Below are 115,343 nucleotides of genomic sequence, written 5' to 3' on the forward strand. Positions count from 1 at the left end.
GCTCATCGAAATCCATCTCCAGATGTTTTCCTATGTACACCATCTTTTGCAATTTTTTTCGCCCGCTCACTTCGCCGACTATCTCAATCAGGCGTATGATCTTGGCGTGACGATTAAGCATCCTCCATCACTCCCAGACGTTCTCGAATCTTACGGGAGAGATCCCCCGGCAAAGCCATGACTTTATCCAATGGAAAGTACAGCTTGTAATCAAAGCGCCGCTTTCCGCTAATGGCCTGTACAATTTCTGACTTCTGTGACAGCTCGACCAGTTCACCTGAAGGCATTTGGAGCATAATCGGAATGCGCTCCTCTTCTTCTCCGGCACGGTAAAAATCATACGGAAGATCGGAGGTCGTGTCTACCTCCAAATAATACATCGGATCAATTCCGGCAGATTGAAATAGTTCTTTCAGCTCAGACAGCAAGCGGAAATCCCTCGGATTATATTCGACGTATTTAAAGAGATTCCTGTCCAAAAAACGGGCGCATAAATCTTTCAACACAGGGTCTTGCTCCCTGCGCCAGAGCTGCATATAGAAAAGAATAATGGACTCATCAAGCGCCAAATAGTCAGCGAGCTCTACCTTTTCCTGCAAGAAAGGCAGCAGCATGACAGGCTCCTGCATGAACGGATAGCCTTGGGAGAACAAGAGTTTCGCCCGTTGAAAAATTTTGCACAAGATGACTTCGGCACTTCGTGTCACGGGATGGAAATAGACCTGCCAATACATTTGATAGCGAGACATGATGTAGTCTTCGACAGCATGCATCCCGCTGAATTTAAAGACAATGCCATCCTCCTGCGGCCGCATGACACGCAAGATTCTCTCAATCTCGAAATTGCCGTAATTGACGCCCGTATAATAAGCATCACGCAGCAAGTAATCCATCCGATCAGCATCGAGCTGGCTGGAAATGAGGCTTACGATCAGTTTATTGTCATATGTCTTATTAATCACTTCTGCCAATTTCTTCGGGAAGCTATCATCAAACCGACGAAGAATTCGGTTGATTTGCGTATCTCCAAGCAAAATGGCACGCGTCCAATCCTCGTGGTGATACTTGAACACCTTTTCAAACGAATGGGAAAACGGACCGTGGCCCACATCGTGGAGCAAAGCCGCACATAGACACAGCAGCTTTTCCTCGTACGTCAACTGAATACGGCCTTCGAACGTCTCCAAAATTCTGCGCATCAGTTCATACACGCCAAGCGAGTGGTTAAAACGGCTATGCTCTCCACCGTGAAACGTAAAAAAGCTGGTGCCCAGTTGCTTGACTCTGCGCAGACGCTGGAATTCTGCCGAGTTGATCAAATCCCAAATGAATTTGTCCCGCACGTGGACGTAGCGGTGAACAGGGTCTTTGAATACCTTTTCTTCATGAAGAAGCTGGGGCTGTTGCATCCTGGACACTCCCTTCCTGTACTGCTTTTTATCTATTACTGACAGTGAATTTTGATTCTATCATATCATACGACAGAGTAGAGAGAAAAAAGTAACAGCGACGAACCTCCTAAAAGGTCGTCGCCGCTCTCAAACCTACAACATGTCTGCCTCAGGCCCATACAAATCCGGGCGCTTCGCGGCTTTTTTCGCCAGCCTTTTGATCTTGTGCTGCGTCAGAACCATATAGAAGGACGGCACGACGATCAAGGTCAAAAGTGTCGAGAACGCCAAACCGGAAATAATAGTGACTGCAAGCGGTTTGAACAAAACGTCACCCGAAATAGCTAACGGCATCATCCCCGCAATCGCTGTAAGCGAGGTCAAAAGAATAGGCCGCAGTCGTGCCTCACACGCAGAAATAACCGCCTGCTTCAGCTCCATGCCTGTATGGCGTGCCTCCTCGATGAACTCGATCAAAACGATCCCGTTACGCACCACGATGCCCGCCAAAGCAATAATCCCCATCATTGTCATAAAGCCAAGTGGTGTCTGGGTCACGAACAAGCCGATCAAGCTCCCCGATACAGCGAGGTAAATCGTACTGGTAACCAGTACAGGAATGGTCAAGGAATAGAATTGCATCGCGATCAAAATCAGGATCAGGAAAACGACAAGAATCGAGAGTTTGCCCATGTCGATAAAAATATCAGTCTGCTCGGAAGTCTCGCCGCCAATCTCATAGCGGTATCCTTCAGGCAAGGACATGCTATCGAGCATCGGCTTAATCTCTGCCATTACTTCTGTCGCCGTTCTACCTTTCAGATCACTGGTAACCGTCACGCTCCGCGACAAATCGCGATGTGGGATCGTCTGTGTACTAAAAGTTGGTTTTACTTCCGCAAGCTGTGACAACGGAATCAGCTCTCCACGCGCATTGGCGATGCTGAGCCGCTGGAACAGCAATGCAGGGTCTTCCTCACCTTTTTGCAAGAACAGCTTCATATCTATCAGGTCTGAGCCCGTATCAAACTCGCTGACGGTAATGCCTTCGCTCACGAGACGCAATGTCGTGGACAAGTCGGTGTAGTTGACGAGCTTTTGCTCCATCAGCTCTTTATTGACGACAAATTCCAAGGTGTAGCGTTCTACCCCGAAATCGTCTTGCACATTGTACGTTCCCTCTAATCCGGCAACCTTTTCTTTTGCTTGTGCAGAAAGAGAGCGCAGCGTCTCAATATTCTCTCCATAAAAACGAATCACGACTGGTTTTCCAACCGGTGGACCTGCCTCCAGCTGCTTCGTCAAGATACTCGCTTCCGGATACAGCTTTTTAAATTCCTCCGTCCACGGTTCCAGCATGTTCTCGAGATGGGTCTCTTTTTCACTATAACGAACCACTAGCTGTCCGACGGTAATGCCGCTTCCGGCAGCTGTATCTCCACCGAACATTTTTGGTGCACTGCCTCCCGCGTACGCAGATACCGCCTCGATGCCAGGCTGCTTCAACACCCAATCTGCCGTCCCGCGCACCACTCGGTCTGTTTCTTCCAGACTGTTGCCCACGGGGAGACGAATATCGATGAGAAACTGCGGGCGATCATCGTTCGGGAACAATTCCACCGGAGTGAGCGGTATCAACCCATATGCTGCCGTTCCAATCAATACGCCAATCATTCCTGCCAAAAGCGGTCGCTTCAAAATTTTCGGCATGAACTTGCTGGCATACCATTTGGTTAGCTGCAACAATTGTTTCCCCAAAAGTCCAGCGGGCTTGCGATACCCTTCTACGCCAGCCTTTCTACGTTGCTCATACCATTGGCGAAAGATCGGGATGATCGTCAGCGACATGATCATCGACGCCAGCATTGTCATCGAAATAATGACAGGAACCGGACGAATGAACTGCCCGACGTTGCCGCTCAAAAACATCAAGGGCGCAAACGATGCAATCGTAGCCAGCGTAGCAGTCGTGATCGATATTGATACTTCCTTGGCGCCGTTAACCGCCGCAGCCATCGGTTTTTCGCCCAGGACAGACAGTCGCCGCTCGATATTGTCATTAACCACCACGGCGTCATCGACCAAGATCCCGAGTACAATGATCAACGAAACGATCGAGATCATGTTGAGTGAAATACCCAGGGATGGCAGGAACATCAGCCCCACTGCCAAGGAAATCGGAATCGCCATCGCTACTACCAACGATGTGATCAGGTTCAATCCGAGTGCACACACCACCAAAACTGCGATGATGGCAATCATCATTTCCCGGGTCAGGTCGCTAAAAAGCTCATCCACGCGTTCATTTTGACTATAAATCGAGTGTCTCTCGGCCCCTGCCGGAAGTGTTTTATCCAGAGTCACCATCATCTCGTCTACGCGCTTCTGCAAGGACGGCACATCACTTCCTGTCTCTGCATTGACGCTGATCGTAATCGAAGGCTTCCCATTGAAATACGAAGTTGTTTTCACCGTCTCCGTCGTCATTTTGACCGAGCCAATGTCCTTCAGATAGATCGGGAAGCCCTCTTTTGAACGGGAGATAATGACTTTGTTCAGCTCTTCGACATCTGTATTTTCCGCCAGCTTGAGCTGGTAGGTCCGTTTTTCTGTGGTCAGGTCGCCAAGCGGGATTTTTTCATTTTCCTTTTTGACAGCCATCATCACCTGACTCCACGTGATCCCGTACTGACTCAGCTTTTGCGTATCAACCTCGATGTGGACTTCCTGCTCCGGTAGACCTTCCACCAGTACATCCGCTACGTTCGGAATCGTGCGCAACTGTTCTTTCCACGATTTCAGCATGGTACGCATGCTGTACAATTCCTCACGCGTGTCAGCGGTAACCGAAAACGATTGGACAAACGTACGGTTCAAATCATCATTGATGATCGGTTGTTTCGCATCGGCTGGCAGATCAGCCTCTGCGTCCTTTACCTTCTTTCGCAATTCATCCCATTTTTGCTTTGGATCTACATCACTCTTTGCTTCCACCATGATAAAAGAGACTCCGAGGGAAGAGGAGGAGGATATATAGTTAAGTCCCTGCAATTCATTGATTTTTTCTTCCAGCTTTTTCGTAACAGCCTGCTCGACCTTTTCCGGCGAAGCACCAGGATAAACCGTCGTGATCGTCGCCATGTTCACGATAATATCCGGCATCTCTTGCTTAGGCAGTTGAAAAAAGCTGAGGGAGCCTACAAGTACAATCATGCTGAAAAACAGGAGCGTGATTTTACGCTTTTGTACGATGTACTTGATCACGGTTGTGTACCTCCTGCCGCCTCGATTGGGTCACCGTCAAACAAACGGTCCACCCCTTTGACGATCAGTTGGTCTCCTTCTTTTAATCCGTTCTTGATCTCGAGCTTATCACTTACAATCTGCCCGATAACTACGCTTGTTTTGACAGCCTTGCCGCCTGCATTGACGAAGACATGCGCGTCATCTTTTCCTCTGCTGATGACTGCTTCTACTGGTACGTAGACACCTTCCTGCCCCGTTACCGTTTTGGTCGCTTTCACCACCTGACCAGCAAACCAGTCACGAGCTTGGTTGGCGATTTGGACCTCTACACCAATCGTTCCGGTATTTTGGTTCGTGGCAGGAAATATTTTTGTCACTTTGCCATCCCGTTTTTGTCCATAAAGGTCAAGGGATACCGTCTCGCCTACTTTCCATGCAGAAATCTCACGGTCAGGAACGGGCAATACGACTTTTAAAGTGTCGATGTTGCCGACTTGATAGACAGGGGTACCTGAACCGACCAAATTGCCCGCAGACGAGAGCTTGGCGATGATCGTCCCGTTAATCGGCGACCGAAGCTGCGTTTTGGCCAGTGTATTGGCTGCTACTTCTTTGGCGATAATCGTCTGATTGTACACAGCTTGCGTCAACTGTTTGTCTTCCGCACGAGCCCCTTGAGTAACCAGTGAATAAGACTGCTGTGCGTTTTGCAAATCCTTTTGCGCAATCGTCAGTCCATTTTGTGCACTTTCATACTCGCTTTTGGAAATGGCGTTTTGCTGGTAGAGCTTTTCAATCCGGTTGAAATCATCCTGCATTTTTTGCAGTCCTACTGTTGCCTTCTCCACAAGCAAACGCGCCTGCGTGACTTCTTGCTCTCTCGCGCCATTGTTTACCTTGCTAAGATTTGCCGCACTCTGCTGCACGGCAGCGCTGGACGAAGCAACCTGGAGCGAGTAATCTGTCGCGTTTACACGGGCAAGCACATCTCCCGTTTTGACCGTGTCTCCTTCTTTTCGGTTCATCTCCACGATACGACCGCCTACTTCAAAAGAGACGAGTGCTTCCTCCAAAGGAGCCAGCGTACCAGACAACTCTGTGACGGTAACAGCCTGCTCCTTCTTCACTTGTGCTACAGCGACATGCTTCACTTCCTTCTGAGGTGCCGAAGCAGGTTGTTGCTCGCTGCAAGCCGTCGTAGCCAAAAGTCCGATCATCATTACAGATACAAGCCATCTTCTCTTCATGACTTCCTCCGCCCCTATGTAGCTATGCTGTTTTATTTGAGTCCTCTGATGCCTTGTAGCAAGATTTCAGAAGCATTTTCAAAAAGCTCTTCTTCTACCATTTCGATATCGAGATTGACCCGATACTTCGCCATGAAGGCATAGAAGAAAGTGGAGACGAACATAAGAGCTGCCGTGAACGAATCTGCCTTTGGTAAATGCCCTTGCTCCTGAAATGCCAGGAGCTTGTTGGACAATACCTCGACTGCGGTCATCGGCAGGCTACTGAACATCTGCACGACCTCCGGGTGGTTATCCGCTTCAATCATGCAGATCATGAAAATTTCTTTGCGCTCGACCAATAAGCCGTAATACGTACGTGCGTAGCTGACCAGCATTTCCTTGAGATCAGAAAACTCGCCTTGCAACCCTTGCTCCAACTGCTCTCGGACATCCATGATTTCTTTCAGGAGCTCTGTCAAGATGCCTACCTTGTTCTTGAAGTGACGAAATACCGTTACCTCATTCACCCCTGCAAGCTCAGAAATCTTGCGTGTAGTCGCTCCCTTGTATCCCTTTTGTGCCATTAGCTGACGTGCGGCCGATAAAATTCGCTCACGGGTTTCCTGTTCCTCTTCGCCTCTCCCCCCCAGCTTTGTTTCTATATCTGGGTGATCCATAACGCACCTCCGTGCCAAGCAAGCAATTACTTGCATTTTCATATTTTTCCAAACCCATTATATAAAGGGACTGCATGCATGTAAATACTTGCATGCAGTTTGAGATGTTCATTTTTCATTTTTTCAGGGCTTAACGCTTTGTCAGAGTCTTAATCTGTGAGCTCGGGTCTTGCTTACATTCTGTGCTGTATTCGACCAAGTCAATTTCGCAGTCGGGGCCAATCTCGATCTTGTTGCCGCGAACGACCCTGGCCTTTGTGTTTTCCAAATAGATTTCGTCACCTTCAATCGTCTCTACGGACAAGGTATTGTTAAGAAAATGCTTCAACAGCTTGCCCAAGGTGCTATTCCCAGTGCGACGCACCTCGATGTGCTCTCCGCCCATTTCTTTTGCCTCACAACTGCCATGCAGAAGGACCTCGATTCGCCCTGCATTCAGAAGCCCCCCGATACTAAACGCACCGTTTGCCCGGAACACTTCCGCTTCGCAATCCCCTGCGGTTTTCAATGACCCGAGAACCTTTACGTCCTCGCCTGCCATATTGCCCTGTACTTTGACGTTGCCACCTACTTTTAGACTCGTAAAATTCAAATCGTCCGCAACATCAAGCTGACCATAGACGGACAACGTTTCCATTTTCACTTTGCCTTTAATCGACGCGTTGCCCTCTACTCTTGCCGAAGATCCAGTGAGATCTCCCGAGATACTGACATGTCCCGCACAATGAAGCGACTCGCACTCTACGTTGCCATTGATCTTGCCGTAACCTTGCACATCTACTTTGTTGTATACGCCACCCGTAGCATTCACTGCACCATGAAAGATCAAATCTGGCTTGTTATTGTTCTCGTTCTGCATGATATGGTCTCCCCCTACAAATATTTTCCTTTTAATTCCTCGATGCAATTGGCTAGATCGAGTCGCTTCACTACCTTTACACCGCTATCAAAATACAGTTCGGTAGAGCCAGGCACCAACACGAACGTAGAAATCCCCATCTTGCGCATAAAGATCAGCTCACAAGGCTTCCCTTCGAATTTGGGATAGTGGCTAGCCAGTACCTGCAGCAATCCGCCGCCTTCTTCTACACTTAAGTCTCCAGCTGCCAAAAGCTTTTCCAAGACATAGGCGTATAAGGCCTGCTGGAAGGTAAAGGTCCGTAAGCTCCCGAGAAAAACGTTAAACACTTCTAAAGAAGTAGTCGAAACAATGTTTCGTGCCAATAATTCATCTGCGGTCAATGATGTTCCACTCATACTTGGTGAAAACATGTCCGCCAATTCATCCAGCGACAGGTCGTCTTTCATGTTCAGAATCTTGTCGATTCGAGCTAAAATCTGTTCACGTGGGAAAAAGGTTTCTTGCCCTGTAAAAGTCGCTCGGCGAATGAACCACTCCTCTGGAATCAAATTCTTTCGTTTCCATCGGTACAATTGTCCGTACGAAATGCCAGTAAGCTCCAACAGGTCCTTCTTCGAGATATGATTTGTGTCCAAGGGAAGCACCTCCAAAAACAATGTAACATAACACTGTTACGTTATTCAACTACAGACTGTTTGACACCTGGATGGCTGTCACAAAATCCCCTTAGCTGGATCAAATAAGTGATTTGAATACAGAAAGGAAGCATGACATATGAAAAAACAAACACTTGCGGTGACAAGTATGATTGCCTTGCTGTTATCCGTTGCATCTCCATTTACAAACACACAAGCGCCAGCATATGCAGCTAGTCAGGCACCAGCAGTAAAGCCAAAAATGAAAACCCTTGCTCAGTTAAACAAAAATGTCGTAGAAGCGGCGAAACAAGCGATGCAAAATCAGGCTGGCGGCGTGCCGATTGAACTGGACGAGATTATCGGAGAAACGGCAGATTGCTGGGTGATTGCGGCCAAAAACAACAGAGGTGAGGTGCTCGTTACCAAGCAGGAGGGAAAGGTTGTATCCGTATCCGTGAAATTAAAATGGAGCGAAGTGGCTGCTGATTTGCAAAATACAGCTACGAGCACGTTGAAAGGAATGGATAATCAGCATGCCTTTACGATTGATTGGGTAGAACGGATCAACTGGGAAAAACAAAACATTTGGCTGTTCAAAGGGCAACATGCATCGGTCAGCATTGACGCTGCCACCGGGAAGGTCAATTCTGCGAAATTGCATTATACAAACGAGCAAATAAACCCCAAAGTGACCGATACAGCGCAAAAGGCGCTGAAGTCTCTTTCCAGCGGTAAAGCATCGGCGCTGCTCCCTGAGGTAACACTCGTGAAAGAATCGAAAGAACGCTTGGATCAAGTATGGGCTTTCATGGATACCGAAGGGAAATACAGTATCGTCATAGGGGCGAAAACAGGGAAAGTGGTGGCAGCTACCCTGATCAGCGAGTTCATAAATGAGAACTATACCGCGGACGAAGATATTCCCAAGGTATTTGCCAAACCATTCTTTACAAAAGAAACGGCGATTGCTGCTGCCAACCCGATGATGAAAAAGGTTTTCAACCTCGATCTGACTGGATACAATGTTTCGTCCAAATATAACGTATATACGTTTACGAAAAAGGGGAAACCGACTGTTACGGCATCGATCAACAAAAAAGGAATCTTCTATGATTTCGCCGTTACGCCGGAAAATGGCTTGATTAACTAGGGAAACTGGACGTTGGCCGGACACAATCTCTTACCAAATACACAAATGAAACCACCTATTAAAGGTGGTTTCAGCTTGTTGCCCGTTCTTATGAAAACTCCGCTTGCATCAAGCGTTTCATATCAGATGGTATCGGTGCCTCGACTACAATCTCTTTTTCGAGAAGCGGATGCAAAAAGGACAACTTCGAAGCGTGCAAAGCCTGTCGGCGTAACAAGCCTCTCGCTCCCCCGTACATCGTATCGCCAGCAAGCGGGTGTCCAATATGGGCAAAGTGAACGCGAATCTGATGGGTACGACCCGTTTCCAGCCAGACGCGAGCGAGCGTCATTCCCTCAGAGGTCTGTTGTACTTCGTAATGCGTGATGGCAGGATCGCCACTCTCCACGACACGGCGCTTCGTCGGATGACGCGCATCTCGGCCGATTGGCGCATCAATCGTTCCAGCTCCCTCTGACAGCACACCACTGGCAACCGCAAGATACTCGCGATGAATGCCCCCTTCGCGCAGCAGCCTGTCAGCCAATTGATGACCATAGCTGCTTTTGGCTACGAGAATAGCTCCTGATGTATCTTTATCCAGCCGATGCACAGGATGCACGCTCGTCTGCTCACCCCGTGCCGTCAGTAAGGCAGCAAGTGCATGTACCAATGTGTCGGTCTCCTGTTTAATCGGGTGCACCATCATGCCTGCCGGTTTGTTGGCAATCAAGAGATGATCGTCTTCGTACAAAATGTCGATGGAGGGTATTGGTGTGATCGGTCCCGCGGGCTTCGTATCATGCTGGGGCTGCCTAGGCGCTTGCTCTTGTCTCTCGATAACACGAACAGCGATTGTATCTCCTACTTTTACTTGTCTTTGCAGGAAGGGCTGCTTGCGATTGAGCAAAATCCCCTTGCTTCTTGTCAGCCGCTGCATCATCCGACCCGACACGTTGAGCTTTTGCCGGACGATTTGTTCCACGTTCATTCCCGTGTCTTGTTCACTGACGATGTATTCGATCCAATCTTTGCGGCTCACGTCTAATCCCTCTGTTCCATGCTTTTTTCTTATTGTAGCAAAAGGATGCCAGAGATGCTCGTCTCTCCTGCTCTAAAGACGGTTGTCCTCCAACTGTGGTGGTCGGGGGAAGCCCTGCCACATGTCTTCCAGTCGCCTGTATCCTCTCTTCGTTCGGGCGGTCTCCTTCCAGACATGTGACAGTGCTTGCGTACAGCTTGGGTTTACTTCGTGCTTTTAGAGCGTTTTGGTTGTTACTCAGGGGGAATTTCAGCTTCATTTATGAAATCCTTCCCCGAAACTTCTACGTTTGAAGCGCTCCCGCCATTTATTCCGGAGCGAACAGTCAATCCCCCTTTGCGGGGCGTAGACTGGAAATGCGCTTCTTCCCTCACCGATAGCTACGTTAAAAAACAAAAAAGCCACCATGCTAAGCATGATGGCTCTGTCCTTTCGCTTTACCCTTTTAAGTTTTCCGGATTGAGTCCTTGCAACTCTGGCAAAACGAACAAACCGTCTTTGCGAATCAGCACATCATCAAACCAGATTTCTCCGCCGCCGTACTCGGGACGCTGGATGTTTACCATATCCCAGTGGATTTGACTGCGGTTGCCGTTATCTGCGTTGTCGTATGCACGGCCTGGTGTGAAGTGGAAGCTGCCTGCAATTTTCTCATCGAACAAGATATCATTCATTGGATGCAAGATGTACGGATGCACACCGATTGCGAATTCCCCGATGTAACGCGCTCCTTCGTCTGTATCGAAAATTTGGTTGAGTCTCTCTGTGTTGTTAGAAGTCGCCTCGACGATTTTACCGTCTACAAACTTCAGACACACATTTTCGAATTTCGTGCCCATGTAGCTTGTTGCTGCGTTGTACGTAATGGTTCCATTCACGGAGTCACGGACAGGTGCTGTAAAAATCTCACCATCAGGAATATTGCGCAGGCCAGAGCAAATGACACTCGGAATGCCCTTGATCGAGAATTGAAGATCCGTTCCCGGTCCAACCAGACGCACTTTGTCGGTGCGGTCCATTAATTGCTGCAAAGGCAAGAAGGCTTCGTGCATCTTTTTATAGTCAACAGAACATACGTCAAAATAAAAGTCTTCAAAAGCCACGGTAGACATGTTGGCATTTTGCGCCAAAGCCGTGGTCGGGTAGTTGAGCAGTGTCCATCGTACATTGTTGGTCAGGTAGTCATTCAATTCTTGCATCACACTTTGGTGTGCACGACGACGCTCTACTGGAACATCGGCCATCTCACTGTCGTTGGACGGACCATTGATGACGATATATGTATCCAAATCTTTGTACATTGGCTCTTCCCATTTCGCCAAATGAGTCGCACGCTCTGCACTTGCACCGAGCATCAGCTCACGTTGGATAGACGGGTCAATAATCCGTACGAACGGATAGGCTCCCAAGTCGTATGCCTGCCTAACCAATTCCTTCGCCAAATCGTGACCCTCGCCACGAACTTCAATCAGCAAGCTTTCTTTTTCCTTCAGGCGTACAGAATGGCTCAGCAAATTTGTAGCCAGCTTGACAATGCGTGCATCCCGCATGCGATATCCCCCACATTCCTAACATGATTTGGTTATGTTAAAAAATATTTTACCGAATGGAAGCACCTTTTTCAATTCTATATGTTCTTGGTACTATTCGAAAAAAACCAAAAAATTATCTTGCATAAATTCGACTCTTTCGAGTATTCTAATCAACAAGAGTTTACCTATGTAAAAAATTTGAAAGACGGGAGTGCTGAGTTCATGGTGTTTTCTGTAGTTATCTTCGCTTAGGTGGGGCCTCTCTTAAGGGGCACTGCCTCTTACAACCCTATCAAAAGCTAGAAGCTGCAGGATGCCTGAACCGCTTCCGTCTTTTTCCCGATATGAATTGCGGGCCATGTTCTCGGATGAACAGTCGGTTTACTGTACCTAAAACCATAGGTAGGTAACCGTCTCTCTTTTGTACTCCGTTGAACTGGTGATTTCCCGCCACCCTTGTATCGTTTGATAAAGCGCAAGCGGAAGAGCAATGTCTCTACCCCGTTTGCGCTTTTTTACGTGGAATTTTTCCAAGAAGAGAATCGAGGTCAAGGCACCTGCCGAAAATGAATGGAGGAATTCGTGTCATGATTTGGCGTTCGTGGGATCTTAATTTGAAAGTACGTCTCTTTGGTGAATTGATTACGCACACCTTTTTTTGGATGTACTTTCCGTTTATGGCGATTTATTTTAGCGATACGTTCGGGAAGGATGTAGCGGGACTTCTGTTAATGGTACCGCCGCTGCTCGGGATGCTGTCCAACCTATTTGGCGGATATTTGGCGGACCGGGTAGGGCGCAGGTTCACCATGCTGCTCTCACTCTGTACATCGACGGTGATGTTCGCGCTGTTTGCGTTCTCTCCGTCTCCTTGGATCGACTATCTTGCCTTCATCGGGATCGGGATCGCTGGGGCTCTCTACTGGCCAGCCAGTTCCGCCATGGTGGCTGATTTGACAACAGAAGACGATCGAAGAATTGTCTTTGCTACCTTTTACACAGCGATGAACATCGGGGTGGTCGCAGGTCCCGTATTGGGTTCTGTCTTTTTTGTTCATTATCGCCCACAACTGTTGATGTTCTGTACCATTGTTGAGTTGCTTTTTGCGATTACCGTCTTTTTCCTGATCAAAGAAACGCTGCCTGAACACGTCCGTCAGGAGAAGGCGAAGGAGCGTTTTTCCCTGATTCAGCAATTCAAGGGCTACGCCATTATTTTCCGAGATAAAGCATTTGCCCTGTACATTGGCGCCGGGGTCTTGATCGCCATTGGATTCATGCAGTTGGATATTTACATGGCGTTGTATGTCAAAGAGCATGTTATGCAGCAACCATTATTCTCGTGGGGCAATTGGACTTATTCTGTCGGCGGAACCAGCGCATTCGGCTGGCTCATGGCCTTAAATGGTTTTTTGGTGGTTCTGTTTACACTGCCAGTCACACGCTGGTTTGAAAACTGGAGCGATCGTAACAGCCTCGTCATCTCCTCCATCTTATTCGGTCTCGGCCTGTTCTTGATGGCCTTTACGACGAATATTTGGCTCCTGTTCGGCTGTATGGCGATTTTGACATTCGGCGAGCTGATGCGCACACCAGTCGCCCAGAGCTTCATCAGTAAATACTCGCCGGAGGATGCACGCGGTCAATACATGGGAGCTTCTTCGCTCCAGTTCTCGATTGGTCGCTTCATCGCTCCCCTGACGATCGGACTATCCCAATGGCTCGCTCCTGTTGGCGTATTCGGTGTCATCCTGGGCTTAACCCTAGTCAGTGCGTATCTGTATATCATTTTGTTCCGGATGATTGGTGCCAAAGAAGTTAGCAAGAGTAGCTAGCTAGAGTAGTCCATGTCCGTTCTACCAAATCCCCTCCTCTCATATAAATGAGTTATAGATAGCTTGACCAGGAGGGGATCGTCATGAACCAGCCGAATGCCTTTGCTGCATTTAGAGAGCATCGAGGAGTCGTCTACCGAACTTCTACCTATCTTCAATGGGGACCAAATTCAGAGGGTCATCGTTCTCTTGGGAGCTGTCTCTTGCTGAACCCTGGTAGTGCCAAGCTTTTTCGTGAAAGACCTGCATCTGGTCATAGCATCATGGGTCAAACCACACTCGATCCCACCATGCGACAATTGATCCGGCTCGTGGAGGCGATCTACGGAAAACGGGCATTGGCAGGCAGATTTCATATTTACAACCTGTTTTCCGTACAAAATGCTGCTGCCGTGAGTGCTATATCTCATTTTGAGCAACTCATTGATGAGAAAGAAACGACGCTCGAGGCTCAGCTCGTATCTACACAGGAACTGCAAAAGCATCCGTGGCTCCTGCTCGGTTGGGGGCTTTCCCATCACCATTCCTGGCATCAGTTTTCTTCGCTCAAAAAGCTGTGGAAACAACGGATCGCAGCAGCAGGAGTACCGACCTTTGGCAAGCCCTGCCCCAAGGGAATCGATTACTACCATCCGAGCCCCCCTCTACATGCGACGAAAGAAAAGATCATGGAGGAACTGGTGGAGATCTATAGGAAAACGATTGGGCGAAAATCGGCCCATCCGCTTTAGATAAAAAAAGAGTCTGTCTCCCTACAAAGAGGAAACAGACTCTTTTCCATTCACTACGGCATCTCGCTGCCCTCGAAAAATTCTGTTCTGTCAAAACGACCACGCATCCATTTGTACGTATCATCATAGATGGCGCGCTTGACAGGGTCCGTGCTCTTGACAGACTCTAACAATGTCTTGGAGCCGAAGTAGTAAGCGTGTACGTTGTCTTTATCCATCCCCAGCTTGTGGGTGGCAACTAACTGATTGTAGTAGGTCTGATAGAACTTCGGATCATTGTACATCTTCCAGTCGCCTTCGATCTCGATGTCCATGTCGTACTTGTTGACGACATCCAATACACCTTGAATGCGGTCAATTCCTACCGGCTTGTCGCTGTAATAGCTCGGCTGCAGGAATGCTTTATCGAAATAAAGAGATTTCCACTCGGACACTCCCGGTGCACCGAAATACGGAATCCAATAGTAACGCAACGCCTCATCATGCACCATGCTACCCATGTCACGAATCAGTTGGCGCTCTTTCGGTGCACTGTCCTCCACCAGCTCATGGAACCAATAGATTCCTTCCAGCTTCAGATAGGCGTATTCTTCCTTGTTCCAGCGCTTTATGAGCTCCTGGAAGTACCATTCCAACGCAGCCTTGCGATTCAAATACGCTTGCTCTTCTCCAATTCCCGCAGGGTTGAAGGAGAGAGATGGGTTCTTTTCATTCAACTGACCAAAATTGGTCTGATTGGCATTCGGATACGGCAGCGCCAACACGACATTTTCCTGCGTCGGTGTTGTATACAGCGTTCCGCGCAGTCGGTTGTACTCCCGCATTGCCTGGTTGAGAGCGTCGAGCTGCTTGTTTGAGCCGAACAAATCATTCATGTACATTGTCCAGCTTTCCTTCGTAGCAGGAATGGTCTGATACGGCAGGAACAAAATCGTATCAAACATCTGGTCACGCATATAACCATCTACGGTGCGGTAGCCAACCATCGGGAGGAAATCCTCTTTGGTCCATGTTCCAAGTTCGCCATGCTCTCCGGTATAAGCGAGCAGCATATTTTCTACACGACGACCTGCTTGTTTGGCTTCTTCCAGCTTCGCCGGGTTTGGTGGCGGCAGCAAGACAGCGCCATTGTTCCACTCGCTATCCGTTTTCGCCCATACCTCTAGCTGGCGAGCGAACGCAAATACTTTCACCGGGAAGGATACCCGGACATAGCGGGTGTTGACGTCTGGCAGGGTTACGCTCAATGTGCGTGTAACCAGCTTGTCCTCTTTGGCGGAAACATCGTGAACAGCTCTTCCCGCATACGACCACACTTTTCCGTCGCGAGATACCTCGACTTCCATGTATTCTGGCATCGTGATACCCGAGGTCTTCTGCTGCTTAAACGTCAGCGCAACTCTCTCCAATGGCTTCGCCTCGTCGAGCTCAACGGTCACCTTGCGCCCAAACTGACGGTGGTATCCCGTCCAGTCTTCTGTAGGCGTTACAAGTCCGCCTACCGGACCCGGATACTGCTTCTCCAGCTCCTGGAAATACGAGTCTGGCGCTCCAAAAGTAGTAACCGCTGTATAGCTGCCTGGTGCGATATTGACCAGTTCGTCCTGCTTTGCTGGCTCCTCAGTCTCTTCTTTTGGATCAGCAGGCTTCGTAGCATCCGCTTCTGTTGTTCCTTTGTCTGCGTCTGGCTTTTCTCCCTCTACTACCGTCTTGCTTTCATCGACTTTCGTTGCCGAATCATTGGAGGAAGTCACCGGTGCAGTCTTTGTCGTGTCCTCTGCCTTTTCAACAGATGGCTTACCAGCGTCCTTGATCTCAACCGGAATTGTCGTCGTTTTGTAGCCGACTGTTACCGTGAGATTTCCTTTTCCTGCTGTAAGACCAGCAACAAAGGTTCCGTCAGCCGAGATGGTCCCCAGCTCGGGACGATCAAAAGCGAAAATAGGTGTAAACGGCAGCTCATCTCCGCTGATACTGCTTACCTTCAAGCGTTGGCTCGTTCCAGCAGCCAAACTCAGCCGCTCTACATCTACCTTGTATTTCACCTGTTCTGCTTGCTGGTAGCGTGCATCCAAGACGCGCTCAGCAATCACAGCAGCCTCTGCACGCGTGACGGTTCCTGTCGGATTAAACTTACCGCCTGCACCTTGCATCCAGCGCTGATTCGTTACTTCTTCCACGGCCGTTTTGGCGTAGTCGGCGATCTCTTCTTCATCGCTGTATGCAACAGGAGTCTGACCAGCCACTTTGGTCACAGAGCCCTCTTTCATCAAGCGAGACAGCATGACAGCCAGCTCTTGTCGGGTAAGCGGGTCAAGAGCACCCATGGTGTGTTCACTTCTGCCGTTCATCACACCCAACTCAGATAGTCCATATACGTACGGTGCATAAGGACTTTCCAATGGTACATCTTCAAAAGCTGCATCCTCGATTTCTGTTGGTTGAAGACCGATTACTTTTGTCAAAAGCACCGCAATATCCTGCCGAGAAATCGTGTTTTGCGGGTTGAAGCGGTTTTCGCCCTGGCCACTGATCATGTGAAGGGCTGCAAGCCTGTTTACGGCTTTACTGGCGTAGCTGTTACCCAAATCCGTAAACTCTGTGTGCGCTTCTTCTTGCTTTTTGAACTGATCTTCCAGCTTCTTGGTCTCTTCTGCTGGTTTCCCACTCTCCACCGCCGGTTTCTCTGGCTCTGTTGCAGCATGAGTCAACGGCGTGCTTTGGACCAGTAATGTAGCTGCTGCCAATAGCGCAGCCAACGTTCTGCTCCCGAATCTTTTCTTGCTCATTGCATTTTCTCCTCCAATTATGCCCCTTCTGTAGAGGTAGTTCAAAAAGTCATCTTTGAACATCACTCTTCTGTCTATTCGGTCGGGGTAACCATTGGCCCGCGCGGCGGTCTAGGTCCGAAAAACTGATAGTAATCTACCTTGATATTTCCGTTGTAGAGCTTACGCTTTTTGCTTGCTGTACGACCAAAATGCTCCTCAAACTGTTCGTCGGACGTAATAACGTAGAAAGACCACGTATCCATGGCAGCAAAGGTTTTCCCCATTTCGCCATACATCTTGGCTACCTGCTTCCATTCTCCCAAGCGCTCCCCATAAGGTGGGTTGCAAATCAAGTAGCCGTACTTGCGCTTGGTTCGCACATCCCGCACATCCATGCGCTGAAAATGAATCAGGTCATCTACACCAGCCTCAGTCGCGTTGTGGCGGGCAATTTTCAGGATCTCGTCATCCATATCAGTCCCGATAATCTCCAGCTTTTGATCATAGCGCGCCAAATCATGCGTTTCTGCGCGAGCTTCACGCCAAGCTGTTTTCGGAATGATAGGCCACGTCTCCGAAACGAATTCCCGGTTCATCCCTGGAGCGATGTTTTGCCCGATCAACGCCGCCTCAATCGGAAGTGTACCCGATCCGCAGAATGGGTCCATGAACACCCGGTCAGGCTTCCAGCGCGACAGCATAATCATCGCCGCAGCCATGGTTTCCTTCAGTGGCGCTTGTCCGATCAATTCCCGGTAGCCGCGCTTGTGCAGGCCCGGTCCTGACGTATCAATCGTCAGCGTCGCCACATCCTTGAGAAGTGCCACCTCGATCTTGTACAGCGGCCCTAGCTCATCGAACCACTCGCGCTTGTAGGTCTTTTTCAGACTTTCTACCACTGCTTTTTTCACGATGGCTTGGCAATCCGGCACACTGAACAAGGTAGATTTCACGGATTTCCCTTCCACAGGAAACGTCCCATCCTCTGTGATCCAATCAGCCCAAGGCAGCGCTTTTGTCTTTTCAAACAGCTCGTCAAACGTAGTCGCTTTGAACTCCCCTACCTTAAGACGCACGCGGTCGGCAGTTCGTAACCACAAATTTGTGCGGGGAATCGCAGAAATATCTGCGGTGAACGTTACCTTACCGTTTTCCACCTGTACCGGTCCGTATCCGAGCGCCTTTACCTCTTCTGCTACTACTGATTCCAAACCAAAAGTCGCCGTAGCGATCAATTCTACTTTTTGCATATGTAATCTCCTGTCCGTCCAATAATCCTTCGGGCAATGCCCTCATCCTACTACCTTACATATTATATTACCCCATTTCCTAATAGCGTTGGTAATCTTGTCTAAATTCAAAAGACCCATCACCGAAAAACAGTGACGGGTACGGCATGTGGATCATCCATATGGGAAATCCTACGAAAAACTTTGCGTACGGGAGGAAGTCAACGTGCCAGAATTACCTGAGATGGAGACCTATCGCCGACTGCTACAGGAGAAAATCGGTGGCGGAACGATTACAGCCTTACACGTTCAGCGGGAAAAAACGATCAATCTACCGCCTGCGGAATTTGCTCGACTGCTCCAGGGCAATCGCCTGACACTTGTCGACCGACGCGGCAAGCATCTTCTTTTCCATCTGGAAAGTGGCCATGTCCTGCTGCTTCATCTGATGCTCGGCGGTTTTCTATACCTGGGCTCTGCGGAAGACAAGCTAAAGCGAACCGCCCAAGTGACTCTTTCCTTTGGAGAACGACTTTTATATTTTCACGGCCTCCGTTTGGGCTACCTGCACTTGCTCACCAACGTTCAGATCGACGAAAGACTGGCTCCTCTTGGGCCAGAACCATTGGACCCGCTGTTTACCTTTACCCACTTTACGGAGCTGCTCGCTGACAAGCGCAGCGTCCTCAAAACGGCATTAGTCAATCAGCATTGGCTGGCGGGTATCGGCAACTGCTATGCGGACGAAATCTGCTTTCATGCCGCCATCCTGCCTACCCGAACGATCCCGACACTTTCTCTCGAGGAACAAAAACGACTGTATCATTCCATGCAAACCGTGCTAAAAGAAGCGATTCGATTCGGCGGCTACATGCAGCCGCTCTTTTCTGGCGATTCCCTGACAGGTGGCTTCGATGAGCGCTGCCAAGTGTACGATCGCGGTGGTGAGCCTTGCCCGCGCTGTGGACAGCCTATCGAAAAGAGCGAGCTCTCCTCCCGCAAAGTATTCACCTGCACGAACTGCCAGCATTGACAGACGTTTTCACTCCTAGACGACAGGAGTATTTGCGGCTTCCATCTGCTTGATCATAAACACCTGCTCCGTCTCGGAAGGACCGAATCCCGCCGCTTGCAGTATTTCGACAAGCAAGGTATCAGCCGCACGCAAATTAAACGTAGACCGGCGGCAATCGTGTGCAAGCGGCCCATACACATGCGCGAGTGCGGTTTTCAAAATGTCTGGTGCATCAGGATGCTCTGGCTGTGCTACACATTGACGCAGCACGATCCCACTCACTTTGCCTTCTTCATTTACCGCACACTTGTACATCGCATAGCCGACCGCCTGCCCCTCTCTGTCTTCTACGAGCACGGCCTGCGCATCTCGCAGGTTCAGCCAGTAATTTTGCCAAGGGACATCTGTCACGTAAAACGGCAGCATGGCGGCTTCCTGGGCCAAAATGCGTCGAACCCGATATTCAGCCTGCACACTTGTCTGAAAGGCATTCTCTGCCAGCGGTCCGCTCTGCTGCAAAAACAACAGACGATCCACGACGTCATAGCCTTTTTGCTCATACAAGGCAATCGCTTTGGTATTTTGGCTCAATGCTTCCAAGGTAGCTACCTCCACCCCTGCCTCCCTGTACAAATCCAATGCTGCCTCAATCAGTTGCTTCCCTACTCCTTGTCGGCGATATTCCGTGGCGACACCCGTACCACCATTCCACGCGACTTTTTTCCCTGCAACTGTCCTCATCCCGCTGGCCACTACGCCAATCGGCTCCGTGCCGTCAAAAGCAACCACAGACAGGGACAACACGTATCCCTCGCCCCCCAGTCGCTGGACAAGCATTTCTTCTGTCATCGTAAACTCGATAAAATAGCCTTCAAAGCCTCGGTTCCACGCTTTGGTCACTTCTGCAAAGGTACAGTCGCTCATCCGTTTGATGGTAATCATGGTATCACCTTCCTGGTTTTTGATAAAATTATTTTAATCGATAAAATCTAAAAATTCAATCATTTATGGACGCTTTCTCCAGCTTTGTCACCCACGCGCCTGACATGGTAATATGAAAAAAATCACTTACTCGGGAGGTTCCTATGCGCAAACAGCTTACGGTCGGCTCGCTCATTCCTGGACGATCTGACGTACAGATGTCGAGTCCAGCTCCCGTTCCCGTGCATACGCATACGTCGTTGAAAAAAACAGAAATGAGCCCGGCTCGCCCCCAATCAGAGCAAAAGCTCGTACAGGTGAAGCAACACTCACAAACGATGCCAGTCCGGTACACTCCCTCCGAAACACTATTACAAGCTGCGCTCGCGCAAGATCAACCCATCGCTTACAAATGCCAACAAGGGCATTGCGGCAAGTGCCATGTACAGATCGTAGCAGGTGCATCATTACTCGCCCCCCCAACCGGACAGGAAAAAGCAAAGCTGGGAGAAAAACTCGCTACAGGCTATCGCCTTGCTTGTCAGAGCACATTTCGCTCTTCGATTCCTACTACATAGAGGATATTTTTAAAAGAAAAAGGTGGCCGTAGCATGAATCCTACACGCATCCTACTATTCGCTGGAGGCAATCTGGACAACTGGGCGATCCAAGAGATTCGCGAAAATGATTGGCTCGTCGGCGTTGACAGAGGTGCCTTGTTCCTCGTTCGCAACGGTCTTGTACCAAGATTGTCGATCGGTGACTTTGATTCTGTCAGCTCCGAGGAAATGGCAGAAATTGAACGCCACAGTATGCACATCTCCTCTTGCGATCCCGTTATGAAAGATTTAACCGATACAGAGATGGCCCTTACTTGGGCAATCGAGCAACAGCCCGAGGAAATTGTGCTGCTCGGCGTGCTCGGCTCTCGTTTTGACCATATGCTGGCAAACGTACACTTGCTGAACAAAGCGTTGCAGACAGGTACCAACTGCCGCATCCTTGATGAGACCAATGAAATCCGTCTGATTGACCGCCATTGTACGATAAAGCAGGATCATTTTGATCATATCTCCCTGCTACCTTTTACACCGGAAGTCACAGGGATTACCTTAACCGGATTCCTTTATCCGTTGAAGGACGCTACCCTGCGGATCGGCGACACGCTTGGCATCAGCAATCTGCTAACGGAACAGACTGGAACGATCACGATTCAAACGGGCAAGCTGCTCGTTGTCAAAAGCAAAGACTAATCGGCAGAAAAAGAAGGATCTCCCTTGCATGATGCAAAACATGGAGATCCTTTTCCTCTTACCTGCACGAATACAGTGCTACTCTTCCTCTACCTGCATCGGCAACTGCCAATCAATCTCTTGAAGCCCACGCGAACGCAAAAACTCATTGGTCCGGGAAAAAGGGCGGCTGCCAAAAAAGCCGCGATTCGCCGAAAATGGGCTTGGATGCGGGGAGGCGATGACGAAATGCTTGTTTCGATCAATGAATGCCGCCTTCTCCTGCGCATGCTTTCCCCACAGTATGAAAACGAGTGGTGTCTCCCGATCGTTCAGCAAATGAATAATACGATCCGTAAACGTCTCCCAGCCAATGTCCTTGTGCGAATTCGGAGTGCCACGACGAACCGTCAGAACGGTGTTCAGCATCATGACGCCTTGCTTTGCCCAATGGTTCAGATAACCGTGCTGGGGAATTTCAAAACCGACATCGCTTTTCAGCTCTTTGTAGATATTGACCAGAGACGGCGGCGGTTTGATTCCCGGCTTGACCGAAAAGCTCAATCCATGTGCTTGTCCCGGTCCGTGATACGGGTCCTGCCCCAAGATCACAACCTTTGCATTCTGATATTCAGTCAGGTGCAACGCTGTGAATATATGAAACATATCTGGGTAAATGGTCTGCGTCTGATACTCTTCCTTCAACGTCTGCCGAAGCTTTACATAATAGGGCTTCTCGAATTCATCGGCCAATACGGGGGCCCAGTCATTTTGCAATATAGTAGCCATGTTCCTCACCTTGTCCGCTGTTTTTTTCTACCTTACCACAAACCTTCCAATCACTGAACCACTGATTCGAGAACTAGGACTATTCTGATTTAGTCCTATTTTTCCCATGATTCCTAGTCTTTGTTTCCTAGTACCCTCGTTTGATAGCTTTTCTCCTATGATCTTTGACATAATGATTGCTGGGAAGATTTAGAGAAAAGAGAAAGGGAGAGGGTTTCACATCATGAAATGGGACATAAAGTCATTTTTGGGGGGCATTGTTGTAGGTTCGGTGCTCTTTTCCGGAATTGCCATTGCAGCACCCGCTTTTCCAGACGCGGAAGAAGGAATGAAAACACCGTTCACCTACTACTTTGACGGGTTGCCAAAATCACCAAACAGCGACGTACAAGGCATCATGTACAAAAACTCTGTCTATGTACCTATCCGCTTCGTAGCAGAGAACCTGAACAAACCGGTCATTTACGACGCGAGAACCAAATCGATTTTCATCGGTAAAATTCCATCAGCAAAAATGTACTCCAAAATGGAAGCGATCGAGCTCGTGAAAAAGAAATTCGCTGGCAAACTCTCGCCGACACATGTAGTCGAGTACGCTCACGACGACGAAAAAGGTCACTATGTCATTCAGGTGTACCAAACAGTCGTAAACAACTTCCAATCTGGCGACAGCTACACCAGTACGTATGGCTGGTTCGTAGTGAACCCGAATACCGGGGAAATTAAGTCGTTGTTATAATTTCTTCTGCACTTATCTATTCGTACGAGAAAGACAGCGGACTAGGGACCCGCTAGCACCGGAGGATATCCTTCCGGTGCCTTTTTTGTTTTCTGGAAAAATCTAGGTTGATTACCACTTGTCCCATGTGATACGATCTACCTACCGACACTTAACAAACATTTTCATTTACTATTTATTTTATGTAAGGAGTGAACTTGTTTATGTCTACCTTACCGAACTGGGCGAGTTTATACCTTCAACGTCTACAGCTAGATCGTAAGTCCCCTAGTCTCTCTTATCTCAGCCAGCTCTGTCGTGCGCATCTGCAGATCTTCCCTTATGAAAATGTAAGCAAACTGCTCTTCTTCCGTGACGGAAAACATGTAGCACCAACCCCTGAGGAATATGTGCACAATGCGACCCACTATCATTTCGGCGGCACATGCTATACCAACAATCACAGCTTTCTCGCGCTGCTTCGCACCCTTGGCTTCTTTGGACACCTCATCTTGCCGGGCGGTGGGCATACTGCCATCCTGATCGATGGTCCAAACACAGGAGATACACCCGTCTATGTGGATACAGGGGCTACCGCGCCTATCTTTGAGCCGATTCATTTTCTGGAAGAGGGGAACCATACCAGGCATTTTGGCACTGTTTCGATGGAATTGACCAAAAGTCCCGATCATCCTGAACACTATCGCTTTACGCGGTATGAAAACGGAAAAGTGGCAATTCCTCCATGGGATTTTCATCCGAACGAACGAAAAGAACTGTCCGACTTGTCGGAAGTCATCCGCTCCTCTTTTTTACCAGACGCCTTCTTTTTGAATCGACTTCACATACATCGTTTTCAACTGGAGCAAGATCGCTTCGTAGCCCTCAAAAACAACACTCTCCACATCGGTTATTCTGATGGCACCGACCAGATCACACCCCTCCACACTGTTTCTGATATAAAAGCTGCCGTAGCCGATGAAATGCAATTGCCACTTCTCCCTGTTCGCGAGGCGATAGAAATCCTCCTCGAACGTGGTATTGATATTTTCGCTGCTCCCAAAAAAGAAGAAGCCCCACTTGAAAATGAAGCTCTCGATCGTCCTACCATTTGCTAATATCTGGTTGACAATGATAATATTTCTCAATAATATGAGAAAGTAGGGAAATGGTATATAAGGAGTGTCGCACTTCATGATGATGGAGATAAAAACATACGTCGTCCAGGAAGGTCATTCTGACAAAATCGTACAAGGCTTTAGCGAGCCTGGTGCTGTTGAGAAGGCTCCTGGCTTTGTAGATTTGAGCGTGCTGGTACAGAAGCCACGCAAAGGTGAAGAAGAAGTGGTCGTCATGATCCGCTGGGAATCAAAAGAGGCGTGGAAGCAGTGGGAACTGAGTGACGTTCATCTGGAAGGTCACCGCCAAGCACGTGAAGAAGAAACCCCTGAGTGGTACATTAGCGGCAAAACTGGCCATTACGAGCTGAAAGCGAAAAAAGATCCGCAGCCTTCGTAAATACAAACAAACCAGCCCGGACCTCGGAAAAACTCCGATCCAATCCAGGCTGGTTTTTTATTTTCCTCTATCCTTTTTCCAAACCGTATTTCTCCATCTTCCGGTACAAGGTCGACAAGCTGATTTGCAGCTCATGGGCAATCGCGGCTTTGTCCTGGCCATACTTGCCTGCGTTCAAGTAGCGCTGGAGAATGGAGCGTTCGTATTCTGCCACCAGCTTTTCCAGTCCCAAATCGCTGCCTGCTGTCGTCGGCTCATCCTCTAACAGCAAATACTCAGGAAGCTCCTCGTTGCCGATGACTTGCCCCTCCGCCATGTTGACCATATACTCGACGGCATTTTCCAGCTGACGAATATTTCCCGGCCATTCGTACGTTTGTAGTCGTTGGACAAGTTGGGCTTCGAGCTCCAGTCTGCCTTTTTGCAGCAACGTCCCGTACCGATACAGGAAGTGCTGCAAGTAAAGCGCGATATCCTCCGTGCGTTCACGCAACGGCTTTAACCGCAGGGGGATGACGTTGAGTCGATAATACAAATCCTCGCGAAACGTCCCTTCCCTGACCATGCTCTCCAAATCTCTGTGTGTAGCCGCAATGACACGTACATCGACGCCCAGCGTTTTTACGCCGCCTACCCGATCTACCGTTTTCTCTTGAAGGACGCGCAGCAGCTTGGGCTGAAGGGACAACGGAATATCACCGACTTCATCCAGAAAAATCGTCCCCTTGTGGGCCAATTCAAATTTCCCCGGCTTCCCTTCGCGTCTGGAGCCTGTGAATGCACCGCCTTCGTACCCGAACAACTCACTTTCTAACAAGGTCTCGGGAATCGCCGCGCAATTGACTGCCACAAATGGATGTCTGCTGCGCGCACTCTCGCAGTGAATGGCTTTTGCCAGCAGCTCCTTGCCCGTACCGCTCTCCCCCCGGATCAAAACAGTGGAAATGCTGTTCGTCACTTTTTTCGCTTTGACAATCACATCGCGCAGGCCTGTTTCTGCCCCAATCAATTGGGCGAAATACACCGGATGAACCGAGGCCTGCGGCATTTCCTCTTGAATGTTACAGCTCTTCTCCCGCTCTGCATCCAGCTCTAGCAGCTTGTGCTCAATCAAGGAGCTCGTATGCTGCAAAAACGGCATCCATTTTTCCGAATGGTGCAGCATTTTTTCTTTTTGCTCGGGGGAAAAGCCGATTATTCCGATGACCCCTACCGTCTTCTCCCGTTTGTGCACCGGAAATCCAATCGTCGCCAGCTCCCGGCATTGCTGCAAAAACTTGCAATTGCCGCACTCCGACTCGTTTTTTTTCATGTCAAAAATCATTCCCGGCTGTCCGGTTTGCAGGATCATTCGGAAAAATGATCCCTCTGGCGCAGGCAATCCAATCAGATCCTGATAGTAGCCGGTTCCGCTCACACGTATCCCTTGTTCATCCAGGATGGTGACATCGAGTCCCAGTACCTTGGAAATATTGTCGGCGTACGATTGAATGAATTCCTCGATCCGGGAAAACTCTGTCATGCCCCATCCTCCAGTTTCACGTTCCTTTATCCCCTGGACGCTGCCGCCATTGGCAGACTAGCTAATGCCTGCTCCAAATCCGCGATGATATCCTCCACATCCTCCAGGCCCGTCGATAAGCGAATCAGACCGTCCGTTATGTTGAACTTGATCCGCTCAGAGGCAGGGATCGAGGAATGCGTCATTGAGGCAGGATGCTGTACCAGTGTCTCGGGATCTCCTAAACTAAACGATATCATAGCCAAGTGCAGTGCGTTAATGAAAGATTTGGCTGCCTCGTAGCCGCCCTTTACTTCAAAGGAAACGATCCCGCCCATTCCAGCCATTTGCCGTTTGGCCAGCTCATGCTGTGGATGCGAAGGCAGACCAGGGTAGTAAACGTGCGAGATTGCAGGGTGCTGCACCAAAAACTCCGCCACTGCCTGCGCGTTTTTCCCATGCTGCCTGACACGCAAGCCGAGTGTTTTCAGCCCACGCAAGATCAAGAAAGCATCCCAAGCATTCAAATTTTGCCCCAAGTCTCCCATGACGTTTTTGCGCATGAATTGGATATGTTCCTGCTTCCCGACGATGAAGCCCGCGATGACATCGCCATGTCCGTTCAAATATTTGGTGGCGCTATGCACGACGACATCCGCCCCTAGCTCAAGCGGTCGCTGCAAATACGGCGTTAAGAAGGTGTTGTCGACGATTACCACAATGCCATGTACATGCGCCAAACGTGACAACGCCGAGATATCTAAAACAGTCAGGCACGGGTTCGAGGGTGTTTCGATGTACAGGACTTTTGTGTTTGGCAAAAAAGCTCTCTCGACTGCCTGCAAATCCGTGCAATCGACGAAGTCCGTCGCAATACCATATCGCGGAGCCATCGTCGTAAGAAATTTATAGCTCCCCCCGTACACATCCCGCGTACACACCACATGATCACCCTGCTTCAAAAAGGCGAGCAAAGCTCCCGAAATGGCTGCCATCCCACTGCTTACGCCTAATGCAGCTTCGCCATTTTCCAATGCTGCGATTTTTTGCTCCAAAGTGGTGATGGTAGGGTTGCCGTATCTTCCGTAATACGTTCCTTCCCTCTCGCCAGCCACACACGCCGCTGCGGAGTCTGCATCTGGAAACGCGTAGGCCACAGCGGGCACCACTGCGGATACGACTGCTCCCGTCTTTTGGCAAGGTGTTTGTGCGGTATGAATAATAGAGGTGTCCATCTTCCACTTGTTTGTCGTCATTTCTCGTCTCTCCCTTTTGCTTGTGCGGTTACCAAAGGGTATAGCAAGGAGCATGCCAAGGTGAGAAACCGCGTCATTCCTGTGCTTTTCGTTTTTTGTGCACGCTGACATTCGCAATCGTGCAAATGAACTTTTTCAGATCCACGCAAAAAAGCCGTTAGTTGCCCCAACGACTTTTCGCACAGTTGCAATTGTGTTTTGCATAACTAGAAAAAGCAGCTTATACGAGCATGCCACCCGCGCTTTTCCTGTATTTCAAAATACCTTCTGCCGCTCGATAGGAGAGAGCACCCATCGTTCCTGTCGGATTGTAGCCACTATTATGCGCAAAGGCAGAAGCCCCGACGACAAATACGTTTTCCGCATCCCACATCTGCAAGTAGTTGTTTACTGCCGAAGTGTCAGGTGAAGCACCCATGATGACGCCGCCTGTATTGTGCGTCGATTGGTATGGTGTGATATCGTAAGGTCCGAGCTTTCGATTGATTTCGAGCTTCTCGTTCGCACCCATTTCTTTGACAATTTCCGCGCACTTATCTGCACAAAAAGCCGCCAGCTCCCTGTCCTGATCGACGAAATCATACGTAATGCGTATCAACGGATCACCAAATGCGTCCTTGTACGTCGGGTCCAGATCAAGGAAGTGCTGTCGGAATGGCATGGAAGCTCCTTGGGCACCTACGGATATGAATCGATTCGTGTATTTGATCGAGGCAGCCTTGAAATCCTTACCCCAGCTAGGCGTTCCCGGCGGTACCTTGTTCGTGCCGATTGGTCGGAATCCGGTTTGTGTGACAGCGATATTCGCGCCATGGATAAATTTCAAATCGGCGTGATCGAAGTTATCACCGTTGTAGTCATCCAAACACATTCCCAACGATCCTGCGCCTGCATAATTGTTAAACTCCTTATCATCGAAGAAGCCCACCGCGCCTCCTCTCATGACCTGGTAAGCGTAGTTTTTACCGATCACGCCTTTTCCGGTAGCTGGATCATACGGTTTCCCCAGCTTGGACATGAGCAGGATTCGCGTGTTGTTGAATACATAGCTGGTCATCACCACAATATCGGCGGGCTGTTCGAATTCCTCCCCTGTCGTGACGTCTGTATACAAGACACCTGTCGCCTTGTTCCCTGTATGTAAAATTCTGCGGACATGGGAATGCGTGCGAATTTCAAACTTCCCTGTCTTTTTAGCCACCGGGATCACCGTCACCACTGGATCGGCTTTTGCTCCGTACTCGCAACCAAACCTTTCACAGAAGCCACAGTACTGGCAAGCTGCCCGTGCCACACCGTCTGGATTGGTATACGCTTGCGAAAGATTTGCGGATGGCAGAATGTATGGATGCAGGTTTTTCTTTTTCGCCGCATCCGCAAACATTTTCATGCTCGGTGTAGTACGCATCGGAGGTATCGGATACGGACTGGAGCGTTTCCCCCCCAACGGATTCTCTTCGCCTGCGATTCCCGCCATTTTTTCAAACTTATCGAAGTACGGCTCCAGTTGATCGTAAGTAATGCCCCAATCCTGGATCGTCATCCCCTCTGGAATTTTCTTTGCCCCATACCGTTCAATCGTCTTGGAGCGGATTTCGAAATCATACGGCAGGAAGCGGAAAGTCTGTCCGTTCCAGTGGACACCAGATCCCCCGAGTCCTGTCCCGAGCAAAAAGGAACCGTATGACCGCATGGGAAGCGCGCGAACGTTCATTCTACTGCGGAACGTAATCGTTTCCTTGGACAAATCTTGCATCATCTCGTAACGAAGGGCATAGCGCAATTCGTCGTGTACCATGAAGTAGTCTTCGGTTTTGCGCTCCTTGCCACGCTCCAGACCCACTACCGTCAGACCTTGCTTGGTCAGCTCGGAAGCAATAATGCCTCCACCCCAGCCCACCCCCACGATCACAACGTCAACCTTGGGCAACTTTTTGGCCATATGTCAGTCCTCCCTCAATGTTGATGATCCCGTAAGCTTAAGGGAGCCATCTTCACAAACTCAGGCTTATCGATCAGTTGTGTATACGCCATCTGATTCCCTGGGAAATTCTTCATTTTCCAGCCATCCATATTTTTATTGCCCCCGTACAGAGGGTCTGCATATACGCCTTCGATCGTACTGGCCCGCAGCATATTGAAAAAAGTGCTCGCCGAAATGGTCGTCAATTTTACTTCATCGGTTTCAAAAGCCTTTAAAACAGCGTCCTGTTGTTCCGGCGGGAGTTCATAAAACCGTTTTCCGTGGGTACTGTTACTGTGGTTGTTCATCTCTTGAAGGCCGATTTCGAATATTTCCCTGCGCTTCAACCTGCCTTGATAGCCCTGTGTAATCTCACCCGGAAAAAAGGGCGCTTGCATGTATTCTCGAGCATTAAAGCCCCAATCACCCGCTAGCTGGTGGTCAATGAAATAAGCTGCACCGAGTGCCTTCGCGCCTGGACCCAGCTCATCCTCAGGATAAATACGCTCACAGGCGGCATCCACCACCTTGAATTGCTCAGGCGTAAAAAACATGAGCGCCTGATTGTAATCGGCCGCAGGGGGCGGTGCTGCTGGCTGCGCCGGGGGTTCCGGTTTGCGGAGCAAGCTCCCTGCCACGCCACCCACGACCAAGCTACCGAGCACCAGGCCAGAGTTTTTCAAGAAGTTCCTTCGGGATACTGGCTGCTCCTTCACGTTGTTTGAATCTGCCAAATCTACCACCTCCAGTGATTTCCTTCTTTTGTTTTGTGCATTTTCTTCACAAGATAATCGTGATTAACGGAAATTTTTCCAACATGCTCCACTCATAACTTCATGCAGCGAACAAAGGATAAGTTTATCTAGGCAGGAAGACTTGGAGGGATCGTGATGAAGCATTTCCACACATGGGTTGGAACCGCAGGATTAGGGGCTGTACTTCTACTGACAGCTTGTATGAATCAAGCTGCCCAGCCTACGAAGCCACATCCGCCAGCACGTACGCAGTCTATTGCTCAGACTCCAAAAGGAGCAACGGTTATTCCCAGCGTGGATCGCGATAAGAAACTCACGACAAACGCGCACGGTCATACGTATAGCGGAATGGGCAATGCTCTTTACAGCTCCATGGGCAGCTCACACCTGCACACGGGTGGTCCTTCTACAAAGCTGGAAGCCCAACTGAAGGCAGCGGGCGTTCACGGTGTCCAGGCATTGATCGTAAATGATGCTATCTACTTGGCCCCTTCTACTGCCAATACTCAATCGATCAATCAAATGGACCCGATGCAGTCCCATCTCATCAGCAATTACTCCGGTAGCTCCAGTCGCGGGCATGATGCTGCCCATACAAAATCAGGGAGCGGAACCGCAGGGACATTGGGTACAAGCGATCATCAGAGCACTTTCGCCCAAGCACGCACCCAAATCGAGCGTATCTATGGAACGGATACAACCGTGAAGGTAGTGAGCTCGAAAAAAGGCATCAAAGCGCTAGAAACGGTGAAAAAGCATATGAGAGATCAAAAGGATCAGCAAGCCATGGCAGAACAGCTCAACGTGCTCATGCGCGAAGCGAAGCGGTAACCAAAGAAAAAGGGACAAGCAATTTTCGCTTGTCCCTTCCTTATTTCGATAAAAAATCATGGATTTCGTTCACGGTCTCTTTCGGATGCGTGACCATCAGCAAATGTTGTGCCTCCGGTATCATTTTCACCTTGGCCTGCTCCACAATCCGCTGGTAAGTGGCAACTGCCTGTCGGTGAAACTGCTGCTCTTCTTTTGACAATAAGCTGTCGTCAGCCAGCAGTAGCAGCACGGGGCATGTCAACTGCTGGAATAATTCCGGTTGGCTATGAATGCTATACTCTTGGAAATAAGCGGAGAACGCCTCCCTCGGCAAACGGTATCCGTAGCTGCTGTCTTCCCTTTTCAAAAGCTCGTCTCGCATCCAGCCCTCTGGCATCACTCTCGTACCATACCTCTCTGCGAACTGCCTTTCCGCTTCCTCTACAGAAGAAAAACGCGTGGTAGACAGCCGCTCGACAACCTTCTCTCTATTGAATCCGGGCACTTCTCCCAAGGAATAGTAGCCTCCATCCAGCAATACGAGCGAAGCTACGCGCTTGGGATCTCGAATCGCAAGCATCTGGGCAGGCACAGCAGAAAAGGACGCTGCGACAACCGTTACTTGTTCGAGCTGTTCTTTCTCCAAGAGTTGAATCAAATCTGTTACGATTTGCTCAAACGAAAAGGAACCGTGGCTCACAGAATTCCCATGACCACGGATATCTACCGCAATTACCCGATATCTCTCTGCCAATGCTGGCAGGATTGGCGCAAACAGTAGCTTGCTGTTGCGAATGCCATGCAAAAGCAGCAGCGCAGGTGCATGTGGCTTTCCGGTGACGCCGTACTCCAGTGTGCCCCCTTCTACCTGCAAACGATTCACATGCGAAAACAATGCTTCGTCCATTTTGCCTGCCTCCTTACTAAATACGCCCCGGAATCAGCACACCAATATGATCTGGATGTAGCCTGGCGATGTAAAACAGTGCGGCTACGATACATACACCAACCACTAGTGTGAGTACTTCTGTTTTCTTCCATCGTTTGCTGCGGTAAAACCGATGCTGACTGTTACGCATGCGAAAGCCTTTGGCATCCAATGCATTGGCGATCAATTGCACACGCTTGAGTGAGTTGAAGATGAGCGGCACGAGCAAATAACTGTACTTCCTGATGCGCTCTGAAACATTCCCTTCGCTCGTCGACATCCCTCGTACCATCTGCGCTTCCCGAATGATTGCCAAATCATTTTTGACGAGGGGGATAAAACGAAAAATGAGCGAGAGCAAATAGCTGATCGAAAACGGAACGCCAATCCCGCGAAGTCCCATCGCTATTTCTCTGGGCGAAGTTGTAAACACATAGTACATCGACAATAACGCGACATTTGCCAGTCGAAGTCCCATTCCCAATGCCCATAGGACGCCGACATCCGTGATTTGCACGGGATAGTGGATCAACGGAATGGTGCTGCTCCAGTACGGAGTGCCTACATTGGTAAACGGCAGCCACGTAATCACAGCAAAGCACGAACCGATTCCACCAACCAATACATACGCCTTAATCATGGAGAGCTCCCAGCCCAGCTTGGCAATTAGAGCAATGTTTATCACCAATAAAATAATAAGCGCACGCGGGTCCTGGAATAAAAAAGGGAGCAAGCCCAGCAGCACGAATACAAGCAGCGCATAGCTCGGATGGGCATTCCTCATCTTAGATCCCCTCTCCCAGCAACTGTTTTTTCATCGCGGTTAGCGTGAGTGGAATCGGATCATGGACACCCACTTCTTTCCCGAAACGATACATGGCAGGCGCTTCTACTTGGGCAGCAGCTAATACTTGCGGCTGTGAAAATACGTGCTGTGGGCCCCCGTCGCATAGCAGCTTTCCTTTATGCATAACGATCACTCGTTGAGCGTACTCCGCTACCAAACGCATATCATGCGTGATGACGATGATCGTATGACCTTCCGCGTGCAAATGCCGCACCAGCTCCATCATTTCTTGCATGCCACGGTAATCGAGACCGGTCGTAGGTTCGTCCAGCAGGATCACCTGCGGCTTCATCGCCAAAATCGAAGCCACCGCAATCTTTTGCCGCGTGCCTTTGCTCGAAAAATGAGGCTCTTCTTCGCCCTTGTCGGATAACCCCACTGCTGCCAACGCCTCCGCGACAGCTTGCTCTATTTTTTCAGGCGGCCAGCCCATGTTTTTGGGCCCAAATGCTACCTCCGCCTTGATGGTCGAATGAAAGATTTGATGATCAGGATTTTGATAACAATACGCCACGATTCTCGATAGGTGGGCAACATTCAACGCCTTGGTATCAAGACCATTCACTTTGACGGTACCCTGTGTCGGCTTGTATAGACCGTTACAATGCTTGGCCAATGTCGTTTTACCGGAACCATTTCCCCCGATGATCGCGACGAATTCTCCCTGTTTCAGTTGAAGCGAAACGCCATGCAGCACCGGCTTTTCCTTTTCATAGCCATACCACACCTCATCAAATTCAATGACGACACTCACAGGCTTCCCTCCCGAACGAGCTGGGCTTCCTTGTAGTGGAGTGCCAGCTCCTCAACAGTCAAGGGAACACCAGCAGAGGACGCCAACAAGACGCCTTCCTGGCATAGCAAATGATAAAGTCGGATGACATCCGGGACCAATATGCCATGCTCGTCCAACACGTCCACTTGGGCAAAAAATTGCCGAGTCGGCTGGTCCAACACGATTTTCCCCTCTGCAATCAGAATCATTCGGTCGCAAAAGGCCGCGAGCTCTTCTGTCGCATGGGACGATACCACAATCGTCATTTCTTTTTCCTGCTTCAGCCGTGCAAGAAGCGAGAAGACCTCCCGCGCTCCCACCGGGTCTAGCTCAGAAGTAGGCTCATCCAAAATGAGCACCTGCGGACTGTGGGAAAGAGCGGATGCAATTGCCACCCGCTGCTTTTCTCCCCCCGAAAGCTCAAGAGGCGAACGAGTAGCAAAGCCGTTCAATCCGATCAGATCGAGTACCTCTGCCATTCGTCGTTCTATTCGCTCGTCCGACCACCCGGCATTCTCAAGCGAAAAGGCAAGCTCCTCTTCGACGGTCAGCCCGATGAACTGGGTTTCCGGGTCCTGAAAAACGATGCCTTGCTCGCTTGTGGACTCGACACTCCCCACGAAGTGTCCTCCGTAGTTAGACGGAATCAGACCCGACATGGTTAATAGCAGCGTCGTTTTCCCTGCGGCAGCAGGTCCGACTATACCGACTACTTCCCCTGGATCAAGCGCCAGATGAATGTCCGCTAGCGCAGGCTGTGCTCCCTCTTCATAGTGCCAATAGACTCCGTTTACTCGCAGCAATGGTTCTGTTCTCACCTTGCGATCCTGCTTTCATTTCCGAGATAGTTGAATTCCTGCAAGGGACGGCCCCGGTATAGTCCAGAGCGCTTCACGAATGGGTACAACAGCTTCAAGAGGATTGGTCCCAGAATCGCCGTGGAAATGGCTTGGTTCAAGAACACGGTTGGGATGTACCAGACCGCCACTTCTTTTGGTGTCAGACCCAGTGCCACGTTAATCAAAATCGCGCACGCTACCACAATCGAGCTGATCATGACAACAAACACGATATATTGAAGGACGCTGCGTTTTGTTTTCAGTGCAGGGTGACTCACAGCAAGCAACCCGATAAAGCCCCCCATAAAATTAGAAAAGAAACCGACCGCAATCGCATGAGGCGGTGCGCTTCCGGTTAACAAATCACTGACCATATTTCCAAAGGCAAGACCAATGCATCCCGGCAAGCCGAATAACATGCCAAATACGGGCTGAAGGGCATTGGCCGGACGGATGGGTACGGAAGGAATGAGCTTGATATTGGCAAGCATAATAATAGCAACAGCGTAGAGCGCGGCAGTGACGACAATCAGGACGTAATCCACTGTCGTCCATTTCCGCCGGAACAGAGTCGAAAACATCAGAATAAACCCTCCTCGTGTCAAGTGTTAATGTTTGGAATATTCCTGTAGCCAGTTTACTCTCTCTTTACTGGATCGTCTAGAAGAGGGTGGGTAAAACCATTGGTTCTGGCTGTAGTGGTGGAGAGGAAACAGGAGAAAACGCTCAGCTTCTAGGGCCACCCCCTGGGGGGATTGACTGCCCGACTCCATGCAAAAAGCGAAACCGCGTCCAAAGTGGTCGGTTCAGGATGTGTTTCAGAGGTGGACGCTTAAAGGCGTGTTTCGCTGTTTTCTCCTGTTTCCTCTGCGAGCTGTTTGCTTTTCCCCTGCTTTAATTAGGGAGAATCAAAATAAAAAAGAGAGAGTCATGATTCTCTCTCCCTCCTGAATTCACTTTCAAATATTGTTACCAAAGCCACGTGAGAAGAAGTGCATTTTCAGTCCAAGCGCCTCTGGAGCCCAGCTTAGCGTAGGAATGAATGGCGGGGAATTTCAGCTTCACTTATGAAATGCCTCCTCGAAACTTCTACGTTTGAAGCGCTCCCGCCATTTATTTCGGAGCGGACAGTCAATTCCCCCTCGCGGGGCGTAGGCCGAAGCGTAGACTGGAAATACACTTCTTCCCCACTACAGCCACTCCCCTCTACTCCTCAAACCTCACTATTTCCAAATTGGTTTTCTTGACCTTCACCAAATACAACAAATAGATCAAGCCAACAAAGGTCCAGAGCAAGCCGAGCATCATGGACGTTGCTTCCAGGTTGACCCACAAAAAGGCGATGAACGTTGTCCCGATGAGTGGAGACAACACGAAGCCCCACCAATCCTTGATATGCTTGTTCTTTTGTTTGCGGAAATAGTACGCTATTACACTGATGTTTACAAAGCTAAAGGCGATCAGCGCACCGAAGTTAATAAAGGACGTGGCGGTTAGCAAATCCATGTACAGAGCGAACAGCATCAACACTCCGACCAGCAAGACGTTAAGCAATGGAGTTCTCAGCTTCGGATGAACATAACCGAACCATCGTTGCGGCAAAAATCCATCTCTTCCCATTGCGTACAATAAGCGCGTTACGCTCGTGACAGATACGAGCCCGGATGCCAGTGTCGAAGACAACGCTGCCGCTAAAAACACCAATTGAAAGATCGTCCCACCAATAAACAAAGCAATCTCCGCAGAGGCTGCTTCTGGATCAGACAATACCGAAACATCAGGAAATAATGATTGCATGAAATAAGATGCTGTAATAAATAACGCTCCTCCTGCGAGTGCTACGAGCATAATCCCGCGAGGAATCGTCTTTTTCGCATCGACGGTTTCCTCCGTTAGCGTGGTTACGGCATCAAAGCCAAGGAAGGAAAAGCAAAGAATCGACGCACCTGAAAGCAGGGCAATGACAGACATATCCGGTGACACAAATGGCCGCAGGTTGAATACTTGCCCAAGCCCGTCACCTTGCATAAGGCCACGGATTGCCAATCCCGCAAACAACACGACGACCACGACTTGAAACAGTACCAGAAACGAGTTAACGGATGCGGTTACCGTTACGCGAAATACGTTTAACCCCGTCACCAATACAATGAAGCCAATAATCCACCACGCTGTCGACACGTCAGGAAACACAGATGATAGGTATACTCCCGTCAACAAGGCGTTAATCATCGGTAAAAACAAATAATCCAGCAAAGACGCCCAGCCTACCAAAAATCCTGCATAGGGATGAATCGTTTGTTGCGTATACGTATACGCGGTCCCTGCTGAAGGGAATAGCCGTACCATCTTTCCGTAGCTTGCCGCCGTAAACAGGATCGCAAGAAGTGTGACTGCATAAGCAGCAGGAACGTGCCCCCCCGTTTCTCCAGAAACAATGCCAAAGGTGTCAAAAACGGCCATCGGGGCCATGTAGCCCAGTCCAATTACGACAATATGCCGCAACTTCAAACTACGTGTTAGTTCTGCTCTCCCGTTCACTACCTGTCCCCCTTTATGTAACAGAATAATTATACACGTTGATTTATAATCACGAAAGAAAAAAGCGCTACTGCACACGGGTTCTCCATGCACAGCAGCGCTTGATTTCTATAAGTAATTCCTAGGCTTTTGGCAGTTCAAAGGAACTCTTCAACGATACAATCCGGTTGAATACGAGCTTATCATCTGTCGTATGCTTCGGATCGACATTGAAATAGCCATGACGGAAAAATTGATACTTGTCTTGTGGCTTGGTTTCTTTCATATTTGGCTCCACATAGCCTTGCAGCACTTCCAACGAATTCGGGTTAACGTTGTCGAGGAAAGTACCCTCTGCGTCTTCCTCATCCATAATCAATGGCTCGTACAAACGGAATTCAGCAGGAACCGCATTGGTTGCATCTACCCAGTGAATTGTACCTTTTACCTTACGACCTGTAAAACCGCTGCCGCTCTTCGTCTCAGGGTCATACGTGCAATGAATCTCGATCACGTTGCCATCTGCATCCTTCACAACGTCATTGCATTTAATGAAGTACGCGTGCTTCAGACGCACTTCATTTCCCGGGAACAGGCGGAAATACTTGCTCGGCGGGTTTTCCATGAAGTCGTCCTGCTCAATGTAGATTTCGCGGGAGAACGGAATTTCACGATTGCCCATTTCCGGGTTCTCTGGATTGATCTCCGCTTCGAGCATCTCGACTTGTCCTTCCGGATAATTCGTGATGACGACCTTCAACGGATTCAAAACAGCCATCGTACGTGGTGCCTTCAGCTTCAGGTCCTCACGGATGAAATACTCCAGCATTTTTTCGTCAACCGTGCTGTTAGCGCGCGCTACCCCTACTTCACGAGCGAATGTACGAATTGCTTCCGGTGTATAGCCACGACGACGGAAGCCTGCGATGGTTGGCATACGCGGGTCATCCCATCCGTCTACTACATTCTCATCGACAAGCTGTTTCAGCTTGCGTTTACTCATAACGGTATTGGTCAGATTCAAGCGAGCAAATTCGTACTGGCGTGGTACCTTCTCCATTTCGCACTCGCGGACTACCCAGTCATACAACGGACGATGATCTTCGAATTCCAGTGAGCACAGGGAGTGTGTCACGCCCTCAATGGCATCCTCCAACGGATGAGCGAAGTCGTACATCGGATAGATGCACCATTTGTCGCCCGTGTTGTGATGCGTTGCATGGGAGATCCGATACAGAACCGGATCACGCATGTTGAAGTTCTGAGAAGCCATATCGATTTTCGCACGCAGCACCTTTTCTCCGTCCTTGAATTCCCCTTGGCGCATCCGTGCAAACAGGTCCAGGTTTTCCTCCACAGATCGGTTGCGGAACGGACTATCTGTGCCAGGCTCTGTCCATGTCCCACGCATTTTACGCATTTCTTCGGGAGACAGATCGTCTACATAAGCCAGACCTTTTTTAATCAACAGCACCGCCCGGTTGTACATCTCTTCAAAGTAATCAGATGCAAAAAACAGCCCGTCCCATTCGAAGCCAAGCCATTGAACGTCCCTTTTGATGGCCTCTACGTATTCGATGTCTTCCTTTACCGGGTTGGTATCGTCAAATCGAAGGTTGGCCTTGCCAGAAAATTCACGTGCCAACTCAAAGTTGAGGCAGATTGCTTTTGCATGTCCAATATGAAGATACCCGTTCGGTTCTGGGGGAAAGCGGGTAATGATTTCCTTTACTTTGCCCTCTTGCAAGTCATCAATCATGATATTGCGGATAAAATTGGATGCCGCTACCTTGTTTTCCAATGAAATCAACCTTTCACTTCACCTTTACATTCCATAATACTGATTCTCTACCCAGAGTTCAACAAAATCGGGTCGTTGACCGACCCGCTCACGTCTTCCATTGCTGCCTCGTTTGCCATTGTGACCTGCAATACAGATGAATGACAGAATCAATGGCAACGCGCTGCTCCGTGATCCCACGAATCGTTTCGAGATGCTTCGGGGAAATCAGATGCAGCAAAGGCTGTTCAACATGATTGAAACGTTGGAAGGCTTCCGCAGCAATCCGATCCCACTGCGGGTAATATCGAAGCAAGTCATCGGGCATTACGCGGGAGCGTTCCGTGTCGGACTCGGGCAAACAATCAAAAGGTTCATCCAGATTTAACGTTCCATAATCATCAGTCAACTCTTCACCCGGCTGAATATCCCGTGCAGCCAATTCCATATCATACATGGTCGGCACGCAATTCGCATGAAAGCTGTGGTTCACGTACCTTGCCTTATCCCAACAAAGAATGTACTTTCCGAACTGGTTCTTGAACGAATATTTTTGTACGTCCTGTTTTCGTAATGAATCAAGTCTTTCCACAAATCCCGGGTCCAATACCTGGTCCAAATTATCCTGTGCCCATACAATCGTTCCTTTTGGGATAAACCTTGTCGCAAACACACCGTACCCGATCTCATCGTTGATATAGCGCAATTCTGTATCGGGATGCATCATGGTCTTTGTTTCACTCCTTGGCGAATGTGCCTTTTTATCATCATAAGCAGTTCAGCCCCAGGAGGTGTGTGAATGTCTGCGAAAAACAACCTTCCTCATAGCATTCCTGACTATTTTTCTGGATGAAAATAATTTTTCTTATTTACCACAAATGGTAAATAGTCTATATTATTGGCAAACGGAGTTTTAGGAACATTTTCCCACAACGATCGAATCAGTTTATGTGTCAATTTTCTACTTTAACCATTGATATCGAAACGGCATACCCGGGGAAATCCGGCGACGCAAAGCTATAGGGGCTACCTCCGTAACAGCGGACACGCTTGCCAGCTACCGAAGTATTGATGTAGGACGAGACCAATGATCCTATATCATTGGTCTTTTTTTGCGCTCACAATGTCTATTTTTGTCTATTTTTGTATGATTGTGTATTTTTAACTTTTAAAGGAGGTGAGGCAACAGCGGATAGCCGGTTTAATGAAAACATTATTTTATTCATCATGAAGGAGGTTTCATAGGAATGTCATTCTGGAAGAAACTCTCGACCGTCGCGCTGACTGCTGTCATCGGGCTATCAACATTCTCTGGGGTACAAGCTGCTAACCGTCCAACATCGATGTCACCGAACGCAATGGTGACGACTCCTCACTATCTGGCTACGGCTGCGGCCCTAAAAACATTGGAAGACGGTGGAAATGCAGTAGATGCTGCTATTACAGCCGCTTCCACATTAGCTGTCGTCTATCCTCATTACACATCCATTGGTGGAGATAACTTCTGGCTCATCTACAATGCCAAAACCAAAGAGCTGAAGGCGCTGAACGGCAGTGGTCGCGCAGGCGAAAAGGCAACCATCGACTATTACAAAAACAAAGGCTACGAAAAAATCCCGTCCCGCGGTTATGAATCGGCAAACACTGTCCCTGGTGTCGTCTCCGGCTGGTGGGAGGCGTACAACTACGCCCATAAAAGCATGGGCAACAGTAAGCTTCAATGGAACAGACTGCTGGAGCCTGCCATTGGATACGCAGAGAATGGATATCCAGTCACCCCTAACCAAGTATATTGGACGAAATACGCGACAGATCCAACTGACAATGACTTGAAAAACCTTCAACGTTTTGATGGATTCCGTAAAACATTCCTGAAGCCAAACGGCGATCCTTATGCAGCAGGCGAAATTCTCAAACAAAAGGATCTTGCCAATACTTTGCGAATCATTGCAAAAAAAGGCGCTGACGGTTTTTATAAAGGAGAAGTTGCTAAAAAAATCGTAGCAGACATGCAAGCCAACGGTGGATTGCTCACGTTGAAAGATTTTGAGAAGCACACCTCCACTTGGGCAGATCCAATTTCGGTAGACTACCGCGGTTACAAAGCGTACAATGTTCCGCCTAACTCCCAAGGCATGGCATCGCTCTCTATTCTTAATGTTTTGAATAACTTTGACCTCAAGAGCATGGGTGAAGGAACACCCGATTACTATCACACGATTGTAGAAGCTACCAAACAGTCTTTTGCTGACCGCGACAAATGGCTGACTGACCCTGCCTTTGTGGATATCCCTGTGGATGAACTGTTGTCCAAGCAGCACGGGAAAGATTTAGCTGCGCGCATTGATATGAAGCAAGCCGCCAAATCCGTAGAACCGCTTGATCCAAAAGGAGATACAACCTGGTTCGGGATCGTCGACAAAGATGGAAATGCAGTGTCCATCATTCAGAGTCACTATTTTGACTGGGGTTCCGGCATCGTAGCGAAAGATACGGGCATCCTTATGCAAAACCGCGGAAGCTATTTCTCTTTGGACCCTAAACACATCAATCACTTGGAACCAGGAAAACGCACCTTCCACACAATTAACCCAGCTATGCTCTTTAAAGGGGACAAGCCTTATCTTCTCTACGGAACACAAGGGGGAGAAGGACAGCCGCAAACGCAAGCCGCTCTCGTCACGCGTATCATCGACTTTGGTTTCAGCGTGCAAGACGCAATCGAAGCGCCGAGATGGCTGCATGGACGCAACTGGGGATCTTCTTCCAACAATCTAAAGGTGGAAAGCCGCATCCCTCAAGAAGTCCTGGACGAGTTGATTAAACGTGGGCATCCAGTAGAAAAGCTGGAAGCAGCCTATACCGATACGATGGGACAGTCCGGCGCAATCCTGATTGACCCGCAAACCAATGTAAAATTTGGCGGTGCTGACCCTCGCGGTGAAGGCGCTGCAATGGGATATTGATATTTTGTCAGACTGCTGAGTAAATCTCAGCAGTCTACCTGTTTCTATTTCGCAATCACGGATTAGGAGTGGAAAAACCCTATGTTTTTGTTCAACAAGCTCAGGAACAAAATGATTCTTTGGTTTCTCGTCGTGGCCGTCATTCCACTTACTGCCGTTTCGTTGTTTATCACGAGCAGCTTTTCATCCATTCTGATTGATAAACAAAAATCATCCTATGTTGACCTTACTTCTAGTACAGCCATAGCTATGGATCAATATCTGGATCGGCGTATGACAGAAATTCAGATTTTAGCCCGTACCGCGGATATTCAATCCGATGATGCAGCGGCAAAAAATGAATTCATCCGCAAGTTTACCGAGGAAATGAAACTGTATGACGGAAATACGTTTATCGCAAGCGATGGAAAAGTAACGGCTGATACGTTCCCCAAAAGCGTTGGAATCAATCTTGCCGAGCGCCAATTCTTCAAAGACGGTATGCAGGACAAGTCCAGCTTCTCCGATGTTCTTGTTGCGAAAACAACCGGCAATCGCTCTATCATCGTCGCTTCCCCTGTAAAAGCGAAAAACAATGAGAAGCTTGGTGTTTTGACCGGGCTCGTCAATGTAGATGACTTCACAGCTACATTTCTCAAAGATTTGAAAGTAGGCAACGATGGTTATCCGATTCTCGTTGATAACAAGGACCAGATTCAGTACCATCCTACCGAGGATCTGATCGGAAAACCGCTTGAGGAATCCGCTCTGCCGCAACCATTACAGGAAATCCTTACATCAGGAAAAACAGAAAAGGGCTCATACAGCTACTCGGACAACGGCAAGGAATACGTTGTCACCTATTCCCCCATTCCCAAGACCAACTTTGGTTTGTATCTGCATATCCCTGTCGAATCCATAACGTCTGCGGTTTCATCCGTTACCACCATGGTTACGATCATTGTCATCGCTGTTGTTGCTGTTGTGATCGCAATCGCATACGCTGTTTCCCTGCAAATCTCACGCCCTATTGCGGCAGTTGCCTCTGTGGCTAATCGCATTTCCGAGGGTGAACTGACTGTACAACCCTTGCAAATTCGAACCAGGGATGAGGTTGGACAGCTATCCCAATCCGTAAACACAATGGTGCTCAACCTGCGAACGATTATTCAACAAGTAAATGATACAGCTTCAGATCTTGCTTCTTCAGCAGAGGAATTGTCGGTCAACGCCGACCATACGAGCAAGGCTACCGAGCAAATTGCAATCACGATTCAGGAAGTAGCGTACGGTGCGGAAAAGCAAGTGAAGAGTGTAGAGGATAGTGTCACCGCAATTCAAGGCGTATCGACAGGGGCTCAGCAGGTTGCCACGAATGCACAGCAAGCTGCCGAATCAGCTTTGGACGCTTCCCAAATTGCAGTGGAAGGCAATCAGGCCCTTCAGGTCGTTATCAGCCAGATGCAGTCGATCGAGAGCACTGTCGGTAACATTGCCGATATCGTTAAACGATTAGGGAACAGCTCGCAGGAAATCGGGCAAATCGTCCAAGTCATCACCGCCATAGCTGAACAAACAAATCTGTTAGCGCTTAACGCAGCTATTGAAGCGGCGAGAGCTGGTGAACAGGGGCGCGGATTCGCCGTGGTGGCAGACGAAGTGCGCAAATTGGCTGAGCAGTCCGCACAATCAGCGCAACAGATCAAACTGTTGATTACGACGATTCAGCTCGAATCCAACCAGGCTGTCCTTTCGATGGAGCAGGGCACCCAAGAGGTCGCCACTGGACTTACGGTCGTTAACCATGCAGGCAAGTCCTTCGAACAGATCCAAGATGCTGTCACGCAGGTGGCAAGCCAAATTCAAGAAGTAAAGGCTTATTCTGAGCAAATGTCTTTGGGCACCAAGCAGGTGGTAGAATTGGTCAGTGTCATTGAAGAAGTAGCGGAGAATTCTGCTGACGGAACACAAAGCGTGTCGGCCGCCACAGAAGAACAACTGGCAGCTATGGAAGAAGTCAGTTCATCAGCTTCTTCCCTGGCAAAAATAGCCGAAGAACTGCAATCTCATGTAAGTAAATTCAAGATATAGTCCAATTAACGAAAAGAAAGAAAGCCGCCTGGCATACTGCTCGGCGGCTCTTTCCTACTTGCGCTTACACAAACTCCCACATCCGGTCAGGATGGTTCGTGCAAATTTGAATCTCGGGATGCCACGAAATGACTTCACGGATATGCTTCGGATCATCCAGCGTCCACGCGATGACTTTGAAGCCTTTTTCAATCGCGGCTACTGTTAGCTCACGATTCAGAAACGGATATCCCATGGAGAGGATCGTAGCACCTGCTGCCTCCATCTGTTCCAGCATGAGTACAGGGCGGCCATAAACAATTAGGCCTGTCTCCACTTCTTGATCGAGTGTGCGGACGTGACGGATCAAATCGTGGTCAAATGAAGTCAGGTGCACCTCTTGCTTCATTCCATGCCTTTCTACAAGCGAGAGCACCTTTTCAGCGATACCCGGGTACATGTCACTCGTTGCTTTCAACTCGATATTTAGCGTGCAGCGACCTTTTACTGCGATCAGCACTTCCTCTAGTGTAGGGATTTTTTCGCCCGCAAACTTGTCACCAAACCAGCTACCTGCATCCAGCTCACGCAGCTCGGCCAAGGTATGATCCATGACCAGACCGCGGCCATTCGTCGTGCGTTCCAGCGTAAAGTCATGAATCAGCACCGGAACACCGTCACGCGTCAGTTGAACATCAATTTCCATTGCTTTGATAGCTGGCTCTGCCAAAGCCAGTCGAATCGCTGTCATTGTATTCTCCGGGGCTTTACCTGACCACCCGCGATGTGCCATACAAATGTTCATTTCGCCAGCTCCTCTATCATTTCGTTTCTGTTATTTCTTCAAAAGCTTGCTGCCTTTTTCCGTTGCCGTCTGCATCGCTTCATCAACAGTCGCTTGGCCAAGCATCGCACGCTGCAATTCTTTTTGGATCACATCCTGCAATTCTTTGTAGCCTGGAGCCATTGGACGTGGATAGCCGTATTGCAGTTGATCTACCGCGACCTTGAAGTTTGGCTCTTTTTCGTAGAATGCCTTCATTTCAGCCGAATCAATGGCTTCTGTCGTGACAGGCATATAACCGGAAGCGATTGACCACGGAACCGTTTGCTCGGTATCGGTCATCCACTTCATGAACTCCCACGCTGCTTTTTTCTCTGCATCGGTCGACTTTGCCAGCATCACGAGATTCGCGCCGCCCGTTGGCGTACCAAACGTTTTATTGGCTGGCAAGAAAGCTGCACCCATGTCAAATTTGGCATTTTTCTTCAATTCCGTCAAGGAACCTGTCGAGGTGAAAATCATGCCCACTTTTTGATTCAGGAAGTCTTGCTCCGCTACATCCCACGCATTGTAGTTCTCTCCTGGAGGGTTTTTCATAATGCCTTCCTTCACCATTTTGGACCAGAGCTCAAGCGGTGCTTTTCCTGCTTCGTTGTTGATTGTCAGCTCCTTGCCGTTCTCACTCAGGATGTTACCTCCGCCTTGGAAAACAAGCGCTTCGTAGAACCAGATATCAACAGGCGTCGAGAAGCCGTACCGGGTAATTTTGTCTCCTTCTTTTTTGCTCAGCTTTTGCGAGAAGCTGACGAGCTCATCCCATGTTTTCGGACCGTTTGAATCAAGTCCTGCTTCTTTTAACATATCGCGGTTGATGTACAACAGTGGGGTGGAGCGGTTAAATGGCACTGCGTACAGCTTGTCATTCCAATAAGAGTTTTTCATGAGACCTGGAATGTACTTCTTTTCATCCCCTTGCGAGTATGGCGTCAAATCTTCCAAAACCTTTGCATCCGCAAATGCTGCGATCGAAGCGATCTCGACCATCGTGACATCTGGATTGTTGCCCGCTGCTACAGATGCCAGTACCTTGGAGTGGTTCTCTTGATACGCACCTTGGTAGGCTGGTTTGACGATAATATCTTTATGTGTTTCATTGAATTTTTTGACCATATCCTCGATGGTTTTCCCACGAACGCCACCCAACGCATACCAGAAATCAATTTGGACAGGGCCGCTGGATTCTGTAGACGCTGCTGGCTGAGAAGTGCTGCCTATACTCGTAGACTGTTCTTTACCAGATGATCCGCATCCAGCCAACACACCTGACAAACCGATAGTCAATGCACATAGAATCGTTCCAGTCTTTTTCAATGAAAACATGGTTTGATTTCCTCCCTATTGTGATCCAATAATTTGACTTCCTTTTATTATTTGGATTGATAGATGAACGCTTTGATAATATGCCGTTGTGCCACGAAGAAAATCACGAGAATCGGTAGAATAAGAATCATGTTGCCCGCCATCATGACGTTCCACAAGGTTCCGCCGTCGGACATGTGCAAGCTGGATATTCCGATCGGCAAGGTGCGTACCTCGTCGCTGTTGGTCATAATCAGCGGCCAGAAATAGTCGTTCCAGTGGTAAATAAAGCTGAATAGTCCGAAAGTGACCAGCACTGGCTTCGCCATCGGGACCATGATTGTCCACATGATCTTCCATTCGGACGCGTTATCCAGACGTGCTGCCTCGATCACTTCATCGGGCACCTGCATGAATGCTTGCCTGAGCAGGAAGATTCCGAAAGCACTGGCTGCGTACGGCAGGATGAGCGACCATAGCGTGTTGACGAGCCCCCAGCCACTCAATTGCACGTAAATCGGCAAAAAGATGACTTGTCCGGGAATCATCAAGACAATCAAGACAAGACCAAACAACAGATTGCGACCGGGAAACTTGTAGCGTGCGAAAGCGTAAGCCGCAGGCACCGCCGTCAAAAATTGCAGGACCAAAATCCCTACCGCCACCAGAATGCTGTTCCACGTATACATAAGGAACGGACCTGATTCCCACGCTTGGGCGAAGTTGCTCCACTCCCACGTCTCAGGCAAAAGCGTCGGGGGAAATTGCCGAACCTCTGGCATCGTTTTGAAAGCCGTCGATGCCATCCACAGAAACGGGAACACAAACAGGAAAGCCACGATCAAAAGTCCAATCCATTCCACGGTCTTGCGTGAAGCCAAAACCACTCGATACATGCTGCTCCTCCTTTCTCACGAGTTCATCAGCGATAATGCACGCGCTTGGACATCACCAGGAAATGCAAAGCTGTTAAAATCCCTACCAGTATCAGCAAAATGACAGAGGCAGCCGAAGCAATCCCGCCATTGTAGAAGTCCATGCCCTGCTCGTAAATGTAGTAGACAAGCATGTTTGTACTATTGATTGGACCACCCTGCGTCATAATGGCAATCGTGTCAAACGCTTGAAAGGATGAGATCGTATTGATAATGAGCAAAAAGAAAATCGTCGGTGACAGCATCGGTATCGTAATCCGTCTCAGCGTTCGCCACCACGGCGATTGATCGAGCGCTGCTGCCTCGTATATATCGCCCGGAATGCTTTGCAGTCCTGCGATGAATATGAGCGTGTTATAGCCGACACCTTTCCAAATGCTGACGATAATCAGTGATAATAAGGAGCTTTTTGGGTCAGTCAGCCACGTATACGCAGGCAATCCGACCGCTTCCAGTCCTGCGTTCAACAAGCCAAACTGCGGGTCCATCAGCCACATCCACAGCATCGAGACAGATACCAGCGAAATGATGTGAGGACTGAAAACAGTTGCCTGAATAATGCCGTACACCTTTGCCTTTTTGTTCAGCCAGAGGGCGAGCAGAAAGGATAGTGTCAAGCCGATCCCCACTGTCGCAATCGTAAAGACCGCGGTATTTCCCAATACTTGATGAAAATCTCCGTCTACCATCAAGTCCTGATAGTTTTGCAAGCCTACCCATTCCATTTGCTCCAAATTGATCAATGACCAGTCCTGAAAGCTCAAATAAATGATCGAGCCAATCGGGTAAAAGAAGAACAGGACAAAGCAAATCAATGCGGGTGCCAGATACAAGTACGGACGCAGTCGGGATGCGAGGTCAGACCATACAAATGTCTGTGAACGCACTGCTGTTTTCGACTGGCTTACACCCGGCAACTCCTGTACAGTTGCCGCTTTTCGCATCAGCTATCCCCTCCTGCACGTGTCGATACAGGCTCTCGTCCACTCATGCGCCCCACTCGTTTCCCGCTCCCTTTTTCGAACACATAGATGTACTCCCACGGTACAGTGACCGTGACCGAGGAGCCGACCTGCATCGCTACCTCCGAGTCGGCTTTGACGATGACCCTGCCTTTTTCCGTCTCTACATGAAGGAGCGTGTCTGAGCCGAGGATTTCTCTGGATACGACCTGACCTCGTGCGTTCCACATCTCTTCGCTCGTAATGGCAGAGACACCAACAGGCAACAACACTGCTTTTTCCGGGCGGAATCCCCATACGTGCTCACTCTTGCCCTCCGCAGAAACAATATTCATCGGCGGAGAACCGATAAATTGGGCAACAAACAGATTTTCCGGCTCCTGATACAAATCCATCGGGGTCGCTACTTGCATAATGTGTCCGTCATTCATGACGACGATCTGATCGCCCATGGTCATCGCCTCTACCTGATCATGTGTCACGTAGATGAAGGTGCTGCCGAGCTGCTTGTGCAGGCTCGTCAATTCCACACGCATCTGATTTCGCAGCTTCGCATCGAGATTGGAGAGCGGTTCGTCCATCAGGAAGACCTTTGGCTTTTTCACCATGGCCCGCGCGAGTGCAACACGCTGCCTTTGACCACCGGAGAGCTGAGAAGGCTTGCGCTTGAGATAATCGGATAGCCCGACGATTTCCGCGATCTCCTCTACCAGCACCTGACATTCCTTTTTCGATGTTCCACGGTTTCTCAAGCCATAGGCGATGTTGTCGTACACGTTCATGGTTGGGTAGAGGGCGTAATTTTGAAAAACCATCGCAATATCACGCTTGCCAGGTGGCAATTGGTTCACCGTTTGATCACCGATTATGATTTTGCCGTCCGTCACTGTTTCCAAGCCAGCGATCATCCTGAGTGTGGTTGATTTCCCACAGCCGGACGGACCTACCAGAACCGTAAAGGAGCCGTCTGGAATGACCAAATCCAATCCTTTGACCACGCTTTGATTCTGAAAGGCTTTCGTTACCTTCTCCAACACCACACGTGCCATCTGATTTTATTTCCCTCCTTGTGCCTTTGCGGCAAGCATTTCCGTAACAAATGTCTCGAAATCGGCGTAGCGGTAATCCGGAGAAGCGTAGAGCCATTTCTCTTGTCCGTACCACTCCAGCACGACAGATTGCACGCCTGCTCCTACCGCAGCCAATACATCATAGCGACTGTCACCGATCATCATGGCTTGCTCGGGACTTTTACCCAGCGCTCCCAAAGCTTTTTGTACAGGCTCAGCCGACGGCTTGCCTCGTGATACATCATCGACGGTGACGATTGCCTCAAACAGATGCTCAATCCCCGCCATCTCCAGACCAGCCAATGTAAACTCCCGTTGCTTGTTCGTGACGATTGCCATCGTGAAACCCGCCGCCTTCAGCTTTTCCAACCCTTCGCGAACAAATGGAAACAGTTTGACGTGTTCTTCATGATGCTCCCGCACATAGGCGAAGTATCTCTGTAGCACTTCCTTTTTGTCAGGGACGCCTGCTGCTGTAGCAACTGCCGCCAAAAAATCATCAAACGATTCGCCAAAACGCGCGAGCAGCTCTTCCCTGCTAAAATGTCCCGGTGCATACTGCTCAGCAGTAAAAGCAACAGCATCCACGACCGCATCCCGACTGTCCAGCAAGGTCCCATCCAAATCAAATAACAACGCTTGAATCAAGGTTCTTACACTCCTTCCACAGCAGGGGGCTACCGACTGAAACAGCTGTCGCTCCATGCTTTAATACTTCCTCCATCTGTTCCCGCTTGCGAATCAGCCCGCCAGAAATAATCGGGGTATCGATCACACTTCGAAATTCTTCGATAAACTCCGGCAGCAAACCAGGCATCAGCTCAACAGCGTCAGGCTGTGTATCTTGGAGGGAAGTCAGGCCTGATTTAATCGAGTCGCTATCGACCAAAAACAAACGCTGAATCGTCAGCAGGCCTTGCTTTTTCGCCAGCTTGACCAGTGTATTGCGCGTAGTGACGATCCCGTCTGGCTTGACGTAATGCGCCAGAAATGCGATGCCTTCCCGGTCATGACTGATTCCGCCAATCCGCTCCAAATGAAGAAATACAGGGATATTTTTCGACTTAAAATAATCCACGTAGCCTTTGATCACACCAATGTTGCCAATCGAGAGTACCGCCGCACTCAAATTTGCCTCTGCCGCTTTTTCCAGGTACTTCGCTTCTTTTACGGAAGCGATTAGCTTGTACTGTGCCAGTCTTGCATGAAATTGTTCCTGGTTCACTCGCTTTAGCCTCCTTATGTCCAATACAAAAAACCCTGCGACATGACAATGCCAAAGAACTCTCGATGAAAGTGCTTGGAAAGGCTGTCGGGGGTTTCTCCATGGCTCCAACCGAAGGGATGTGTTCACTTGTTACTTTGAATGGTACTGTACGAGCGTTAAGGAATCTTGAAGCGAATGTTAATAAACGGAAAAGTTCCTGTAAGGATGGAATTGACGGAATGGAAGAGCGGATGTATGATCCATCTATATTCAAATAATCAAATATTCGAAAATACTAAAAGAGAAGGGTTGCAATCATGAAGTGGGCACCAAGATTCGAAGGCTACGATCTCGTTTCCTTTCGAAAAGACTGTGTATCAGGGTTAATCGTCGGCATTATCGCAATACCATTGGGGATGGCATTTGCTATCGCCTCCGGAGTAAAGCCTGAATACGGGATTTACACGACCATTATCGCCGGAATATTGATTTCTCTCTTTGGCGGTTCCCGCTTTCAAATCGGAGGACCTACTGGCGCTTTTATCCCGATTTTATTTGCAATCGTCATGCAATACGGTTATGCAGACTTGCTCCTTGCCGGATTCATGGCAGGGATTCTCCTTGTTCTCATGGGGGTTCTACGGCTGGGAGGGCTGATCAAATTCATTCCGCGCCCCGTCATCATCGGATTCACCTCGGGGATTGCCGTTATCATCTTCTCCGGTCAAATTGCCAACTTTCTCGGCCTGGAGCAGTTGCAAAGACATGAGGATTTTTTGTCCAACATGTGGGAAATTCTCCTTCATCTGAACACGATTCATGTATACAGCGTAGCCATCGCTCTCTTGAGTCTCGCCCTTATTTTGGTGACTCCTCGATTCCTCCGAAGCATACCGGCCTCTCTCGTTGGACTCGTAGTCTCTAGTATCGTTTCCGTCCTCTTTTTGGAAGGAAAGGTAGCGACGATTGGCTCCACCTTTGGAGAGATACCGAGTACATTACCCGGCTTTCATTTTCCTGAAATCACATGGGAACGAGTCCAAAAGTTACTGAGTCCAGCCCTGATCATTGCTATACTAGGAGCGATAGAGTCTTTATTGTCCGCTGTCGTCGCCGATGGGATGACACGCAGTCGCCACAACAGCAACCGGGAATTAATCGGCCAAGGAATTGCCAACATCGTGACCCCGTTATTTGGGGGAATTCCGGCTACTGGCGCGATTGCGAGAACAGCCACCAACATTCGAACCGGGGCAACCTCCCCCATGTCTGGCATCATTCATGGTCTGGTTGTTTTGCTCATCCTCGTGCTGTTCGCCCCTTACGCCTCGCATATTCCGTTGGCGAGTATGGCGCCGATCTTGATGCTGGTTGCCTGGAATATGAGTGAGCGCAAGGAATTTGCCCACATGCTAAAAGCGAAGACGAGCGATTCTCTTGTCCTGGTGCTCACCTTCCTTTTGACCGTTTTCACCAATTTAACCGTCGCCATTGAAGTGGGATTGGTGCTGTCTATCCTGTTATTTGTCAAACGAACGCGCGATAGCTTGCGGGTAGCTCAGGTGCTGCCTGACCCCTCGTCCAAGCACGACAAGGTTATGCCGCATATGGTTACCGAGGATCACGATTGCCCGCAAATCAGCATCTACACGATTGAGGGGCCGCTGTTTTTCGGGGATGCCGACTTGTTTGAAAGCTCCCTCACGCAAACCCTTCAGCGACAACCAAAGGTATTGCTGCTGCGGATGGGAAAAGTCCCCCTGATGGACATGACCGGGGAAGCGAATTTGTCCCGGATTGTGAAACAAGGTATGGACCAGGGGACAACAGTCCTTATTTCTGGAATCCAATCTGGCCCCAAGAAAATCTTGCAGCGTACGGGGTTATATGGCCTCGTAGGCGAAGCACACTTTTTTACTCATACTGGAGACGCGATAGCGTATGCCCTCAGTCTTCTGGATACTGGGAAGTGCCTCGGATGCAAGCATTTTGCCTTCCGTGAATGCACGCACCTGTCCGCTCCTACTGAAACTTCCACATGATGTTACGATCGGAGGAACCTGTCATTGAATTTGGAACTACAGCAATTTAAAGCGAATTTTTTCAAGGCGTTGGGACATCCCCTGCGGATTCGGATTCTGGAGCTGCTGGCGGAAGGAGATAAGAATGTAAACGAGCTTCAGACACTCATCGGGAGTGAAGGCTCGGCTGTTTCCCAACAGCTTGCTATTTTGCGGAACAACAATATCGTGTACGGAACGAAGGACGGAAACAAAGTCACCTACTCGCTGCGTGATCCGATGATCATCGAGCTATTGAGTGTGGCCAGACAAATTTTTAACAATCATTTGATTGATACGATCTCGATGCTGGATCGTTTTAATGAGGGATAATCGTTTTTGTTTGAGTCAACATAGGGGAGGAGAAGAAAAAGCACAGTTCTCTTCGACTCTGACACGCCCGCAAGGGGGATTTACTGGCCGTCTACACTGCAAAAAGGGGACCGTCGAGCCAAAGCCACCCTACGGGCGGAAGTTTCTCGAGGAAGAAGTGTTCGACAAGCGGGTCCCCTTTTTGAAGTTCCGACTGGGTAGGCGTTGTCAAGGTCTACGAGCTCTGTGCTTTTTCTTCTCACCAGCTTTTATTGGTTCATCGATGCCTTTTAAAACTACAAAAAAAGCCCAGAACCTTTAAAACGTCCTGGGCGTACCTATTTTTACTAGGAAACGGCAATGACTGCATCCAGTGCAATCAACGCTTCTGCCTCAATGGCTTTTGCCATCACATCGGTGTGCGGGTTATACGATTCGATTAAGTTTGCATCTGCATACCCGTCGATCGCCAATATCGAGCCTGCCTTCAATCCGCGAAGCGCCGCAATCACGAACAGGGCGGTGTTTTCCATCTCGACTGCCAAAACGCCTGCTTTTTGGTATAGCTTGTGCGGGAATTCCAACACTCCACTGTAAAAGACATCGAGCGTCAGCGTGATTCCTTCGAATACCTTCAAGTCTGATGCGTTTGCTCCCGCTGCTTGTACGAGCGCATCCACGACATGGCGATTGGCAACAGCCGGGAACCCCGCCGGAACCAACTGACTGGTCAAGCCGTCTTGGCGAACCGCTGCGGAGCTGATGACGAGGCTGCCTGTCTCGATTTCTTTTTGGTATGACCCGGCAGTTCCTACGCGAATAATGACCTGAACGCCGCCCTTCGCCAGCTCCTCGAAGCATACGGCTGCTCCTGGTGCACCTACACCATGACTTACCACTGCTACCTCGACACCTTTCCACATACCCGCATAGCTGTGATACTCGCGGTTTTCCCCGATTTGACGCTGATCGTCGAGTTTCGAAGCAATCAAGGCTGCACGTTTTGGATCACCGCATACGATGACGCGCTTTGGCAGTTGTTCTGGATCTACCTTTAGATTCGTCAACATCTCAATCGAACTCCTTTTTCTCCCACTCATCCTCTGGTATCGGTAACGCTTCACCGGAGAACCGCTCTTCGCGGAACGGGTCTGCGATTAGGTGAAAGCCATTTTGCTCCCAGAAGCCGGGCTTGTTTTCCGTCATAAATTCAATTCCCCTGATCCACTTCACGCTTTTCCAGAAATATAGATGAGGAACAACCAGGCGAAGCGGCCAGCCGTGCTTATCCGTCAGTCGCTCTCCATCAAAGGAGTGCGCCAGCAGTACATCATCACGCTCCAGATCAGCGAGCGGCACATTGGCGGTATAGTCGTGATCACCGTGCAGCATGACAAAGTTCGCTCGCGGGGTCACACCAATCGCCTGTAGAAAATCACGAAAACGCACGCCTGTAAATGCATTGTCAAAACGGGACCAGCGCGTCACGCAGTGAATGTCGCTCGTCACTGTCACTTGCGGCATCGTCATGATCTCTTCGTAGGTGAGCGTTACTTCCCGGTCTACCTCTCCGAAAACGCGCAGCGTCCATTCGTTCATGTCATACACGGGCACGTCTCCCTCATGCAAAATGGGAAAACGCTCTGTCAGGATTTGTCCTGGCGGAAGTCGTCTGGCGAGTCCCGGTCCCACTGGGGCGGGTACTTTCATTCTTTTGATCCGATCTGCCTTGTTGTTCATCTCGCATCTCCCCTGTCTTCGCTGTCTATATGGCCTGTGTTTAACGGGTGCTCTGCTGATTGTCGCTGCCGATCTGACTCTTGTTCTTCAAGAAGAACATCGCCACAATCGTCAGCACGTATGGCAGCATAGCCGTAAATTGCGTCGGAAGTGAAAAGCCCTGCAAACGAATACTAAGGGCATCCATCAACCCGAACAAAAAGCTGGAAGCCAAAATACCGAGTGGATGCGACTGCCCCATCATCATCGCTACCAATGCGATGAAGCCCCGACCAGCCGTCATACCTTCTGTAAACATCGTGACTTGCCCCAGTGAAAGCTGTGCCCCTGCAATCCCGCACAAAGCGCCACTCATCACAATCGCCAGCACCTGAAGTCCCGTCACTTTCAGACCGAGACTGCGCGCCGCAACAGGATTCAGACCAACTGCGAGGACGCGGAAGCCCGTAACCGTCCGATAAAAGAACACATACAACAGAATGGCAGCCAAAAACGCAAAATACACGAGCGGCGAATGACCAGAGACAATGCCTCCGATGACCGGAATATCGTGAATGAAAGGAATCTCTACGGTTGGCAAGCCAGCCATATCCTTATCGTAAAAGGCCCCTTTGACACCGAAAATCGCCCGTAGTGCAAATGTCGTCAATCCCAACGCGAGAAAGTTAATTGCCACACCGACGACGATTTCATTCGCCCTTAGCTTGATCGTCATGTACGCGAATAAGAGCGAAAAGACAACGCTGACCAGCGCTGCAATCAAAACAGCCAGAAAGAGATTCCCGGTAAAATGATTGCCGACAATCGCGGAAAAGGCACCGACCAGTACCAATCCCTCCAGGCCAACATTAAAAATTCCGACACGTGCGCAGAGCGCTCCACCCAAAGCTGCCAACAAGATTGGCGTGACCATCCGAATGGTAGAACTGAGGAGGGACCAATCAAAGAGCTCCATGCGATTCCCCTCCTTTTGCCTTCCGCTTTTTCCACCAGTCGTAGCTGAACTTGGCAGAGATGAACAAAATCAATACCGCTTGTATCACACTTGCCAGCTCCAGCGGCACATCCGTATTGCGCTCTACCCCCATGGCTCCTGTCTGAAAAGCAGCAAGCAGAATCGAAGTCACAATGATGCCAAGTGGGTGCGAGTTCGCAAGCAGAGCGGCCATCAGACCCGTCCAGGCGAAGCCCGGTACAGTCAGCGCCCCGTCCACAAAACGATAGTGCGCCCCCATTACCTCTACGGTTCCCGCCAAGCCAGCCAGTCCACCACTGGCAAACATCCCGGTCAGCATCACCCGAATGCGATTAATTCCTCCGTATTGAGCAAACAACGAGTTTTGACCCAGCATCTTTACTTCATAACCAAAAGGCGTAAAACGAAGTACCCAGAACAACAGCAGCGCTGCAACGATCGCAAACAAAAATCCTGCATGCACGCTCATCCCGGCAAACAGCTTCGGAAGCCACGCACTTTTCTCCAGCATGACGGTCTGTGCAAGTGCCGCAGAACCCGTGCGATCCCGGAATGGCTCTGTCACGAGATAGCTCGCAAACAATACCGCGATATAGTTGAAGAGCAACGTAGAGATGAGCAACGGAATGCGAAAGCGGGCTTCCATAAAGCCCGGCAGCAACGCCCAGAACCCGCCGACCGCCATTCCTGCGAACATACCCGCCACAATTTTGATCATTCCCGGCGCTGGCAAGTAGATCGAGACTAACGCAGCACTGACGGCACCCAGCACCATTTGCCCTTCCGCCCCCAGGTTGAATACCCCTGCCCGAAATGCGAGGGAAAGACCCAAGGCAATCAGCATGATAGGCGTGGCTCTCGCTAATGTAGATGTAAAGAAATAAAAACTGCCAAAGGCCCCTTTCCACATTTCCTGGTAGGTGCCCAAGATCGATTCGCCAACTGCAGCAATAACCAGTGCCCCGGTCAACAAACCGATGACGACAGCCAATAACGGCTGAACCAATGACTTAGATAGCTCTTTGATTGCTGCCATGAATGCTTCCTCCCGCCATGATCACGCTGATTTTTTCTTCGGTTGCCTCCAGGCGTGAAAGCTCTCCAGCGATTCGCCCTTTATACATGACCAAAATCCTGTCAGACAAGGCGAGAATTTCGGACAACTCGGAGGAGACTAGCAAGATCCCGTCTCCCTGATTGCGCTTTTCGATCAGCGCCTGATGGATGTACTCCATGGCACCGATATCCACCCCGCGCGTAGGCTCAGCCGCAATCAAAAACGGGGTTTCGTGTCCCAGTTCCCTTGCTACGATCAGCTTTTGCAAGTTTCCACCTGACAAATTCCCAGCCAGCTCCTGCAATTGTCGGGAGCCTGTCTTGATGGCGAACTGCTCTACCCAGCCTTTTACAACTTGGCGGAATTTCTCCCGCAAAACGACGCCACGGCGGTTGTAAGCAGACTTTCGCTGATAGCCCATCAACGCATTTTCCTCGACGCTTGAGAGTTTGGCCGTTCCCCACAGGTAGCGATCCTCCGGAATATGCGCCAAGCCCGCATCCCGAATAGTGGCAACTGATTTGTTCGTCACGTCCTTGCCGCCTAATCGCACCGTGCCCTCCTGTGCCGCTCGCAAGCCGCTGATCGCTTGCAGCAGCTCCGATTGACCATTCCCGGAAACACCTGCGATTCCTACGATTTCCCCGTGGTGCACGGTAAAGCTGACTTGATCGAGCAGAGTCTGCTTTTCTCGAACCGAGAGATTCTCTACCTGCAACAAGGGGCCTTTATCCAGAGGAAGTCGCTCAGCTAACTCCTGCAATTCACGTCCGACCATTAGTCTGGCTAAATCGTCCGCATTGGTTTCTGTACGGGAAACCGTTCCCGTCACTTTGCCTCCGCGCAGTACTGTAATACGATCAGCTACCTCCATGACTTCCTGCAACTTATGTGTAATCAAAATGACGCTCTTGCCGCTCTTTGCCAGATTTCGAATCGTTTGCAGCAGGTCGCGCACCTCCAGCGGGGTAAGGACAGCGGTCGGCTCGTCCAGCACGATAATATCCGCTCCCTGATACAGGACCTTCAAAATTTCGACCCGTTGCTGTTCCCCAATCGAGCAATTCGCTACCTTGGCCTGCGGATGAATCGGAATGCGATACTGCTCACTCAGCGCCCGCACCTTGTCCTCCGCGTCCTTTCTTTTGAAAAAACCCGCTTGCTTCGGCTCGTATCCGATCACGATATTTTCAGTCACACTGAATTCTCCGAAGAGCATAAAGTGCTGGTGAACCATCCCGATCCCTTTTCGAATCGCATCCTCTGGTCCGCGAAAAACGACTGGCTTACCGTTTAACACGATCTCTCCCGACGTCGGCTGCTCCATCCCGTACAGCATCCGCATCAGTGTCGTTTTGCCCGCTCCATTTTCCCCGACAATCGCGTGGACTTCTCCTGCTGCCAGTGAGAACGACACCTTGTCGTTGGCGGTAAAATCTCCGTACTTCTTGGTCATGCCCCTCATTTCCAAGCGATCGGTCATTCCCACTCCCTCATTTCTGTACGTCCTTTTATGAAAATGGAAGACCGACTACACAGCCGTAGTCGGTCACATCCATCACTGTGCACAAGCTTTACATAAGCGTTCAAAAAGTTAGCTTTTCAGCACCGAGCTACCTTTTTAAAACTGGTCTGGTACTGTGCGAGTGCCCGCTACAATCTCATCGCTGATCGCTTTCACTTTATCCACCACTTCTTGTCCAATAAAAGCATGCAAAGGCGTTTTGCTTTCGTGCGTGACATAGGTTACACCAACACCTTTTTCCTTCAAGCCGTACGCAACAACACCTGGTTTGAATGTTCCTTCTACAAAGGTCTTCACGGTTTCATAAGCTGCCGCGTCAGTCCCTTTCAATTGGGACAGAACAATATGCTCTGGATCAATCGTCGTACGGTCAACGTCCTGACCTGCTGTGAAGAAGCCTTTTTCCTTCGCTGCCTCGAAAACGCCGAGGTCGCCTACTGCTGCTGCACCGTTAATGAAGTCAGCGCCTTTGGAAGCTTGGAGCAAAGCCAATTCCTTCGCTTTTGCCGGGTCAGTGAAGCTTCCTACATAGTTGACCATCAGCTCTGCTTTTGGATTCGTCGCTTTCAAGCCCTCTTCGAAGCCAACTGTCCATTTTTTCAACTGCGGGATATCAAGAGCGACAACCATGCCCACTTTGTTCGTTTTCGTTGCCAGACCTGCTGCTGCTCCCACCAGGTAAGCTGCTTCCTGCTCACGGAAGGTAACACTGCGAACGTTTGGCAAATCCACTACAGTATCAATAATCGCAAAATTACGGTCAGGATTTTCGGTAGCTACTTTTTTCAATGCATCCTCTGATGTAAAGGAAGAAGTGATGATCAAATCATAATTTTCTGCAACAGCCACGCGTAAATTCTCTTCAATCGCTCCATGGTCCGTAGATTCAATCGTTTTCACTTCTGCACCCAGCTCTTGTGCGGCTTTCTTCGCACCATCATCCATTTGTTGGAAGAACGGATTCACACCGATTTTCTCGGGCAAAATCAAGGCAATTCGCTTTTTGGCCGCGCCCTCTTGTCCTGCCGCTTGTCCTCCTGGCTGATCAGCAGGTGCGCTTGTGCCAGTCGAGCACCCTGTTGCCAATACTGCGAATGTCGTTAATGCGAGCAATAGCTTCTTCATGATGTATCTCTCCCTATCCGAACTTTACGTTTTTCTTTATCCTAATAGGTAATGTACGGCTTTTTACCCATTTTTTCAATACCATTTACGAATATTCTCATATAAAATTAATTTATCGTTCGTTTATTACCCCCTTCCCTATACAAATACAACAAAAAAACTCTTCCCGGAGGAAGAGTTTGCGTACGTAGCCGTTCTCTTCCTCATCTGTCAAAACCATGGTACAGGTTTTGCAGGAATTGGCACCTTTCTGTTCATGCATAGACATGATCAGTGGTTGCCGGGCATCATCGGGCCAGTCCCTCCGCCGCTCTTGATAAGGTAGGTGAATATATTTAGTTACAATGGAATTCATTCTAGCAGAACGGTTCAAAAATGCAATTCTTTTTTCTCAATTCCAAACACTTCTAAAAGTAAATCGAAGTTTAAAAAGTCGTCTTTTCAGCACCGAGAAATTGGCGAGAACCACAGCCCCTACCTATTTTACGTGAAAGGTTTGCTGGAGACGATGAGACAACGTATTCAGCTCGCCCAGCTCTTCCGTAATCTCACGCACTTTTTGATGCTGGTTTTCTGCTGTCGCAAACAGCTCTTCCAAGTTGGCTACGGATTCCTCGGTTACCGCTGTAATGGTCGACATCTCGATGGCAACTTCACCGGAACGCACTTTTACCCGGTCCATGCTGGAGCTTACTTGATCAGCCGCTTCCAGGAAGGCCATCATCCCAGCACGCACTGCTTCGATGGAGGCCACTGTTTTCACCGCCAGCTCTTGGCCTTTTGCAACAGACGTTTCCCCATTGCTCATATGCTGCACCGCATTCTCACTTTCCTGATGGAGAGACTTCAAAATGTCGGTAATTTCCTGCGTAGCTGTCGCGCTTTGTTCCGCCAGCTTGCGTACCTCATCTGCTACAACAGCAAATCCACGTCCATGCTCGCCTGCACGCGCCGATTCAATCGCTGCATTCAGCGCCAAGAGATTCGTTTGTGTCGCGATCTGATTAATCGCGCCGACAATTTCCTCTACGCGATTCGCCTGCCGATTGAGCTGGTGAATCGTAGAGGCTGCTACATTGACTGCCTGCACAATTTGCTCCATCTGCAAGGACAGCTCGTTCATCATCTGAACACTATCTGCCAGACGACGGTTGTTTTGTTGCGATTCCGTTTTCATTGCATTGGTCTGTGTTGTGACTGCCTCGATTTCCTGGTCGATGGATTGAACCTCTTCTTCGATCTTCACCGTAGAATTCGCCTGCGATTCCATACCGACGGCGACTTCCTTGAAGGCTACCATCATTTCATCTGTATTACGCTTCGTACCTTCCGCATGCTCATGAACATGATCGCTTGTACGATCCAGTTGCTCCGTCATTTCCTGGATGTTCAAAAGCATTTCTTCCAGACGGCGCTCCTTCTCTTCCGCTTCCTGCCTTGCGTCGTGCGCTTTTTGCAGGGAGGCTTGTCCGGCGAGACACAGATACGTGACGGCTCCCATCATCATGAGAATCGCTACGATACGCACACCCAGATTAAGCTCGGAAAAATCACCGTTGAAAATCTCGTACGTTCCCGTATAAAACCCGACAACCGTGACGACGATTTGGGTAATTCCCGCTGTTACTACTAGCTTCCAGTCCAAATAGGCTGCCAAAAAGCCCATGACGATGAAGGCGAGGAACGAAACCTCTTGATAAGTGGTAAAGTGATCGAATGAAATCGCATAAAACATGAGTCCGATTGCTACCAGATAACGAATCACATGACTATCTTTGCGAATGAAATAATACGGCGAAACAATTAAAGTGACCAGCAATCCCAAGGACGTCACTTTCCAGAAGTTCACATCCACTTGGTAGGCAATGAGTCCCGCCATCCACAAATGATTCCATAGGATGAAAATCATAAAGCCTTCTTTGTCAGTCAAGGTATTGCGAATCAATTGAATCATAATTGCCCCCCTTTTTCCTATTACTTATGTATCGGATTCTTTCCCCATTATATAGCCAAACCTTTGCCAAATTTGTGAAAAAAGTGAGAACAGCCAAAAACAATTTCGAATAGGCTATTACACAACTCACACGTACAGGAGGCATCCGGAGAAAAGTGGAACTCAATCAATTGCCAGCTACTGTGCTGACACGGACGATTAGCCGTCCGAACACCACGATTTACTATCCCCAATTGGCAGGCTTAGCCAATCAGCAAGCGGAAAAAGAGATCAACCGGGCGATTTCTCAAACGGTTCAAGGCTTAATTCATGAGCAGCAACGGGTTCAGGTACCGGGAAATACAGAAATGCAAGGAAGCTACGAGATCAAGACAAACGAACGCGGTATTTTCAGCATCGTGTTGAGCAACTACGCCTACACACCGCAAATGGCTCACGGCATGACCTTCCTCGGGTCGATCACTGCAGATATCCAAACAGGCAAGCTGTATACACTGCGGGAATTATTCAAGCCAGGAAGCGATTACGTCAAGGTGATTTCTGAAAACATCAAGCGTCAAATCAAAGAAAGAAACATCCCCACACTCAATGGCTTTACTTCGATTAAGCCCGATCAAGATTATTACCTCGCCGACAAAGCACTGGTCATCTACTTCCAGTTGTACGAAATTACGCCCTATTACGTCGGTTTCCCCATGTTCCCCATTTCCGTCTATGAACTGGAGCCGCTCATCAATGAAAAAGGACCTTTGAGCATCTTGTCCGCAGATTAGTGCACTGTACCACCGTAGTTTTCATCCAGGTGAGTGTCTTCTTCCATGACACTCGCCTGATTCTATTTGTGTCAGAAAATCCATTATTTCGTCATCGAATAAACGTTTACTTATATGTCCGGAACTGCTAGTATGTTATTGTACATATTTACTTAAGCAATAAAGCGTACGATATATCGGACCAGCTTTCCTGGAGGTATATACTCATGCAATATTATGGTCATCGAATTAGCCAAACAGCAAGAATATTCAGTAAATCGTTAAATGGGACGATGGCTCCCATGGGATTATACAGTTCGCAATGGGGCATTATCCTTTGCTTGCATTATCGTGAATCGCTCACCCAGGTTCAATTGAGCAACTACCTGAATGTAGAAGCGCCGACGATTACCCGGACACTCACCCGATTGGAAGAGATGGGCTGGATTATTCGCTCAGAGGGCGATGACAAGCGTGAGCGCTATGTGTCCTTGTCCCCGCAAGCAGTTGAACGGTTCCCGGAATGGCTGGAGGCTGCCAAAGAGCAAGAAGAGCTGGCACTCCGCGGCCTTGACGAAGCAGAACTCGCTATTTTTAACCGCGTATTGAAGAAAATGAACGATAATTTGCAGCCATCGTAGCAAGTAAAAAATGACTTCGCCCAAAAGCAGTTAGGTGAAGTCATTTTTTGTTAGCCATTCTTCCTTGTACGATGGATAATGGGGTTGAGCTCTCTTGGTTGTCTGTAGAAGCAAGCCTGCTCCGGTTCCACCTGTCCTGATACTGTTTCGTCATGGAAAAAGGCTCCCCACCAAGCACAAGCGTGCCCGGCAAGAAGCCTATATGTCATAATCGTATTCGTTATTGCATGCGTTTCGCGATATTGCGAGCCATCCAGACCCCAGCAGCTCCGGCCTGTGCCAGACCACGCGTAATTCCGGCACCATCCCCGCCACAGAACAATCCCTTGATTTCTGTTTCGAATTCCTCAGTCAGTTTTGGACGAGCTGAGTAGAATTTCGCTTCCACTCCGTAGAACAATGTATGCTCGGAAGCGATTCCCGGCGTTACCTTGTCCAGTGCTTCCACCATCTCGATCAGACTCTTCATCGTGTTGTAAGGCAACACGAGTCCCAAATCACCCGGTACTGCTTCCTTCAAAGTAGGCTCCAGGAAGCCTTCCTTAATGCGCGACTCTGTAGAACGGCGACCGCGCAAGATATCGCCGTATTTTTGCACGATGACCCCACCGTTTGACAGATCATTCGCCCGCTTGCAAATTTCTCTCGCGTACTCATTCGGCTTGTCAAACGGCTCTGTAAACGTATGAGATACCAAGAGCGCAAAGTTCGTATTCATCGAGCCCAACGCCGGGTCTTTGTAAGAGTGCCCGTTTGCCGCCATCACTCCACTGTGGTTTTCCACGACCACGTGACCGGATGGATTGCTACAAAACGTCCGTACACGCGTTCCAACAGACGTATTGAAAATGAATTTTCCTTCGTACAAGTGCTCATTGATTTCGCGCATGACGACATCGGACGTCTCCACACGTACGCCTACGTCGACTTGATTGTTGTACATTTTCAGGCGGCGCTTTTTCAGGATATTCGTCAACCATGCGGAGCCATCACGGCCCGGTCCGATTACCACGTAATCAGCTTCATACTCTTGGCCGTTTTTCAAGACGACACCTTTTACCTGATGTCCGTCTGCTTCCTTCACCGTAATGATGTCCTCGACTTCTGTCTTGAACATCATGTCGATATGCTTCTTCAAATGCTCGAAGATCGACTGGAGAATCTCCAGGTTTTGCTCCGTTCCCAAGTGACGCACCTGCGCTCGCAACAGCTTGAGTCCTGCTGCATAGCCACGCTGCTCGATGCTCTTGATCGTCTCGGTGGTCGGGTCCGTAATCGATTGAGTAGCCCCATGCTCCAAATTGATTTCATCTACGTATTTGATCAGCCCAAGAACAGTGGAAGGGCTGAGATAGTCTGTCATCCAACCACCAAATTCGGTGGTGATGTTAAATTTGCCATCGCTATAGGCGCCTGCTCCACCAAAACCACTGGTAATCGAACAGGCCGGCAAACAGCCTGCGAAATCTTTTTTTCCTGCTGGTGGTGGGCAGAGCTTGATCTTTTCCTCCAAGATCGGACAGCGTCTGCTATAAATGTCATGCCCTTTATCAATCAACAGCACCTTGGCATTCGGTGCTTTTCGCATTACCTCGTAGCATGTAAAAATCCCTGCTGGTCCTGCTCCTACAACGATCACATCATAATTATTCATTTCGTTCCCTCCCCGAAAAAATGAAAAAAATTCCCGGCCGACGAATAGGGTATACCAAAACTGCCCTATTCGTAGCCGGGAATTTACGGTTCCCTGTAGAGACCCTCAAACCATATTTCTGAGGATATACGAATACAAATCACTATTTCATTCGTCAAGCCTGTGTTGTTCTTCACAACAATATGTATAGTAGCTTATAAGGTGAATCAAGTCAACCGAAAACAGCCTATTTATTCGTCTTTTAAAGTTTATTTTATCGTAAACATGCCTTTACAATCTGTAAATACACCAAAACCCGAACATTAAAAAACGAACATTCGTTATTTCTGTTCATGCCCCTCTTTTGTCAGGAAGGAATCAAACAGAAACGAATAGAATAGATAGAATTTTATGAAATATTAACAATTCTTTCATTCAAATCCGAGTTCAAAAAAGGATGATGCCTGTACATGCGGGATTATCGCTATTATCAGTCTGCCTTTGCCGGTGTTCCCAAGCCGTTCGCTTTCGTCGACCTAGATCTGCTGGAGGAAAATGCGGAGCAAATCCGTTTGCAAAGCAATGGAAAACCCGTTCGAATCGCGAGCAAGTCGATCCGAAGCGTTGCCATTCTCAAACATGTATTGCAGTTGGACGATTGCTTTCGTGGTCTCATGTGCTATTCCGCTCCTGAGGTGCTTCACCTGTGCGAGGCAGGCTTCGATGACCTGCTGCTAGGCTATCCGCTCTGGGAAAAAAGCTGGCTTTTGTCCATCGCTTCTGAGATTAAGAACGGACGCTCCATTACTTTGATGATCGATTCTCTTCCTCATGTCGAACAGCTCGAACAAATCGCCCGGGAAACAGGAGCCAGACTGCCGGTCTGCCTCGATATCGACATGTCGTCTGATGTGTTGGGGCTGCATTTCGGCGTCTGGCGCTCCCCTCTTCGCTCTCTCCAGGCGTCCCTCTCCCTTGCCAAGCGCGTTGCTTCCTCCGATCATCTCTACCTAGATGGGGTCATGGGGTACGAAGCTCAAATTGCTGGTGTAGGTGATCGATACCCTCGTCAATTCCTGAAAAACAGCATCATTCGTCTCCTCAAGCAATATTCCGTGAAAGAAGTGGCTGCTCGACGTGCTACACTGGTGCATGCCATTCACGAGCTAGGCATTTCTCCCCGCTTCGTAAACGGAGGAGGAACGGGTAGCTTGCACTTGACCGGAAAAGAAGACGCCGTTACAGAGGTTACAGCAGGCTCCGGATTTTTTTCGCCTGGGCTCTTTGACTACTTTCAAGATTTTTCCTTTCATCCTGCTGCCGGATTTGCTCTGGAGATTATCCGCAAGCCCACAGAGCATATCTACACATGTGCCGGCGGAGGTTACATCGCCTCTGGTTCTGCTGGGCGTGACAGACTCCCCAAGCCTTACTTGCCAGCGGGAGCAAAACTGTTCCCCAACGAAGGTGCAGGTGAAGTACAGACACCGATCCACTATCAAGGCATGGAAACGCTGGAGCTGGGAGACCCGATCTTTTTTCGCCATGCCAAAGCAGGAGAGCTCTGCGAACGTTTTACCCGGCTGTATTGCATCTCTGGCGGGAAAATCATTGAGGAAGTGACCACCTATCGGGGGGATGGATTATGCTCACTGTAAAGAAGCACGCGAATCACTGGACCAATTGGACAGGAAATGTACAAAGCCAGCCAAAGCAAGTCGCGATGCCAGGGTCCGTGGATGAGGTCATGCAGCTTGTCCTTGCTTGCAAGAAGGCAGGTACACGGATACGAGTCGTCGGCTCCGGTCATTCCTTCACTCGTCTCGTCCAGACAGAAGACTGCTTGCTATCCTTGGATCATCTCCAAGGAATCGTCAGTGTAGACCCTGCCTCTGATACCGTTGAAGTCTGGGCAGGCACCAAGCTCAAAACACTCGGACATCTCCTGCATCAAGCGGGCTACTCTCAAGAAAACCTTGGAGACATTAACGCCCAGTCCATTGCAGGGGCCGTCAGCACAGGAACACATGGCACAGGCATTCATTTTGGCAGCATCTCCACGCAAGTCGTCGGGCTGACAGTCGTGACCGCATCCGGTGAGGTTTTGGAAGTATCCGAGCAGGCCCGGCCTGAGCTGTTCAGAGCCATGCAAGTCTCTCTTGGTCTCTTGGGCATCATCGTACGCGTCAAGCTGCGTGTCCTCCCAGCCTATCGTCTGCGCTACCAAAGCCGTCGCATGCAGCTAGAAGAGTGCCTGTCCTCTCTGGAGACGTTTAAAACCGAGCATCGGCATTTCGAATTTTTTATCTTCCCGTATTCGGACATCGTTCAGGTGAAATTCATGAACGAGACCAGTGATCCCCCCAGCGGCAATCAACGATGGAGCTATTTGAAAAAAATGGTGGTGGAAAATGGGCTGTTTTGGCTCTTGTCCGAGAGCTGCCGATTGCGCCCTTCTCTCACCAAAAGCGTCAGCAGGCTGTCCGCCCAAAGCGTTCCCTCTGTCCATGAGAGCGGCTACAGCCATCAGCTTTTTGCCACCCCTCGCCTTGTGCGTTTTTACGAAATGGAGTACTGCATACCCGCTGAGCATATGGGCGATGCCATTCGGGAGCTCTGTCAGGCGATTGAGCAGGAGCGCTTTGCCGTTCATTTTCCGCTGGAATGCCGGTACGTCAAGAAGGACGACATCTGGCTCAGTCCCGCTTACGAAAGGGATAGTGCCTTCATTGCCGTCCACATGTACAAAGGCATGCCGTACGAAGCGTATTTTGCCCGGATGGAGGAAATTTTCGCCCGATATGGCGGACGTCCACACTGGGGGAAAATGCACAGCATGACCGCCGAGCAGCTTCATCAGGTCTATCCGCGCTTGCCCGATTTCCTCGCCATTCGCTCTGAGCTCGACCCTGACGGCTTGTTCGTGAACCCGTATTTAGCCGAGCTGTTCGACATCTCCTGAAGACCCATCCTTACGCCACAAAAATGCCCCGACCACATCATTCATGGCAGGGGCATTTTTCTATTGAACAAGAACGGCTTAGCCTTGCGTTGGGAGATTCGGTTTATGCGCCTTTTTGCGTCCATAGCGCACATAATAGAAGGTATAGAACAGCACGAGGGCACCAATTCCGTAGAAGAGTCCAATTCGCTGTGTCGGGTCAAACGCCGGGAAGATAAGAATGAATGTACAAAGAGCCAGACACAGGAGCGGCATCACCGGGTAAAACGGCGCTACGAACTGTAGATCCTCTATTTTTCCACCCTCGCGCAAGTATTGACGGCGGAAATTGAATTGGGAAAGAGCAATCCCCATCCACGTGAAGGTAACCGCAATACCCGATACAGACATGAGCAGCACGTATACCGTATCCGCTGCAACCACGCTGGTTAACAGAGACAGAAGCGAGAACGCCAGCGTCGCCAAGAGTGCATTCAAGGGCACTTTACGTTTGCTCAATTTTCCAAAAACAGGATGCGCCATATTGCTATGGGAAAGGGACCACAACAAGCGAGTGGCTGCGTACAAGCATGAGTTGCCGACAGACAACAGAGCCGTCAAGATAACGAAGTTCATGATATCCGCTGCAAAAGGAATCCCCACAGCATCAAATACCGTCACAAACGGGCTCTCCAAGAGTCCCAGCTCACTCGATGGAAAGAGGGCGGACAAGATCGTGACCGACGCCACATAGAACACGAGAATACGAAACACAACATTGCGAATCGCCCGCGGAATAGTCTTCTGCGGGTCTTCTGCTTCCCCGGCTGCAATTCCGATCAGTTCAGAGCCTTGATAAGAGAACACGACGTTCATCATCGTCACAAAAACGATCGCAATGCCAAACGGGAATAGTCCCCCATCTGCCGAAAAGTTGGAGAGAAACGGAGCGGGTCTTCCCTCCATACTGACAATACCGAATATAGCACCTAGTCCGACAATAATAAACATAAGGACAGCTAAAACTTTAATTCCGGCAAACCAGTACTCCGTTTCCGCAAACCCTTTTGTCGTCAGCGCATTGAAGGTAAAGAGCAAAACGATAAAGAGCGCGCACCAAATCCAGATCGGCGTATCCGGGAACCACCGTTGCATGACCATGCCCGCGGCAGTGAACTCTACCCCGGCCGTTGTAGCTGACCCTAGCCAATACATCCATCCCAGTGTAAACCCGCTCGCCGGACCAATATACTTGCTGGCGTAGGCTTGGAAAGAGCCTGTCACTGGCATTTTTACAGAAAGCTCACCCAGGCACGTCATGACCAGATACAGCAAAATCCCGCCGACGATATAGGCGACAAGCGCTCCGCCAGGTCCAGCCTGATTGATCGTGAAGCCAGCGTTGAGGAAGAGCCCTGTCCCGATCACGCCACCTAACGACAGCATAAACAAGTGGCGACTTTTCATGGAGCGTTGTAGCTGTGTATCTCTTTCATTCCCAGTGTTCATATGATTCCTCTCTTTCACCAGCTTTTTAAGAGGTCTATCAGAGGTCTATAAAAGAAGAGAGAACTGCCTGCGCTAGAAACGCAGGGACAGGCAGCTCAATCCTCCGTCTTGTTTACGGAATTCAGACATATCCAGCTCAATCACATGGTAGCCAGCATCAGTGATTTGTTTTTTCGTGCTCTCAAAGCCTTTTGGAATAATTACATAGTCGTTGATATGGATGCAGTTCGCGGAGTACTCGACTTCTTTTTCCACGATCAAATGCTTGTATTGGCTAAACACTTCAGAGTCGATGAACTCGCCAGCCAGAACCAGCAAGTCATTGCCAAGGTAGGCGATTCCTGTTTTCAGGTGGAAAAACTCTTTCAATGGAACAATGGTGACTTCATATCCGTATTTGGAGAGAATCTCGCGGAACTGGATGGCTCCATCTTCATTCGTGCGTGTCGACAGACCGACATAGAAATGGTTGTCTACCTGCATGACGTCTCCACCATCGAGGAAGCCAGGGGCCTGAATATATTCAATCGTGTCATAAAAACGAGGAAGCACCAATTTCATATCCTCAATTTCACCATTGCGGCTTTCTGCACCCGGATTGGTGATGACGGCGCACTTTTCCGTGAGAACCGCTGTATCTTCCACAAACGTAGAATCCGGGAAACGCTCGTCTGCTTCCAGAACGGTTACTTCCAGACCTGTCTGTTTCAGCGCTTCTACATAAGCGGCATGCTGTTTGAGAGCAAGTTCAAAATCAGGTGTACCCAAATCAGAAGTCGTCAAACCATTTACATAACTCTTTCCCGGTTTTCTTACAATCGCACGTGAAAATTTCATGATGATAGATCTCCCTTCTGTTTTCGAATCTTGCTTTTGTCTAACAGTGGGCGACGGAGAAACGAGCATGTAAACGCTTCCTCATCTGCTGCCTTTGCTTGTTCATCGCCACCATGTTGCATTCATTCTCCTCTGAGCAATCACTCAGAAATATTCCGCATTGTGGAATCACTTCTGCAATACAAAATTACATTCTTAATGTAAAATAGTTTCAAATTTTTTGTCAACGAATTTTTATCTAGTCTAAATTATATTGATTCGGCTGAAAAATTCTGATAGATTGAGGTCATATTAAGCTGGCGTGACATTCAACGAGCAGTCACTATGCAACAAAGCCAGGAGGTAACCCACGTTGGTACAATCGATTGACCGGGCGATGAGCATCATCTCCGTCCTGGTATCAGATCCAAACAAGCAGCATTGGTCCATCTCGGAAATTGCTGAACAAACGAACCTGCCACTGAGTACGGTTCACCGTTTAATCAGCAGCCTCATCAAGCATGGACTCATCCTCCAGGTTCCTGAGAGCAAGCAGTACAAGGTCGGCTATACGTGGATGGAGATCGGGCTGCGCATCCTGGACAAGATGGATATGCGCGCTGTTGCCCGAACTGCCATGGAGCGATTGGCGGCAGATGTACGGGAAACCGTCTATCTGAACATTCCACAGGGCTCTCATGCTATCGTACTCGAACGAGTGGAAGGTCCCATGTCTGTCAGAAGCATGGATAATCTGGGCGAGCGTATTCCGCTACATATCGGTGCGGCAAACAAAACGATTCTCGCCAGCATGAATCCGACCGAAGCAGAGCAAATCGTGACCGGTTTAATCCCGGATACAGAAAAACAACGCGAGCTGTTAGAACGACTGCCAGAAATCAGACAAAACGGCTATGCAGTCAGCTACGGTGAAAAAACCGAGGGCACCGCATCCATTGCCGCTCCTATCTTCGGTGTCAACCAAAAGGTCGTGGGCGCTTTGAGTATCGGCGTTCCGAGCTATCGGATCAACGAGCAACTCCTGTCCTCACTCATTGAACAAGCCCAACAAAGTGCCAAGGAAATTTCCCACAAGATCGGTGCCTTGCCTTAATTTTTTTGCCCACTAACCGGAAACAGTTTTCACTATACGGAAAACGGAGGCGTTTTTTATGCAAAAATGGCAAACAAAAGAGCAACTCGTTGATCTCTTGTGCAATTTGGTAAGCATCCCAAGCATTACAGGATCATCTGCCGAGAAGGACTTGCCTGGCTACGTCGTCGATCAGTTGCGTACCCTGCCTTATTATCAGGCCAATCCCGATCATGTGCGTGCGAATCCGACTGAAGATGGGCGCCATTTTGTCACTGCGCTCGTTAAAAAGGAAGGCGTACGGGACACCGTCATTCTCGTCAGCCATTTTGATGTGGTCGACGTCGAGGATTACGGCGCCTGGATGAAGCATGCTTTTGATCCGAAGACCCTCACCCCTCTCTTCCAGCAAAACCAGGCGGATATGCCAGCAGACGTTCAACAGGATATCCGCTCCGGCAACTGGCTGTTTGGCCGTGGCACCATGGATATGAAATGCGGACTGACGCTGCACATGTCGATGATTGAGCAAGCGATTGCTGGAGAGTTCGATGGCAACATTTTGCTTCTGACAGTCCCTGACGAAGAGGTGAATTCTGTCGGGATGCGGGCAGCAGTCCCAGCACTTTTGAAAATCGCCGAAGAGTTCGACCTGAGCTACACGACCGTGCTCAACTCTGAGCCGATGTTTACCCGCTACCCAGGGGATACGAACACGTACTTGTACACAGGCTCCATCGGAAAAGTACTGCCGGGCTTCCTCTGTTACGGCAAAGAAACACATGTCGGCGAACCTTTTGCCGGGTTAAACGGCAATTATATGGCCTCTCAAATTACATGTGAGCTCGAGCTGAACACATCCTTTTGCGAGGTCGTTGAGGGGGAAGCATCTCCTCCGCCGACGAACCTGATTCAAAAGGATTTGAAAAAAGAGTACTCTGTGCAAATTCCGCACCGTGCAGTGACCCTGTTCAACCTGTTCCTGCTGGAAAAACAGATGGAGGATGTCGTAGAGCCGCTGCTGGAATCGGCAAGAAATGTCGCAGAGCGTATGAAGCAAAACTACCTCAAGCACGCGAGCCAGTTTGCCAACTTCGCGCCGTTTAGCCCGCGTGATCTGTCCATTTCCGTCATGACGTACGAAGAACTGTACGCCTACGCGAAGAAAACGTACGGGGAAGAAAAGCTGCGTCAGCTTGAAGCAGATGTGATCGCCAACCGCGGCGACAAGGACGACCGCGACACCACGATCGAGCTGGTGGATCAATTAGCGATTTTGTGCAAAGAACTGTCACCGATGATGATCTTGTTCTTCGCTCCACCGTTTTACCCGGCAGTCAGCTCGCGCAATCATCCTCTGATTCAGCAAACGATGGAAGAGATGAAAGCATACGCGAGAGATCAGCACCAGGTCAATTTGGTCAAGCAAAACTACTTTGGCGGTATCTCTGACCTAAGCTACGTCGGACTCCAATATCCGGCGGCATCCATGAAGCCATTGGTAGCAAACATGCCTTTGTGGGATAACGGCTACTCCATTCCGCTTCAGGAGCTCGAGGCTTTTGATGTACCTGTCATGAACCTCGGTCCAGTCGGACGTGACGCCCACCAGTGGACAGAACGTCTGGACGTCGACTATGCATTCGATACGTTAAAAGACATGCTTCCTCGTTGCATCCAGTCTCTCTTGCAAAATGGGAAAGCATTGAAGGAATAGGAAAAGGGTCCTGTACCGACATATCACTGTCGTGCGGGAGCCTTTTTCCTTATAATGAAGAAAAACCATTTCAAGGGAGGGTTTTGCATGGAATTTCAAGCGAAAGAAAATGGCTTTATCACGCAACTGTCCTACGGTGAGCTGCATGTATCGGGTGATGAACAGTATGGCTTTCGTCCCTACCAGCTCTTGGTCTCTTCCATCGCTGTTTGCAGTGGCGGTGTTTTGCGAAAAGTATTGGACAAGATGAGAATGCCGTGCACGGACATGAAAGTAACCGCAGATGTGCAGCGAAATGAGGCAGAGGCAAATCGGGTTGAAAAAATTCACCTCCACTTCATCATTACGGGTGAAAATATGAAAGAAGAAAAAGTACAAAAAGCCATTGAAGCCGCAAGCAAAAACTGCCCGATGGTCCAATCTGTCAAGGGGAGCATCGTCGTAACCGAATCCTTCGAATTGGTATCATGATAGGAAATACAGTGCTAACGCCCACTCCTTTGTTTCTGCTTCAAGACATACAGCAGGTCACCTTGTCACCGACAGAAGTATGGGCGTTTTCCGGTGGATCTACCCATGCCGTGCTCATCGTGACAAAAGGATCGGGTCAGTTGCTGAACGAGTCGGATCAAGCCACTCTGCTAGATGAAAGTGTGCTGATTCTTTCGCGAGAATCTGCGAGGCAAGTACGCGCTGATACAGACGAGCCACTCCGTTTCCTCGTACTCTATTTTGACGCTCTGCAACAGCAAGACCAGGTCACCAACGCCTACAGCCCGAGTCTTTCCTGGCATCTCGACCACAGCTCCTGTTTATTTCACCAGGTCGATCACGGTACGGAGCTTGCCCTTACACTGTATGCCCATCGACAAGCCAGTGATCCGTTGGAAGCTTTTCATAATCAAATTCGCTTTCAGCAATTGCTGCACCTAATTTGGAGCCATGCAGAACGGCAGGCTGCCGTAGAAACATCAAGCGTTGTCGATCAGACGATTTCTTACATTCATACGAATTATGCGGAGCCAATCACCTTAGATGATTTGGCGAATCGAGCTGGTCTTACCCCTCGGTATTACACCGAAGTCTTCAAGAAAAAGGTCGGAAAAAGCCCGATCGAATATTTGACGAGCTGCCGGATGGAGCATGCCAAGACGCTTCTACGCGAATCGAATAAACGATTGCGCGAGGTAGCACGCCTGGTCGGGTATGCCGATGAGTTTTACTTCAGCAGACGTTTTAAACAGCAGGTAGGCATGTCGCCGACTGTCTTTGTCCGCATGAACCAGAAGCAAATGGCACCCGTCACCTTCCACTATGCCGAGTATTTATTGGCACTCGGAATCAGACCGATTGGCGCTCCGGAAGAGCAGGTCACTTATTTACGCGAGCAACTGCGGATGAAAGAGGCAGATGAGATTGTCAGCCTGCCTGAGAACACACCAGACTTGATCGAATCCTTACAACCGACGTTTATTTTGACCGAATCGACAGGGGATTGCGCTGCTTTCTCCAAGATTGCACCTACAATTGCTTTTCCGTGGATGGGGCATGATGTGTTTGGTCATTTGAACATGCTGGCCGATGTGTTTGGCATGAAAGACCGGGCACGCATGTGGCTCAAGCAGCATGAACAGAAGGTTTTGAAGGCCAAGCGCTACATCGACGCTCACATTCTGAAGGAAGAAACATTCTTGATCCTCAATGTGCGTCCACAGAGCCTATTGGCATACGGTGCCAGAAATATCGGGCATGTGCTGTACAAATCCTTGAAGCTGACGCCACCCAAACTGATTCAAGAAGAGCTGACACGCAACCCCAATTTCTGGGCGACGACAATCACCGAGGATCAATTAAGCCAGTACGCAGCAGATTGGCTGTTCGTTCATATTTTTGATGATGATCTCTCACGGGCACACTTCAAAGAATTGATGAAACAGGATGTATGGCAACGAATTCCTGCTGTACCAAAAGGGCAAGTGGTCATTCTTGATCCGATTTGGTTCTCCTATGATCCCCTCTCCCTCGACATCCAGCTGGAAGAGGCCGTCCAAATTTTGACCCATACAAACACCGCCACATTGTCCAAAGAAAAACGGAACATTCTCCATGGATGAAAAGAGTGCGTTCAGGGTAAGATGGACCTTGTTAATGAGAATGATTTTCATTCATGGAGGATATACGATGAAACGATTACGCATACAAGCTTGGCTGCCCGGATTGATGATTCTTCCCTTGCTCCTGCTCACGGCATGCGGCCAGACAGCCAGCTCCAATCCATCTGCACCTGCACAAGAAAGTAAAAGCAGCGAGACTCGCGTCCTGAAGCACGCGAAAGGCGAATCGACTATTCCTGTGAAAGCTCAGCGCGTCGTAGCCCTGCAATATTTGGGTCCCATGCTTTCCATTGGTGTGAAGCCGATCGGTGCGTTGAAGGGACATATGGAAGGACCGGACATGGAGCCACTGGTTCGTGGAATCGAAGTCGTGGGAGATTATGATGCCTATAATCTGGAGAAAATCCTCGAGTTGCAGCCTGACATGATCCTGACCGGTACCGAAGTCGAGCAACAGGTATATGAAAAGCTGACGAAGATCGCGCCTGTCGTGGCGATCGCCTTCGATCAATATGATGTCTACGGGCATGTACAAAAGGTTGCGGAAGCGCTAGGCCGCGAGGAAGAAGGAAAGGCTTGGGAGCAGAAGTATAAAGCAAAGGTTGAGGAAGCACGCAAGCTCGTCCATGCTAAGGTCGGGAAGGACGAGACCGTCGCAGCATTAAACGTCCGTGCGAAAACGATCAAAATGTACGGTGCTCGCAACATGGGCCATGTTTTGTACAACGATCTTCAGTTGACTCCACCGCCACTCATTAAGAGCGAGATCGATAAAGACCCGCTGTTCTGGTCAAAAGACGTGTCCATGGAGCTTTTACCCGAATATGCATCCGACCATATTTTCCTGATGCTGTTCCCTGGCGAGGATGCCGCTCAGTATTTGAAAGAAATCGAGCAAAGCAGTCTGTGGAAAAACTTGCCCGCTGTCAAAAACAATCATGTTTACGTAGTCGATGTGGATAGATGGCTTGGCTATGAACCGATTCTGATTGAAAAGCAGTTGGATGAAGCTGTGCAGTATTTGACCGGAACGAAGAAATAATAAGAAAAGGTCATTCGGGTTTGAGTCAACATAGTGGTGGAGAAGAAAAAGCACAGTTCTCTTCGACTCTGACACGCCCACAAGGGGGGATTGACTGTCCGTCTCCACTTCAAAAAGGGGACCGTCGAGCCAAAGCCACCCTACGGGCGGAAGTTTCTCAAGGAAGAAGTGTTCGACAAGCGGGTCCCCTTTTTGAAGTTCCGACTGGGTAGGCGTTGTCAAGGTCTACGAGCTCTGTGCTTTTTCTTCTCACCAGCTTTATTGGCTTATCGATGCCTTTTAAAACTTAAGAAGATTAAAACCGCTTAACTACTTTCCGTTATTATGAGAAAAAACAGCCCGGCAGCTTAGGTCACCGGGCTGTTTTTATTTAGTTGCTGACAGGCTGTTGCTGTGGAACCTTCGCTCTGTTCTTTTTTCCCTCTGGAATGAGCAGATTCAAAAGAACTGTTGCCAAGGCCCCTACTGTAATGCCAGAAGATAAAATGTAGTTCACGAAATCAGGTACTCCGGCGAGCGCATCTTTTGGCAGGACCGTTACTGCCATTGTCAGCAGGATTGGCAAACCGATGACCATCATTGTCCGATCATCAATCGTAATGTTTTGAATGACTTTGATTCCGTTCGCCACAATCGCAACACACACGATCCCAAAAATTCCGTTGATAACTGGCTCCGGTATACAGGTAATCGCCGCCGACAGCTTCGGCACCAACCCAAGGGCAATCAAGATCAATCCTCCGGCCATTATCGCCATTCGGCTTCCTACTCCTGTCACCGCAATCAACCCCGCATTGGAGGAATAGCCAGTCGTAGGTGTACCTCCGAACAATGCCCCGACAAAGCACCCCAAGCCTTCACCGACAGCACCGCGATTCAGTCGCTCCTCCGTCAATTCACTGTTCGTTACCGTAGAGACGACGAACCAAGTCCCTGTTGTTTCAATCATGATAATCAAATAAACAAAAAGCATCGTCAAAACTGCACTGAGATCAAATACAGGAGCCCCGTACGGAAACAGCTTTGGCATGGACAGCCACGGTGCTTGTCCAACCGGACTAAAATCTACCGTTCCAAAAAAGGCAGCCGTTACCGTTCCGACGAAAATTGCAATCAGCACAGATACAAGTCTAAAAAACGCCCCCGCAACCTTTGCTCTTGTGCCAAGCAGCATACAGATGACAAGCACTCCAGCAGAAACGGCGGCAATCAAAATGTTGGTCCAAATATTTCCCGGGGAGTGATAAATGTTTCCCATCCCTGTAGGCATCAAGGCAATGCCCACGATGATGATCACCGTCCCGCCGACTAGCGGTGGAATGAATTTGCGTACCGCTTTGGCAAACCATTTCAATGGATAACCCATCAGGGCCACAAACAGCGCTCCGGGAATCATGCTGCCAATCATCGCACCCATCCCCAGCTTACTGCCGATCGCAGCCAACGCACCGATAGGTACATAGGAAGGTCCTTGCACGACAGGCAAACGCAATCCAAAGCCAGTCTGGATCAACGTCCCGATACCCGTCGCGAGAAAACACATTTGAATAAAGAAAGAAGTGCTCGAAGCGTCCATAGTTAGCAGCCCAGCAATAATAATAGGAGCAATGTACAAGTCCATAGCCAACACATGCTGCAAACCAAGTAAAAACGCCTTGCCCACACTGATTTTGTCATCGACGCCCACAACAAGCTGATTGCTTTCTCGATGTTGTTCCACTTTCAAAAGGCCTCCCTAGTGGTATTTTAGCTAATTACGAACGATATAAGTGGGATTATACCGGATAAATCCGTTTTTAGGCAACTATTCACGTAATAAATAGGTCTTATCACTTTATAATGTTCGTGTTTTCTGTTGACTTCCCTTCCAATCTCCCGCTACAATGGGTGAATAACCGAAGTATCGACAAAGGAGTGTCTCATCAATGATCGTGCAAGATACCGTGCTGCGTAATGAGTGGATCGTCGCCTGTCGTTCGGTGGATGTGCAAGACCGCCCAATCCAGGTCACCATTATGGGCGAGCGGGTCGTCCTCTTCCGCAACGAAGAAGGAATCCATGCGTTTAAAGATCTCTGTATTCACAGAGGCGCTGCCCTGTCTCTGGGCTGTGTCCGAGAAGGAAAGCTGGTCTGTCCGTATCACGGATGGGAATATGAAGCATCCGGAGCCTGTGTCAAAATCCCTCAGCTGCCTGCTGATCAAGCGATTCCGGGTAAGGCGCGCGCTGTGTTATACGGCTGTGCAGAGCGTTATGGATTCGTGTGGGTGAATCTCGCCAACCAATCTCCTGAGTTTTTTCCCCTGCCGGAATTTGAGGATCATCGTTTTCGAAATGTCATTTGGGGGCCACAGACAGTAACGGCCAAGCCTCCACGCATCGTAGAGAACTTTTTGGATGTAGGCCATCTGGCTGTCGTGCATGAGGGGTATTTGGGTGTCGAAACGCATATGGAGATCGGGGATTACCGCGTTCACCGCGACGAGAACGGTGTCATTCGTACGGATGAGATCAAGATTTTTCAGCCTGACCCGGACGGTACTGGTCAAGCGAAGCACGTTTATTACACCTACGAAATCCTCCGTCCACTCACGGTAAAATTTACGAAGCGCGATGCAGAAAACGGCAATCTGATGTCCATTTTGCTCACTGTGATGCCGCTGGATGAAGCGCGAAGCGTAGCTTATGGCGTCCTTTCTTTTAATTATGAGACGAACCTTTCCGATGAGGAAATCAATAGCTTCCAAAACCTCATCTTTGCACAAGATAAACCGATCGTGGAAAATCAAAAACCTGAGGACCTGCCACTCGATCTGCAAGTAGAGCTGTCCTTAAAATGCGACCGCGCGAGTATCGCATACCGTCAATACTTGACGGAGATGGGAGTCACGCACGGAACGGCATAAAGCGCAAACAGAAAGGACCTGTCAACCTGTGTTTGTTCACATAGGCTAACAGGTCCTCTTTTGCTTTCCAGTCTTGCTTTTATAAAAGCGGAGACAACAGGCGTGTCAACGATTCCAGCAAGCGCAAACGCAGTGGTCGGTTCACATACTCTCCCAATGTCATTTCCCGGCAATCAGCCAGATCGGAGACAAACAGTTCCTCCAGCTCCTCTGCCATCTGCGAATCGTACATAAACGCATTCGTCTCGAAATTCAGCTTGAAGCTGCGAATATCGACATTGGCCGTTCCCACAGACGACAACTGAGTATCAACTACAATGGCTTTGGCGTGCATGAAGCCTTTTTCGTAGAGGTAGCAGCGCACACCGCTCTTTAACAAATCACCGAGATAAGAGTGAGTCGCCCAGAATACCAACAAATGATCTGGCTTTCCAGGGACCATCACCCGCACATCTACCCCGGACATTGCCGCCATTTTTAGTGCGGTCAGCATACTTTCATCGGGAACGAAATAAGGCGTCTGCAAGTAAATCTTCTTCCGCGCCTTGTAAATCATCTTCAAAAAAGCATGTTTGATTTGTTCTTTTTCCGAGTTAGGCCCGCTTGATACGATCTGAACGCCAATCGTGCCCTCAGCCTCATGAATTTCTGGAAAATACGCAAGTGACTCATGCATTCTTTTCGGTGCAGACAAATTCCAGTCCAGGAAAAAGCGTGCTTGCAGCATGTACACCGCTCTTCCCTCAATGAGCAAATGGGTATCACGCCAATACCCCAGCTTCTTATCCTTGCCTAAGTATTCATCCCCGATGTTGAAGCCTCCGATATAGCCAATCTTGCCATCAATAATCGTCAGCTTGCGATGATTCCTGAAGTTGACCCGAAAATTAAGGAACGGAATCTTCGCCGGGAAAAAGGAGGCGACTTCTCCCCCAGCTTCTACCAACGGGCGCAGAAACCGGGATGAGACACCAGAGGAACCGACCGCATCATAGAGCAATCGAACCTCGACGCCCTCCTTTGCCTTCTTCGTCAACAGTTGAATGAGCTGTTTCCCTAAATCATCGTCATTCAAAATATAGTAGAGCAAATGGATATGCTCGCGTGCTTCCTCCATCTGTTTGAACATGAGGTTGAACAGACTATGGCCTTCCTTAAAAACCTGAATGGTATTATCCTGCGTATAATACGCTCCATCACTTACCACGTTCATGAAAATCATGTCGCGGTGTCTCTCCATCTCAGGGTCGTTCACCTGTAGTTCACCATGGGCAAGCAACTGCTTTTGTCTATCGACCGCAGCTCGAAAATGAGAAAATTCTCCTTCCTTGAGCCGATACAGCTTTTTCTTGCTTAGCTTATGTCCAAAAATCAGGTAAATGATAAACCCGATGCCCGGCAAAAACAGCAAAACCATCAACCAGGCCCAGGTTGCCGCAATGTTTCGCCTCTCCATGAAAATAAGAACGGCAGCCAAAATCAGGTTACCTATTGTAATAATCGCAAATATTTTTTCAGACATTGCCATCACACCACATCCACCTCTAGGATTTCTCCCATCTTACAACATTTACTTACGGGATTCATCCTTCCTATCCATCTAGTTTGTCCTATGTTGCCAATAGTTTTCCACTCTTCATGATACATTTGTCGTCCAAATACACATCCGGCTCTTTGACAACCAGATCAATATGTACCCCCGCGACAATCGTCCCGCCAAACGTGTTGTTGCTACCAAAGGCTACGTGAATCGTTCCGTACACCTTCTCGTCCTCTAACACAACTCCCGTGATACGCGCCTTGTCATTCGTTCCGATTCCGAATTCACCCAGCATCCGCCCATCTTGGTCTCCAAGCATTTGCAGGAGGCGTTCACCCGCTGTTCCTTCTGCCTCTGTGATCCGACCATTTTGGACCGTCAGCAGCAGGGGAGAATCAATTTTTCCGATACCCGCGATGGAGCCATCAACGAGGATTTGCCCCTCTGCTGTCCCTTCCAGTGGGGCGATATACGCTTCCCCGGAAGGCAAATTGCCGGATTCCCCCGGATTGACGTACATGCCTGTACTCGGCACACCATTGCGATCTGCGATGGAAAACGTCAGTGACTTACCCGCTTTTTCGATTCGCACGGTGCTTGCTTGGGTCAGCATCTCGGTCACGCGCTCGGTGAGTGCCTTTACTTGTGTATAGTCAGCGGAAATCGCTCCCGCAAGGAACATGTCTTCCGTAATAGCTGGCATGGTAGCCAGTCTTGTACCATTTGCTGCTGCTTCTTTTCGTGCTTTTGTATGCGTCAAAGAGTGCTGGGTCACACATACCACCACATCTGCGCTCTTCATCGCCGCTGCAACAGCCTCAGGCGGCTCTTGACCAGACTTTTCCCGCTCCTTCATGACCATCAGCATCGCTTCTGCCCCGAGCTGTTTACCGGCTTCCCAGAGCGCCTCCCCGATGTCCCGCTTCCGCTCGTCGGCCACCACCAAAAATGTCTCATTCGCCTGTAATGCCAAGCAATTCATCAAAATGGCTTTGCTGGATTCTATCAATGTCATGTAAGAATCATCCCTTTTCATCTATACTTATGGTTAGATTATATCCACTTTTTTCTTGCAAACTCTTCTCTCTTCGCTAGATTGGATCGTTAGTCCTGCCCTTATTATGTTTATCGGAATCTTCTTGCTTTTGTTGTTAAATTTAGTATGATTAGAATACAAATGAAAACGCTTAAGACAATGAGGTCTTCTACCCGCGCTTTATCAATAGGCGTGGGGAAGACCTTTTTCTTTTGAAAGAAATGATAACGTTTTCATTTGAGGGATCGAGAAAAAGAAGAAGGGGATGACAACCATGTCACACAGAAAAGCACAACCCAAAACGTGGTGGCTGACCATGCTGATGATCGTCGCTCTATTCGCGATGCAGATGCCAGCTTTGGCCAAGGACACCAACGTGCAGTTGCTCGACAAGGGGAAATGGGCACCTGCGACTTATCAAGCCGTCCATGAATTGATTGAGAAAAACGGCATCAAGAGTGCCTCCTACCATGCCAACAAAAAGCCGTATGTCGTTTTTGACTGGGACAATACGAGCATCATGCATGACACAGAGGAAGCGCTGTTTGTTTACCAGATCAACCATTTGGCTTACAAGCTCACACCAGAAGAATTCGGGAAGGTCATCCGCACGAATGTACCAGAAGGACCGTTTTCCGATTCGTATAAAAATGTCGACGGCAAGCCTGTCTCACTCGATGCCATCGCGACTGATCTCGTAGCCGACTACACGTACTTATATCAAAATTATCAAGGTCTTAAAGGAACGAAGTCGCTGGAGGAAGTAACAGCAACAGAGCAATTCGCCGATTTCAAAGCCAAGCTGTTTTTCTTGTATGAAGCGATCAACGATACGCACAGCAATACGATTGGCTATCCGTGGGTACTCTACCTCTTCACGAACATGACAGTGGAAGAAGTGCAACAGTTGGCGGAAGCATCCAATGATCTGGGCCTGGGCATGGCGATTCAAAAGGTAACCTGGACGAGCCCGAAATCATTGGCAGGCAAAACAGGCGTGGTGAAAGCCTCCCATACAACGGGTCTGCGCCTCACTTCCGAGGTCGCAAACTTGATGAACACGCTTCGTGCCAATGGCATCGACGTGTATGTCGTGAGTGCTTCCTTGGAGGATGTTGTTCGTGTCTTCGCCACTCTCCCGAAATATGGCTACAATCTCCCAGCGGAGAACATCATCGGCATGCGCCTGAAAACAGAAAACGGACGGATCACGAATGTGTACCAACCTGACTACCCGATCACGGTAGCCCACGGCAAGACGGAAGTGATCCAGGATGTACTGGTGAAAAAGTATGGTCATGGCCCTATCTTCATCGCGGGCGATAGCAACGGGGATTTCGAGATGATGACAGAGCTGGACAGCGTGCAGCTCGTGCTTGTAGTAAACCGCGTCAAGGGCGGCAAAATTGGGCAGCAAATTACCAAAGGTGCTGAGCAGATGGGCAAAGCTAACCCGACGGTAGTCCTGCAAGGACGCGACGAGAACACAGGCATGTGGATTCCGAGCGAAGCCACGATCCGACTGGGGCAGAAAGAGCCGCAGTTGGTCGCGAAATAACGTAAAAAAACCGCCCTTGTACCGGGGCGGTTTTCTTCTTTATTGATTAGGAACTGGAATTCTCCACTCTAGCGGATATTTTTTCTGAACAGCATCTAGTCGTAGGGTGAGCTTCTCCGGGAGCTTGGTTATTTCTCCTCCTTCCCAATGTCTGCTGTCCTCCAGCCGAATTTTGTACGTTGCTCGCTCGCGTCCTGACTGATCAATGGGTTCCTTGGATTGACCACCCATTTTAGCCCGGTAGGTTGTCCCCTGCCCATCTTGAAGTACCCACCAAGGCAAATAAATTCTCGTAATATCTTTGGAAAGTACATCGATCTCCATTTCCATTTCCTGTTTTCCCGAATCTTCATCTGTTACCAGCTTGATGCTTTTCAATGTAAAGATATCTTCTCCCACTTGTTTGATTACGGGCTTCTTGTTCAACTCATCTGGACGGAAGGTGACACTCATATCATACGGTATTGCCTTATGGAAGCTGTTTATGACGAGTGTCGCTGCTTTGCCTTTTGGCAACGGATCGTCGTCCGTGATCCAGCGAAAATGCCCATAGCGATCAATAGAATGTGATCTCCCCATGAGCCTTTCCTTTCCCTTGCTGCCATCTGTTCCCTCGTAGTAATATCCCAGCCTGTACTGTTGATACGGAAGAAATGGAGCATAAGCGCGGTTCGTCGTCTTTCCGGTTAGCTTTTTCGCTTCTTGTTCCAGTTGTTTTTTGGCCGCCTCTGTCCATTGTGTTTCCAGCTCAATTCGGGTGGCCGTCGGCGTATTGACGATTTGGTGCAGGGTCATCTTTAATCCATGCTTCGTCACTTGCGTTTGATTAACAGGCAGCACAGTAGTTGCAGCCGTTGTTTTTGCCATCGTGATCGGAACTTGCAGCTTCCAGTTTCCTTTTCTATCACCGATTTCATCAAAATGGATCGACAACGTCTTCGGAAGGGGCTCGTGTTCTTTTTCACCGAGGATAAACCGGACGAATCCCACATTTTCTTCAAAGGTAGTTCCCCACTTGTCAGTCATGACCTCCCCTTTGGCATCCAGCAATTCAACGGCATTGGATTCTGCGTTTGTCGCTGACGAATATGTAGGGAGCAACGGCTTGCCATCCGCCTGCTTAATCATTAAAGCAACCATTACCTGCACCGGATCAGCAATAATTTCCTTTACCTCCAAGGTAATCCCCTGATCGGTAACAGAAAGATTCGATGTTTCCGAGAAGCCTTGTCTCGCCGCCTGTTGTACGCCTTCATCGAACCCGTCTTGAGCAAAGATCGATTTGACATAGGCCGCAAACGTTGGGGACACTTGCATGGTTCCGAGCAGCCCAAGTACGATAGCGGAAGCGATGCCGATGGAAGCCCATCTTTTGCTACGGTAAAATGGACGCCTTCTCACATGCAACGCGCTATTCTTGCTTGGCATTTGAAAATTCGGCGTCTCGACAGCTCCCGCTACTTTCCTAAGCGTCTCTTGAATTTGCCGCTCCTCGTTAGTCATGAGTCATTGCCCCTTCCCGCAAAAAATCCGATCGTATGCCATCCTTGTCCAATTGTTGTGCGATCAGCTTCCTGGCCTTGTACATACGTGATTTGACCGTCCCCTCAAAGGAGCCCGTAATTTTGGCGATCTCCGACACGCTGAAGCCCTCGTAATAGTAAAGAATAATAACCGCCCGATGCTCCGCCTTCATGCTGCGAATCGCTTGCCAAATTTGCCGCTGCTCCTCTCGCTGGATCACGTTGTCCAACGGCGTCATCGCTTCTTCCGGGATTATCTCCTCATACTCCACCACAGGCTTCTGCTTGCGTACCAGATTCAGAGCCCGAAACGTAATGATCCGGTATAGCCAATTGCGAAAGGCCATTCCCCGTTTTTTATCGAGTCGGTCTATGTGCTGATACGCTTCGATGAGCCCTTCCTGAACCGCGTCCTGCGCCAGATGCTTGTCATGAATGATCAAATACGCTGTCCGGTATGCCATCGCCAGATAGGGCTTGACCAATTGTTCGAAGGCCTCAGGCTCGTTCTCTTGGCATTTGGCAATCAACTCCCACTCATCCACAGCGTTCCCTCCCCTCGTTTTTTCTCTACTGTATATTCACGAGAACGCGGAGTTTGGTTCACGGAACATTGGCGAAAAATTACTGAACATGGAAAAACCCGGCCCCTGAACAGAAAGTATGCTCCGCTATGCCATTACAACGAAAATAGGGAGCACCTAGGCTCCCGGCTTCCTTTGTAATTATCCGTTATCTTCTTTTTCTAGCTACTTCGTAATGATCTTGCGGTTGAGAGAACCTTTTGAGGGCTAATTGGGAGAGGATGCAATGAGTTGTTCAACTTCGTTTCTAAGTTCAGAAATATTCTGCCCTGAATAACTTTCCTGGAGGAAATAAAGATCACCATGCTGATCTATTGTCTCTGGAGAAACTTGTGAAACCAGAGAGTTCTCGCTATTAATTTTAATCTTTCCTTGAACGGACCCTACTATGTTATAGACGTCATCGTCATCTTCTGTTAAGAAAACAAAATATGTATTTCCTTGTTTCATAGGAATACTTCCTGCAATCCCTACCGCTATTATTCCAGGATCACCAAGATCATCATTCCCTGATTGAGATCCTGGCTTTCCTGAGAAATATTTGGCCACCTCTCTTTCATCGAATTCCCCTCCAGTTTCCAGTACAGATACTGTATCATCTATCTCTACATCACCTTTATAGACTTTCGTTAATCTTAATTCAGAGACTGTATACACATCTAGTCTTTCATAATTAGGGTTATTTTTTTGAGAAATAACTTCAGTTTCGGCAATGATATCTGCATTTTCCGCGAGACCCTTCACGCTATGAAAGGTCTCCCTAAACGATACTTCACCCGAAACAATTTTATAATCTGTATCACTGGAATAAAGAAAACTCTGTTTTTTCAAGTCACCTATATAGTAAACAGCAAGTCCTGCAATTGTTATAAAACCAATAGTAGCTAGTGCAATTTTTTTCGTAGATTTAAAATTTTTAATGCTAATCGTTAATGCTCCCCTTTCAACCAAATGATAAATCAGTAGTAGAGGTACATGGCTAACTTTAAGCAACTTCGATATTATTTTTCCAAATTGTATTCCCATGAACCATTGTCATACTTGATTTTGAAAGACAAGGTTTCCCCATCTTGTCTATTGAACGCGAAATAGCCTTCTTTTAATGCCTCATCCAAAAGAATAGTCGGAATGGAATCGCCAGGTTTAGCGTACTTTTGCATAATTTCGTCCTGAATGCTAATAAACGGACCAGCTACATCCTCTTCATATTTTTCTCTCATTGTTTCTATGAGGTTCGTACTTTTTGTAAATTCACTGAATACCCATTTCTATCCGTTCACTCGTGTATAGACTACTACTTACGAAGACAACGCCGACTAAAAAAAGACCAGAAAGAATTACATTTCTTTTTTTCATACTGTTACCTCCTACGTGTTTTTATTCAGGCCAATTGGCTTCGGAAACTCGTTCAGAGATTGCTGTTGTACTATCTTGTATTTTCAATTACTACTTTCTATTGATCATTTTCTTTAACAACTGGAAGAGTTATATCTTCCGAAACATGTTCGTTCGAATAATGAAACGCAACACTCATTTTTTCATCTTCAATCTTTTCTACCGATACGGAATCCATATCTATATCCATCTTTTGAGTACCAAAACTTTCGTACACTTTCTGTTTGTCTTTATTATTATCAAAGCGCTCATCAATTGTATATTCAACCATAGTTGGAGCGTAAGTGTTGGAAGTTCAAATACCGCCAGTTACCACAACAGCCCCAAGCAGTAGGATTGCAGCAACTTTAGTAGACTTTTTCTGCTCTTACCTCCCAACCAACCAATGTGTTTATCTATATATAATTACATATTTTACCATAACGATAAATGGTACTAAAGAACCACTGACACCGAAAGCCATTTACACCGCTTATCATTGTAAATCCGCGTTTGGCTGGATGTACCCTATGCCCAGCAAGCTAAGAACCTGCATTTTGGAATCAAGTGATGAACTCTCTTACTTTCATGAATAGTCGATTTGCATACATAGGGTGAGGTATTCCGATTTCTTCTTTCGTGAAAAGTAATTTCCTTCGCTTGCTGGGCATGGGGTCTGCTCACGATGCAAAAAAATAAGATATGAACCGAACCTTTTTCCGCTAAAGAGGCAATATAGTGTGTAAGCTGCTTATTCAGAGAACAATTTGAACAATTCGATTCACATTATTTAGAACAAAAAAGGAGCGAAGTAATTATGAAAAAACGATTAATTGGTGGAATCGTTGCGACTGCGATTTTGATTCCAGTTGCAGCATTTGCGGCTTCTGCCGCGATTGACATGCCTACAAGAACACCGATGACTACTGAACAAGTCAAGGTGGATGAGGTTGGCAAATCAACGCTTGAGAAGCTGTATCTCGCATATCCTGAAACAAAATCGTTTGAGATTATCGATGCAAGCAACGTTCAAGGTGATGTATCCAAAGGGAAAAATGTAATCAACGTGAAGCAAACAAGCATCGTACTACAGGAAAAAGGAGGAACCGGCAAAAAGATTACCCTCCATACAAACGGTAGTACGGGTGAGATTGAACACGTGATTCAAGAGAATTGGGAGCCTAAGGAGAAGTCACTCATTACTTTAACCGATCAGGAAATCAAGGCGAAGGTAAATGATCTTATTGATAAAATGTATGGCAACGTCGAACAATACAAGGTTGCTATAGAGCAAATGGAGAATCCAAACCAAAAAACATGGATGTTGAATTACACCAATGAGATGTTCGAAGAACCGGTCTTTCAGGTTTTTGTTCAGGACAATACCATTAGTCTTACTAAGATCGTAGGTATTCCTACAGCTTCTGATACACCTTCAAACATTAAAGTAGAGGGCCTATTCTCTTTAAATGGTAAGCCTGATTATACGGCTGATAACTTTTTAAACGATGAAAAACTGTTTGCTTTACTAAAAATCAGCCCGACAGATTTAAAACAAGAATTAGCACAAGGTAAAACTGTTGTGGAGATTGCAGCATCTAAAAATGTCTCGAAACAACAAGTGATTGATGTGATTGCAGAAACACAGGCTAGAGGACAACTTCAAGGTGATGGAGTACCGATCACCGAGCAATCACTGAAACAAATGATGAAAGCAATTGAACCAAAAGTATTGCCAGTCATTGAACACAAAACGGAAACGAAATGGTAGAAAAAACGAGTCAACTGGGTTACACCAGTAAAAGAGAAGAGGCGGGAGAACCGTCTCTTTTTTTATGGACTAATTTTTAAGACAGGTCGGTAACGCTATTTTCCCGAAACCTTATTCCCCTTAATTTTTACAGCTGTTTGATTCCAAAATGAAGGTTCTTAGCTTGCTGGGCATGTGGATGTACCCCTAGACTATTAAATCTCTGGCTGCATTATGTTTAAGGAGAGGAATCAGGTTACTCATATTATTCGATCCATAGTATTTAGCGGGATCATTTGAGGGATAGCGACTTCATCCCAATCCCTTCTACAATTATTTTCCTCTCCCTTTTCGCGGGCGCCATGTCAGCAGGCTGGTTTGATACCCTAAGACGAAGGAGTTAGTTAGTCAGGTAGAAAAATACATTCCAGTCTCAAGGGTAAAAGATACTTTCGAGTGTGGGGAATTGTTCACACTTTCGTTTAATCAAAGTACGGTGCATAAGAAACTAAAATAAAAAATACAAAATCAATGCGACCACATACAATTGCCATACTTTAATTTTGAATTTGATACATCCCTTTTCCAATACGTCCGATAAGTATTCACAACATTTAAGTAATAGCCAAAATACTCCCATACCAATGACTATGGCGAAATCGAGCGGGCTGAGTCTGCTCTCGATGAAGTTATACACTTTCGTGATGTGAAGGAAAAGCACAAAGACGAGGAATGAATAGTATTGGATTGAAAAAACCTCCCCCATGTAATTACAAAGAAAATAGGGAGCACCTAAGCCCCCGATTTTCTTTGTAAAATCAGTTATCTTCTCTTCCTGTTTACTTCATAATGTTGGACATGAAGAGATCTTTGTCTCTTATATCAATCCGTCGTTTTCATACCGATTTTCTTCTGCCGCGTAGAACAATACGAATTCAAGCGTAGCTCCAATCTCATGCAAAAATGAGATGACGTTTTCTTTTGCAGTGATCGCAGGCTTTTGCCGATTTCTGACATGAGCGTACACGACGATTTCATATGACAGGTTTTGTTCTTCCTTCTGACTAATAAGTGACTCTTTTTCCTCTTTTAACGTGTCTATCATTGCCAGCAGTAATTCCTCTGTATCATCTGTTTCTTCCTCTAACGTTTCGAGATACCATACTGCCCCATCCGACGTCTGTTCCCCTTGTATCCAAGATGCGTGTGGGGAAACTTGAAGAAGTTGTGGGTTCAAGTCCGGTTGCGTGTCAGCTCCTTTGACCAGGAAGGCTACCTTGATACTTGTACCTTGGGAGACTTTGAGTTCCAAGTCTGGAGGCAGATCGTCAGGGTAGATGATGATGTTTATCCTCGCCATGCCTCCGATCTCACTCATAAATTGGATCATTTCTTGTGTCAGCTTCATTCGAGGGATTTGTCTCTCGTACGCATAGATGAACAATTCGATTCCATAGATGAGATTATGTTCTTGTTTTAAATCTTGTAAAGTTTTTTGTTTTCCATCTAGCATACGAAGGAGCGGGAGAAGTTGGTTGTTGATATCGAGTGAAGCCTCATATGATGTTGAAATTTCCCAACTCGTATCAGGAGCAGGTATTTTCCCTTGAGTTAATTCCCCTTTTTTTCTTGTCGATGTTGGGATCAGACACAGCCCTTCTGATAATATCTGGGTATCAAACTGGTCTTCTGCCAAACACCAAAATTCTGCACTTATACATGTATCTTCATTGTCCTGGGTGGTTAGTGTCACATCCATAATCACCATCACCTCCGTTTTAAGTGTATGGATTAATGTTCAGGTATATTTCTACGCAAAGGGAACATGTCAGCGGCATCGATAATGTCAAAAAACAACTGTATCCATTCATTCCTTCCTTGTTTCTTTTTCCCTAACCAAAGATAGTCATCATATTTGTCTTCATATATATCATAATGGGAGATATTGGAACCCTTCGGCACATTAGCCTTTTTCAATTTGTGAGCATCCACATTGTTTTTCTTCAAGTATTTATCATCTAACTTTACCGGGCTGGCAGGTTTGGGATCGCACTCTGCAGTTGGTTGAACATTATTCCATGCAGTGTCTTTATTATCCTGCATCATCATGTTGGAAGGAGCTATTGCGCAGATCCTAGCATTTGCCACCTGTGGCGTACTCGCAAAAATTGTTACAACTAGAACTAATAATAGAAAGCGTGTGAGCCGATTTAATGTTGAGATCATAACTTTTTCAACTCCTATTTTTTCATTTTTTCGACATTTCTTCTTAAAGTCTTCGATGTTCACCATGCCGATCACACCTCAAATTCCAACCGCCTTATCAGTTGTTACTATCAGTGACAACAACCCTTTGTGGTAACACATTCACAACTTTCTTACTTGAAATGGAAAATTCGCAAAGCTTGTTTTTTTGTTTCTTGCTCATCTGCTAGTCAGTTTCGTTACCTCGCATTTGACAAACCTGACAGTCGATGATTTTTTCCAAATCCAAATGAGAATTTTACCATCTCCTTAAATGTATTGATCCAACTGGTGACTTAATTCCACGACTTCACCATCCAAGAAATCATTCTTCTCTAAATACATTTGCACCAATTGTTCTCGCAATTGTTCCACAATGTTTTTCAAATGATCAATATCGTGATAGGTTACTCCTTCTCGATCTAGAGGTAGCATGATACATTTACTTATAGGAGCTGTAACTGCTCCTCCTGCGGGCGTTCCTTTAACCTGTCGAAGGGGTGGAACGCCCTTTTTAAATGCAATTGCTGCTATAAGACTCACCCTACTTCCTTTACCACCAGATTATTCACTTGGTTTTAGTGGCACCAGTGGCTCCTCTTTTTAGAGATATTCTTAGATTTCTATTCCTTCATGGAATATCTTCATCTCCCACCTCCTTCATTTTGAGATTTATTACATAATTAACCATAAAATGATATGCAGGTTTTTACCAACTGCAAAAAGTAGAATAAAAAAAACATCCTGACAGAGGATGTTTCATCAATCTACAGCATATTCACAATGACCTAACAGGATGCTAGCCACCTAACTCGTTTTGGTTACCTATTCGCTTATTCATATTCCCTAACCATCCAAACAGTGCTATGTATGTAAGGGTTTCGTCGTGTCGATTCGTCAAATCCGCTAGAGAAAGGCAATATATCGTTTCTTCAATTCCTCTCTCCATCCTTCCCTTACCAAACTCATAAATAGCCATCTGATATCGAAACCGAAGATGTCGATCCAATCCAATTGCTTCTGTAAATTGATCGAAAATAGCAATTTGGGAGGCAAAGCGCTCTAAAATCTCATCCACGCAAAAATGGTAGGTGTTAGCGGATTTCATAATGGCATTTAAACCAGCAAGAACTTCATTGGTGGGAAGACTATCGAGATAGTCTGCGTACTCTTCAATGATGCTAGTATTGCCAGACAACACCTCCAATGTGTAGGAGTTCGCCTTTGCCCATACCTTGAATCTTTCTACCTCTTTACGTCCGTCTTCATCAAGTAATTCAAACCATCCTAAATCAGCGTAAACTTGCACATACTTCTTCGCCTCTTCATACAGTCCTTGCATTTCCAATGAAACGCTCTTATATAAATGGCCCAATCCGTAATAATAGACGAGATGGCGCTCCGTTTTCAGAGATTCGCCTTTTTTGTTTCTTTTCATCCTTTCCAGTTCATGCCTGTAAACAGTGTCTGCCAGCAGCCTTAATTCGTCTGCGTACTGCTCTGATCTCTCCCACTTTTGCAAAGCGAAACAGATCTTCGCCAATTGGTATAAGGCGTCGAGTTGATAGTTTTCAGGAAGCCGGTTTCGGTAAGGAGAAAACCGAATGACATTCTCCCAATTTTCTTCTGCATTTGTCCCAAGTACAACACGAAATAACCGATACTGACTCATCACGAAGTGCTCAGAATAGCTATCTTTCTCATTCTCAATAACATATTCATAAAAGGGCACTGACTCTTTCAGTTGCCCTTTCTCATATAGCTGTTCTGCAAGGGCAAACAGAATCATGATGTTCTTCGGATTCTCCATCATTTGGGGGACAGTAGCTTCTATGCAATCCTTTCGCCCAACCTCCACGCATCGAATCAAGTATGGTATTAATCGGGGGCGCGATATTCTCCCCTCTGATATGCATTCTTCCGGGTATAATTCATACAACCAACCCGAATCGTGACCAAACACCTTGGCTAGCGCGTCTAACTGACCAATGGTGATTGCACGCGGCGGATTTCCATTTAGAATCTCACTCAAACTCCCGGGGTTAATGCCAGTTAATTCACCCAGCTTGCTTAATGTGTAACCGTGCTTTCTCCGGCATTTTTCAATTTCTGATCGTAGCGACAGATGCATTGTCCCCTTGCAGCCCCCTATAAAGGATCTTCCTTTCTATTATTTCGTAATTTCGTAATTTTATAATTTTTATAGTTTTTCAAAATGCACTACATGACCTTCCTATCAATTCGTCATCCAGCTCGGAACTTTGACTCAGATTTATCTAGAGTCGGTAAATACAGAGTTAGTAGGTTAATGGAAGGGTTCTGGGGGCCTTGAGGTGTGAGAAGGACTTACTTTTCCGTTTTCAATCTGTTTTGTGCAATGACAATATATTTATCCAATTGTTGGCTTACAGCCAAAACTTTATCATGTGAGAGACCGTACTTTCCCGCCAACTCCATCATTTCCCGTCGTAGCTGTTCAATTCTATTATCCAACTCTAAGTGGCAACCGATTTCCTTTACCATGCCCCGGATCGTACACTTACTTTTAGGGGCTGATGCTGCTCCTCTTTTGGGGGAGTTTCCACTGTGAAAAGAAACATCCCTATCTAAAATATTTGCGATAGCAGTAATGTCCAACGCCCCCTCTCTTTTACAATTTATTACATATATTTACTATACAGGGATGTGCAGAAATTCACCGATTAAGAAAAATTGAATAGAAAAAAACATCCCATCGATGGGATGTTTCCTGGGTACGAACTATTTAGCCACCTATTCCATGACCATAATTAGCGACTACTACATCGTTTCCTATCTTTGCTGGTTCACTTACAACATTGACACCCAAACCCAAAACGAGAGCAAGTGAGAGTAAAATCCCCTTCATCACTATACAGCCCCTTTCGTAAGGATAGTTTGATACTTGCCTTTCTGTTGATCAGACGCATATTGCAGATTCATCCAAAACAGCGCTGTACATTTTTTGAAGCTATCGTAATCTTTCATGGTATCAGACAGGCTAAGGCATCGAAGCGTTTCATTAAGCCCCTCTGCATACCTCCCTCTTTTAAACAAGTAAATCGCCATTTCATTCCGAAACTGCATATGTTCGCTCATGCCGATAGCGTCCTGACGATCCTCAAAACGATCAATATGTTCTGCAAACTGCTCAAATATCGAATCGATCGAAAAACCGTATTGATTGGCAGCACTCACAATCGTTACTAAACCTGAAAGGACCTCTTTCGGATGATCAGAAAGGAAATGAATATAATCAGGGATGACATCACTATTCCCCATAAGTATGTTCAGCGTGTACAAATTCGCTGTCGCCCATGATCGAAATTTCTGCACTTCGATTTGACCAATTTCGTCCAAGAATTCAAACCAGCTTAAATCAGCGTATCCATCAACATATCGCTTCGCTTCTTCGTACAACTCCTGTTTTTCTAATGCTATACTTTTAATAAGAAATGCTTGTCCATAGTACACAACCAAATGACGTTCAGTTGAAAGCATTTCACTGGCCTTGTTGCTTCTTCGTCTACGCAACTCATCCTCATAGATAATAGTAGCCAATTCCCTTAATTCATCGGCATATTTATCCATTTCTCTCCATTTGTGGATAGTATAACAAACATTTGCTAATTGTAGTAGTGCATCTAACTGGTTATTTTCCGGTAGGCGTCTTCGATACGGATCAAATCGAATGACAGCCTTCCAATTTTCTTCAGAATTCGTACCTTGCACTACTACTCGAAAAAGTCTGTACTGACTCATCACAAATTGGTTAGAGTAACTATCTTTTTCGTTTTCAATCACGTATTCATAGAAAGGTACTGACTGTTTCTGTTTCCCTTCCTCATATAGCTGCTCTGCTACGGCAAAGAGGGTCGAGAGATTCTTTGGATTCTCCAACAATTTAGGAACAACCTCTTCTATACAATCCTGCCGCCCAACCTCCGCGCATCGAATCAAATAAGGTATCAATCGAGGGCGCGATATTCTCCCCTCTGATATGCATTCTTCCGTATACAATTCGTACAACCAACCCGGCTCGCGACCAAACACCGCCGCTAGCGCATCTAATTGACCAATGGTCATAGCCCGCGGTGGATTTCCGTTCAGAATCTCGCTTAAACTCCCATGGTTGATGCCCGTTAATTCACCTAATTTACTCAAGGTATAGCCGCACTCTCTACGGTGTCTTTCAATTTCTGACCGCAGCGACCAGTGCATTGTCCCTTGCAGCCCCCCCATAAAGAATCAACCCCTACTTTTTCCTTAATTTTACAATAAAATATATTTTTTTGAAAGATTTTTCTTTACAATCCTTAACATTTCTGTAATCTAGTTCGTCACTCTTCGCACAATTCCTCCAATGTCTTACAGGTGTTTGCACTTCGTGACAATTACACTCAATTGAATCAGTTGAATCAGCTTTCATGCGAATACAGCCTCGTAGGAAGAAGCGGATTTCCAGTCCTAGCGCCTCTGGAGCCCTACCCAGCTCCGAAATAAATAGCGGGGGTTTTCAGCTTCAACCTCTGAAAAAACATCCTCGAAACTCTACTTTTGAAGCGCTCCCGCTATTTATTTCGGAGCGAACAGTACCCGCCCTCAGCAGGGCGTAGGCCGAAGCGTAGACTGGAAATCCGCTTCTTCCCCACCACTAACAGCTACTCTATCCACATTGTAAAAAAAGCTCCGCCAATACATCTGGCGAAGCTTTCATTTTCATACTGTGCTTATGGCATAGCTACTTTCATAACCGCACGAACGGAATCTGCGGATTTATCCAATGCTGCTTTCTCAGCAGCAGTCAGATCCAGCTCGATGACTTGCTCGATACCATTTCCACCCAAGAGAGTTGGCACGCCCAGGTAGATATCGTTGTAGCCATACTCGCCTTGGAGTAAAGCGATGGATGGCAGGATGCGCTTCTGGTCTTTCAAGATCGCTTCTGCCATTTCTACCAGCGCTGCCGCAGGTGCATAGTAAGCGGAACCGTTGCCCAAGAGAGCTACGATTTCGCCGCCGCCTTTGCGTGTACGTTCCACGATAGCGTCCAGACGATCTTGTGGGATCAATTTTTCGAGTGGGATGCCGCCAGCGTAGGAGTAACGCAAGAGTGGCACCATGTCGTCACCGTGACCGCCCAATACGAAGCCTGTTACGTCATTTACGGATACATTCAGTTCCATCGCTACGAACGTACGGAAGCGAGCTGTATCGAGTACGCCGGATTGACCGATTACGCGGTGTTTCGGGAAGCCGGATGTTTTGTAGAATGTATAGGTCATCGCATCTACCGGGTTGGACAGGATGAGTACGATGGAGTTTGGTGCATATGTTTTCACTTGCTCAGCAACCGAGCGCATGATAGCTGCATTCGTTGCTACCAAGTCGTCGCGGGACATACCTGGCTTGCGAGCAATACCTGCTGTGATGATTACGATATCGGAGCCTTCGATGTCTTTGTAGTCGGAAGTACCTGTGATGCTAGCATCGAAGCCGAGAACGGGAGAAGCCTCCATCATGTCGAGTGCTTTACCCTTCGTTGGGTTTTCCAGTTGCGGGATATCCACCAATACGATGTCAGCCAGCTCTTTTTGCGCCATGATGAACGCAGTTGTCGCTCCAGTAAAACCACTACCGATTACGGCTACTTTTTTTCTGCGGAATGTCATGTAGAATCCTCCTCGTCGTCATTGGTTCTATTACAAGACTAGTTTTACACCACTTGCTTTTTGCTCCAACATTTTGGAGAGGATTGTCCCGATGTGGGCCCCCGCCTCAACCGGAGATGTACCTTGACGATGAATATTCGAGATCACTGTACGCTCTGATTCTACCATACCTTTGCGTGGACGGTAGCACATGTACGCACTCATGGAATGTGCCGTAACCAATCCTGGACGTTCTCCGATCAAAAGCACCAATACTTCCGGCTCCAAAATCTCACCGACGTGATCCATGCTGGCTACGCGTCCGCCCTTGATAAAAAACGGAGTGCCGCAGGTCAGGCCGTAGCTTTTCAGAGAGTCCATCAGGGATGGAAGTACGTCTTTCAGGTTTGCATCCACCGCAGCAGCACTCAAGCCGTCAGAAACGACGATTTGTACCTGCGGCTTCTTTTGGCCGCGCTCTTGCAGCAAGCGTACGCCGTCCTCGGTGAGGACACGCCCCATATCCGGACGCTTCAAATAGTTTTCGGTGTTGTCATACTGTGTTTCCACTGTGAACAAGGAGAACTGATCGAGCACCGCTTGACTGACTTCACCGTATACAGCATCCACAGCCGCAGCATGGTCGCGACGCAATTCGAGCATGGTTTTGGTCAAAGGTCTCACACCTGTACGCCAAACCCCGATGCGCGCTGGCGTGCTGGACAGCAGTTCATCCAAGCCTTCCTTGTACTTCGGATTCGGTACATGTGTGGTTCTCTCTGGTTCGGCTGATGGAGCAGGCTGCTCGTTCACTACAGGAGCTTGCGCCGTCGTCGCATTCGCTACTGGCTCTGCCTTTGGCTCCGATCTCAGTTGGATCAAGCCTGTCTCTGCTTTTGGTGACGGAGCTTGTTCGCTAACCTCACCCAGCTTCTTTTGCAGCTCTGCTACTACTTTATCTACCAAGAAATCTAATTGTTGTTCCATCCGTCTTTCACCTCCTGATCTTACATGAAGATTGTCGGATCGCCTGCTTTTGCAGTCAGCCTTCCGTTTTCCATGATGCCCATTTTCTCCAGCCATTTTTCAAAATCAGGAGCAGGTCGCAGTCCCATCACTTCACGGAATGCCGCAATATCATGGAAGCTCGTCGATTGATAGTTGAGCATGACATCGTCTGCCATCGCTACGCCGATCACGAAGTTAACGCCTGCCGACGAGAGCAAAATCCCGAGATTGTCCATATCGTTCTGATCGACCTTCATGTGGTTCGTGTAGCATACGTCACAGCCCATCGGCAAACCGTGCATTTTGCCCATGTAATGGTCTTCCAAGCCTGCACGGATTACTTGACGGCTATCGTACAAATACTCAGGTCCAATGAAGCCAACTACCGTGTTCACGATAAACGGATTGTACTTGCGAGCAAGTCCGTAGCAGCGCGCTTCCATTGTTACCTGGTCCATGCCGTGATGCGCCTCGGCAGACAGCTCTGAGCCTTGCCCTGTCTCGAAATACCAGAAGTTCGGTCCGTAGGAGGTGCCTTCTTTGCGCATCAGTTCATCTGCTTCATCCAGCAATGCTACATCAATACCAAATGCCTTGTTTCCTTTTTCACTACCCGCCAAACTTTGGAAGATCAAGTCTGCTGGTGCCCCATTACGGATGGCACGCATTTGCGTGGATACGTGAGCCAATACGCAGTTTTGCGTCGGGATGTCGAACTTGGTCATCACGTCTTTGGTCATGTTCAAAATATCCTTCACGCTGTCCGCTGTATCGATAACCGGGTTGATCCCGATTACCGCATCGCCGATACCGTAGCTCAATCCTTCGTACAGGGATGCCTTGATGCCTTGTACGTTATCGGATGGATGGTTCGGCTGTACACGAGAAGCCAATACACCTTTATGACCGATTGCCGTGTTGGCATGCGTCACAACTTTGATCTTGGACGCAGCCGTGATCAAGTCCAGGTTGCTCATGAGCTTGGCAGTCGCTGCGATCATCTCACTGGACAAGCCGCGGCTGATTCGCTTGAGTTCATTGTCGCCTGCTTGATGGCTCAAAATGTACTCGCGCAGTTCAGCTACACTCCAGTTTTTGATTTCGCTGTAAATCTTTTCGTTGATGCCTTCTTCGATCACACGCGATACTTCGTCTTCTTCTGCCGGAACCATCGGATTGTTGCGGATATCCGCCAATGTCAGATCAGCCAACACTTGCTTGGCAGCTACACGTTCCCGAGAATCAGCAGCAGCGATACCAGCCAACTGGTCGCCTGATTTATCTTCATTAGCCTTCGCGAAAACCTCTTTCAAATCGCGAAATTGATAGGTCTGTCCAAGCACAGTCGTTTTCGTGTTCATCACGTCCACCCCTTCTTACGTTACGGCCTTTCATCAAACGCCAGTGTTTTGACGACGACGGGAATAATCGTTCCCGAGATCGGTTCACCGAGATCGATGTAATCGCCGTATTCCACACGCACCTGATCGATGCAAATGATTTCCGGTGCCCCTTTGCAACGCAGCGCCAAGGCCTGCCCGAGCGCTTTCGCCATATCTGTTTCACAGATCACAACCATGGTTTGACTCTCGGGGAAGGTTGCCCGGTATTGCTCAGACAGCTCCTGGGACAGTGTCTGCAACAGAGCGTACGAGCAGTACCCGATGCCGGAGATCGCGAGTGCGAAAGGAATCCCTGTCGTTTTTTCAAACAGACGCTCACCCAGTTGGTAGATCGAAGCCACTTCCTGTCGCAGTCGTGTGGCATCTGCCAATTGTTCCTCGGTAAGCTCCAGCTTGAGAATCGGTATATTTTTGATCGGCAACAGCTCCGGCTTGATATGCACGGTTGAACCACTAATCTCCGTACTCTGCATCCCCGCGCCAATTACCGTTGCCCGTACCGTTTGATCCGGGTCTAGCCACTGTACCGGATACGTTCCTTTTTCGCGCTCCTGCTGGAGTACATATCCGAGCAGTGGGCCGAAATCACCGTATCGGCTCGCATCCGAAATATTTTGGACGGGAGGTCCGCTCATGAGTAGACCCACACCGCCTGAGACAGTCAATTCGCTAACAGGGATGGCATCGCGCAAATGCGGTCCCACTACGAGCAAGCCTGATACTTGGCGCTCTTTCCCCGTCAAATAATCCAGCATGCTGCGTCCCAACTGTCCGGCAACCTCTGTGAGCTGCGCGAATCCGATTTCCTGTCCGACTTGAATACGCAGTCCTTTTGCCGACAGCCATTGTTGAATGTTCGGCGACACGTATTGAACGACACCCTGCGGACTGAGACGGATCAGCCTTCCTCCGACGTGGAATGTAACCGTCGCAATCGCTCGGCCACGCTGGAAGTAGGCTGCATTCGCTGTTCCTCCGCCAATATCGACATTGACGATCACACCCTGCATGGCTTGCGAGCGTTTTTCCGCACCCGCACCCTTGCCCGCCAGCACGCCTTCGAGGTCAGCACCTGCTGTCGCTACCACGAAATCCCCGGAGCGTTCAGCCAGCAGATGAACGATATGCTGTGCGTTCTTTTTGCTTGCTGTTTCTCCGGTAATGATGACCGCCCCAGACTTGATTTGAGACAAGCTGATCTGTGCCTTGTCGTACTCGGCTGCAAGAATCGCTCCGATTCCGTCAGCGTCGATTTCATCAAACCCGATGAGCGGTGTGGAATGTACTTCACTCGCATACAGCAATTGTCGCTCCACGATCTGATAACGAGGCAGCGAAAACGTGCTAGACATGCGACCCAATCGCAATCGGCTTACGATCATTTTGGTCGTGCTTGTTCCCACATCGATCCCGACGCTTTGGATCCATTGTTCGTCCATATGAACCTCCTTGAACCATTGGCGTGTCAGACGGGCCTTACGAAAAAACGCTTGAACAGCCGGTTCCTTGCTCCCGGTCTGATTCAAGCGCCTTTGCTCTCTTCGTATCTACTTGTCACTGCTTTTTATGATAATGTCCGTACTAGCCTTGCGTAAAAATGGCCTGCTCGCCCGACAGAATTTCCTCTGCCAGCTTCACAAGCGGCATGCGCCGTTGCATGCTTACTTGCTGCATCCATTTGTAAGCCGCATCCTCTTCCAAGGATAGGGCACTCATCAGCTTTCCTTTTGCCTTTTCCACTGCCTTGCGATCCTCAATCTTTTGCTTCAGATCATTTATATCCTTCTTCAGTGAAACGACTTTTTCCTTTTGACTGAGTGCGATTTCTACTGCGGGAATCAAGTCATCCTCCGACACCGGCTTCACCAAGTAAGCCGTCACACCCGCTTTTCTGGCATCCTGGACGAGTTCCTTTTGGCTATAAGCCGTCAAAAGGAGAATGGAACTGTCTGAAAAGGAACGAATGATACTACTTGCCTTGATTCCATTCAAGACAGGCATTTTCACATCCATGATAATCAGATCGGGCTTGTGACGATGGGCCTGTTCGACTGCCTCTTCTCCGTTTTTCGCCTCGGCAACCACTAAATACCCTTCATTTTCGAGCATCTCGCGCAAATCCATGCGAATAATCGGCTCGTCATCAACCACCATAATCTTCGGCTGTGTCATCTTCATCCTCCTTTTGGATCGGATAGAGTATGGTAACCTCTGTTCCGTTCCCAGTGTTGCGGAAATGCATCGTGCCTTCGAGGTCTTCCCTGACCAGCGTATCGACAATTTTCAGGCCGAGATGGCCCTTTTTGTGGATTTGCTCCATGTCCTCGATGCCTACTCCGTCGTCTGTCACAGACAAACTAACGAAGTCCTCCTTGGCGACGAGTGCAATAGAGATTTTCCCTTCTTGCAGCTCATGAAAACCATGAATCATGCAATTTTGAATCAGCTCGGTGACGATCAAGGCAAACGATGTTGCTTTGTTGGACGGCAGATACACCGATTCGCCCGTCACCACGACGTGTATAGCTTGCTCAGAACGCCTCATGGAAGAGACGATTATTTTCGATATTTTGGTTAAAATCTCTTTGAAGTCAATCTGCTCCAGACCATCCTGTGCCAAGTATTCGTGAATAATGGCGATGCTGTTGATGCGATTGATGCTTTCCCGGTATACCTTTTCAATCTCGTTGGACTGCGAACGCCGCATTTGCAGGCGTAGCAGGCTAGAGATGGTTTGCAAATTGTTTTTGACCCGGTGGTGAATCTCTTTGATCACCGCGGATTTGATCATTAATTGCTTTTCTTTTTCCCGAATGTCCGATATGTCTCGCAGGAGAATGAATCCCCCAATGATGTCTTGCTTGCGGACGGACGAAACCGCTTTCATCATGATAAAATGCTTGCCTTTTGACAGCTCCTCCTGAATATAACCCCCGTTGCGTACAAAATTCTCCGGGGTAACTCTCCAGGAAAAAATACGTTCGATGCTCTCACCTTTTTCCGGCCGTTCAAAGCCAATCAAAGAGAGCAGCTTGTGGGCACGGCCATTGGCGTACGTGATAACCCCACTCTGATCAAACAAAATCATGCCCTCGTGCAACAGCGACGAAATGGGCAGATCAGGCACAGCGAACTGGATGAGCGTCTCACTTAAATGCTCCGTTGTTTCCTTGAGCATTTCGACGTTCTTTTCCTGTTCCACCTGTTTGGATATATCTTGTTCCGTTATCAAGGTCCCGATTGTTTTTCCAGCCGCATTCGTGATGGGTACGACACTTTGTCGCATCACGACCTGCTCCTGTGAAACCCCGCGTGAACCGATGACGGGCTTGCCTGTAGTCAGACAATACATAACGGCCGGCTCATTAATTGCCGTCGCCAAATGCCCTACGACCGATCCACTGTACATAGAGCGTGCCGTACTCGGTGCAGCTTGTGCGACTACCATCGCAGCGCTCCGATCTACCGTCGGACAATCGATAAACATGTCCGCTTGAGACAGATCAGCAAAAATCTGAAGCTTGGAAGCCAGATCCTCCACAATCCGAATGTCGTCATCACTCAACGTCGTGGACGCTTTGCACACTTCTCGTATTGATTGCATGTGAACCTCTTTTCACCTGCTAGGAGTTGATATGACCTCATTTTCTCACAGACACGCTACGGCGGAAAGGGGTGTAATACTGGTTAATCTCGCTTACTCGTTTACAATTTCTTGCAAATACGCTCGCAATTCTGATACTCCCTCACTTGTGAGCGAGGAGGTCCGGAAAATTTTTGCATTGCCGAGCGATTGACGCAGGAATTGTTCTGCCCTCTCTACATTTGCATCAGGATGATCCATTTTGGTAATGACCCCGATGCACGATTGCGGAAACCCTTGTGAAAAGCCAGGAGGGAAGTAATTGCGCTCCCTTGTTGCATCCTGCACCATCACAATGATCTTCGCCTCAAGAGAGGTGGCCATAAGCGTGCGGTAAAACATCGGGTTTTCGCTGTACTCACCCGGAGTGTCAATCGCCCAGTCCCGATATTCGAGCGCTTGCGTCTTCCGGGCAGGCTGTTCGTCATTGAACAGCGCCCGCACCAGAGAAGACTTTCCTGCTTCAATTGCACCGATAATCATTACACGACCGGTCATGATTTCGTCACCAACGCCGGTGTAAACCGCAGTTTTTCGCTCAGCACCTGATTGACCGCCTCGACTGCCATCTCAACAGCGGATACATCTCCTACGACAATCAGTGAACCTGTAAAACGATCGAGAAACCCAAGCTCGACGCCAGCAGCCTTTGTCGCAATATCCGCGGCAATAATGGCTGTTTCGGTAGGCGTCAAAGTCAAGATGCCGATTGCACCGGCCTCATTGATACCTAGCTTGGTATAGAGCATTGGGTCAGGGTTTGCGATTACATGAGCCAACGTGACCTGTTTCCCCGGTACGAATTCCTGGATGACTCGTGAACGTTCCTGTTCCATTCCTATTCCTCTCTTCCTGCGGCACCCGGCACCTCAAACGAATCGACGATGCCTACGATGATCGCATCGATCGGCACACTGGTGCCGGAGAAAAGGATTCGGGCAGGCGTCCCACGAGAGACGATAACCTGCTCCCCGATTCCCGCACCGATCCTGTCCGCTGCGATAACGGTTTGTCCGCCTTCTTCGCCACGCCAATCAATCGGCTGAACCACCATGAGCTTGAGATTTTCCATTCCTGCTTCTTTTTGCGTGGCCCAGACGCTGCCGATCACTTTTCCCAAAAACATGCGATCACCCTTTTCCTAAATAGCTGACCGTAATGCCGCGTTCTCTCATGCTGTCATAAGCAAGCGGAGAAACAATTGCACCTTTTTTCACGATCAAAGTCGTATCGCGAAGCTCAGGTTGAGATCTGATCCAATCCGCTGTCAACAGCTTCCCGGAAAAGACGGCTTCTTGCTCATCCAAAGGAGTCAATGTTGGTTGTTCTGTCTTGGTAGTCTCCACTTTTTGCAACTGAGACTTCAACTTGGAAACCACGCGATCAGCCAGACGGCGCTGCTCCGCAAACTCCACACCCAGCTCTTTCATGCTCTCAACGTGACGGTTGAACAGCTTTTCATAAGCAGGTGTCAGTGTCAATGTTTGCAGGGTACGACGGTCTGCGCGCTTGATTCCTGGCACATCGGAACCAGCGATGACGAATTTGCCTGTCACCAACGCGGAAAAGACGATTTCCGCTTTGATTGTTCCTTTTAGACCGGAAGCAATTCTCGCTGCATTATCCAAATCGATTTCAGGAATCACGATACCGACATAATCTTTCGGCACTTCCAACGGGGCAGGAGCGTACTCATCTGCGGTAAGAATTTTGCCTGCTCCCCCACATTCGATCTTGTGCATGCCCAACCAAGAAGAGGTTTCTCCGTCCAGGAAGAGAATGTCATGGCAGATCCCGTGGTTTTTCAGTTGGATAAAATGATCCTGAAACGCCTCATGAGCCTGGCTGTCGCAAAATACGTACAGGACACGAGGCGCTGTGCTGCTTTGCTTTTCTGTATTCATCGATTGCAAAATTTCTTTTGTAATCGACGCCACCATTTCTCTGATGTCCATCAAGCTCAACCTCCGTTAGCCGGAGTAAAATTGCCCGTTCTTGCCGATCACTTTTACCCGGTCGCCCGTTTTCAAATTAGCGGCATTTCCTTCATCCGTATCAACGTGGAAATCAAGTGCAAACTGCGGATGTACACGAACGACTACATCTGGATAGATGATAGGACGATCGCTTTGCGTTGCCAGGATCAGCGTATCGCCATCCTTCACTTGATATTGCTCGGCATCTGCTGGGGACATATGAACGTGGCTCTTCGCTACGATTACGCCTTTGTCCATCACAACAGTCCCTTTTGCCGTTACAAGTACCATACCTGGTGTTCCTTCAATATCTCCAGACATACGCACAGGTGCATGAACACCTACTGCAAAGCCGTCTGTTCTGGAAATTTCCACTTGTGTCGCGCCACGAGCTGGTCCCAAAACGCGAACCCCATGGATGCTGCCTTTTGGTCCCACGATGGTGACTGTTTCTTGGCAAGCAAACTGGCCCGGTTGCGACAAATCACGCATTGGCGTCAATTGATGTCCGGCTCCGAAAAGCTTCTCGACATCTGCTTGCGACAAATGAATGTGACGGTTCGATACGCCCAAAGGAATTTCTCGCACTGCCTCGGCAGCTTGATTGGTGGAAGGCTGCTGGTTCTGATCAACTTGTTTCACTTGAATCCCTCTTCCTTTCAAGAAATCTGCCGCTGCTGGTGTTATTTTATCCCCTTTCTCAACGAGAAAGGGGTTTGGGATACCTGACTTATGCATCGCTCTCAAGGATGCTTCTGTAATCACTGCCATCGGGATTTATTACCCTTCGAGTTTAGGCAGGATCAATTCAATGTCTCCATGAGGGCGTGGGATTACGTGTACAGATACGAGCTCTCCTACTTTTTCAGCAGCAGCGGCACCTGCGTCTGTGGAAGCTTTTACTGCACCTACGTCACCACGTACCATAACAGTTACGAGACCGCCACCTACGTGTACTTTACCAATCAGTTTTACGTTTGCTGCTTTTACCATTGCGTCAGCAGCTTCAACTGCTCCGATCAAACCTTTTGTTTCTACCATTCCCAATGCGGACATTTCTCCAGCCATTTTTGTATCCTCCTTAATTATATCTCCAAGATTTTAGTGTTTTACGACATTAAGACGTCATTTCTGTTAACACGGATTTGATGATGTTCTTGATCTCATCACGGCTCAAGCCAACGTTCATGGAAGAGACAGCCTGTAGGACAGCTTCTTCCGCTTGTGTCGCAGGAGCTTGTGGTGCTGGCGTTGATTGTGGCATTTCTTTGATACCAAATGCAACACGCTTGATGTTGAACATGTGCTTCGCACCGATGTTATCGGAAGTGATGTTGCCCCCTAAAGAACCGCATCCAAGTGTGAACGCTGGTTGTACGCCAGTCGTTGCACCAATTCCTCCGAAGGTCGTACCCGTATTTACCGGAATTCTGGATGCTGGCATTGCTTGACCATACGCTGCGATGACATTGTCATCCTGGGCGTGAATACCCGCTGTATGTCCAAGACCACCATGCTCCAGCAATTCGCGGCAACGAGCAAACGCTTCGCTGTCGCCTTGAACAGTGTAGAGGGCAAGAACCGGAGCCAGTTTTTCAACGGACATCGGATATGCTTTACCTACATTGTTCTCCTCCGCAACCAGGACACGTGTATCAGCCGGGATAGTAATACCCGCCATTTGAGCGATCACATGCGGGGAGCGGCCAACGATCTTCGCGTTCAACGAGCCGTTAATCGTGACGATGGCAGCTACCTTTTCCTTTTCTTGCTCGTTCAGGAAGTAGGCACCTTCACGCTTCAGGGCAGCAATCAATTGGTGTTTAGTGGATTCCTCCACTACCAATGCTTGCTCAGAAGCGCAGATCGTACCATAGTCAAACGTTTTGCTCTGCACGATGCGCTTGGCAGCAGCAGCAAAATCCGCACTGTGGTGGATGTAGACCGGAACGTTACCAGGTCCCACACCATAAGCAGGCTTGCCGGAGCTGTATGCCGCACGTACCATCGGTGTTCCGCCAGTCGCGAGAATCAAATTGGTCAGCTTATGCTTCATCAATTCGTTTGTCGCTGGAAGCGTAGGCTTGGTAACGCAATGGATCAAGCCTTCTGGTGCTCCAGCCGCTACTGCCGCCTGTGCCATCAGTCGCGCTGCTTCCAGCGTGCACTTGGCTGCTGACGGATGCGGGCTGAAGACAATCGCATTTCTCGCCTTGAGGGAGACCATCGATTTATAGATAACCGTGGACGTCGGATTGGTGGAAGGCACGATACCAGCTACGATACCGAATGGCTGCGCCACTTCCCATACCTTGTTCTCTTCGTCCTTACGGATGATGCCAACCGTTTTAACATCTTTCACAGATGCGTACACATCTTGAGCAGCAAACAGGTTTTTCATCCGTTTGTCCGGGATGTTACCAAAGCCTGTTTCTTCTACAGCCATTGCTGCCAGTCGATCTGCATGCTCCACACCCGCTTTGGACATGGCTTCGATGATTCTGTCGACTTGTTCTTGGCTGTAAGTAGCGAACTTGGCCTGTGCTTCCTTCGCTTGTGCGAGGTAGGTACGCACTTCCTGTATGGAATACAGATCAGCGTCGAGTGTCATTAGGCTTTGTCACCTCCGCCTTGTTTCTCTTCCAACAGACGAATGAGATCTTCTTTCTTCGCCATGTTGATTTCGTTCGTTGTCAGCGGGAAGTCCGCATACGAACGCGCCATTTTGCGCAGATCATTGATAGACTGATCTTGCAATTTGGTTGCTGGCACTTGGGCCGACTCTGCCTTAGCCTCTTCTTTTACTTCCGGTTTCAGCAGGTTTTTAAGCATTTTGGGTACATTTTCGTCAGGACGTGGAATAACGTGTGAGTGCAGCAAAGTTCCGACACGTCTCGCAGCTTCAGCACCAGCATCTACTGCTGACTGTACGGAGGAGACATCTCCGATTACATACACGGTAACGATCCCTGCGTCCGCGCCTTCATAAGAGACGACTTTGACGTCAGCCGCTTTGGCAGCAGCGTCTGCGGCAGCAATGAGAGCAGGCAAGCCCAATGTCTCGATCATGCCGAGTGAATATGACGTAGCGCGCATTTACATTACCTCCCCTTCAAGAGGGAATATCCCTATTATCGTTTGACAGGCTGTTGGGCGACACTTCTTACGGCATCGGCAAAAGCATCGGCGGCTGCCGTGCATGCCGACTGGCTGCCAGTGAGTAGCGCTCCCCCAAAGTTCGTTTCTGTCGGTGGACCAAAAAATTGAACCATTTGTACATCTGCAGCCTTGAGAGCGGCATCAATACCATACATGGCCTCCAGCGGTGGAGCGATCAAGTAGGCAAGCGGTTCACCTTCTCTGATACCCGCCAGTTGGGACAAATAGCTGCCCGTCCGCGACACAACATGGGCGTAATACGCATGCGTCCCTTCATCATTCAAAGAGTAAAAGCATGCTCCGCTCTCCATAAATGCAACGGCTGCATCCAGTCCGCTCTGCACCTCCGATGGCGTCGCGCCTCCGATCATCCCGATGAACTCGCCGGACAACGGTCCAGACGCATGGCCTGAGCCTGCATAAAACGACTTGGCATACACAACTTCTACCGCTGCCTTTTTGGTCGCTTCATCAATGGCCGTGTACCCCACATCGTCAATCGTGGAGGTCAAAAGACCCAGACTGCGGATATGGGAAGGCAGGTTCAGCTTCTCCGCAAATTGAGGATCGACATTGGGAATCAGTCGGATCGCAAGCGGCGTCGCTCGAATTGGTTTTTCCATGCGTGTCACTCCTTTCAAGACAACTTCCCTTTTCAAAAGCAAAAAAAGGTGCCTAAACACGAAAAAATAAGATCCGTGTTCAAGGGCACCTTTGCCTTTTGATTATTCACTTGTGGGTAGAAGATTTCACGCGATTTACGTGCTCTTTTACCTGTCTCTAATGTAGAACAAGGTAGGGAAAAATGCAAGCGTTTTCGGCATTCCGTCACTTTTCCATATTCCGGTCATATTACGGACACACGCCCCCATTATCTTTAGGTTGTAGCCGAGACGGGCAAGCCCATCAAACAAGGCTCACCACTCATTTACAGAACCCCCAAGGAGGAATTTCACAATGAAAAAGAAAATGGCAATGGCAGCAATGGCTCTGGCAGTATCCGCAATGGCAGGTTCCGCGTTTGCGGCAAGTGAACCAACGAAAACGTCTGGTTCTTCTGCTCCACTGAAAATGGTGAACACCGATGGTACAGATGCTCTTCTAAAACCGATTTTTAACCTGGAGCAAATGGCAAAGGAAAAGGGCATCACTGTGGAAGAGTTGATCAAGCAGCTTGAAAAGGAAGGCAAACTGACGAAAGGAGCAGCTATTAACACGAAAGACGGCGACCTGACAACTAGCTTCTCCTTCATAAAATTCGATGCCACCAGCGATAACATTAAGACAATCGACCTGGATGAAATGGCAAAAGAAAAAGGCATCTCCGTAGAAGACTTGATCGAGCAGCTTAAAGAAGAAGGCACGCTGGTAATGATTGCTTCCACGACAACTATCAATCTGGAAGAAGTAGCAAAAGAAAAAGGCATCTCTGTGGAAGAGTTGATCAAGCAGCTTGAAAAAGAAGGCACGATCGCCACTGGTAAAGCAGCTTCCTTTACTCACCCTTCAATCAGTTTGGAGGAAATGGCAAAAGAAATGGGCATCTCCGTGGAAGAGTTGATCAAACAGCTCGAAAAAGAAGGCAAGATCACAAAAGGTACAACAGTCTCAATACCTGCCATCAAAAAATAAGCGTTGCCTTTCAAGCACACAAAAAAACCTCTAGCAGGAAACTGCCAGAGGTTTAGTTATGCCCTTCGCCATTCAACGGACACATAACTCCATTATGCTAAACAACGGAAACAAGAACATTTTTTACAAATGATGTCAGTCAAAATTTTTTCTATCATTGCTATGATAAGTACAAATTGGCTTGAGATAGATAGGAGGTGTTTCTTCGTGAAACGAATTCTACTCATCGAGGATGAAATGCCGATTGCCCGACTTGTTCAGGTCTACCTGGAACGGGCGGGCTATGAGGTAAAATGGAATGAGGGTGATCACGAGGCAATCCCGACTTTTTTCTCCTGGAAACCCGATCTTGTCCTGCTTGACCTGATGCTGCCCGATCATGACGGCTTGGATATACTCGACCAGATTCGCCAATACGGCAGTTGCCCTGTCATTATCATCACGGCGCGCGGTACCGTGCCAGACAAGCTCCAAGGGCTGGCACAAGGTGCAGATGACTATATTGCCAAGCCATTTGATCCAGAAGAAGTGTTGGCCCGTGTACAAGCTGTGCTCCGCCGTTCCTCTTATATCGCCGAAGCAGACACGATCAGACTCGGGACACTTTCCATAGATGTTACGGCCCAAAATGCCTTAATCGGGAAAGCACCCCTTTCCTTAATGCCACGGGATTGGCAACTACTTGTTTTCCTGGCGCGACATCCGAACCAATGCTTCAGCCGAGATCAGTTGTTGGATCAGGTGTGGGGAATGGATTTTGAAGGGGGCGATCGCTCTGTGGATACCGCAGTGAAGCGTTTGCGCAAAAGCTTACTGCCGTGGCCGACTTCCGAAGGGGAGATTAGCACGATCAGAGGAATGGGGTATAGCCTGCGTGTTTACTAATCGATCTACTTCTACCAGAACTGCTGTACCGCTCTTGCGTTACTGGACGTGGCGCTATGCCTTGATATTATCTGTCATTCTTTTTGGTATTGGCTTTTTTGGCATCTATTGGATTAACAAAGCAGCTACAGAACAACAGTTTCAAGTATTGGAAGCAAGAACAGAGTTGCTCGCTGATTCGTATACCAAGTTGTTGCTTGCCAAGGACACCTCGACTTCTTCTGTAAAGATAGAGGATTTGGCACAAACAACTGTTGGCATCTCCAATCAGGCTATCACTACCGTGACTGGCCCTACGTCTCCGGCTATTCCTGACACCGCAACACCCGCAGCCACTACCGCTATGATCGCATTTCGAGTCATGCCAACTGTCCCAATCGATCACGTGGTACAGATTTACGATGATGCGGGCAAGACGTTCAAGAAGGAAATGGTGAGTCAGACGACGACCGCTACCATTGCGCAGTTACCTACCCCTGCCCAACCGGTGGACAAAACGAAAGAAATACGGGAGGTTGTTGCCACAAAGGGAGCTACCTGGCTGCGCGTTGGTGTCCCTTACTATGAACACAATGCAGTCGCAGGCACCTATTACGTCAGCACGCCTCTTAACAATGATTTGGTTCACACCTATATCACAATCATGGTTTCTATCGGAATCATCACTTTGTGCGGTTGGGCAATCGTCTATGTGCTGTCTCGCTCGTTAACACAGCCCCTGCGGCAGTTGGCAATAGCGGCAGAGCAAATATCCAGCGGGAATTATACGCCTTCCTTGCCCAATTCCTCCAAAATCAAAGAGGCCGAAATCAGCCAGCTGGTCCATTCATTTGACGAAATGGCCAAACGACTTGGACAACTAGAGCGGATGCGCACCGACCTTTTGGCTGGTGTTTCCCATGAGCTGCGTACCCCTGTCACCTCGATCCGTGGGATGATTCAAGCTGTCAAAGACGGCGTCGTAAAAGGTGCAGATGCGGATGAATTCATGCAAATCAGCATGGACGAAGCCAAGCGACTCCAGACAATGGTCAATGACCTGCTCGAATTTTCCTCCATGGAAGCAGGTGAAGTTTTCGTCGAGAAGCATTCCATACAGATCGACAGCACATTGGATCAGATAGTCGCACAGGTGCAAGCCTTGCCCTCATTTGCAGACGTATCTGTGACAGTTAATCCGACTAGACAAGATACCGTATGGATCGGCGATGAATCACACGTCAAACAAATTTTGCTCAATTTATTGGGGAACAGCGCTTCCGCAAATGCAACGCAAATCAACATCGGCGTCCATAATCAGGGTGACTTCCTCTCCATCGACGTGACTGACAATGGAAAAGGGATTCCTGAGTCAGAGGTCCCCTTCATTTTCGAACGGTACTATCGCGGCGATAGCAAACGCAAAAAGAAGCATGGATTGGGGCTGGGCCTGACGATCTCCCGACTATTGGCAAAAGCACACGGGGGAAATGTCGAATTGGTTCGGACTTCTCCAGAAGGAACAACCTTTCGTCTGACACTCGCCCATCCTGACTCGTCCGCTTGAAATGAAAAAGAGGCAGCAGCACGTACCGATCATGCCGCTTCCTCTTTTACGTATGGGCACCCTCCGGCACATGTGTGCGGATAAGATCCATGAAGATGTCCAATGCTTTGGTATGAAACTCGTCTGATTTCGTGACGAGCGAAAAATCACGGGTAACCGGCGTCCCCGTTACCTTCAATGTACAGAGCGTGCCGAGCCTGCGTTCTTTGCGGATAGCCCAATAAGACAGTAAGCTGATTCCCAGACCAGCCTCCACTGACTCCTTGATCACCTGTGTGCTGCCGAACTCCATTCGCTTTTGCGGTGTGAATTGCAGTTGGCGAAACATTTTTTCAGCCGCTTCCCTCGTGCCTGACCCTTCTTCCCGCACAATCCACGTTTCCTTCATCAATTCGTCAATGCTGACCTCCGTTTGCCCGGCCAATCGATGCTCCGGAGAAGCAATCAAATACATGCGATCATCAGCAAACGGCTCTACGCACATTTTTTCGTCCACATACTCCCCCTCAACAATCCCGACGTCGAGTTGTCGCTTCGCCACCAGCTCAGCAATGACTGTGGAATTGTGAATGGTAATCGTGGGGGTAATCATTGGGTAATACTGACGGAGACGCGCAATGACATGAGGCAGCACATACTCTCCATATGTGTAGCTGGCGCCAATCGTCAAATCCCCGCTCGGTGTGTTCATCAAATCATCCACGAGGCTCTGCATTCGCGTGTACAAGCCCAAGATCTCCCGAGCGTGATGATAGACAATCTCCCCCGCTTTATTCAAGCGAACATATTTGTTGCTTCGCTCCAGGAGCTTTGTCCCTATCGTGCGCTCGAGCGCATGAATATACTGACTAACGGCAGGCTGCGTCATATGTAGCTCTTCTGCAGCTCGGGAAAAGTTCTGTCTGTCTGCAACGGTCACGAACACAAGCAAATGCTGATCCAACTGCCTTCACTCTCCTATCCACCACTAACCATTCATTTCACTTATGATGATCATCGCAATGATTTATTTTTCTTATTATAACAGTTGCCGTATGCTGAGTTTGTAAAACTTTTCGAGGAGTGATGGCAATGGCAACTCCGATCAAAAACAGCGTGCCATTGAATGAAAGCAATGCCAGCGTACAGCCCGCAAAAAATAACGAAAGCAAACCTGCATCCATCTCGCTGTGGATAGCTGGAATCGCTTTTACTTTTTTTATCGCCCTGACAGGCTACGGCTTAGCAAAAATACCTGGCTTTCAACAAGTTGGCCCCCTCGCCTGTTCGATCCTGATCGCGGTCGCATACCGGCATTTTCGTGGATATCCGGAAGCATTGCGATCAGGGATTCAATTTTCTGCCAAACGTTTACTACGTCTTGCTATCATTCTGTACGGCCTGAAGCTCAATATCGACGTCGTCTTGAATGAAGGTCTCGGGCTTCTCGTCTATGACGCTGGTGTCATTATTTTTTCCATCGCGGTTACGATGCTGATAGCTAAGTGGCTGAAAGCAGACTCTTCCCTCTCCCTCATGCTCGGAGTCGGTACAGGGGTCTGTGGAGCAGCGGCAATTGCTGCCGTCTCGCCTATCGTTGCTGCCAAGGATGAAGATACAGCCATCGGGGTAGGAATGATCGCACTCGTCGGAACCCTATTTGCTATTGCCTACACGATCCTGCGTCCGTTCCTACCCCTGTCCGCGGTCGAATACGGCATGTGGTCAGGAATTAGTCTGCACGAGATTGCGCATGTCGCGTTGGCTGCTGCACCCGCTGGTCAAGATGGGCTAGCGATTGCACTGCTAGCAAAATTGGGGCGTGTGCTGCTGTTGGTTCCGCTCTGTTTTATCCTGATGATTTGGATGAAACGCACCGGGAAATTACAAAGTGGCACCAAGATTGAATTCCCTTGGTTCCTGATCGGCTTCCTCGCCATGAGTGTATTTGGAAGCTACGTTCTCGGAACAACCATTCCTGTCTCAGAAGCGTTCCATAGTGGTGTCGCCAATGTCACAACCTTCGTGCTCACCATGGCCATGGTCGGGCTCGGCCTGAACGTAAATCTGCGTGCACTGCGTACAAAAGCGGCGCGCCCACTGATTGCCATGAGTATTACCTCCATTCTTTTGTCAGTACTCTCCTTTGTATTGGTATAAAAAGCTGTGGATAACCGAATATCCGAATTCAACTTCGCCGATTTCTTGATAATCGGCGATTTTTTTGTGGATAAGGACAAACTTTATCCCCATATGTTGATAAAGATGTGTACATCTTTGCCGAGGGGGATCTATATGTCGAGAAAATGGTTGAGGAGACGACCGAACATCTTATTCATCATTGTGGACCAGGAACGATTCCCCCCTGTTTATGAAGAGCCTGCGATACGTGAATGGAGCGAGGATACACTCCACGCTCATGCTTTTTTACGAGAGCATGGGTTGGAATTCAAGCGTCATTACGTTGGCTCCACAGCCTGTTGCCCCAGCAGAGCTACCTTGTTCACCGGACAGTACCCCTCTTTGCACGGCGTCACCCAGACCAGCGGTGCCGCTAAACGCTCTGCCGACAGCGACATGTTCTGGCTCGATCGCAATACCGTCCCGACGATGGGAAATTATTTTCGTCAAGCGGGCTATCGGTGTTTCTATAAAGGCAAGTGGCATATATCCGATGCTGACATCTGGGTACCGGGCACCCACTTTCCTATCCCCAGCTATATCCCTGTAACGGGAGTTCCTGATCCAGATAAAGAGCGCTTATACTTGCTTGCTGATCGGCTGGACGGCTATGGCTTCTCCAGTTGGATCGGGCCTGAACCGCATGGAATAGCGCCGCATAACTCCGGTTCGTCCGCAGCCATCGGAGTAAACGGTCGTGATGTGGTATACAGCAGCGAAGTCATCGAGCTGCTCCATGCATTAGACCAGGAGAAAGGCTCCGTTGAAAGCTACCAGCCTTGGCTGATCGTGGCGTCTTTCGTCAATCCACATGATATTGCCATCTATGGGGATATCTCTGCGAGCACACCGTTTTTTCGCTTCCATGTGGATAAGTCTGTTCCCAGTGTTGCCCCACCCCCTACCCAGTACGAATCACTTGCGACAAAACCGCGCTGCCAAGCGAGTTATCGGGAGGTATATCCACAAGCGTTCCAGCCCATTTCGGACCAAGCCCATTATCGAAGACTGTACTATCATCTCCAGAAAAACGCCGATCGGGAAGTGATGCGTGTTCTTGAAGCACTCATCGCAAGCTCGTTTTATCCCGAAACACTGGTCGTGTTCACATCCGATCACGGCGAATTGTTGGGTGCCCACGGCAATCTGCATCAAAAATGGTACTGTACCTATGAAGAGGCAATTCATGTTCCTCTCATTATCCACAACCCATTCCTTTTTCCACACGCGACCTCCACAGAGCTATTAACCAGTCATGTGGATATTCTTCCGACACTGCTCGGTATATCTGGAGTAGACACAGATAGGCTTAGTGAGGAGCTAACCTATACACATAGCGAGGTACAACCGCTTGTCGGTCGTGATCTTACTCCCCTCATCTTGTCTCACGATACGGAATCTATCTCTAGCGAGCCGATCTACTTCATGACAGATGACGATGTAACAAAAGGACAGCATCAAGTTAGCGTGCAACACCAGCCCTATGACTCTGTCATTCCTCCGAATCGGATAGAAACGGTCCTCGCCTACCTGTATTCCGCCGGGCACAGCACTTTATGGAAATACTCCCGCTATTTTGCCGAGGATGTATACAAACCCACGCTGACTGATTACGAATTGTACAATCTCACGACCGATCCTTTGGAAACAAGGAATTTGGTAATCCCCCTCTACAAAACCACACACTCGGAGCGCAACCGCCTGAAAATGGAGCTGCTTTTAGAAGAACAACGAGCCCAAAAGCGACTGACACCCTTTTCTCCCCCTTTCGCACAACTACTTTCTACGTAAACTTTCCCGGAACAACAGAAAAAACCCCTCAAATCGAGGGGCTTTTCGTCTTTCCCTTTCTCTTCCCTATTCCTGTTCGGTCAATGCTTTTTCCAATGCTGCCATCGCTTCTTGTTCATCCACGCCATCCGTGATCAGGGTAATTTCTTCCCCTTTTCCAATCGCTGCTGCCATAATGCCCATGATGCTCTTGCCATTTACATTTTTCTCATTTTTGATGATTTTAATTTCGCTGGAAAAAGACGTGGCCACCTTCACAAAGTTCGCAGCAGGACGTGCATGCAGGCCATGCGCCAATTGAACCACTATTTTTTTCTCTACCATTCTGATCTGCCTCCTTTTCTACACTCTCTCAAGCCATTCCTTCACGAACGCCTCTACTTGCGCAGAAGTGCTCATCTGTAAAATCGTATCAATCTGCTTCGCTGCGTCCTCCACACTCAAACGACTCAGTTGTTGGCGCGCAGGCAATATGCTCCCTGCACTCATACTAAATTCATCCAGACCCATTCCCAACAGAATCGGGATCGCGATTGGATCGCCCGCCATCTCCCCGCACATACCGACCCATTTGTTCTGCGCGTGCCCTGCTTTTATGACGTTGTGCAGCAAGCGCAAAACGGCAGGATGATAAGGCTGGTAGAGATAAGCGACCTTCTCGTTCATACGGTCGGCTGCCATTGTGTATTGTATTAAATCATTGGTTCCAATGCTGAAAAAGTCAACCTCGCGTGCAAATTGATCGGCCATCAGTGCCGCAGCAGGGATCTCAATCATGATACCCACTTCAATCTGATCGGATACTGCCATTCCGCGATTTATCAAAGATTTTTTCTCTTCTTCCAAAATCGCTTTCGCCTGGCGGAACTCCTCCAGTGTCGCAATCATCGGAAACATGATTTTCAGATTGCCGTGTACACTTGCGCGCAATAGAGCACGCAACTGCGTACGAAACAGTTCTTGGTTGTCGAGACACAGCCGGATGGCGCGGTGTCCAAGAAACGGGTTCATTTCTTCTGGCAAAGCCAAGTAAGAGAGATGCTTGTCCCCGCCAATGTCCAAAGTACGAATAACCACCGGGCGGTCACCCATATGCTCTAGCACGTGCTTGTACGCGAGGTATTGTTCCTCTTCC

General features: G+C 48.6%; 105 protein-coding genes and 3 riboswitches (2 of these 108 cut by a window edge). Of the genes, 31 read left to right on the plus strand and 74 right to left on the minus strand.

The window, feature by feature from the left end:
• The 7 genes from AB432_RS28370 to AB432_RS28400 form a co-directional block, all read right to left on the minus strand.
• On the minus strand, window positions 1-121 hold the start of the coding sequence (locus tag AB432_RS28370) for a YwgA family protein (RefSeq protein ID WP_048035140.1). Its footprint begins 407 nt before the window's first position; only the first 121 of its 528 coding nucleotides appear in the window; it begins with the start codon at window positions 119-121; the stop codon falls past the left edge of the window.
• Window positions 114-1,409 (minus strand): HD domain-containing protein, encoded by a 1,296-nt coding sequence (locus tag AB432_RS28375; protein WP_007724798.1) that lies wholly within the window; start codon window positions 1,407-1,409, stop codon window positions 114-116. The genes AB432_RS28370 and AB432_RS28375 overlap by 8 nt, the downstream gene beginning before the upstream one ends.
• 135 nt (window positions 1,410-1,544) lie before the next feature.
• The gene (locus AB432_RS28380; protein WP_048035141.1) at window positions 1,545-4,655 is read right to left on the minus strand and encodes an efflux RND transporter permease subunit; all 3,111 of its coding nucleotides are present in this window, start codon (window positions 4,653-4,655) and stop codon (window positions 1,545-1,547) included.
• Window positions 4,652-5,884, minus strand: coding sequence for an efflux RND transporter periplasmic adaptor subunit (locus AB432_RS28385; RefSeq protein WP_048035142.1), 1,233 nt, complete (start codon window positions 5,882-5,884; stop codon window positions 4,652-4,654). Before AB432_RS28385 ends, AB432_RS28380 begins: the two co-directional genes overlap by 4 nt.
• Before the next feature lie 32 nt (window positions 5,885-5,916).
• Complete coding sequence (locus tag AB432_RS28390; protein WP_048035143.1) at window positions 5,917-6,543, minus strand: TetR/AcrR family transcriptional regulator; 627 nt, start codon at window positions 6,541-6,543, stop codon at window positions 5,917-5,919.
• 130 nt (window positions 6,544-6,673) lie between these two features.
• On the minus strand, window positions 6,674-7,402 hold the full coding sequence (locus AB432_RS28395) for a polymer-forming cytoskeletal protein (protein WP_048035144.1): 729 nt from the start codon (window positions 7,400-7,402) through the stop codon (window positions 6,674-6,676).
• 14 nt (window positions 7,403-7,416) lie between these two features.
• Window positions 7,417-8,040 (minus strand): YhbD family protein, encoded by a 624-nt coding sequence (locus AB432_RS28400; RefSeq protein WP_048035145.1) that lies wholly within the window; start codon window positions 8,038-8,040, stop codon window positions 7,417-7,419.
• A 139-nt stretch (window positions 8,041-8,179) separates the two neighbouring features.
• On the opposite strand from AB432_RS28400, the gene AB432_RS28405 reads away from it, so the two are divergent.
• Window positions 8,180-9,193, plus strand: coding sequence for a hypothetical protein (locus AB432_RS28405; RefSeq protein WP_048035146.1), 1,014 nt, complete (start codon window positions 8,180-8,182; stop codon window positions 9,191-9,193).
• Window positions 9,194-9,281: 88 nt separating this feature from the next.
• Here AB432_RS28405 and AB432_RS28410 read toward each other — a convergent pair whose 3' ends face one another.
• Together AB432_RS28410 and AB432_RS28415 are read right to left on the minus strand one after the other, a co-directional pair.
• Window positions 9,282-10,214 carry an RluA family pseudouridine synthase gene (locus tag AB432_RS28410; RefSeq protein WP_048035147.1) on the minus strand — a complete coding sequence of 311 codons (933 nt, stop codon included), beginning with the start codon at window positions 10,212-10,214 and terminating at the stop codon, window positions 9,282-9,284.
• A 437-nt stretch (window positions 10,215-10,651) separates the two neighbouring features.
• Window positions 10,652-11,764 carry an aminopeptidase gene (locus tag AB432_RS28415; RefSeq protein ID WP_048035148.1) on the minus strand — a complete coding sequence of 371 codons (1,113 nt, stop codon included), beginning with the start codon at window positions 11,762-11,764 and terminating at the stop codon, window positions 10,652-10,654.
• 569 nt (window positions 11,765-12,333) lie between these two features.
• Here AB432_RS28415 and AB432_RS28420 point away from each other — a divergent pair.
• Window positions 12,334-13,581, plus strand: a complete 1,248-nt coding sequence (locus AB432_RS28420; RefSeq protein WP_048035149.1) for an MDR family MFS transporter — start codon at window positions 12,334-12,336, stop codon at window positions 13,579-13,581.
• 83 nt (window positions 13,582-13,664) lie between these two features.
• The gene (locus tag AB432_RS28425) at window positions 13,665-14,312 is read left to right on the plus strand and encodes a hypothetical protein (protein WP_048035150.1); all 648 of its coding nucleotides are present in this window, start codon (window positions 13,665-13,667) and stop codon (window positions 14,310-14,312) included.
• 53 nt (window positions 14,313-14,365) lie between these two features.
• Here the strand turns inward: AB432_RS28425 and AB432_RS28430 are convergent, their stop codons facing one another.
• Both AB432_RS28430 and AB432_RS28435 read right to left on the minus strand, forming a co-directional pair.
• Window positions 14,366-17,101, minus strand: a complete 2,736-nt coding sequence (locus tag AB432_RS28430) for a DUF4855 domain-containing protein (protein ID WP_048035151.1) — start codon at window positions 17,099-17,101, stop codon at window positions 14,366-14,368.
• A gap of 74 nt (window positions 17,102-17,175) precedes the next feature.
• The gene (locus tag AB432_RS28435; protein ID WP_048035152.1) at window positions 17,176-18,333 is read right to left on the minus strand and encodes a THUMP domain-containing class I SAM-dependent RNA methyltransferase; all 1,158 of its coding nucleotides are present in this window, start codon (window positions 18,331-18,333) and stop codon (window positions 17,176-17,178) included.
• Between the two features lie 205 nt (window positions 18,334-18,538).
• On the opposite strand from AB432_RS28435, the gene AB432_RS28440 reads away from it, so the two are divergent.
• Window positions 18,539-19,345 carry an Fpg/Nei family DNA glycosylase gene (locus AB432_RS28440; protein ID WP_048035153.1) on the plus strand — a complete coding sequence of 269 codons (807 nt, stop codon included), beginning with the start codon at window positions 18,539-18,541 and terminating at the stop codon, window positions 19,343-19,345.
• Window positions 19,346-19,360: 15 nt separating this feature from the next.
• On the opposite strand, the gene AB432_RS28445 is transcribed toward AB432_RS28440, so the two are convergent.
• Window positions 19,361-20,269: a GNAT family N-acetyltransferase gene (locus AB432_RS28445; RefSeq protein ID WP_048035154.1), complete on the minus strand. Its 909-nt coding sequence runs from the start codon at window positions 20,267-20,269 to the stop codon at window positions 19,361-19,363.
• 143 nt (window positions 20,270-20,412) lie between these two features.
• Between AB432_RS28445 and AB432_RS28450 the strand changes: the two genes are divergently transcribed.
• The gene (locus AB432_RS28450) at window positions 20,413-20,826 is read left to right on the plus strand and encodes a 2Fe-2S iron-sulfur cluster-binding protein (protein WP_048035155.1); all 414 of its coding nucleotides are present in this window, start codon (window positions 20,413-20,415) and stop codon (window positions 20,824-20,826) included.
• Between the two features lie 33 nt (window positions 20,827-20,859).
• Window positions 20,860-21,501 carry a thiamine diphosphokinase gene (locus tag AB432_RS28455; protein ID WP_048035156.1) on the plus strand — a complete coding sequence of 214 codons (642 nt, stop codon included), beginning with the start codon at window positions 20,860-20,862 and terminating at the stop codon, window positions 21,499-21,501.
• 78 nt (window positions 21,502-21,579) lie between these two features.
• On the opposite strand, the gene AB432_RS28460 is transcribed toward AB432_RS28455, so the two are convergent.
• A complete protein-coding gene (locus AB432_RS28460) occupies window positions 21,580-22,269 on the minus strand; it encodes a uracil-DNA glycosylase (RefSeq protein ID WP_048035157.1) in 690 nt (229 codons plus the stop codon).
• 223 nt (window positions 22,270-22,492) lie between these two features.
• On the opposite strand from AB432_RS28460, the gene AB432_RS28465 reads away from it, so the two are divergent.
• The 3 genes from AB432_RS28465 to AB432_RS28475 all read left to right on the plus strand — a co-directional run bounded on the left by AB432_RS28465 (window position 22,493) and on the right by AB432_RS28475 (window position 24,505).
• Window positions 22,493-23,008 carry a stalk domain-containing protein gene (locus AB432_RS28465; protein WP_015893706.1) on the plus strand — a complete coding sequence of 172 codons (516 nt, stop codon included), beginning with the start codon at window positions 22,493-22,495 and terminating at the stop codon, window positions 23,006-23,008.
• Window positions 23,009-23,211: 203 nt separating this feature from the next.
• Window positions 23,212-24,105 carry an arylamine N-acetyltransferase gene (locus tag AB432_RS28470; RefSeq protein WP_048035158.1) on the plus strand — a complete coding sequence of 298 codons (894 nt, stop codon included), beginning with the start codon at window positions 23,212-23,214 and terminating at the stop codon, window positions 24,103-24,105.
• A 76-nt stretch (window positions 24,106-24,181) separates the two neighbouring features.
• A complete protein-coding gene (locus AB432_RS28475; protein ID WP_048035159.1) occupies window positions 24,182-24,505 on the plus strand; it encodes an antibiotic biosynthesis monooxygenase family protein in 324 nt (107 codons plus the stop codon).
• Between the two features lie 67 nt (window positions 24,506-24,572).
• Here the strand turns inward: AB432_RS28475 and AB432_RS28480 are convergent, their stop codons facing one another.
• The 4 genes from AB432_RS28480 to AB432_RS28495 form a co-directional block, all read right to left on the minus strand.
• Window positions 24,573-26,027: a sigma-54 interaction domain-containing protein gene (locus tag AB432_RS28480; RefSeq protein ID WP_048035160.1), complete on the minus strand. Its 1,455-nt coding sequence runs from the start codon at window positions 26,025-26,027 to the stop codon at window positions 24,573-24,575.
• Between the two features lie 26 nt (window positions 26,028-26,053).
• Window positions 26,054-27,262: a trans-sulfuration enzyme family protein gene (locus AB432_RS28485; RefSeq protein ID WP_048035161.1), complete on the minus strand. Its 1,209-nt coding sequence runs from the start codon at window positions 27,260-27,262 to the stop codon at window positions 26,054-26,056.
• A 220-nt stretch (window positions 27,263-27,482) separates the two neighbouring features.
• Entirely contained in the window at window positions 27,483-29,204 is a 1,722-nt protein-coding gene (locus tag AB432_RS28490; RefSeq protein WP_048035162.1) for a GMC family oxidoreductase, read from the minus strand.
• 14 nt (window positions 29,205-29,218) lie between these two features.
• On the minus strand, window positions 29,219-29,959 hold the full coding sequence (locus AB432_RS28495) for a gluconate 2-dehydrogenase subunit 3 family protein (RefSeq protein WP_241970685.1): 741 nt from the start codon (window positions 29,957-29,959) through the stop codon (window positions 29,219-29,221).
• A 156-nt stretch (window positions 29,960-30,115) separates the two neighbouring features.
• On the opposite strand from AB432_RS28495, the gene AB432_RS28500 reads away from it, so the two are divergent.
• Entirely contained in the window at window positions 30,116-30,811 is a 696-nt protein-coding gene (locus AB432_RS28500) for a hypothetical protein (protein ID WP_048035164.1), read from the plus strand.
• A 40-nt stretch (window positions 30,812-30,851) separates the two neighbouring features.
• On the opposite strand, the gene AB432_RS28505 is transcribed toward AB432_RS28500, so the two are convergent.
• The 8 genes from AB432_RS28505 to AB432_RS28545 form a co-directional block, all read right to left on the minus strand.
• Complete coding sequence (locus AB432_RS28505) at window positions 30,852-31,700, minus strand: alpha/beta fold hydrolase (RefSeq protein WP_048035165.1); 849 nt, start codon at window positions 31,698-31,700, stop codon at window positions 30,852-30,854.
• A 16-nt stretch (window positions 31,701-31,716) separates the two neighbouring features.
• Complete coding sequence (locus AB432_RS28510; protein ID WP_048035166.1) at window positions 31,717-32,505, minus strand: energy-coupling factor transporter transmembrane component T; 789 nt, start codon at window positions 32,503-32,505, stop codon at window positions 31,717-31,719.
• Window position 32,506: 1 nt separating this feature from the next.
• The gene (locus tag AB432_RS28515; RefSeq protein WP_048035167.1) at window positions 32,507-33,322 is read right to left on the minus strand and encodes an energy-coupling factor ABC transporter ATP-binding protein; all 816 of its coding nucleotides are present in this window, start codon (window positions 33,320-33,322) and stop codon (window positions 32,507-32,509) included.
• Window positions 33,319-34,161, minus strand: a complete 843-nt coding sequence (locus tag AB432_RS28520) for an energy-coupling factor ABC transporter ATP-binding protein (RefSeq protein ID WP_048035168.1) — start codon at window positions 34,159-34,161, stop codon at window positions 33,319-33,321. Before AB432_RS28520 ends, AB432_RS28515 begins: the two co-directional genes overlap by 4 nt.
• Entirely contained in the window at window positions 34,158-34,763 is a 606-nt protein-coding gene (locus AB432_RS28525) for a QueT transporter family protein (RefSeq protein WP_048035169.1), read from the minus strand. The genes AB432_RS28520 and AB432_RS28525 overlap by 4 nt, the downstream gene beginning before the upstream one ends.
• 625 nt (window positions 34,764-35,388) lie before the next feature.
• Window positions 35,389-36,723 carry an APC family permease gene (locus AB432_RS28535; RefSeq protein ID WP_048035170.1) on the minus strand — a complete coding sequence of 445 codons (1,335 nt, stop codon included), beginning with the start codon at window positions 36,721-36,723 and terminating at the stop codon, window positions 35,389-35,391.
• 121 nt (window positions 36,724-36,844) lie between these two features.
• Window positions 36,845-38,512 carry a glutamine--tRNA ligase/YqeY domain fusion protein gene (locus AB432_RS28540; RefSeq protein WP_048035171.1) on the minus strand — a complete coding sequence of 556 codons (1,668 nt, stop codon included), beginning with the start codon at window positions 38,510-38,512 and terminating at the stop codon, window positions 36,845-36,847.
• A 79-nt stretch (window positions 38,513-38,591) separates the two neighbouring features.
• Complete coding sequence (locus AB432_RS28545) at window positions 38,592-39,209, minus strand: SET domain-containing protein (protein WP_048035172.1); 618 nt, start codon at window positions 39,207-39,209, stop codon at window positions 38,592-38,594.
• 249 nt (window positions 39,210-39,458) lie between these two features.
• Window positions 39,459-39,547: riboswitch (cyclic di-GMP riboswitch) on the plus strand.
• Between the two features lie 182 nt (window positions 39,548-39,729).
• Here AB432_RS28545 and ggt point away from each other — a divergent pair.
• A complete protein-coding gene (gene ggt, locus AB432_RS28550) occupies window positions 39,730-41,448 on the plus strand; it encodes a gamma-glutamyltransferase (protein WP_048035173.1) in 1,719 nt (572 codons plus the stop codon).
• Between the two features lie 81 nt (window positions 41,449-41,529).
• The gene (locus AB432_RS28555) at window positions 41,530-43,518 is read left to right on the plus strand and encodes a methyl-accepting chemotaxis protein (RefSeq protein WP_048035174.1); all 1,989 of its coding nucleotides are present in this window, start codon (window positions 41,530-41,532) and stop codon (window positions 43,516-43,518) included.
• A 64-nt stretch (window positions 43,519-43,582) separates the two neighbouring features.
• Here the strand turns inward: AB432_RS28555 and AB432_RS28560 are convergent, their stop codons facing one another.
• From AB432_RS28560 to AB432_RS28590, 7 genes are read right to left on the minus strand one after another with little or no spacing between them, the layout of a single operon-like run.
• Window positions 43,583-44,302 carry a glycerophosphodiester phosphodiesterase gene (locus tag AB432_RS28560; protein ID WP_048035175.1) on the minus strand — a complete coding sequence of 240 codons (720 nt, stop codon included), beginning with the start codon at window positions 44,300-44,302 and terminating at the stop codon, window positions 43,583-43,585.
• 30 nt (window positions 44,303-44,332) lie between these two features.
• Window positions 44,333-45,661 (minus strand): ABC transporter substrate-binding protein, encoded by a 1,329-nt coding sequence (locus AB432_RS28565; RefSeq protein ID WP_048035176.1) that lies wholly within the window; start codon window positions 45,659-45,661, stop codon window positions 44,333-44,335.
• A 47-nt stretch (window positions 45,662-45,708) separates the two neighbouring features.
• Window positions 45,709-46,536 carry a carbohydrate ABC transporter permease gene (locus AB432_RS28570; protein WP_048035177.1) on the minus strand — a complete coding sequence of 276 codons (828 nt, stop codon included), beginning with the start codon at window positions 46,534-46,536 and terminating at the stop codon, window positions 45,709-45,711.
• Between the two features lie 26 nt (window positions 46,537-46,562).
• Entirely contained in the window at window positions 46,563-47,519 is a 957-nt protein-coding gene (locus tag AB432_RS28575; RefSeq protein ID WP_048035178.1) for a carbohydrate ABC transporter permease, read from the minus strand.
• Window positions 47,519-48,586, minus strand: coding sequence for an ABC transporter ATP-binding protein (locus AB432_RS28580; protein ID WP_048035179.1), 1,068 nt, complete (start codon window positions 48,584-48,586; stop codon window positions 47,519-47,521). Before AB432_RS28580 ends, AB432_RS28575 begins: the two co-directional genes overlap by 1 nt.
• 6 nt (window positions 48,587-48,592) lie before the next feature.
• Window positions 48,593-49,255 carry an HAD family hydrolase gene (locus AB432_RS28585; RefSeq protein ID WP_048035180.1) on the minus strand — a complete coding sequence of 221 codons (663 nt, stop codon included), beginning with the start codon at window positions 49,253-49,255 and terminating at the stop codon, window positions 48,593-48,595.
• Window positions 49,233-49,832: a glycerol-3-phosphate responsive antiterminator gene (locus AB432_RS28590; protein ID WP_048035181.1), complete on the minus strand. Its 600-nt coding sequence runs from the start codon at window positions 49,830-49,832 to the stop codon at window positions 49,233-49,235. The genes AB432_RS28585 and AB432_RS28590 overlap by 23 nt, the downstream gene beginning before the upstream one ends.
• A 299-nt stretch (window positions 49,833-50,131) precedes the next feature.
• Here AB432_RS28590 and AB432_RS28595 point away from each other — a divergent pair, with 299 nt between their 5' ends.
• Both AB432_RS28595 and AB432_RS28600 read left to right on the plus strand, forming a co-directional pair.
• A complete protein-coding gene (locus AB432_RS28595; RefSeq protein WP_048035182.1) occupies window positions 50,132-51,856 on the plus strand; it encodes a SulP family inorganic anion transporter in 1,725 nt (574 codons plus the stop codon).
• Window positions 51,857-51,880: 24 nt separating this feature from the next.
• A complete protein-coding gene (locus tag AB432_RS28600; RefSeq protein WP_048035183.1) occupies window positions 51,881-52,207 on the plus strand; it encodes an ArsR/SmtB family transcription factor in 327 nt (108 codons plus the stop codon).
• A gap of 326 nt (window positions 52,208-52,533) precedes the next feature.
• Here the strand turns inward: AB432_RS28600 and AB432_RS28610 are convergent, their stop codons facing one another.
• From AB432_RS28610 to AB432_RS28640, 7 genes are all read right to left on the minus strand, one after another.
• Entirely contained in the window at window positions 52,534-53,256 is a 723-nt protein-coding gene (locus AB432_RS28610; RefSeq protein ID WP_048035184.1) for a nucleoside phosphorylase, read from the minus strand.
• A gap of 1 nt (window position 53,257) precedes the next feature.
• Window positions 53,258-53,926, minus strand: coding sequence for a sulfite oxidase-like oxidoreductase (locus AB432_RS28615; protein ID WP_048035185.1), 669 nt, complete (start codon window positions 53,924-53,926; stop codon window positions 53,258-53,260).
• Window positions 53,927-53,966: 40 nt separating this feature from the next.
• Window positions 53,967-54,881, minus strand: coding sequence for an ABC transporter permease (locus AB432_RS28620; protein ID WP_048035186.1), 915 nt, complete (start codon window positions 54,879-54,881; stop codon window positions 53,967-53,969).
• Complete coding sequence (locus AB432_RS28625) at window positions 54,868-55,938, minus strand: ABC transporter permease (protein WP_048035187.1); 1,071 nt, start codon at window positions 55,936-55,938, stop codon at window positions 54,868-54,870. The genes AB432_RS28620 and AB432_RS28625 overlap by 14 nt, the downstream gene beginning before the upstream one ends.
• Window positions 55,913-57,442 (minus strand): ABC transporter ATP-binding protein, encoded by a 1,530-nt coding sequence (locus tag AB432_RS28630; protein WP_048035188.1) that lies wholly within the window; start codon window positions 57,440-57,442, stop codon window positions 55,913-55,915. Before AB432_RS28630 ends, AB432_RS28625 begins: the two co-directional genes overlap by 26 nt.
• A 138-nt stretch (window positions 57,443-57,580) precedes the next feature.
• Entirely contained in the window at window positions 57,581-58,609 is a 1,029-nt protein-coding gene (locus AB432_RS28635) for a BMP family lipoprotein (RefSeq protein ID WP_048035189.1), read from the minus strand.
• Between the two features lie 200 nt (window positions 58,610-58,809).
• Window positions 58,810-58,932: riboswitch (SAM riboswitch) on the minus strand.
• A 155-nt stretch (window positions 58,933-59,087) separates the two neighbouring features.
• Entirely contained in the window at window positions 59,088-60,563 is a 1,476-nt protein-coding gene (locus AB432_RS28640) for a methyl-accepting chemotaxis protein (protein WP_048035190.1), read from the minus strand.
• A gap of 155 nt (window positions 60,564-60,718) precedes the next feature.
• Here AB432_RS28640 and AB432_RS28645 point away from each other — a divergent pair, with 155 nt between their 5' ends.
• Window positions 60,719-61,336: a DUF3298 and DUF4163 domain-containing protein gene (locus AB432_RS28645; RefSeq protein WP_048035191.1), complete on the plus strand. Its 618-nt coding sequence runs from the start codon at window positions 60,719-60,721 to the stop codon at window positions 61,334-61,336.
• 206 nt (window positions 61,337-61,542) lie between these two features.
• Entirely contained in the window at window positions 61,543-61,956 is a 414-nt protein-coding gene (locus AB432_RS28650) for a MarR family winged helix-turn-helix transcriptional regulator (RefSeq protein WP_048035192.1), read from the plus strand.
• A 220-nt stretch (window positions 61,957-62,176) separates the two neighbouring features.
• On the opposite strand, the gene AB432_RS28655 is transcribed toward AB432_RS28650, so the two are convergent.
• Complete coding sequence (locus AB432_RS28655) at window positions 62,177-63,610, minus strand: NAD(P)/FAD-dependent oxidoreductase (protein ID WP_048035193.1); 1,434 nt, start codon at window positions 63,608-63,610, stop codon at window positions 62,177-62,179.
• Between the two features lie 52 nt (window positions 63,611-63,662).
• Window positions 63,663-63,762, minus strand: a riboswitch (purine riboswitch).
• Between the two features lie 297 nt (window positions 63,763-64,059).
• Here AB432_RS28655 and AB432_RS28660 point away from each other — a divergent pair.
• The gene (locus AB432_RS28660) at window positions 64,060-65,247 is read left to right on the plus strand and encodes an amino acid deaminase/aldolase (protein ID WP_048035194.1); all 1,188 of its coding nucleotides are present in this window, start codon (window positions 64,060-64,062) and stop codon (window positions 65,245-65,247) included.
• Window positions 65,235-66,551, plus strand: a complete 1,317-nt coding sequence (locus AB432_RS28665) for a D-arabinono-1,4-lactone oxidase (RefSeq protein WP_048035195.1) — start codon at window positions 65,235-65,237, stop codon at window positions 66,549-66,551. The genes AB432_RS28660 and AB432_RS28665 overlap by 13 nt, the downstream gene beginning before the upstream one ends.
• Before the next feature lie 78 nt (window positions 66,552-66,629).
• On the opposite strand, the gene AB432_RS28670 is transcribed toward AB432_RS28665, so the two are convergent.
• Together AB432_RS28670 and AB432_RS28675 are read right to left on the minus strand one after the other, a co-directional pair.
• Window positions 66,630-68,039 carry an amino acid permease gene (locus tag AB432_RS28670; RefSeq protein WP_048035196.1) on the minus strand — a complete coding sequence of 470 codons (1,410 nt, stop codon included), beginning with the start codon at window positions 68,037-68,039 and terminating at the stop codon, window positions 66,630-66,632.
• A 72-nt stretch (window positions 68,040-68,111) separates the two neighbouring features.
• Entirely contained in the window at window positions 68,112-68,876 is a 765-nt protein-coding gene (locus AB432_RS28675) for a dimethylarginine dimethylaminohydrolase family protein (RefSeq protein ID WP_048035197.1), read from the minus strand.
• 352 nt (window positions 68,877-69,228) lie between these two features.
• On the opposite strand from AB432_RS28675, the gene AB432_RS28680 reads away from it, so the two are divergent.
• The 5 genes from AB432_RS28680 to AB432_RS28700 all read left to right on the plus strand — a co-directional run bounded on the left by AB432_RS28680 (window position 69,229) and on the right by AB432_RS28700 (window position 74,821).
• On the plus strand, window positions 69,229-69,969 hold the full coding sequence (locus tag AB432_RS28680; RefSeq protein ID WP_048035198.1) for an IclR family transcriptional regulator: 741 nt from the start codon (window positions 69,229-69,231) through the stop codon (window positions 69,967-69,969).
• A gap of 58 nt (window positions 69,970-70,027) precedes the next feature.
• The gene (locus AB432_RS28685) at window positions 70,028-71,665 is read left to right on the plus strand and encodes a M20/M25/M40 family metallo-hydrolase (RefSeq protein ID WP_048035199.1); all 1,638 of its coding nucleotides are present in this window, start codon (window positions 70,028-70,030) and stop codon (window positions 71,663-71,665) included.
• Between the two features lie 87 nt (window positions 71,666-71,752).
• Window positions 71,753-72,136 carry an OsmC family protein gene (locus AB432_RS28690; protein ID WP_048035200.1) on the plus strand — a complete coding sequence of 128 codons (384 nt, stop codon included), beginning with the start codon at window positions 71,753-71,755 and terminating at the stop codon, window positions 72,134-72,136.
• Entirely contained in the window at window positions 72,133-73,779 is a 1,647-nt protein-coding gene (locus AB432_RS28695; protein WP_048035201.1) for a helix-turn-helix domain-containing protein, read from the plus strand. The genes AB432_RS28690 and AB432_RS28695 overlap by 4 nt, the downstream gene beginning before the upstream one ends.
• Before the next feature lie 67 nt (window positions 73,780-73,846).
• Complete coding sequence (locus tag AB432_RS28700; RefSeq protein WP_048035202.1) at window positions 73,847-74,821, plus strand: ABC transporter substrate-binding protein; 975 nt, start codon at window positions 73,847-73,849, stop codon at window positions 74,819-74,821.
• A 370-nt stretch (window positions 74,822-75,191) separates the two neighbouring features.
• Here the strand turns inward: AB432_RS28700 and AB432_RS28710 are convergent, their stop codons facing one another.
• Window positions 75,192-76,541: a uracil-xanthine permease family protein gene (locus AB432_RS28710; RefSeq protein ID WP_048035203.1), complete on the minus strand. Its 1,350-nt coding sequence runs from the start codon at window positions 76,539-76,541 to the stop codon at window positions 75,192-75,194.
• Between the two features lie 205 nt (window positions 76,542-76,746).
• Between AB432_RS28710 and AB432_RS28715 the strand changes: the two genes are divergently transcribed.
• Window positions 76,747-77,727: an aromatic ring-hydroxylating oxygenase subunit alpha gene (locus AB432_RS28715; protein ID WP_048035204.1), complete on the plus strand. Its 981-nt coding sequence runs from the start codon at window positions 76,747-76,749 to the stop codon at window positions 77,725-77,727.
• Between the two features lie 79 nt (window positions 77,728-77,806).
• Here the strand turns inward: AB432_RS28715 and cls are convergent, their stop codons facing one another.
• Window positions 77,807-79,255, minus strand: a complete 1,449-nt coding sequence (cls, locus tag AB432_RS28720; RefSeq protein ID WP_048035205.1) for a cardiolipin synthase — start codon at window positions 79,253-79,255, stop codon at window positions 77,807-77,809.
• A gap of 82 nt (window positions 79,256-79,337) precedes the next feature.
• Window positions 79,338-80,282: an aminopeptidase gene (locus tag AB432_RS28725; protein WP_048035206.1), complete on the minus strand. Its 945-nt coding sequence runs from the start codon at window positions 80,280-80,282 to the stop codon at window positions 79,338-79,340.
• A 295-nt stretch (window positions 80,283-80,577) separates the two neighbouring features.
• On the opposite strand from AB432_RS28725, the gene AB432_RS28730 reads away from it, so the two are divergent.
• Entirely contained in the window at window positions 80,578-81,861 is a 1,284-nt protein-coding gene (locus AB432_RS28730; RefSeq protein WP_048035207.1) for a haloacid dehalogenase-like hydrolase, read from the plus strand.
• Window positions 81,862-81,900: 39 nt separating this feature from the next.
• Here AB432_RS28730 and AB432_RS28735 read toward each other — a convergent pair whose 3' ends face one another.
• The 5 genes from AB432_RS28735 to AB432_RS28755 all read right to left on the minus strand — a co-directional run bounded on the left by AB432_RS28735 (window position 81,901) and on the right by AB432_RS28755 (window position 85,634).
• Window positions 81,901-83,364, minus strand: coding sequence for a DUF4179 domain-containing protein (locus AB432_RS28735; protein WP_048035208.1), 1,464 nt, complete (start codon window positions 83,362-83,364; stop codon window positions 81,901-81,903).
• The gene (locus tag AB432_RS28740) at window positions 83,357-83,929 is read right to left on the minus strand and encodes an RNA polymerase sigma factor (RefSeq protein ID WP_048035209.1); all 573 of its coding nucleotides are present in this window, start codon (window positions 83,927-83,929) and stop codon (window positions 83,357-83,359) included. Before AB432_RS28740 ends, AB432_RS28735 begins: the two co-directional genes overlap by 8 nt.
• Before the next feature lie 246 nt (window positions 83,930-84,175).
• Window positions 84,176-84,994: a hypothetical protein gene (locus tag AB432_RS28745; protein WP_048035210.1), complete on the minus strand. Its 819-nt coding sequence runs from the start codon at window positions 84,992-84,994 to the stop codon at window positions 84,176-84,178.
• Window positions 84,970-85,188: a hypothetical protein gene (locus AB432_RS31205; RefSeq protein ID WP_235617571.1), complete on the minus strand. Its 219-nt coding sequence runs from the start codon at window positions 85,186-85,188 to the stop codon at window positions 84,970-84,972. Before AB432_RS31205 ends, AB432_RS28745 begins: the two co-directional genes overlap by 25 nt.
• A gap of 233 nt (window positions 85,189-85,421) precedes the next feature.
• The gene (locus tag AB432_RS28755) at window positions 85,422-85,634 is read right to left on the minus strand and encodes a hypothetical protein (protein WP_235617572.1); all 213 of its coding nucleotides are present in this window, start codon (window positions 85,632-85,634) and stop codon (window positions 85,422-85,424) included.
• Between the two features lie 525 nt (window positions 85,635-86,159).
• On the opposite strand from AB432_RS28755, the gene AB432_RS28760 reads away from it, so the two are divergent.
• Window positions 86,160-87,113 (plus strand): hypothetical protein, encoded by a 954-nt coding sequence (locus AB432_RS28760; RefSeq protein WP_048035211.1) that lies wholly within the window; start codon window positions 86,160-86,162, stop codon window positions 87,111-87,113.
• A gap of 856 nt (window positions 87,114-87,969) precedes the next feature.
• Here AB432_RS28760 and AB432_RS28770 read toward each other — a convergent pair.
• From AB432_RS28770 to eutL, 21 genes are all read right to left on the minus strand, one after another.
• Window positions 87,970-88,860, minus strand: coding sequence for a DUF4279 domain-containing protein (locus AB432_RS28770; protein WP_082196017.1), 891 nt, complete (start codon window positions 88,858-88,860; stop codon window positions 87,970-87,972).
• 23 nt (window positions 88,861-88,883) lie between these two features.
• A complete protein-coding gene (locus tag AB432_RS28775; protein ID WP_048035213.1) occupies window positions 88,884-89,384 on the minus strand; it encodes a hypothetical protein in 501 nt (166 codons plus the stop codon).
• 222 nt (window positions 89,385-89,606) lie between these two features.
• Window positions 89,607-89,771 (minus strand): aspartyl-phosphate phosphatase Spo0E family protein, encoded by a 165-nt coding sequence (locus AB432_RS31210; protein ID WP_235617573.1) that lies wholly within the window; start codon window positions 89,769-89,771, stop codon window positions 89,607-89,609.
• A gap of 364 nt (window positions 89,772-90,135) precedes the next feature.
• Window positions 90,136-91,467 carry a helix-turn-helix domain-containing protein gene (locus AB432_RS28785; RefSeq protein ID WP_235617574.1) on the minus strand — a complete coding sequence of 444 codons (1,332 nt, stop codon included), beginning with the start codon at window positions 91,465-91,467 and terminating at the stop codon, window positions 90,136-90,138.
• A gap of 215 nt (window positions 91,468-91,682) precedes the next feature.
• Window positions 91,683-91,973 (minus strand): aspartyl-phosphate phosphatase Spo0E family protein, encoded by a 291-nt coding sequence (locus AB432_RS28790; RefSeq protein ID WP_048035216.1) that lies wholly within the window; start codon window positions 91,971-91,973, stop codon window positions 91,683-91,685.
• Window positions 91,974-92,225: 252 nt separating this feature from the next.
• The gene (locus tag AB432_RS28795; RefSeq protein WP_048035217.1) at window positions 92,226-93,596 is read right to left on the minus strand and encodes a helix-turn-helix domain-containing protein; all 1,371 of its coding nucleotides are present in this window, start codon (window positions 93,594-93,596) and stop codon (window positions 92,226-92,228) included.
• Between the two features lie 488 nt (window positions 93,597-94,084).
• The gene (gene mdh / locus AB432_RS28800; RefSeq protein WP_015893779.1) at window positions 94,085-95,026 is read right to left on the minus strand and encodes a malate dehydrogenase; all 942 of its coding nucleotides are present in this window, start codon (window positions 95,024-95,026) and stop codon (window positions 94,085-94,087) included.
• Window positions 95,027-95,056: 30 nt separating this feature from the next.
• Entirely contained in the window at window positions 95,057-95,992 is a 936-nt protein-coding gene (gene eutC, locus AB432_RS28805) for an ethanolamine ammonia-lyase subunit EutC (RefSeq protein WP_048035218.1), read from the minus strand.
• A gap of 20 nt (window positions 95,993-96,012) precedes the next feature.
• A complete protein-coding gene (locus tag AB432_RS28810) occupies window positions 96,013-97,374 on the minus strand; it encodes an ethanolamine ammonia-lyase subunit EutB (RefSeq protein WP_048035219.1) in 1,362 nt (453 codons plus the stop codon).
• Between the two features lie 20 nt (window positions 97,375-97,394).
• A complete protein-coding gene (locus tag AB432_RS28815; protein WP_048035220.1) occupies window positions 97,395-98,855 on the minus strand; it encodes an ethanolamine ammonia-lyase reactivating factor EutA in 1,461 nt (486 codons plus the stop codon).
• Between the two features lie 142 nt (window positions 98,856-98,997).
• A complete protein-coding gene (locus tag AB432_RS28820) occupies window positions 98,998-99,588 on the minus strand; it encodes an ANTAR domain-containing response regulator (protein WP_047069979.1) in 591 nt (196 codons plus the stop codon).
• On the minus strand, window positions 99,560-101,020 hold the full coding sequence (locus AB432_RS28825) for a sensor histidine kinase (protein WP_048035221.1): 1,461 nt from the start codon (window positions 101,018-101,020) through the stop codon (window positions 99,560-99,562). The genes AB432_RS28820 and AB432_RS28825 overlap by 29 nt, the downstream gene beginning before the upstream one ends.
• Before the next feature lie 93 nt (window positions 101,021-101,113).
• Window positions 101,114-101,557: a EutP/PduV family microcompartment system protein gene (locus AB432_RS28830; RefSeq protein WP_048035222.1), complete on the minus strand. Its 444-nt coding sequence runs from the start codon at window positions 101,555-101,557 to the stop codon at window positions 101,114-101,116.
• Entirely contained in the window at window positions 101,554-101,895 is a 342-nt protein-coding gene (eutS, locus tag AB432_RS28835; RefSeq protein WP_007720097.1) for an ethanolamine utilization microcompartment protein EutS, read from the minus strand. Before eutS ends, AB432_RS28830 begins: the two co-directional genes overlap by 4 nt.
• 2 nt (window positions 101,896-101,897) lie before the next feature.
• A complete protein-coding gene (locus AB432_RS28840; protein WP_007720099.1) occupies window positions 101,898-102,185 on the minus strand; it encodes a EutN/CcmL family microcompartment protein in 288 nt (95 codons plus the stop codon).
• A gap of 4 nt (window positions 102,186-102,189) precedes the next feature.
• Window positions 102,190-103,014 carry a hypothetical protein gene (locus tag AB432_RS28845; RefSeq protein WP_048035223.1) on the minus strand — a complete coding sequence of 275 codons (825 nt, stop codon included), beginning with the start codon at window positions 103,012-103,014 and terminating at the stop codon, window positions 102,190-102,192.
• Window positions 103,015-103,029: 15 nt separating this feature from the next.
• Window positions 103,030-103,806, minus strand: coding sequence for a phosphate propanoyltransferase (pduL, locus tag AB432_RS28850; RefSeq protein WP_048035224.1), 777 nt, complete (start codon window positions 103,804-103,806; stop codon window positions 103,030-103,032).
• A gap of 9 nt (window positions 103,807-103,815) precedes the next feature.
• Complete coding sequence (gene eutM, locus AB432_RS28855; RefSeq protein ID WP_047069988.1) at window positions 103,816-104,103, minus strand: ethanolamine utilization microcompartment protein EutM; 288 nt, start codon at window positions 104,101-104,103, stop codon at window positions 103,816-103,818.
• A gap of 49 nt (window positions 104,104-104,152) precedes the next feature.
• On the minus strand, window positions 104,153-105,646 hold the full coding sequence (locus AB432_RS28860) for an acetaldehyde dehydrogenase (acetylating) (RefSeq protein ID WP_048035225.1): 1,494 nt from the start codon (window positions 105,644-105,646) through the stop codon (window positions 104,153-104,155).
• A complete protein-coding gene (locus AB432_RS31450) occupies window positions 105,646-106,131 on the minus strand; it encodes a BMC domain-containing protein (RefSeq protein ID WP_048035226.1) in 486 nt (161 codons plus the stop codon). The genes AB432_RS28860 and AB432_RS31450 overlap by 1 nt, the downstream gene beginning before the upstream one ends.
• 35 nt (window positions 106,132-106,166) lie before the next feature.
• Window positions 106,167-106,817: an ethanolamine utilization microcompartment protein EutL gene (eutL, locus tag AB432_RS28870; RefSeq protein ID WP_048035227.1), complete on the minus strand. Its 651-nt coding sequence runs from the start codon at window positions 106,815-106,817 to the stop codon at window positions 106,167-106,169.
• Window positions 106,818-107,151: 334 nt separating this feature from the next.
• Between eutL and AB432_RS28875 the strand changes: the two genes are divergently transcribed.
• The 3 genes from AB432_RS28875 to AB432_RS28885 all read left to right on the plus strand — a co-directional run bounded on the left by AB432_RS28875 (window position 107,152) and on the right by AB432_RS28885 (window position 110,257).
• The gene (locus tag AB432_RS28875) at window positions 107,152-107,826 is read left to right on the plus strand and encodes a hypothetical protein (RefSeq protein WP_048035228.1); all 675 of its coding nucleotides are present in this window, start codon (window positions 107,152-107,154) and stop codon (window positions 107,824-107,826) included.
• A gap of 207 nt (window positions 107,827-108,033) precedes the next feature.
• Complete coding sequence (locus tag AB432_RS28880; RefSeq protein ID WP_048035229.1) at window positions 108,034-108,711, plus strand: response regulator transcription factor; 678 nt, start codon at window positions 108,034-108,036, stop codon at window positions 108,709-108,711.
• Window positions 108,701-110,257: a HAMP domain-containing sensor histidine kinase gene (locus AB432_RS28885; protein ID WP_048035230.1), complete on the plus strand. Its 1,557-nt coding sequence runs from the start codon at window positions 108,701-108,703 to the stop codon at window positions 110,255-110,257. The genes AB432_RS28880 and AB432_RS28885 overlap by 11 nt, the downstream gene beginning before the upstream one ends.
• A 46-nt stretch (window positions 110,258-110,303) precedes the next feature.
• Here AB432_RS28885 and AB432_RS28890 read toward each other — a convergent pair whose 3' ends face one another.
• Entirely contained in the window at window positions 110,304-111,200 is an 897-nt protein-coding gene (locus AB432_RS28890) for a LysR family transcriptional regulator (protein WP_048035231.1), read from the minus strand.
• 128 nt (window positions 111,201-111,328) lie between these two features.
• Between AB432_RS28890 and AB432_RS28895 the strand changes: the two genes are divergently transcribed.
• Together AB432_RS28895 and AB432_RS28900 are read left to right on the plus strand one after the other, a co-directional pair.
• Window positions 111,329-112,396 carry a YeiH family protein gene (locus AB432_RS28895; RefSeq protein WP_048035232.1) on the plus strand — a complete coding sequence of 356 codons (1,068 nt, stop codon included), beginning with the start codon at window positions 111,329-111,331 and terminating at the stop codon, window positions 112,394-112,396.
• Window positions 112,397-112,531: 135 nt separating this feature from the next.
• Window positions 112,532-114,208, plus strand: a complete 1,677-nt coding sequence (locus AB432_RS28900) for a sulfatase family protein (protein WP_048035233.1) — start codon at window positions 112,532-112,534, stop codon at window positions 114,206-114,208.
• 66 nt (window positions 114,209-114,274) lie between these two features.
• Here AB432_RS28900 and AB432_RS28905 read toward each other — a convergent pair whose 3' ends face one another.
• Both AB432_RS28905 and ptsP read right to left on the minus strand, forming a co-directional pair.
• Window positions 114,275-114,532: an HPr family phosphocarrier protein gene (locus AB432_RS28905; RefSeq protein ID WP_015893797.1), complete on the minus strand. Its 258-nt coding sequence runs from the start codon at window positions 114,530-114,532 to the stop codon at window positions 114,275-114,277.
• An 18-nt stretch (window positions 114,533-114,550) separates the two neighbouring features.
• A protein-coding gene (ptsP, locus tag AB432_RS28910; RefSeq protein WP_048035234.1) for a phosphoenolpyruvate--protein phosphotransferase crosses the window boundary here: on the minus strand, window positions 114,551-115,343 show its final stretch. The gene runs 929 nt beyond the window's last position; the window shows 793 of its 1,722 coding nt (coding positions 930-1,722); its start codon lies off the right edge, out of view — the gene reads right to left on this strand; the stop codon is at window positions 114,551-114,553.

Origin of the sequence: Brevibacillus brevis, from assembly GCF_001039275.2 — a bacterium.
Taxonomy (GTDB): Bacteria; Bacillota; Bacilli; order Brevibacillales; family Brevibacillaceae; genus Brevibacillus; species Brevibacillus brevis_C.

What these genes read in the sequence shown, in the direction of transcription:
- AB432_RS28375 (WP_007724798.1), bottom strand. Translation starts at nt 1,409, where the DNA reads ATGCAACAGCCCCAGCTTCTTCATGAAGAAAAGGTATTCAAAGACCCT.
- AB432_RS28385 (WP_048035142.1), bottom strand. Translation starts at nt 5,884, where the DNA reads ATGAAGAGAAGATGGCTTGTATCTGTAATGATGATCGGACTTTTGGCT.
- AB432_RS28390 (WP_048035143.1), bottom strand. Translation starts at nt 6,543, where the DNA reads ATGGATCACCCAGATATAGAAACAAAGCTGGGGGGGAGAGGCGAAGAG.
- AB432_RS28395 (WP_048035144.1), bottom strand. Translation starts at nt 7,402, where the DNA reads ATGCAGAACGAGAACAATAACAAGCCAGATTTGATCTTTCATGGTGCA.
- AB432_RS28405 (WP_048035146.1), top strand. Translation starts at nt 8,180, where the DNA reads ATGAAAAAACAAACACTTGCGGTGACAAGTATGATTGCCTTGCTGTTA.
- AB432_RS28415 (WP_048035148.1), bottom strand. Translation starts at nt 11,764, where the DNA reads ATGCGGGATGCACGCATTGTCAAGCTGGCTACAAATTTGCTGAGCCAT.
- AB432_RS28420 (WP_048035149.1), top strand. Translation starts at nt 12,334, where the DNA reads ATGATTTGGCGTTCGTGGGATCTTAATTTGAAAGTACGTCTCTTTGGT.
- AB432_RS28425 (WP_048035150.1), top strand. Translation starts at nt 13,665, where the DNA reads ATGAACCAGCCGAATGCCTTTGCTGCATTTAGAGAGCATCGAGGAGTC.
- AB432_RS28430 (WP_048035151.1), bottom strand. Translation starts at nt 17,101, where the DNA reads ATGAGCAAGAAAAGATTCGGGAGCAGAACGTTGGCTGCGCTATTGGCA.
- AB432_RS28435 (WP_048035152.1), bottom strand. Translation starts at nt 18,333, where the DNA reads ATGCAAAAAGTAGAATTGATCGCTACGGCGACTTTTGGTTTGGAATCA.
- AB432_RS28445 (WP_048035154.1), bottom strand. Translation starts at nt 20,269, where the DNA reads ATGATTACCATCAAACGGATGAGCGACTGTACCTTTGCAGAAGTGACC.
- AB432_RS28450 (WP_048035155.1), top strand. Translation starts at nt 20,413, where the DNA reads ATGCGCAAACAGCTTACGGTCGGCTCGCTCATTCCTGGACGATCTGAC.
- AB432_RS28455 (WP_048035156.1), top strand. Translation starts at nt 20,860, where the DNA reads ATGAATCCTACACGCATCCTACTATTCGCTGGAGGCAATCTGGACAAC.
- AB432_RS28460 (WP_048035157.1), bottom strand. Translation starts at nt 22,269, where the DNA reads ATGGCTACTATATTGCAAAATGACTGGGCCCCCGTATTGGCCGATGAA.
- AB432_RS28465 (WP_015893706.1), top strand. Translation starts at nt 22,493, where the DNA reads ATGAAATGGGACATAAAGTCATTTTTGGGGGGCATTGTTGTAGGTTCG.
- AB432_RS28470 (WP_048035158.1), top strand. Translation starts at nt 23,212, where the DNA reads ATGTCTACCTTACCGAACTGGGCGAGTTTATACCTTCAACGTCTACAG.
- AB432_RS28475 (WP_048035159.1), top strand. Translation starts at nt 24,182, where the DNA reads ATGATGATGGAGATAAAAACATACGTCGTCCAGGAAGGTCATTCTGAC.
- AB432_RS28480 (WP_048035160.1), bottom strand. Translation starts at nt 26,027, where the DNA reads ATGACAGAGTTTTCCCGGATCGAGGAATTCATTCAATCGTACGCCGAC.
- AB432_RS28485 (WP_048035161.1), bottom strand. Translation starts at nt 27,262, where the DNA reads ATGACGACAAACAAGTGGAAGATGGACACCTCTATTATTCATACCGCA.
- AB432_RS28490 (WP_048035162.1), bottom strand. Translation starts at nt 29,204, where the DNA reads ATGGCCAAAAAGTTGCCCAAGGTTGACGTTGTGATCGTGGGGGTGGGC.
- AB432_RS28500 (WP_048035164.1), top strand. Translation starts at nt 30,116, where the DNA reads ATGAAGCATTTCCACACATGGGTTGGAACCGCAGGATTAGGGGCTGTA.
- AB432_RS28505 (WP_048035165.1), bottom strand. Translation starts at nt 31,700, where the DNA reads ATGGACGAAGCATTGTTTTCGCATGTGAATCGTTTGCAGGTAGAAGGG.
- AB432_RS28510 (WP_048035166.1), bottom strand. Translation starts at nt 32,505, where the DNA reads ATGAGGAATGCCCATCCGAGCTATGCGCTGCTTGTATTCGTGCTGCTG.
- AB432_RS28525 (WP_048035169.1), bottom strand. Translation starts at nt 34,763, where the DNA reads ATGTTTTCGACTCTGTTCCGGCGGAAATGGACGACAGTGGATTACGTC.
- AB432_RS28545 (WP_048035172.1), bottom strand. Translation starts at nt 39,209, where the DNA reads ATGATGCATCCCGATACAGAATTGCGCTATATCAACGATGAGATCGGG.
- ggt (WP_048035173.1), top strand. Translation starts at nt 39,730, where the DNA reads ATGTCATTCTGGAAGAAACTCTCGACCGTCGCGCTGACTGCTGTCATC.
- AB432_RS28555 (WP_048035174.1), top strand. Translation starts at nt 41,530, where the DNA reads ATGTTTTTGTTCAACAAGCTCAGGAACAAAATGATTCTTTGGTTTCTC.
- AB432_RS28560 (WP_048035175.1), bottom strand. Translation starts at nt 44,302, where the DNA reads ATGAACATTTGTATGGCACATCGCGGGTGGTCAGGTAAAGCCCCGGAG.
- AB432_RS28565 (WP_048035176.1), bottom strand. Translation starts at nt 45,661, where the DNA reads ATGTTTTCATTGAAAAAGACTGGAACGATTCTATGTGCATTGACTATC.
- AB432_RS28570 (WP_048035177.1), bottom strand. Translation starts at nt 46,536, where the DNA reads ATGTATCGAGTGGTTTTGGCTTCACGCAAGACCGTGGAATGGATTGGA.
- AB432_RS28575 (WP_048035178.1), bottom strand. Translation starts at nt 47,519, where the DNA reads ATGCGAAAAGCGGCAACTGTACAGGAGTTGCCGGGTGTAAGCCAGTCG.
- AB432_RS28580 (WP_048035179.1), bottom strand. Translation starts at nt 48,586, where the DNA reads ATGGCACGTGTGGTGTTGGAGAAGGTAACGAAAGCCTTTCAGAATCAA.
- AB432_RS28595 (WP_048035182.1), top strand. Translation starts at nt 50,132, where the DNA reads ATGAAGTGGGCACCAAGATTCGAAGGCTACGATCTCGTTTCCTTTCGA.
- AB432_RS28610 (WP_048035184.1), bottom strand. Translation starts at nt 53,256, where the DNA reads ATGTTGACGAATCTAAAGGTAGATCCAGAACAACTGCCAAAGCGCGTC.
- AB432_RS28615 (WP_048035185.1), bottom strand. Translation starts at nt 53,926, where the DNA reads ATGAACAACAAGGCAGATCGGATCAAAAGAATGAAAGTACCCGCCCCA.
- AB432_RS28620 (WP_048035186.1), bottom strand. Translation starts at nt 54,881, where the DNA reads ATGGAGCTCTTTGATTGGTCCCTCCTCAGTTCTACCATTCGGATGGTC.
- AB432_RS28625 (WP_048035187.1), bottom strand. Translation starts at nt 55,938, where the DNA reads ATGGCAGCAATCAAAGAGCTATCTAAGTCATTGGTTCAGCCGTTATTG.
- AB432_RS28630 (WP_048035188.1), bottom strand. Translation starts at nt 57,442, where the DNA reads ATGACCGATCGCTTGGAAATGAGGGGCATGACCAAGAAGTACGGAGAT.
- AB432_RS28635 (WP_048035189.1), bottom strand. Translation starts at nt 58,609, where the DNA reads ATGAAGAAGCTATTGCTCGCATTAACGACATTCGCAGTATTGGCAACA.
- AB432_RS28640 (WP_048035190.1), bottom strand. Translation starts at nt 60,563, where the DNA reads ATGATTCAATTGATTCGCAATACCTTGACTGACAAAGAAGGCTTTATG.
- AB432_RS28650 (WP_048035192.1), top strand. Translation starts at nt 61,543, where the DNA reads ATGCAATATTATGGTCATCGAATTAGCCAAACAGCAAGAATATTCAGT.
- AB432_RS28655 (WP_048035193.1), bottom strand. Translation starts at nt 63,610, where the DNA reads ATGAATAATTATGATGTGATCGTTGTAGGAGCAGGACCAGCAGGGATT.
- AB432_RS28660 (WP_048035194.1), top strand. Translation starts at nt 64,060, where the DNA reads ATGCGGGATTATCGCTATTATCAGTCTGCCTTTGCCGGTGTTCCCAAG.
- AB432_RS28665 (WP_048035195.1), top strand. Translation starts at nt 65,235, where the DNA reads ATGCTCACTGTAAAGAAGCACGCGAATCACTGGACCAATTGGACAGGA.
- AB432_RS28670 (WP_048035196.1), bottom strand. Translation starts at nt 68,039, where the DNA reads ATGAACACTGGGAATGAAAGAGATACACAGCTACAACGCTCCATGAAA.
- AB432_RS28675 (WP_048035197.1), bottom strand. Translation starts at nt 68,876, where the DNA reads ATGAAATTTTCACGTGCGATTGTAAGAAAACCGGGAAAGAGTTATGTA.
- AB432_RS28685 (WP_048035199.1), top strand. Translation starts at nt 70,028, where the DNA reads ATGCAAAAATGGCAAACAAAAGAGCAACTCGTTGATCTCTTGTGCAAT.
- AB432_RS28690 (WP_048035200.1), top strand. Translation starts at nt 71,753, where the DNA reads ATGGAATTTCAAGCGAAAGAAAATGGCTTTATCACGCAACTGTCCTAC.
- AB432_RS28695 (WP_048035201.1), top strand. Translation starts at nt 72,133, where the DNA reads ATGATAGGAAATACAGTGCTAACGCCCACTCCTTTGTTTCTGCTTCAA.
- AB432_RS28700 (WP_048035202.1), top strand. Translation starts at nt 73,847, where the DNA reads ATGAAACGATTACGCATACAAGCTTGGCTGCCCGGATTGATGATTCTT.
- AB432_RS28715 (WP_048035204.1), top strand. Translation starts at nt 76,747, where the DNA reads ATGATCGTGCAAGATACCGTGCTGCGTAATGAGTGGATCGTCGCCTGT.
- cls (WP_048035205.1), bottom strand. Translation starts at nt 79,255, where the DNA reads ATGGCAATGTCTGAAAAAATATTTGCGATTATTACAATAGGTAACCTG.
- AB432_RS28725 (WP_048035206.1), bottom strand. Translation starts at nt 80,282, where the DNA reads ATGACATTGATAGAATCCAGCAAAGCCATTTTGATGAATTGCTTGGCA.
- AB432_RS28730 (WP_048035207.1), top strand. Translation starts at nt 80,578, where the DNA reads ATGTCACACAGAAAAGCACAACCCAAAACGTGGTGGCTGACCATGCTG.
- AB432_RS28735 (WP_048035208.1), bottom strand. Translation starts at nt 83,364, where the DNA reads ATGACTAACGAGGAGCGGCAAATTCAAGAGACGCTTAGGAAAGTAGCG.
- AB432_RS28745 (WP_048035210.1), bottom strand. Translation starts at nt 84,994, where the DNA reads ATGGGAATACAATTTGGAAAAATAATATCGAAGTTGCTTAAAGTTAGC.
- AB432_RS31205 (WP_235617571.1), bottom strand. Translation starts at nt 85,188, where the DNA reads ATGAGAGAAAAATATGAAGAGGATGTAGCTGGTCCGTTTATTAGCATT.
- AB432_RS28755 (WP_235617572.1), bottom strand. Translation starts at nt 85,634, where the DNA reads ATGGTTGAATATACAATTGATGAGCGCTTTGATAATAATAAAGACAAA.
- AB432_RS28760 (WP_048035211.1), top strand. Translation starts at nt 86,160, where the DNA reads ATGAAAAAACGATTAATTGGTGGAATCGTTGCGACTGCGATTTTGATT.
- AB432_RS28770 (WP_082196017.1), bottom strand. Translation starts at nt 88,860, where the DNA reads ATGGTGATTATGGATGTGACACTAACCACCCAGGACAATGAAGATACA.
- AB432_RS28775 (WP_048035213.1), bottom strand. Translation starts at nt 89,384, where the DNA reads ATGGTGAACATCGAAGACTTTAAGAAGAAATGTCGAAAAAATGAAAAA.
- AB432_RS31210 (WP_235617573.1), bottom strand. Translation starts at nt 89,771, where the DNA reads ATGCTACCTCTAGATCGAGAAGGAGTAACCTATCACGATATTGATCAT.
- AB432_RS28785 (WP_235617574.1), bottom strand. Translation starts at nt 91,467, where the DNA reads ATGCATCTGTCGCTACGATCAGAAATTGAAAAATGCCGGAGAAAGCAC.
- AB432_RS28795 (WP_048035217.1), bottom strand. Translation starts at nt 93,596, where the DNA reads ATGGGGGGGCTGCAAGGGACAATGCACTGGTCGCTGCGGTCAGAAATT.
- mdh (WP_015893779.1), bottom strand. Translation starts at nt 95,026, where the DNA reads ATGACATTCCGCAGAAAAAAAGTAGCCGTAATCGGTAGTGGTTTTACT.
- eutC (WP_048035218.1), bottom strand. Translation starts at nt 95,992, where the DNA reads ATGGAACAACAATTAGATTTCTTGGTAGATAAAGTAGTAGCAGAGCTG.
- AB432_RS28810 (WP_048035219.1), bottom strand. Translation starts at nt 97,374, where the DNA reads ATGAACACGAAAACGACTGTGCTTGGACAGACCTATCAATTTCGCGAT.
- AB432_RS28815 (WP_048035220.1), bottom strand. Translation starts at nt 98,855, where the DNA reads ATGGACGAACAATGGATCCAAAGCGTCGGGATCGATGTGGGAACAAGC.
- AB432_RS28820 (WP_047069979.1), bottom strand. Translation starts at nt 99,588, where the DNA reads ATGACACAGCCGAAGATTATGGTGGTTGATGACGAGCCGATTATTCGC.
- AB432_RS28825 (WP_048035221.1), bottom strand. Translation starts at nt 101,020, where the DNA reads ATGCAATCAATACGAGAAGTGTGCAAAGCGTCCACGACGTTGAGTGAT.
- AB432_RS28830 (WP_048035222.1), bottom strand. Translation starts at nt 101,557, where the DNA reads ATGACCGGTCGTGTAATGATTATCGGTGCAATTGAAGCAGGAAAGTCT.
- eutS (WP_007720097.1), bottom strand. Translation starts at nt 101,895, where the DNA reads ATGGAACAGGAACGTTCACGAGTCATCCAGGAATTCGTACCGGGGAAA.
- AB432_RS28840 (WP_007720099.1), bottom strand. Translation starts at nt 102,185, where the DNA reads ATGTTTTTGGGAAAAGTGATCGGCAGCGTCTGGGCCACGCAAAAAGAA.
- AB432_RS28845 (WP_048035223.1), bottom strand. Translation starts at nt 103,014, where the DNA reads ATGGACATCAGAGAAATGGTGGCGTCGATTACAAAAGAAATTTTGCAA.
- pduL (WP_048035224.1), bottom strand. Translation starts at nt 103,806, where the DNA reads ATGGCAGTGATTACAGAAGCATCCTTGAGAGCGATGCATAAGTCAGGT.
- eutM (WP_047069988.1), bottom strand. Translation starts at nt 104,103, where the DNA reads ATGGCTGGAGAAATGTCCGCATTGGGAATGGTAGAAACAAAAGGTTTG.
- AB432_RS28860 (WP_048035225.1), bottom strand. Translation starts at nt 105,646, where the DNA reads ATGACACTCGACGCTGATCTGTATTCCATACAGGAAGTGCGTACCTAC.
- AB432_RS31450 (WP_048035226.1), bottom strand. Translation starts at nt 106,131, where the DNA reads ATGCGCGCTACGTCATATTCACTCGGCATGATCGAGACATTGGGCTTG.
- eutL (WP_048035227.1), bottom strand. Translation starts at nt 106,817, where the DNA reads ATGGAAAAACCAATTCGAGCGACGCCGCTTGCGATCCGACTGATTCCC.
- AB432_RS28875 (WP_048035228.1), top strand. Translation starts at nt 107,152, where the DNA reads ATGAAAAAGAAAATGGCAATGGCAGCAATGGCTCTGGCAGTATCCGCA.
- AB432_RS28895 (WP_048035232.1), top strand. Translation starts at nt 111,329, where the DNA reads ATGGCAACTCCGATCAAAAACAGCGTGCCATTGAATGAAAGCAATGCC.
- AB432_RS28900 (WP_048035233.1), top strand. Translation starts at nt 112,532, where the DNA reads ATGTCGAGAAAATGGTTGAGGAGACGACCGAACATCTTATTCATCATT.
- AB432_RS28905 (WP_015893797.1), bottom strand. Translation starts at nt 114,532, where the DNA reads ATGGTAGAGAAAAAAATAGTGGTTCAATTGGCGCATGGCCTGCATGCA.